This window comes from Tenacibaculum discolor (assembly GCF_003664185.1).
GTDB lineage: Bacteria > Bacteroidota > Bacteroidia > Flavobacteriales > Flavobacteriaceae > Polaribacter > Polaribacter discolor.
Genome location: NZ_RCCS01000004.1, coordinates 346,029 through 461,371 on the forward strand (window position 1 = coordinate 346,029; position 115,343 = coordinate 461,371).

Below are 115,343 nucleotides of genomic sequence, written 5' to 3' on the forward strand. Positions count from 1 at the left end.
GTAAAATATTTGAAAACTTAGTATATCACGGTGCTACCGATCAAATTTTAGTAGATGCGCATCCGCACATAGGAACTAACAAACTTCCGAAGATTATTCAAAACATCCGCGAAACGATTTTAAAACATGGTGGAGAAATTCATTTTGAAACTCGTGTTACTGATTTTATCGTTAAAAACAACAAGCTACAAGCTATACAACTCCAAAACGGAACGGAAATGGCTGTAAATGCTGTTATTTTGGCTACAGGGCATTCTGCAAGAGATATATACGAGCTATTGCATAAAAAAGACATTTTACTAAAAGCGAAATCGTTTGCTATGGGAGTTCGTGTAGAACATCCACAAGAAATTATTGATCAAATTCAATACAGTTGTTCAGGTCAACGTGATGAGTTACTGCCTGCTGCTGCATATAGTTTAGTTCATCAAGTTGGAAACCGTGGAGTGTATTCATTCTGTATGTGTCCTGGTGGATTCATCGTTCCTGCGGCAACTGCCAATGGTGAGGTAGTAGTAAACGGAATGTCGCCTTCGCGTCGTAATAACAAGTTTGCCAACTCGGGTATTGTAGTTGAAATTAATGTAGATAAAGATTTACCAAAATATGAGAAATACGGAGTTTTAAAAGGCTTACAATATCAAAAAGATTTAGAGAAGTTAGCCTTTAACGCAGGCGGAAAAAGTCAAGTTGCTCCAGCGCAACGTTTAACTGACTTTGTGGAAGGTAGATTATCTTCTTCTTTAAATGATTGTTCGTATCAACCCGGATTAAATTCTTCTCCGCTACACTCGTTACTTCCTAAATTAATTGGAAGCAGATTGCGTAAAGGTTTTGCGGCTTTCGGACAAAAAATGCACGGGTATTATACTGCGGAAGCAAACATTGTTGGGGTAGAGTCTAGAACCTCATCACCAGTAAATATTCCAAGAAAAGAAAACCTTGAACATCCACAAATTGAAGGACTCTTTCCTTGTGGTGAAGGTGGTGGTTATGCTGGTGGTATTATTTCGGCTGCTATGGACGGTGAACGCTGTGCTGAGGCTGCCATTGCAAACCTGTAATAATTAACAAATATTTGTTGGTGTAATTTCCAATTACCTCGTACTTTTGCTACTCCTAAAAATTAGAGGCTTTTTAGCGATGAGTAAAAAGAATAAAAAAAATAACAAAAAGAAAATAGATAAGCCGCATTATAAACGTTTACACAACTACTATAATCGCACTGGTTTTTACATGTTCATTTGGATTAGCTTGAAGAAAGCTTTTTGGCCAATTGTTGGAGCTGTTGTAGGTATATTATTATTTAACAAGTATGTTTATAATATTAACGATGGTTTACAACATATGACCGAAACTTTTTCTAGAACGGGAGTTTTAGTTACTTTTTTTATTTCTGAAACAATTTTAGGATTAATTCCGCCAGAAATTTTCATCGCTTGGTCTAAGAAAACAGCCGACCCTATTGTAAATATTTCTTTGTTAGCTACCTTATCTTATTTAGGAGGTTTGTGTGCTTATTTTATAGGTAGGGCTTCTTTAAAGATAGACTCTGTAAGAAATTACTTAGAAGTTAAAATGGCTAAAAACCTTAAAAACACTAGTAAATGGGGTGGTTTTTTAATTTTAGTAGGTGCACTATTACCACTACCTTTTGCTATTAGCTGTTTAACTGCTGGTATGATTAAATACCCTTTTAAAAATGTAGTTTTTGTAGGCTTATTTCGTTTTGCTCGTTTTGCTATTTATGCATGGGCTATTTTTTCGGTAGTAAATTAACTTAAAACAATTATGGGACTAACTAACAACGACATTTTTAAAAAGCTACGAGTAGCACATAAATTAAGAGATACTGATATTATTGACATCTGCGCTTTGGTAGATTTTAAAGTTTCTAAATCGGAAATCAACGCAATCTTTAGAAAAGAAGATCATCCTAAGTATGTGGAGTGCGGAGATCAGTTTTTACGTAACTTTTTAAACGGATTAATTATTCATTTAAGAGGTCCGATGCCAGAGAAAAAGCCAAACAAAAAGTAACCACACCACTAACACTTATATAATTAAAAAACCTTCTGATTGAATCAGAAGGTTTTTATTTTCCCCTTAAATTTCTCAATCAATAATTATTTATTGAATGATTATGACACAAATATATAACTGTCTTTTGATACATTATAAGGGATATCCGTAAGTATATATGTAGTTTTCCGCAAAACAAAAAAAGAGCGCAAAATTTGCGCTCTTTTTTGTATTCATAGTTTTCTAAATATTCTTAGAAAGGTAAATCATCTGGTTCGTTAGCAGATAAATCTGGAGCTGGCTCAAACTGGTCAGCTGGTGGAATGTTTTGTGAAGCTCCTTGTGCTAAGTTTTCAATTCTCCATCCTTGAATAGAGTTGAAATATTTAGCTTCTCCTTGTGGGTTAATCCATTCTCTTCCTCTTAAATTAATAGAAACCTTTACATCTTGCCCTACCTGGTAATTGTTTAATAAATCACATTTATCTTGAATAAATTCAATTAATAACATTTGAGGATATTGCTCATCAGTAGTTACTACTAGTTCACGCTTTCTAAATCCGTTAGACCCAAATGTTTGTGTCTCGTTAATTAATTTAATTTTTCCTATTACTTCCATTTCTTATCTATTTAATTAAAAGTACCTTCCAAGCACTTTCTACATCATTGTTTTGTAAATACTCTTGTGCAAAAGTATGTTTTTTTTCAGTTGAAATACCCACAAATTGTGAATGTTCTTTCGCAAAGTTATTAACAGCTTCTTCTGTAGGTAGCTGTTCTACATTGCCTAACATACCTAAATTGTTCCCTGTTAATACTGTACTATTTTTTATTTCAGTAGGTATTTGGTCTACTCCAATTCCTAAGGTAGTTAATGGTTTTGGAATTTCAAAAAAACCATCTCTTGCTCTACTGTAATAATTCCCTCCTGCTCTGGCTACTAAATCTATTTTATGTTGATCTATACTACCATCTTCTGCCAATACATTTTCGTTTACATGTAGTTTTACTACCTCACAAACAATTAAGTTTCCTGCTCCACCTTCTTCACCTGTGTAAATGATATCTTTTACTTTACACTCAAATTGTACAGGAGACTCCGCTACTCTAAACGGCTTTACCTCATCTGAAGGTAACATTGTAAAACCAGCTTTTATAAACTCATTTACTCCTTTTGGGTACATGGTACTACTCAACGACATTTGCTGAACAATATCGTAATTCACAATATTAATAACCACTTCTCTGGTTGCTTCAGCGTTGTCTAACGTATGTTTGGTTTTATTTCCTCTTACACTACGTGCTGGAGAAAAAATCATAATTGGTGGGTTTGCCCCAAATACATTAAAAAAACTAAATGGTGATAAATTTGGATTTCCATCTGCATCTACAGTACTTGCAAAAGCAATAGGTCTTGGAGCTACAGCTCCTAATAAATATCCATGCAGTTTAGAAGTTGGTATATCTTTAGGGTTTATTGATAACATTCTGTATAATTTTAGTGTAAATATACTACCTATTTATAAATTTAGTTATTCTAGATAATAGTTTATATTTGATTGATGGCTTTTTTTAGAAACACTTATTGGGTAAAGCGTATTGCAATTAGTATTTCCTTACTTATCGTTTTATTTATTTTATGGAATACTTACGTGTTTTTTCAAAAATTTAAAAAGGATGAGCGTGCTAAGATGGAGATTTATGCCACTGCTATTAAAGAAGTGGTATCTAACCCAAATTCAGATGGTAACTTTAATTTAGTAAATAAAGTTTATGAAACCATAGAGAATATTCCTTCTATTTTGGTTGGTAAAGATGGACAGATAAAGCAGTTTCATAACTTAGATTCTATTAAGTCTACAGACCCAAAGTATCTTCAACAGCAATTGAACATTATGAAAAAACAGAATGAACCAATTGCGATAGAGTACTTAGGTATTAAAGAACATATTTACTACAGAAATTCTGATCTTTTATACAAACTTAAATACTACCCGCTTGCCTTAGTACTAATTTTAGGGTTATTCCTTACTATTATTTACATGGTGTACAAGTCTAACAAAGTTGCTGAACAAAATAAGTTGTGGACAGGAATGGCTAAAGAAACTGCGCATCAAATAGGAACACCGCTTTCTTCTTTATTAGGTTGGATAGCTATTTTACGTGCTGAGGATGTTAGCAGTGATTATGTTGATGAAATTGAAAAAGATGTGCGACGCTTAAACACCATCGCAAATCGTTTTTCTAAAATAGGATCTCTTCCAGAGTTAAAACCTTTCAACGTTGTATCTATTACTAAAGCTGCTTATGACTACTTAGAAAATAGAAGTTCTAAACAAATTTCTTTTTCTTTTACTACCGAAGCAGAAGAAATTCGCGCCAACCTAAATACCGAGTTATATGGTTGGGTAATAGAAAATTTAATTAAAAATGCTATTGATGCTATGCAAGGTAAAGGAAGTTTATCTGTTAGCATTAGCAAAAACTCTAAGAATATAAAAATTCTAATTACTGATACCGGTAAAGGGATTCCTAAAACACAGTTTTCACAAATATTCAACCCAGGATTTACCACAAAAAAACGCGGTTGGGGACTTGGTTTATCGCTCTCTAAACGTATTATTGAGGATTACCACAGCGGAAAAATACACGTGCTAAGATCTGAAATAGGAAAAGGAACTACTTTTGAAATCTTATTGAATAAGGTTTAGTCCATTTTTATTCTTTTTCTACTCTCTTTTTCATGGTAAGTCCAAAAAGTACTCCTCCTATTCCCCATATAACAATACCAATTATTACACTCTTTAAAGTTATCTTTTCACCATCGTACCATGGATACAGAACGGTCATAACAAAAAACATAGTTGCTCCTCATCCTAAACCAGTTTTCAACCACTTTTTCATAGCTCTTTTTTATTTATTCAAAATTCTTAGCAATCCCTTCAGCAACTGCTACAAACTCTTCATTTGTTAATTTTTCTTTCTTTACAAATCGGATGTCCTCCATGGTTTGTAACGGAATTAAATGCACATGTACATGAGGTACTTCTAAGCCAATTACACTCATTCCTACGCGTTCACATGGAATAGTTTTCTCAATCGCTTTGGCTACTCTGTAAGAAAAAGACATTAATCCATCGTACTCTTCTTTCGATAAGTCAAATAATTTATTTTCTTCTCGCTTAGGAATAACCAATGTATGTCCTTTTGCATTTGGGTTGATATCTAAAAAAGCAAAATAGTTATCGTTTTCTGCTATTTTGTATGATGGAATTTCTCCGTTTATAATCTTTGTAAAAATACTTGCCATGTTTTTTTATTTAATTTTACAGTAAAAATAAAAAAGAAATCGGGTTCTAGCGAAGCTAAAACCCGAATAAATCTTTACTCTTTTATATTTGTTTTTTTCTCTTATCGAGAAATCTCCATAACTTCAAACTTCATAATTCCGTTAGGTACTTGTATTTCGGCTACATCACCTACTTTTTTACCTAATAAACCTTTACCTATTGGTGAGTTTACAGATAACTTTCCGTTTCTTACATCACTTTCACTATCTGCAACAAGTGTGTAGGTAAATTCCATTCCGTTAACCGTATTTTTAATCTTAACTATTGAGTGAATTAAGATTTTAGACATGTCTAACTGACTTTCATCAATAACACGAGCATTAGCTACTACATTTTTTAGCTTAGCTATTTTTGTTTCTAATAACGATTGTTCTTCTTTAGCAGCATGGTATTCTGCATTCTCACTCAAATCTCCTTTATCACGAGCATCCGCTATTTCTTGAGAAACACGTGGTCTTTCTACTTGCTCTAAATGTGCTAACTCTTCTTTAAGTTTCTTTAATCCTTCTTCCGTATAATATGATACATTACTCATCTCTTCTCTCTTTTTAAAATCAACAAACTTTTATATGCTTTCCTTAACGTTTTGTAAGAAGCATATAACTTTTCTTCCTAGAACCCTGAGGGTTAAATTTAAAAATCCCACGCCGCTAGGAATGAGATTGTCTTACAAATGTACAAAATATTTGTAACTTCGTTGCGTTACAATAACAACTTCTATACTAAAAAATGAAAAAAATATTTTATTTATTTCTTGTTATAATTTGTTCTAGCTGTAGTGATAACACTCCTATTAACAATTGCTTTTCTGGAATAAAAATGAATGCTATCATCGATTTATCGCTTCCAGAATTTAGCGGTTTATTAGTTCCTGGAGGAGAATCTCAAAATGTAATACAAGGGAGAAATGTTTTTATTTTTAGAACAGGAACCTCTGGTTACAGAGCTTTTGACCAGCAATGCCCAGAGCAAAACTGTAACTCTTTAATGACTTTTAACGGAGTAGAAATTACCTGTCCTTGCGATGATAAAAAATACAACTACCTTTCAGGTGGTGCTCCTTTAGATGGTGAAGGTTGTAATGCATTAATGTATTTTGTTACTCCCATTAGTAACAATCAGTTAAGAATATCTCGTTAATACTATTTGTACTAACAATTAGATTCTTATTTTTGCAGCAACAACAACACAATTAACACATTTATCGTGAAAAACTACTTTTCTTCAAACTTTAAATTGGGTGTTCTAGGAGGCGGCCAATTAGGAAGAATGTTACTTACCGAAACGCAAAAATTCGATATCTATACTGTTATTTTAGACGGAAATGCTGACGCTCCTTGTGCTCAGATATGTAACGAATTTCATCAAGGAGATTTATTGGATTATGATACTGTTTACAATTTTGGAAAACAAGTAGATTTGTTAACCATAGAAATTGAAAACGTAAATATTGATGCTTTAGATGCTTTAGAAGCTGAAGGGGTAACCATTTTTCCAAAGCCTAAAAACTTAAGAACTATTCAAAATAAAGCACACCAAAAGGTGTTTTATCACGACAATAATATCCCTACGGCTGACTTTTCTAGGTTTACTTCTTTAGAAGAGTTAAAACACGCTATTAGTAACGATGCTGTTACGTTTCCTTTTGTATGGAAATCTGCTCGATTTGGATATGACGGTAATGGGGTAAAAATTGTTCGTGCCATCAGCGATTTAGAAAACCTACCTACTGGTGAGTGTATTTCTGAAAAACTAGTTCCTTTTAAAAATGAATTAGCTGTTATTGTTGCAAGAAATGCAAGCGGGGAAACCAAAACCTATCCTGTAGTTGAAATGGAATTTCACCCAGAAGCTAATCAAGTAGAATATGTAATTTGTCCTGCAAGAATTGAGGATGCAGTTGCCAAAAAAGCGCGCGAAGTTGCTTTAAAAGTTGCTGATGCTTTTGATTTTGTTGGATTATTAGCTGTGGAAATGTTTCAAACTAAAGATGATAATATCTTAGTAAACGAAGCTGCCCCAAGAACTCACAATTCAGGGCATTATTCAATTGAAGCAAGTTATACTAGTCAATTTGAACAACATTTACGTAGTATTTTAAACCTTCCATTAGGAAATACCGAAAGTAAAGTAGCCGGAATCATGGTGAACTTAGTTGGTGCTGAAGGCTATACTGGTGATGTAGTATATGAAAACATCGAAGAAATTTTAAAGATTGACGGAGTTACCCCTCACATCTACGGAAAAAAGACAACCAAACCTTTCCGTAAAATGGGACACGTAACTATTGTTAATGAAGATATAAATGAAGCGAGAAAAGTCGCTCAACAAGTAAAAGAAACTATTAAGGTAATAGCAAAATAACCTCTCGACTACGCTCGAGATGACAAAAACATAAAATTATGGTAGGAATTATCATGGGAAGCGATTCAGACCTTCCAATTATGCAAGAAGCAATTGATATTTTAGAGAGTTTTGATATTCAAGTAGAAGTAGATATTGTATCTGCACACAGAACTCCTGAAAAGTTATTCGATTATGCTAATAACGCACACAAGCGTGGCGTACAAGTTATTGTTGCTGGTGCTGGTGGTGCTGCTCATTTACCTGGAATGGTAGCAAGTATGAGTCCGTTACCAGTAATTGGAGTTCCTGTTAAAAGTAGAAACTCTATTGATGGTTGGGATTCTGTTTTATCTATTCTTCAAATGCCTGGTGGTGTTCCTGTGGCTACAGTTGCTTTAGATGGAGCTAAAAATGCAGGAATCTTAGCAGCTCAAATTATTGGAGCTTCAGACAAATGTGTATTAGACAAAATAATCGCTTATAAAGAAGGCTTAAAACTGAAAGTTGAAAAAGCTTCTGAAAGAGTAAAAAAATAAGTACCTTAGTACAATATTAACTTGAAGACCTCACAGATTTTTTATTTGTGAGGTTTCTTCAATTTTTTAAACTAAATTTTCATGACTAAAAATCCACTTTTACAAGATTTTAATACTCCCCCTTTTTCTCAAATTAAAGAAGAAGATTATAAACCCGCTATAAAGGAAGCTATACAAATAGCAAAAGATGAAATTAACGCCATTGTAGAGAATCCTGAAGCTCCAACTTTTGAAAACACTACGGTTGCTTTAGATAATACAGGTAATACGTTGGATAGAGCTACTTCTATCTTTTTCAACTTAAACTCTGCTGAAACAAATGAAGAAATTCAAAAAATAGCGAAAGATATTTCGCCTTGGTTAAGTGAGTTTAGAAACGACATGATTTTAAATGAAGAATTGTTTAAACGTGTAAAAAACGTATACGATCAATTATCTGATTTAAACCTTACTCCTGAACAAGAAATGTTGCTGGATAAGCAATACAAAAGCTTTGCGCGTAATGGAGCGAATTTAAATGAAGATGATAAAGCTGAGCTTCGCAAAATTGATGCTGAGTTAGCAAAATTATCGTTACAGTTTGGAGAGCATGTATTGGCTGAAACCAATGCTTTTGAATTATTAATTACCAATGAAGATGATTTAGCTGGTTTACCAGAAAGCGCTAAAGAAGCTGCTAAAGAACTTGCTAATTCGAAAGGTAAAGAGGGTTGGATGATTACCTTAGATTATCCAAGCTATATTCCTTTTATGACCTATGCTGATAATAGAGAAATGAGAAAAAAGTTAGCAATAGCTTTTGGTAAAAAAGGATTCCAACAAAATGAATATAACAATGAACAAGTTGTAAAAGACATTGTAACCCTACGTCATAAACGTGCCAATCTATTAGGTTATAAAACCCACGCTCATTTTGTATTAGAAGAGCGTATGGCTGAAACTCCTGAAAAAGTTATGGAGTTTTTAAATGAGTTATTAGAAAAAGCTAAACCTGCTGCACAACGTGAGTTTAAAAATTTAGAAGCGTATGCTAAAAAATTGGATGGAATTGACCAACTGCAAAAATGGGACGGTGCTTACTATTCTGAAAAACTAAAAAAAGAATTATTTAACTTAGATCAAGAGTTACTGAAACCTTACTTTAAATTAGAAAATGTAATTGATGGTGTGTTTACTGTGGCCAACAAATTGTATAATTTACAGTTTGAAGAAATTGACAGTATTGATAAGTATCATGAAGATGTTAAAACCTATGCTGTAACAGATACTGATGGTAATTTTGTTTCGTATTTCTATGCAGATTTTCATCCAAGACCTGGAAAACGTAATGGTGCGTGGATGACTTCTTATAAATCACAATACATGAGTAACGATACTAACGAAAGACCTCAAGTATCTATCGTTTGTAACTTTACCAAACCTACGCAAACTAAACCTTCTTTATTAACTTTTAACGAGGTTACTACCTTATTCCACGAGTTTGGTCACGCCTTACACGGAATGCTTGCAAATACGACATATAAAAGCTTATCAGGAACTTCTGTTTCTTGGGATTTTGTAGAGTTACCTAGCCAAGTTTTAGAAAACTGGTGTTACGAAAAAGAAGCGTTGGAGTTATTTGCAAAACATTATGAGACAGGTGAGGTTATTCCTATGGAATATGTTGAGAAAATTAAAGAATCAGCAAGTTTCCATGAAGGAATGCAAACCCTGCGTCAATTAAGCTTCGGATTATTAGATATGTCTTGGCACTCTGGAGATTCTCCTGAAACAATTACTAATGTTAAAGAATTTGAAACGAATGCTTTCGCAGAAACTAAATTATATCCTGATGTAGCAGAAAACTGTATGAGTACTTCTTTTTCTCATATTTTTCAAGGCGGATACTCAGCTGGATATTACTCTTACAAATGGGCAGAAGTGTTAGATGCTGATGCTTTTGAATATTTTAAAGAGGAAGGTATTTTTAATAAAGAGGTTGCAGATAAATTTAAAAACAACGTATTATCTAAAGGAGGAACAGAAGAGCCTATGGAATTATACAAACGTTTTAGAGGAAGAGAGCCAAAACCAGATGCTTTATTAAGACGCGCTGGATTGATTGACAAGAATTAATACAATTACATTTCAATATTTAAAATAGTCCTTTTTTATAAGAAAGGGACTATTTTTTTTAGAAAAAATTAACACAATTTCACATATAAAAAGTTTGCTCAGCCCTTACTTTTGTTTCCCTACAGTTATAAAAAATGAGCTTGAATAAAAATAGCATATTTAGTAAAATCGCCTCTTTGTCTTTGGTGGTTCTTCTTATGCTTCCTATTCTTATAAAAGCTACCCATCATCATGAAAATGAAGCACACCATCATAACTGTAAAGAAAAATCTACTCACTTACACGAATCGGTAAACGACCATTGTGATATTTGTTATTTTTCTTTTGCTTCATTTGATGTACCTACACAAAATTTCTCACAAGCTTTAGCTATTCTTCCTAGTAAGGCAATAATAGATAATTACAAATCAATTATCTTACCTTCTTACCACTCTCTGAATAGAAAGCTTAGAGGACCTCCTACAAACTTGTAACATATTATTTTTAGAACATTTGTACTCTTTTTATAAGAGTGTGTATTTATGTAACCCTAAAACTAGGTTTTGCACTGTAATTACATATACTTACTCCTATTTATAGTCGTGTGTTCTAAATTTATTTAATCAATAGTCGATTTTTTCTATTTCGGCTAACACAATTCGTTTTTAAATTCTGTTTACAATGACAAAACAAAGCTTAGGTGCTTTATTTTGTGTATTGTTTCATGCAATTCTTTTTAGTCAGAATACCAGTTCTGTTACTATTAAGGTAATTGATGGAGCAACACAAAGTGAGTTACCCAATGCTCACGTGAGTATTGGTTCAAAGCACGCCTACACAAACACTAAAGGAAATAGTAGTTTTTACAAACTTTTGAACAAAGAGTATCTCTTAACTGTTACTCATGTTGGATATGTTAGTTATCAAGAAAACATATCTCCTACTAACTCAGTAATAATTATCCCTTTAACACAAGACAATTCAGTGTTAAATGAGGTGGTTATTGCACAAAACCCTAAAAAAACACTAACAAAGTTCTCCAGTAACACACAAAGGATTGATGTTAGTTTTTTAGAGAAAAACAGAGACAATAGTTTAATGCAAACTCTTAAAGATATTCCAGGGGTTAGCACAATTACTATTGGTTCTGGTCAATCCAAACCTACTATTAGAGGTTTAGGTTTTAATAGAGTTGTTGTTGTTGAAAATGGTATAAAACACGAAGCACAACAATGGGGAGCCGATCATGGTTTGGAAATAGACCAATATAATATTGATAATATTGAGGTTACTAAAGGAGCTGCTTCATTGCTCTATGGTTCTGATGCAATATCTGGGGTAATTAGCTTGAAAAATAACTTACTACCTGATGTTAATTCTTTTTCAGGTGAACTAAACCTCACCAACAGAAGTAACAACGATTTTTATGGAGTTTCTTTGGGAGTTAAACAACGTTATAATCATTGGTATTACAAAGCTAGAATAACTCATGAAGATTATGGCGACTATAAAGTTCCTACCAAAAAAATCACATACGATAATTACATTTTTGACTTGCATAAAAACTACTTACGTAACACAGCAGGGTACAATCATAATGTTGGAGTTTCTATAGGTTATGTATCAGATAATATTAGCTCTATAACTTCTTTTAGTAATGTAAATTCTAAAAATGGTTTTTTCGCTAATGCACATGGTCTTGAAGTGAGAACTTCTAAAATAGATTACGATGCTGACAATAGAGATATTGATTTACCACATCATAAAGTCAATCATTTTAAAATAACAAATAATACCAGTTTTTTGTTCCCCAATTACACGTTAGATGTTGAGCTTGGGCTTCAAAAAAATCATCGCGAAGAACACTCAGAACCTGTTCCGCATGGTTATATGCCCAAGCCGTCATCTACAATGGAACGCTTGTTTAAGAAGGACACCTACAGTCTTAATTTAAAAAATCAATTACACTATTTTGAAAAACATAAAGTTACCACGGGTATAAACTTAGAGTACCAAGATAATGCTATTGATGGCTGGGGATTTCTTATTCCTGAATATACTCGTTTTACAGTTGGGGCTTTTGTATACGATCAAATAAAACTCAACAACAATTTATATTTAGATGGTGGTATACGCTACGATTATGGTGTAATAAAAACACAACCCTATTACGAATGGTTTTTATCTCCAGTTACTGACGAAAACGGAAATACTACTCAGCAACAACTACAGCGTTCAGAAAGAAAGAATTTAACTTTTGGAAGTTTTAGTGCTTCAGCTGGATTAAGTTATGGACTTAAAAACACATCGTATAAAATAAATATAGGTAAGAGTTTTAGAATTCCACTAGCAAACGAATTGGCTTCGGACGGAGTAAATTATCACATGTACCGATATGAAGAAGGGAATCTTGATTTAGAGCCTGAAAGTTCTTATCAAATAGACGGAGAGTTTAAAGCAAACTTTAGTAAAGCTTCTATTCAGGTTACTCCTTTTGTTAATTATTTTGATAATTATATTTATTTAAGCCCAACTTCAGAGTATTACGAAACACTTCAGAAGTATCAATACAGTCAAAGTCGTGTTTTTAGATATGGCGGTGAAATTATGGTACAATATAAACCTATTGATAAATTATCGATTACGGGTTCTTTAGAGTATGTAAAAGCAAGGCAGTTAAGTGGAAAAAAGAAAAACTTCACTCTTCCCTTTTCTCCTCCGTTAACAGGAGTTGTTTCGCTTGAGTATACATTGAATCCTTGGTTAACTTTTGGCGACACTAAACTATTCTCAAGTGTACGATTGGTTTCGGATCAAAACAATATTGTACCCCCTGAAAAAACGACAGAAGGGTATTCTTTAATAAATATTGGTTTGCATACGAGTGTAGATCTTTTCTCAAAAAAACAACCTCTTAAAATTCAAGGGAGGTTAAATAACATTTTAAACAACAAAGTATTCGACCACACTAGTTTCTATAGACTTATAGAAGTTCCTGAGCCTGGAAGAAACTTTTCAATAACAATTATACAAACATTTTAATCATTTAATTTTTTTAATCATGAAAAACACATTTAAATCAGCAATCTTATTTTTTGTAAGCCTTTTAATTATTTCTTGTAGTGATGAAGATAACATACCAGAAACTTTTGATGAAAACATCAATACAGAACGCTTTAAAAGTATGGAATTAGGTAATTCTGATTTTGTTTTACCACAATCAAACGTAGATGTTCATATTGAATTTGACTATGAAGGAACTAGTAAGGTTTCTAAAATTTATTTTGATGTTGAAGCTTTTGATGTTCCAAAAGTAAAGACAGGTGAGTTAATTTGGGAATTAAAGAATCATTTAGTTCCTGTTGATAGCTATGAAGGTCAATTAAACCCTCACATACATTACCATGTGTATTTTGATGAAGAGAACAAATACACTCCTTCTTTTACCCCTGCTGAAGGAGTTTATAAGTTTAAAATTACAGTTGAACATGAAGACGGAACTAAAAGTGCCATTACTAAAAAGTTACACATTATTCAAAAGTTTAAAGACTTAGAAATTGGTGATAATAACTCAATCGCTTTTGGAAAAGATGAGCTACATACCGAATTTGAATATGTTTCTGGTAATAATACTGTTACTGAAATTAAATACGAATTTTGGTTCAAAGAATGGAGAGAAGGACAAAATGTTGAAGTTGGTAAGTGGGATAAAGTAATTTCTATTTTACCTAAAGAATTGTATGAAGGAGTTAAAAACCCGCACATACATTATCATTACGATTTAATTCCTGGAGCTCCTGTAGGAAGTTACTGGTTAAACATCTATGCAAAAGAGAGTGGTGAAAGCGAAACTGTAAAGTTGTCTATTCCAATCGAAATAAAGTAATTATAACTCAAAAGGCTACTTGGTTTTTCAAGTAGTCTTTTACAATAACAAACTATTATGAAATTATTAAAAACAACAAGTGCTTTTCTTCTATTAATCTTATTAAACATAAGCTGTAGTAGTGAGTCTGAAGAACCAGATACAGAAAAGCCAACTATTACTTTAAACTACAACGAAGGTTTTCCCAAGTCGTGTACTGTTTTAGAAAAAGGGAAAGAATATACCATACGAGTAAAAGTCTCTGACAACATTGCATTGGCTACTTACGCTATAGACATTCATCATAATTTTGATCATCATACACACGATGATCAAGACTCTAATTGTGAGTTATCTCCTATAAAAGATCCTGTTTCACCTTTAATTTTTATGGAAAACTATACTATTGATAACAATCGTAATGAATATGAAGTAGTACAAAACATTACAATTCCTGCTGATATTGATTCTGGCGATTACCATTGTCAAATTTCTGTAATCGATGTTACTGGATGGCAAAGTAGAACCTCAGTAGATATTAAAATTGAATAAGCTCTACTTCTTATTCTTTTCCTCAATCCACTTGCTCATAAATTTTGTAGCCTGTAAGGTTTGATGTTGTAACAAACTTCCAAGAAAATTTTGTGTACGATGTGTTTCAAGGTTTTCTTGGATTTCTTTTATTTTGTTTACAAAAGAAAAAGCTAATTTTTCTTTATCATATATCGAATTGATAATTGCAATTCCTTTTTGTTGAGACTTTTTCCAAAGAATATCATAAGTATACAGCTCTATAGCTTTGTTAGCAAACTTCTCAAAATCATCTTCTATAAATCCGTTCCAAGGTAAATTTCCATGCATACCTTCTGCACCTATTGAAGTAGTAACACTTGGAGTACCACATTCCATTGCTTCGGTTAATTTCCCTTTAATTCCGGCGCCAAAACGAATTGGAGCTAGCACTACTCTAGCATTTTTAACTACTTCGAGTGCATTTTCTGCAAAACCTTTTATAATAAATCCTTCTTTTGGTTTATGCAATTGCTGAATTTGCTGCGTTGCATAGGCTCCGTAAATATGTAACTCTGCCTCTGGTAATTGCTTTCTTATCGTTTTCCAAATTGTTTTTAATTGTAAAACAGCATCGACATTTGGAGCATGAAAAAAGTTACCTATAAACACAAAATGTTTTCGTTCTTCAAACGACTTCCATTTTTTCACTACTTTTTCATCAATTGAACTCAATAAAAAAGGTAAATGATATAGTAAAGATTCATCAACTTTAAAAACGTCTTTCAATAACTGCATTTCGTAAGTTGAAATAATCAAACTCATATCACAACGTAAAATAGCAGCGATTTCTCGTTTTGCTTCATCCGAATTCAACAATGCTTCTATAGAAAATTGTTTTCCTTTTTTTAATTGTTGATGGCGTGTTTTACGTAAAAAATGTAAATCTTCTGTATCTAAAACTCGTAAAGCTTCCGGGCAATGTTCAGCTACACGCCAACCAAATTGTTCTTCCATCATAAAACGATCGAACAACACAACATCAGGTTGCTGTTCTTTAATAAAATCATCAAAAGAACTTGAATTCAATTCAATCGATTTTTCCTCAACTCCTAACTCTGCTAAGTTTAAAGAGTTTTCTGTTTTTTGGGCGGGTGTTGCAAAAGTAATGGTATAGTTTTGGTTTTTAAAAACATTAAGTAACTGTAACATTCGGTTACCAGCTCCTGTAGTTTTTTCTATCCAAACATATCCAATTATTAAAAGTTGTTGCATTAATTTAGTTAGCTAGCTGCATTTTGTAATCACCTTGTACACTTTTAGCCCAGTTAATTACTTGCTCAACTTCTTCTTTAGTTAAACGAGCATCGGCATGTGTCCAAGTATAAGAATCTAATGGCATTTTTCCTTTTTCTACTTCCTCCCAAACTTCTTCCATTTTATGTTCTTTTCTTTTTAAGGAATAAGTAGCCCATTCAGAAAAATTCAATTCTTCTTTTCCATGGTTTACGTGGTCAGCCAACCAATAGTTAACTGGCGTAATACTACTATACCAAGGATAACGAGTTGAATTACTATGACAATCAAAACATGCTGTTTTTAATATTTTGTGTACCTGATCATTTGGTTTGGTTTCTTTTATAAAAGCTTCAACTGTAGTTATTTCTCCTTGATTTTTTTCTGGTTGAAAAAACTGCGCTATTACCAATAGTATTAATAAGAATCCTATAATTTTTTTGAAAATTTTCATACAACGAATTTAAGTTTTAAAGATATGAAAACTAATTTTATCGACAAATAATTGTATTTTTGTGCTTCATTATTTATGAAAAAATAAAACACAACTCATGAAATACGATTTAATCGTTATTGGTTCTGGTCCAGGAGGGTACATTGCTGCTATCAGAGCCGCTCAATTAGGTTCTAAAGTTGCTATTATCGAAAAGTACTCAACTTTAGGTGGAACTTGTTTAAATGTTGGATGTATTCCTTCAAAAGCTTTATTAGATTCTTCGCACCATTACTATGATGCAGTAAATCATTTCGAAGAGCATGGTATCTCTGTTGAGAAGCCTTCTTTTGACTTCGGAAAAATGGTAGCTCGTAAAGCAAATGTAGTAGAAACTACTACTGGAGGTATCAAATATTTAATGGATAAAAACAATATTGAGGTTTACGAAGGTTTAGGTTCTTTTGAAGATGCTACACATGTAAAAATCACAAAAAATGATGGTACTGAAGAAGTAATTGAAGGTACTAACATTATAATAGCTACTGGTTCTAAACCATCTTCTTTACCTTTTATTACTATTGATAAAGAGCGTGTAATAACTTCTACTGAAGCTTTAAAACTTCCTGAAGTTCCTAAGCACTTATTAGTTATTGGTGGTGGTGTTATTGGTTTAGAGTTAGGTTCAGTTTATAAGCGTTTAGGTGCTGATGTAACTGTTATCGAGTATGCTCCAACAATTACTCCTACTATGGATAAAGATGTTTCTAAAGAACTTACTAAGGTTTTAAAGAAACAAGGTATGAAAATTAATGCTAGCCACGGTGTAACTTCTGTTGAAAGAAATGGTGACGAAGTTGTGGTAAAAGCTACTAATAAAAAAGGTGAAGAGGTTACTTTTACTGGTGATTACTGTTTAGTTTCAGTAGGTCGTCGTCCGTATACTGAAGGATTAGCTTTAGAAAAAGCGGGTGTTAAAGTTACTGAAAGAGGAATGGTTGAAGTAAATGATCATTTACAAACTAACGTTTCTAACATTTATGCTATTGGTGATGTAGTTCGTGGAGCTATGTTAGCACACAAAGCAGAAGAAGAAGGTGTGGTTGTAGCTGAATATTTGGCTGGACAAAAACCTCACATCGACTATAACTTAATTCCTGGTATTGTTTACACTTGGCCAGAAGTAGCGGCTGTTGGTAAAACTGAACAAGAATTAAAAGATGCTGGTGTTGATTACAAGTCTGGAAAATTCTCAATGCGTGCATTAGGACGTTCTCGTGCAAGTGGAGATACTGATGGATTTGTAAAAGTATTGGCTGATAAAAATACAGATGAAGTATTAGGAGTTCATATGGTAGGTGCTCGTGTAGCTGACTTAATTATGGAAGCATCCGTAGCAATGGAATACAGAGCTTCTGCGGAAGATTTAGCTCGTATTTGCCATGGACACCCAACATACTCTGAAGCTGTAAAAGAAGCAGCTAAAGCAGCTTGGGATGGACAACCGTTAAATGCTTAATAAAAAGCTTTAAAATATACTTAAAAAAGCAATCTCGTTTGAGGTTGCTTTTTTTTGATTAAATTAATTTAGTTATCGATAAATACAACCTTAAATGCAAAAAAGAATAAACCTTTTATTTTCTGTATTTTTCTTATTTAATCTAGTTTCTTGTAAAACTCACAGAAAAGATTTCGAAAAAGAATTTTATTATCCCAATTCCTCCGACTTCTCATTAAGTAAAAATTATCAATATATAGAACTGAATGGATTTAATGACTTTAGCCAATTAGTCGATAGTCTTGAGAATTTAAACTATGACGAAAAAAGAGCTTATTTAAAAATTGATAGTAATAAAAAAAGATATAACGTTCTTGTATCAACAACTTTTGGTAAATGTTATCCTGTATTTATTAAGCTTAAAAATATTTTAAGTATTTCAAAAGATAGTTTGAGAAAAGAAAAAAACTACCCTATCAAAAATTTAAAAAGTATTCTTAAAAAAGACTTTTCAAATTTTGGGAAAGATTATGACTATTCAGACTCTCCAGAAAAACTTATTATTTCTTTGACCTGTGAAATAGATGAATTAGAAAACTTAATCATAAAAGTATCCGAAGCTTTTAATGAAATTCAACAAGAATCATCTGACTCTCTTAAGTTAAATATATTTGTAAACAGAAGAATAGAAGTACTTCCACCACCACCAATAATTAAGGACTTAGAAAGATTTATAGACAACAATTAAATAAAAAATCCCGAACTAAATAGTTCGGGACTTCTTATTTGTATGACCTTATTTCTTATTGAATTCCGTAGAAAGAACTCATGTTATCTTCAATTTCAGACGCTTTTTTAACCGCCTCATACATTTGGAACGTTTTGTTCTGTCTTTCGTTAGCAATACGCTTTCTGTACGTATCGTAGTTTGGTAATGCTGTTGGTAATTCTTTCTTTTCAACAACAAAAGCAAACACCCCTTTATCTCCTACTACATTTTTAACTACTTCGTTCTCTTTTGCGTTAATCATTGCTCCTACTACTTTTGGTTCAAAACCTACACCTGAAATTGTTGGTGATTGTAAGTTTACATCTGTAGCAGTTCTAACTGTTTGACTTACTGATTTAGCGATTTCATCTAATGTTGAGCCACTAATTTTATCTTCAATCATTTTTGCTTTACGCTCGTTTGTTAAGATAGGACGTACACTTGCAGTTGCTTTATCTACTGGCATTAATCCTTTTTCAGTTTTTGCAGTTAATACAGCTACTACATATCCACCTTCTACATCAAAACGTTTAAAGTCTCCTTCGTTTACTTCTTTTTCAAATGCCCAAGTAATGATTTGTCTTTCACCACCTACACCTGGTACGTTTTCATCTAAAGACTTTAATCCTACCGCTGGCAAAGAAGTTAAGTTTTTTTCTTTTATAGCTTCTTCAAAATCTTTTCCATTTGCTAACTCTAAAGCTAATGTTTCTGCATTTTGGAATACTGCATTTTCTGTTTCTTCTGAAGCTTCTATCTTACGTCCAAAAGTAGCTAACTTTACTACTGGTTGGAAGTTCTTTTGACCATCTATTTTAATTACGTGAAATCCGAATTGAGATTTTACAACTCCCATATCACCTTCTTTTCCTTCAAAAACAAAGTCTCTAAATGATGGTACCATTCTGTTATAAGCAAACCAATCATAGAATCCACCTTTTTCTGCAGAACCTTGATCTGATGACATTTCTTTAGCTAAATCTGCAAACTTAGATTTATCAGCTTTAACAACAGCTAATAAACTATCTGCAGTCTTCTTAGCTTCTTCTTCAGTTTGAACAACTGTAGCATCAGCACTTGCAGAACCAACAAAAGGAATTAAAATATGACTTGCTTGTGCAGAATCTGGTAATTGTTTTACTTCTGTAATTTTAGATAATTTAAAGAATCCTGCATCTTTATATGGTCCAAAAACATCTCCTTCTTTACCATTGAAAACTTCTTCGGCAATTACTTGAGGTACTTGAATCTTAAACTTGTAGTTATCATCTAATCTTAAATCAGATTCGTTTTCTTCTAAAAACTCACTATAGTTTGTAGTATTTTTTAATCCTTTTACAGGAGTATTGTTTATTACTGAATCATCAATTAATTTTGCTACGTTAGCTTTAATAGCTTCTTCATCTTCTGTAGTAGGCTCTATATTAAACTTTACAATGTTAATATCTCTTGAAGCTTCTACTTGGAAAGCATCTTGATGTTTGTTTATATAATTTTGAACATCACTTTTCTTTAATGTTACCAAACTATCAGCTATTGTAGTATATGGTACATACACATACTTACCAGATACTTTTGTGTTTTCTGTAAAGTATTTAGATTCTCCTTCTTTTAATGAAGCTCCTAAACCAGCTGCAACTAGGTTATCGTATGTTGTTTTTTCTATATTGCTTTTTATTGAAGCCATATATTTTTGCCAAGCACCCCATTCTTGTCCATTCTCTTCTTTAATGGTAGCCAAGTGCTCTTTTAACTTATTTTTATCGAAAATTCCTGAAGTTTGGAATCTAGCATCATTTTGAATTACTGGAGTTTCGTATAAGGCATTTAAGATATCAGCATCTCCAACGGTAATTCCTGCTTCTTCTAATTGCTTTTTGTATATCTTTTGACGGATTAAGTTATTCCATACTGCTTTTGCAGCTTGCATCTCAGACATGTTATTTCCTGTTTGTGCTTTGTAAGCATCTAAAGCTTCAGCAAACTCTTGACGAGAAATGGCTTCGCCATTAACTTCACCTATTTCGTTTACTTTATTTGCGCTAAAAAAGTCTGATATTGTAGAAGGGTCTAATACAAAAGCAAAAAGTGCTAAACCAATTACAAGAATTAAGAACATTGAGCGTTCTCTAATTTTCGATAAAATTGCCATACGTAATTTATTTTATTAACAGTGTGCGAAAATACAATTTCACATTAAATAATGCAATGTTTTTTTACGCTGTTTTTGAGGGAGTTCTAGGTAAATGAAGGAAAGTTAATCTTCTTTACGTATAACTCTAAAATAAATATCATCAATCTTAGTTGCGCTTACTTTTAAGATTTTAATTTGGAAGTTTTCTATATGTAAAATCTCGTCTTGTAATGGTATTGTTTCAGTATGGTTTAAAATAAAACCTCCTATTGTTTCGTAAGCCTCTTCTTTTGGAATACTCAAGTTATACTCTTCATTTAGGTAATCAACTTCTAAACGAGCTGAAAAATTAAACTCATTTTCACTAATTCTTTCTTCTAATAATTGTTGTGTATCATGCTCATCTTCAATCTCTCCAAATAATTCCTCAACAATATCTTCAACAGTAATAATACCTGATGTCCCACCATATTCATCGACTACAACTGCTATGCTTTTGCGTTTTTTTATTAAGTTGTTAAGCACATCGTTAATAATCATCGATTCTGGTACAAACTCTACTGGTAACAAAATTGACTTGATAGTACGTGGTTTCTTAAAAAGCTCAAAAGCGTTTACATAACCTAAAATCTCATCTAACGAATTTTTATAAACCAAGATTTTTGATAAACCTGTTGTAATGAACATTTTTTTAAGGTTGCTTACTGTTTCATGTAAATCTACAGCAACAATTTCAGTTCTTGGTACCATAATTTCACGAGATTTCACCTTATGAAACTCTAATGCGTTTTGAAAAATTTGAATTTCAGAATCTACCTGTTCTTCATCATTTCCTGCATCTAATTGTTCTGAAATATAGTTTCCAAGCTCCTCTTTACTAAATTCGGTTTGAATTTCATCTTCTTTTGTTCGAAAAAAGACATGCAAGAAAAAATCTGAAATTTTAGTAATTACCCATGTAACTCCATAAAAAATAACGTAAAAAACATACGCAGGTATAGCAAAAAACTTTAGCATTTCATTTGCATAAATTCTAAAGATAGCCTTTGGTAAAAACTCTGCTGTTACCAAGATAATTACTGTTGAAATAAGTGTTTGCGTTAGTAAACTTATATCAGACAATACATAATTAACAACTGTATAGTCTGAAGGTAAAAAAGATTGAAACCATCCCATTAACAGCTCTCCCATAAAGTAACTATAAATTACTAAAGCTACATTATTACCTACGAGCATAGTAGTAATAAACTTAGAGGATTTTTCAGTTAGTTTGGTTAGGATTTTAGAAAGTAATCCATCTCCCTTTTTCTCTAACTCTATGTGAAGTTTATTTGCTGAAATAAAAGCTATCTCCATCCCAGAGAAAAAGGCTGAAAATAAAATAGAAGTAAGAATAATTAAGAGTTCGGGTTGCATTAACGTTCTTTGTTTCTTTTTTCTACTTTTCTTCTAAAATGTCGTTTAAAGAAGAAAATTAATATGATAAAGATAGCAAATCCAAACATAATAAACGCTTCTTGTCTATCGGAATTCCACTTTAAGATTCCTTCAACAAAAAAGATTACCCCTATAACTAAGTATCCGTATTGTAAATATTTCCAAAGTGCGTTCATTATATATCTTTTTGTGTTGTTTCTATATCTCCTGTAATATCTTTAGCTATCCACTTACTCAAATCTTCACTCGACTCAAATCCAAAGCCATTAATTTCAGATTCTGGAGTTGTAAATCGAAAACCATCTTCTGTAAAAAAGTAATGTTCTTTTTGATCCCAGAATAATTGATTAGTTTCTAGTCTTGTTTGATTCGTATGATTGGTAATCACCACATTTCCTCTGATTTCAGATACTTTTGTTTTGTTGTAAGTTAACGCATAATTCCCTGAAATTGTTGTTGAGTCTTTCCCTGTCTTATCAATTGTTACAATTTCAATTCCTTTAGGAAACTCACTATATGGGTGTTCTTTTCTATTTGAGTAATCATAAAAAACAGGTGCTTTTGTTTTTGAACTTATTCTTCCAGAATCTTTATGAACATGATAAATATTTACTGCCGAACCTACTGGTAAATTTTTATCTGCAAGAAAATCTCGTACCTCTTTCTTTGAATTGGTACAAGAAAAAAACATTGCCACCAAACAAATGGTAGCAATGCTATTGTATATATGTTTTGCTTTTTTAAGCATTAATTTCTATTAAGGTACACGAACAGTTTCTCCAATCCAACATCCAACTCTATAACTAGCTCCTGAAGACATTCCTTTTTGGAAAATTAACTTTTTAGAAGGTGCGTTCTTTTTGTAACTAGAAATATATCTTCCAGCTCCACATCCTGGGTCAACTTTTTTAGCTTTTAAAGCCTTATTTAAAGCTGCTACATACACCATTCTTTTTTCGAACTCATCACTACCACAAGAGTTAGCACTTCTTTGGTATAAACTTGCAATGAATAAGTATGCTTTACCCATATTAGGGTTGTACTTTAATGCTTCGTAGGCTAAAGCTCTAGCTCTACTTCCTCCAGCACTTTGAGCTTCTCTTAACTTGTACTTAGCCTTTTTAAACGGATCTGTTTCTAAGTCGAATGCTTTTTTTCTCATTTCAGCAGCTCCACTCTTATCACCGTTCTTAGCTAAAACTCCTGCTAAGAAGTTATATGCGTCGGCAGACTGTGTTACTTTAGCATACTCGTTTGCTAACTTCTCAAATAAAGGATCTGTTTGACACTCTTTATTATACATTCTTGATACTGCTCTTTTTAACCAAACACCATCAGTTTTGTTTTCTTCGAAGTCTCTAGAGTAAATAGGTATTAATCTTTCACATGTTGCTATCTTAGAAATCATTGCATCTAAACCTCCTTCAACTTTACCTAATAATCCTGAGTTAATCGTATAAGCTCTTAAGTTTCTTTTCTCTCTAGAAGTAGTAGTCCCTACAGAATCCTTCTCTTGTAATTTTGCTATCTTCTTACTGTAATCTTCTAACTTCTCATCTACAGATTCCATCACATCATCATAGGTATCAAAAACTTTTTGAGGATTTGTATCTTGGTACTTATCTGCTATCATTTGGAAATATCTGAAGATATTTTTTACTCCCATATCTTTAGCTCCAGCCTTATATCCTTTTTCTAAGATTTCAAAAACTTCATCATCTGACGCTAATTTATTTTCAATTAAAAAATCTGCATAATCACTATGTGCTTTAGCTGGATCTTTATCTGGAAAATTAGCTAACCTTGTTTCATATACTTTCTTAGCTAAAACAGGATCTTTTAAGTTTTCTGCAACTTTAGCACCATATTTATAAATATTAATAGATAATGAAGCACAATTATCTAACAAGTACTCTAAATTAGGTTTTGCTTGGGCATATTTCTTAGTTGTAGCATCCCCTTTAAAAAGGTTATACTTGATATGACATTCTTGGCTTGCTTGCGCTTTCGCTCCATTTACGGCTACAAACAAAAATAATCCTGTTAGTAAATACGTAATTTTTTTCATCGTTCTCAGTTTTTGTTAATCTATTCGTTTTTTTTGGAACCAATTAATACTATTCAAAGATAAACTTAATCTTACATTAAAGTAGTTTTCTTTTATTAAGTTATTGTTAGTCGTTCCTCTTTGCCCGTATTCAAATCCAACATTTACGTTTGATAATTGTCTCGGTAATGGCAATCCTAATCCAACATTTATGCCAAAGTCTTTTACTGCAGTAAAATTATCAGTAGTTTTCACTAATAATCCTGTGTCTTCAAAACGTAAACCAGCTCTATAGGTTACTCTATCCCAATAACTTGATATTGAATTAATTTTTGGAATATAATACCCTCCTATTGCAAACTTACTTGAGTCATCGTATTTATGTGATGATCCATTAGCTATAAAAACACTATTACTTCCTAAAGCACTTTGGAATTCTTGGTTAACACCTACATACCATTTATTTTCTTTTCCTAGACCAAAACCATAAGCACTTTTTAAAGGCACATTTATATTTCCGTCTAAAGATCTATTAAATAACTCGTTTCTAGGCATTTCTTGTCCAGAGTTACTAAATGATAATGAGTACATCTTCTCAGATCCTCTAGCAGATAAATCTGTAGTCATTGTGAATGAGACTCCTGTAGATAGTTGTAATTTATTTTTTAATTCTGTTTTATATTGTAATCCTAACTTAAACTGCCCTCCTCTAATATTGAAAGACTCTTCATGTTTGGTTGCTAAAGCTACATTGGCTCTCTGATTTAAAACGCTATTTTCTATGTTTCCAAAAATAAAACTTGCTTCTGCTCCTACAGACAAGCCTTTGTATGCATACATACCAAAACTTGCATATATCTTGTTGGCTCCTCCTTCTCCAGTAAACAAAGTAACATCATCTGCATTAGCATCGTCTAACAAAGAATACCCGACAGATGAAAAAGGTTGTAAACCGACAGATAATCCTGCTTTTTTTCCAATAGGAAATCCTAATGAAATGTATCTTAAACTTGTTGAATTCCCTGTTTGAGAAGCATCTTGCTCTTTAACAGTTAAAAAAGTTAAACTACCTCCCATAGCGTAGGTTGCAGCTCTTAAATCAGCGTTTGACGCTGGATTTGTAAAATTTAGGTGATAATAATCTTTCATTGCAACACCAATACCTCCCATAGAAGCTTGTTCTACTGTTACTGCCTCAAAATTTTCACCTATACCAAAATAAGAATATGGTGAAGCACTGTTTCTTTGTGCTAATATAGCTGACGTAGTTAGTACAAAAACTCCTAATATAAATCTCTTAATCATTCGCTAAATTGTGTATCAAAATAGTATGTAACCCCTCCAAAACAAAATTTGGATGGGCAAATATGACACTTTTTAATTGTTTTGACAAAAAATATGTATCCCCTCCTGTTAAAACTACTGTTAAATCTGGGTATTTTTTTTGATATTGTGCTATAATTCCGTCTATTTCATTAGAAACTCCATTGATTACTCCTGAATGAATTGAACTATTTGTATCAACTCCAATAAAGTTTTCTATTTCACTTGTTTCTAGTAACGGTAATTTAGAAGTAAAAGTATGTAGAGCTTTATATCTCATAGCCATTCCTGGTGAAATAGCACCTCCTAAGTACGCTCCTTCTTTTGTAATAAAATCGTAGGTTATACATGTACCTGCATCTAACACTAATACATTTTTATTTGGAAATGTATTTATTGCTGCTGATGCTAATGCAATTCTATCAACTCCTAATGTTTTTGGCGTTTTATATAAATTTTTAAATGGAACTTTTGTGTTTGAATCCAAAAAAACTGGATTCAAAAGTTCTGCTATTTTTTGTTTTTCTTCTTCTGTTAAATTAGCTACTGAAGATATAATACTATTTGAAATTGAAAATTTTGAAATAATTTTATCTAACTCTGTAATTATATTTTTCTTTTCAAAAACAAATATTTCTTTAACAGTATCTATTTCAAAAACAGCTACTTTAACTCTTGTATTGCCTACATCAATAATTAGGTACATATTTCATTTCTTAGAGCTTGTAAATTTACGGCACATTTTTTTAAAGTTTTTACTTTGTATAATTAAAAAACGATTGTATATTTGCATCCGCTTAACGAAAGTAGCAACTGGTGCCTTAGCTCAGTTGGTAGAGCAAAGGACTGAAAATCCTTGTGTCCCTGGTTCGATTCCTGGAGGCACCACAATAAAACTCGTAGCGCATGTTGCGAGTTTTATTTTAAAGATGTTACTTTTGAAGCTATGACTGGTGCCTTAGCTCAGTTGGTAGAGCAAAGGACTGAAAATCCTTGTGTCCCTGGTTCGATTCCTGGAGGCACCACGATAAAAACCCGAACAAATTTGTTCGGGTTTTTTAGTTTTAAAGCTATGCGATTCTATAGACTAGTGAGTTTCTATAGTTATTTTAACTTAAATTTCATTTCTACTGGCAAATGATCTGATGCTTGTCCGAACTCTTTTAATACAGTTCCATCTATATATTCTATATAATTTTCCGTATAAAAAACATAATCAATACGTTCTACTGGATTTTTTGTGTCAAATGTATTTTCAGGGTTTTCAACAAAAAAGGCTGCATTTCCTACTCCATCCATTGCAAACATTTTTCTAACAATAGCCTCTTTATCTCTTGCTTTTGAATTAAAGTCTCCTAATAAAATGGTTGGATATTCTTTTTTATACTTATTAAAAAGATTCAATACATATTCAAATTGACGTACTCGTGTTGTTTTGTCAAAAGCTTCTAAGTGTAGATTTATAACAACTACTTCTTTTCCTCCTAAAATAACTTTTACCACTTGTACCAATCTATCCAAATACAACGCATCTCTATAAAAAGGGTTGTCAGCTACTCGCTCTAAAACTATACGTTTATAATCTTTTAGCTCGTGTTTACTCAAAATTGATTGACCTGAAACTATTTTACCAAAATGCATGCTTGGTGGCCAATATGGAAACGGCACATAATGTTCATCCCAATTTATACCTCTTGCCACATAATTATAACCTAATTCTGCTAATTTTTCTTCTTGGTTTACTTTATAAGATCTTGCTGCATTATAATCGACTTCTTGAAGAGCAATAATATCTGGATTCACTTTTTTAACCTCTGTAAGCACCTTTCTTAAGTTTGAATCAAATAATTCTTTAGGTTTTGCTATTGCTCTGTTATTTGTCATTCCGCTTAAATAACCAATATTATAAGTTACTATGCTGTAGATTGAATCATTATCAGTCGTATTATTGTAGTCGTGTGTAATAACTTTGGCATATTCTGCTTCATCCATTGTTGGGGACGATGCCCAGAAAAAAAAGATTACAAACAATCCTACAGCTAGTAGTAAAAACCTTAAAACAATTCTAAAAAATGACTTCATAAAAAATTAAAAAAGTGTTAAAAACGATTTCAAATTTAAACTTTTTTAATCTGGAATGGTCTTAGAAGCGTAAATAATTAAAGAACCTTAAAATTTAATAACATGCAGAAATTACTAACAATCTTGATTTTAGCAGTAGGTTTTACTGTTACCACTCAAGCACAAAAGAGCGATAAGGCTAAACATGAAGAATTAAGCACTGAGCAGAAAACTGAACTAGCTGTAAAAAAAATGACGCTACAACTTGATTTAACTGAAGCTCAACAAAAGCAAATTAAGCCTTTAATAGCAAAACAAGTTGCTGAAAAACAAAAAATGTGGGCTAAAAGAAAAGCCATGAAACAAAGCGGTAAAAAGGCTACAGCTGATGAACGTTATGCTATGAAAAGTAAAATGTTAGATAAGCAAATTGCTCATAAAACTGAAATGAAACGTATTTTAAACGAGCAACAATATGAACGTTATGAGAAAATGACTGCAAGAAAAATGAAAAGACATAAAAAGAAAGGTACTCATAAAAAGTTTAAAAAAGGAGAACACCATAAAAAACATCAAGAGGAAAAATAAGCTAAACCTCTTAATAAATTAGTTTTTGATTGAAAAAAAAGCTCGGTTTTGGAAACAGAACCGGGCTTTTTACTTTTCAATTACTCTTTAAACCAACCTGAATATTTAACATAATTATTAGCAATCCTGTCAATTTCTCCTGAAATAAGTTCTTTAGAAATATCTTTTACTTTTTTTGCTGGCACTCCAGCATAAATGCTCCCACTTTCAATATGCGTATTTTTAGTTACAACTGCTCCTGCTGCTATTATAGAATTAGATTCTACTATACAATCATCCATAATAATACTACCCATACCTACCAACACATTGTCGTGAATAGTACATCCATGTACTAAAGCATTGTGACCAATGGAAACATTATTTCCGATAGTAGTTGGTGATTTTTGATAGGTTGCATGTATTACTGCTCCATCTTGTACATTTACTTTATCTCCCATTTTTATATAATGTACATCTCCACGAATTACTGCATTAAACCACACGCTGCATTCTTTCCCCATTTGTACATCACCAACAATAGTTGCGTTTTCAGCAACATAACAATCTTTTGGTATTTGTGGATGTTTTCCTCTTACTGGTTTTATAATTGGCATAAATTTTTATTTAAAATATGATAATAAATTTGCTTTCTTGGATGCTGAAACCATAATCTCTTTTCCGTTTGATAGTATTACGCTTCCTCCTTTTCCTTTTTTATATTTTGAAATTTCGTTTATATTCACTAAAAATGATTTGTGCACCCTCACAAAAGAGTTATCTTTTAAGGCTTCTTCAAAATATTTTAGTGTTTTACTCACTAACTTTTTAGAGTTCTCAAAATATATTTCAGTATAGTTATCATCGGCTTTACAAAATAAAATTTCTTCAATAGCTACTACTTCAAATCCATCTTGTTGCGGAATAGTTATTTTTCCATTTACTTGATGGGTCATTTTTGGGGTTAACACAGCGGTTTCTAACTCATTTTCTTTTTCTTTAATTTCCGTTACAATACTTACTGCCTTAATTAACTCATCTATAGAAATTGGCTTTAACAAATAATAAGTTGCTTGATTGTTTAATGCTTCAATGGCGTAATGATCGTAAGCAGTTACAAAAACTACTTCAAAAGTTTTATTTTCTACTTTTTCTAATAAATCAAAAGCATTACCAAAAGGCATTTCTACATCTAAAAACACCAAGTCTAATTCGTGTTTTTCAATTAATTTTTGTGCTTCTCCAATATTGCTTGCTTCTCCTAACAATTCAACATTAGGACAGTATTTAGTAATATAGTTTCGTAGAATATCTCTACTTATTTGCTCGTCTTCAACTATAATTGCTTTTATTTTCATTGCTAATTTTCGTCTTTTTTTAGTGTCAATTCAACCTTAGTCCCACTTCCGTCCTCAAAAACATTAGAAACCATCACAGATATTTTATCTTGGTACATATCGTTCAGAATAGCAATTCTATTTTTAATTGTGCTCATTCCTTTAGATTTCTGCTTGAGTTGATTCTTCGTCTTCATTTCTATTGATTTCTCCCTTCCTATTCCATCATCTTCTATCAAAATTGTAATAGATTCATTATTTTTAGGAAGCATCGAAATTTGAAGTTTTCCTTTTTCTTTTTTATATCGAAGCCCATGCCAAATAGCATTTTCTATATACGGTTGTAGTAACATTGGTGGAATAGAGTATTGCTCTAGCGGTATACTTTCTTCAATATGGATGTTATAGTCGAACTTATCTTTAAAACGGTTATGTTCTAATTTAACGTACAATTCTAACAACTCAATTTCTTTAGTCAATGGTATAAAATCTTCATCTGAATTTTCTAATACCGAACGCATTAATACTGAAAATTCTGATAAATATCGATTTGCACTTCGTTCATCATTTACTGCTATAAAACTATTTACTGAGTTTAATGCATTGAAAATAAAGTGCGGATTCATTTGTGAACGCATCGACTTTAATGCCAATAAATTGTTTGCTAATTTTTGTTGCTTGTTGGTTCTAAACATAAAATACACCAACAGACTCATCAATAAAAAACCTCCGATTAATGAATAAATAATCCATTTTTGTCGCTTGTTACTTTCCTGAACTAATTGCTGATCTTTATATGCTAAACTGATTTTACTATCTGCTAATTTTTTATCTTTTTCTAAACTCGCTATCCTGTTTTGATTGTCTGAAATTCGCTTACTAAAACGTTTTACTTGCTGAATTTCCTGCTCTTTTCTCGAATACAACGTATCTACCAGCGTTACATAATTTTGATAAGTTTTTAAGGCTTCTGTATAATCTCCTACTGTTGCGTATACTTCTGATAAGCGCTTAGTAGCATCTTTTTGAATGATTAAATCTTTGTTTTTATCAGCATCTGCAATACTCTTTTTTAAATATGGAATTGCTTCTTCATATTCAGATTTTTGCATATATGCATTACCTATTTTATAGTTGATTTTTTGTGAGGTAATTGAATCAACTAACGATTCGTTACTCTCCGCCTCTACAACTATATCATCTGCTTCTTTTAAGCTCTCTTTTCTCAACTGAATTTCTTCGTCGTATCGTTGAGATTTGTTATAAAAATCGGCTACTTTTTGCTGTTCCTTTAACGAACGTTTCTTGTTCTCTTCAGATGCTAATTTTAAAGAATTCTTAAAATATCCATCAGCTTTTTGTGTATTTCCTTGAGCGGCAAAAACTTCTGCTAGTTTAGAATTTAAATCTGTTATTTTAGGAGTGATTAAGTTCTTTTTCGCAATTTCTAATGCTTTTTCATAGTTTGCTTTAGCCTTGTTATAGTTTTTTTGGACTAAATACACGTCTCCTAACCCTTGATATGCAGTTAAACGCAAGTAATTATTTAACACTCCGCTTTGTAAACTTTGCAAATAGTTTTGTTCACTACTACTATAATCTTCAGATAAAAATGCTGCTTTAGCCAATTTCAGACGAATTCTGGGCGAATTCACTTCTTGTAAAGAAATTTGATAATTTTCAACCGCTAAATCGTACTGTTTCCAATAAAAGTACACATCTGCTAATTCTTTGAATACATGTGCTCTTTGGTTTTTATTAGGGTTTGTCAACAACGTTTTTTCAACAAAAGACAAACTTTTATCAATATCTTTCTTTTTATAAAACTCAACTGAGTCTAAATATTGTGAGTATAAACCTACTTGCTTTCTTTTACTATAAGAGCTTAGTTTTGATTTTCTTTTAGATGTAAATCCTTCAACTTCCACCTTTATATCTTCATCATCTTTAATTGTATAAAAAACACGATCAAAATTAGGATGTGACACTTCCAATTGGCTTCCTGCTGTTGCTTTTACAGTATAGTTTCCCGTTATTTCAGAAAACCGGAAAGTTCGTCCGTTTACTTCTACTCTCGCATCTTTAATGGGACGATTTGTTTCCTTACTCACCACTTGAACTTTTACTGAAAATTCTTTCGATAGTTCTTTGCCTACTTGAGAGTATACTTCTGAAAATCTCAGTAAAAGTATAGGGAGTAATAGTATGTAAAAAAGTTTCTTCATTCTTTATTTCTTACTGTAAACATACTCACAAAATACCATACAAAAAAACGGTTAACTCTCTAAAACACTATAAAAAGTAGTTAAAAAATGAGGCTTACTCATTTAACTTATCATTTCCCTAAACAAAATAGCTTGTTCACTCATTCTTGATTTTTTAAGAAAAAAGTTGGGGGTAATTTTGAATAGAAATTAACACCAATCAAACTTTTTACCCAATTAATAACTAAAAACAAAAATTATGAAAACGCACGCATTCAAAGTATTTTTCTTTTGCTTAGTACTACTAACAACAACTACGTTTGCTAATGAAAATCAACGTACAAGAAAAGTAAAAAAACAAACCGTTAAAGTTGCATTATTACTAGATACAAGTAATAGTATGGATGGACTTATCAATCAGGCAAAAGCACAATTATGGGAAATTGTAAACGAACTCTCGTATGCTAAATGTAACGGTACCACACCTAACTTAGAAATAGCTTTGTACGAATATGGAAACTCAATTTTATCTTCTAGAGAAGGTTATATCCGACAAGTTTTACAGTTTACTAGTGATTTAGATGAAATTTCTGAGCATCTTTTTTCTTTGAGTACTAATGGTGGTAGCGAATATTGTGGTCAAGTAATACAAACGTCACTAGACGAATTAGATTGGGGAGCTAATAAACGTGATTTAAAAATGATTTTTATTGCAGGAAATGAACCTTTTACTCAAGGAAAAATTAATTACAGAGATGCTATTACAAATGCTAAAGAAAAAGATGTTATCATAAATACTATTTTTTGTGGTGATTATAACCAAGGTATTACTGGAAGATGGCAAGACGGAGCTATTTATGGCGGTGGTGATTATATGACTATTAATCAAAACAAGCATATTGTACATATTGTAACTCCATATGATAACGATATTATTATTTTAAACAAACGTTTAAATGACACTTACATTCACTATGGTTCTTATGGATATTCTAAATATAGTAATCAAGCTAAACAAGATATGAATGCTGAAAGTTTAGATGAAGCTGTAGTAGTTAAACGTGCCGTAACTAAAAGTTCTAAACTATATAAGAATGCAGAATGGGATTTGGTGGATGCTTCAGAGGAAAAAGAAATTGATTATAGCTCTTTAAAAAAGAAACAACTTCCTAAACAGTTACAAAACAAATCTGCCAAAGAAATTAAAGTGTATGTTGAAAAGAAACGTAAAGAGCGTGCTGAAATTCAGCAAAAAATTCAAGAGTTAAATAAAAAAAGAAAGTCTTATGTAGCAAAAAAACAACGCGAAAGTTCTAAAAAAAATGAATTAGAAAGTGTTATGATTAAGGCTATCAAAAAACAAGCAAAAAAGAAAAATTACTCTTGGTAGTTTTGATTGGGGTTTGGTTAAGTTGAAGCGGAGTTTTACTCCGCTTTTTTATGTCGTCATTCCTACCAACGAGAGGAATCTCATTCAAAGAAACAGTAAATATTTTTTATAAACAGAATCAAAGCCCTTCAGATTTCTCACTTCCGTTACATTACAGTTCGAAATGACATTTCGTTTATTTTACTAGCAAATCTTGACCAATACTAATATTATTGTCACTTAGCCCATTTACTTCTTTTAATCGTTGTACCGAAATATTATATCGTCTCGATATAGAATACAACGTATCTCCTTTTTGAACTTTATGAGAACTTGTTTTATAAGTTGGTGTTTTTGCTGCTAGAGAACCATCTCGTCTTACTCTATCATATTTATCTAGATTGTACTTTCTAATAATAGATATTAATTTTTGAGGATATTTTTTGTCCGTTGCATATCCTGCTCTTTTTAACCCATAAGCCCAACCTTTGTAATCTGTATGTCTCAACCTGAATAAGCTTGCATACCTTTTACGAGTTAATAAAAACTGAGAGTGATCTTCATACGATGTTTCTGGATATTTATATTTTCTAAAACATTCTCCTTTTTCATCATCATCGTGAGTTACACTATGCCCTTGCCAACCTCTATGACATTTAATTCCAAAATGATTGTTTGATCTAAGAGCTAATGCACTTCTACCACTTCCTGATTCTAATACTCCTTGTGCTAAGGTGATACTAGCAGGAATACCATGTTCGTGCATTTTCTTAACCGCAATTGGCGCAAATTTTTGAATATATGCTTCGGTATGATTTGTAGTAGTTGATATTGGTTTTTGTATTTGCTCTAACTGTGGTAACTCAGGCATTTTTTCTTCTCTAGGTTCTAAAACCACCTCATTTGGTGTACTTTTCACTACATTTTTACCTGATCCACAACTTGTCAATATTACAGCACACACTGCTAAAAAAACTACCTTTATTCTCATTAAACCTTTATTAACTCTTGATTTTTATTCTTTAATTTTTGATTTACTCCTGCTATTCCTTGTAAACCTCCTGTATGAATTGCCAGTATTTTACTGTTTTTCGGAAATGTGTCTTTTGCCACTAAATCTAATATTCCAAATAACATTTTTCCTGTATAAATAGGATCTAGTAAAATACCAGTTTGCTCTTTAAATTCATTTATAAAACGGATTAACTCCTCTGTATATTTTCCGTAGCCTCCAAAATGATACTCATTTTGCAAACTCCAATACTCATTCTTGTTAATAAAAGATTTGATTTCATCTACTAAAAAATCACCTTTTAATGCAGGAAACCCTATTATTTTTTGATGTTTTTTAGCTGAATTTATCAATCCTGAAATTGTTCCGCCAGTACCTACTGCACAACAAATATAATCGAATTTTTCATCTTCATTTGTTAAAATCTCTTCACAGCCTTGTACCGCTAATGCATTCGTTCCTCCTTCTGGAACCAAATAAAAATTACCAAACTCATTTTTTAACTCATTGATGAATTCTTCGGAAGTTTTGTTTCGGTAGGTTTCTCTTGTAACAAACTTAAACTGCATACCATTCTCATATGCATTTCTCAAAGTTTCATTTTGAGAAAGGGTCTTAACTAAGTCTTTACCTAGTTCATCTCCTCTAATAATTCCAATAGTTTTAAACCCTGCTATTTTCCCTGCGGATGCAGTAGCTGCAATATGGTTTGAAAAAGCACCTCCAAAAGTTAACAAGGTGTCTTTCTCTTGTCGTTTTGCCTCTTCAATATTGTATTTGAGTTTCCTAAATTTATTTCCCGAAACAAACGGATGAATGGTATCTTCCCGTTTTACAAAAAGTTCAACTCCTTTTGTTTTTAAAATAGGTAAATGAATTTGTTCATTCTCTGGTATGGAAATTTCTAGTTGAAACAGCATTTTAAAAAGTTATCAACGCAAAAATAAGCCTTTAATCTATTTCTAGCTTATATCCTACTCCATGAATGTTGGTTATTTTTATAGAAGTATCGTCTTTTAACTTTTTACGAAGTTTAGAGATATACGTATCTAAACTTCTTCCAACTACTACACCGTTATCTTCCCAAACTCTTTTGGTTAACTCTTCACGTTTTATAATTTCGTTAGGTTTACTGATAAGAATTTCTAACAACTCACATTCTTTTTTAGATAAACTAATTTCTACAGCTTGTTTTACTAACTTGTTTTGCTCTGGGTAAAACTCAAAAATTCCTAAGTTTACTACATTCGTTAGGTTATTAGTTGTCGCTGTTTTATTTTTCCTCTTTTTTTGAAACACAAAACCTACAAGTACAGCTATTAAAAACAGTAATCCATAAAAAATAAACTGATTATTATTTGACGTGCTTATTTTAAGAAATTGAACTTCTATAAAATAACAGTTAGTAGGCAACGCCCTTCCTTTACAAGGGATTATTGCTTTTTCTTCTTTTTTCTGCATTTCGTAGCTATACACTACTTCCTCATCATCACAATTTTTAACCTCTAGAATGTAATTTGATGGAAAACTTGACTTTTTAAAACTCCTATTCACTAAAGTTACCAAACCATCTGGTTCAATCTTCAAATTGTTTTGAAAACTTAGCTTAAAGGTTGATTCACTCAACTGTTGTACAGGTAAAACTAATGAGGTAGTATCTGCATTACTTAGCAATAACTGGTGTCCTACATTTCGAAGTGAAACTTTTACGCGTTCTGAAAGATTTTCATTGGTTGTACACGAAGTAAACAAGATTATTACAGTAAATAGGGATAATCCTATTTTGGATATTATTAAATTAAAGTTCTTACTCATACTATCTACAAATATCCTACTTTTCAATTGCTTTAAACAAGAGTTGACATTTCTTTTACACTTTTTTGACATTTTTTATCTCTCGTCATTGCGACCAGAGGGAAAACACTTACTGTCATTTCGACTGCAAGGAGAAATCTCATTAATAAAAGTAACTCACAACCTTAAGATTTCTCAGTAGCTCATAAAATCGCTTATTCGAAATGACAAATAAAAACGTCATTCCGACCAGAGGGAGGAATCTCATTAAAAAGAGTTACATAGATTGTTTAGATTTCTCCCTTCGCTCGAAATGACATTATTTTACTATATTGAAACTCGAAAATTGAAATGAATAAAATTGCTGAAATCTTATTTTTATCATCTGTGAAAATCGGGATAACAATACTTTTAGTTCTTTTATGACATGTTGTGTATAATTCAGTAATTCTCAAAATAAAAAAAATAATTTAAAATGCCATTTGACTTAGACGAAAAATATATTAGAGAGACTGAATCAGAATTAAACGTAAAATTCCCGTCTGAATTTAAAAACCGAATGATTAAATTAAATGGAGGCGAATTAGTTACAGACGAATTTGAATTTGAACTATATCCTTTTTTTGACAAATCTGACCGAAAAAGAATAAGTCGGACTTGTAATCACATTGCACTCGAAACAAAAAACGCTCGTGAATGGAATGGATTTCCTAAAAATGGAATTGTTATCGGGTTCGACGGATTTGGAAATCTAATAATCTTGACTCATAGTGGAAACGGAATTTTGACTGACGAAATTCACTTTTGGAACCATGAAATCGGACAAGTAGAAAAAATAGCGGAATCTATAACTGAATTGGATGGATAAAAACTATGCACAACAAAGTGTATTAAAAGATCAGTTAACTCCATTATTAATAGAAAGCAACGAAATTACAATTGAATGATAGCATTTGCTAAATTAGGTGCTTAAAACACTAAAAAACTTTATTGATAATATCTAAAACTATGGAAGATTTTTGTTGGAGATGTGGAACTCCCCTAATATTTTTATTAAACTCAAATAATATTCTTTCGAGCGAGTGTAAAAAATGTGGTCAAGGATATTGAAAATTGAAAGGTAAATCTTTAATTGAAAGTAGACTAGACTCTTCTTTCTCCCACCCTCTATATCATATAATTTTTGAAAAAGAAAAAGTATCTCAAGAAAAAGTTAATCGAATTGCTTTGGCTTTTGCTCAACACGACAAAAGGTATCTTGAAATATTTATTAAAGATATAGAAGATGAATTAACTACACCTAAACGGAAACTAACTGATTTCCATAATTTATATGGGACTGAGGAAATAGCTAGAGATTATCTTTGTCGATTATCTAAAGAAATCAAATACTTACTGGAACAGAAAATAAAATAACTACTTATAACAATCCAAAAAAACATTGCTTTGGTTTTCTTACTTAGAATATATTCAAATTAAGTATATAAGTAAATCACCTTCTAAAACCCAGCAACCTGCTCCTCTACTTGCTCCCATTCTTCCATCAGTTCGTCTACTTTTGCTTTTTTAGCTTTGTAGTTTTCAAAGAAATTAGGACGTGAAGACACTTCATCATAGTTTTGAGCTAACTCTAAATCTATTCTTTCTATTTCAGCTTCTAAACCTGCGATTTGTGTTTCAATTTTATTCAGCCTGTTTTTTAACTTTTTAAGTTCCTTTTCTTGTTCTTTAGATAGTTGATAGGCTTCTTTTTTAGACGTATCTTTTTCTGCCTTTACTACAGTTTTTTTCTCAGCATCACGCAAACTTTCCATTTTGTGTTGTTCTAAGAAATAATCAATATCACCTAAATATTCTTTTATTTCTCGGTCTTTAAATCCGTAAACCGTAGTGGTTAATCCTTGTAAGAAATCACGGTCGTGAGATACTACGATTAAGGTTCCGTCAAAGTTTTGTAGGGCTTTTTTTAGTACATTTTTAGAAGCAATATCTAAGTGGTTGGTAGGCTCATCCATTATCAACACATTGAATGGTGATAGCAATAACTTACACAATGCCAAACGATTTCGTTCACCTCCTGAAAGTACTTTCGCTTTTTTATCTACTGCTTCTCCACCAAACAAAAACGAACCTAACATATCTCGCACACGCATTCTATTGCTATCGGTAGCAGCATCCTCCATGATTTCCAATACAGTCTTTTCAGGTGGTAATTCTTCAGATTGATTCTGAGCAAAATATCCTATTTCTACATTATGTCCTAGCTTTAAGTTTCCTTCAAACGGAATTTCTCCTACCATCATTTTAGCTAAGGTAGATTTCCCTTGTCCGTTTTGACCTACAAAAGCAATTCTACTATTACGCTCAATCAATAAATTAACATCCTTCAACACTTCTTTTTCGCCGTAACTCTTAGATAGGTTTTCAGCTTCTACAATAATTTTACCTGGCTCTTTCGAAATAGCAAAACGAACATTCATTACCGCGTTATCGTCCTGATCTACTTCAATACGTTCAACTTTCTCTAGCTTTTTAATGAGGGATTGTGCCATGGAAGCTTTACTTGCCTTTGCACGGAATTTCTCAATTAACTTTTCAGTATGTTCTATTTCTTTTTGTTGATTTTTCTGTGTCTGCAACTGCTTTTCTTTAATTTCAGCTCGCAGTTTTAAAAACTCAGAATACGGCTTTTTATAATCGTAAATCTGTCCTAAAGAAATTTCTATAGTTCGGTTGGTTACGTTATCCAAAAACATTTTATCGTGCGATACTAGTACAATGGCTCCTGCATAATTTTTTAAGAAGTTCTCTAACCAAATAATAGATTCAATATCTAAGTGGTTAGTAGGCTCATCGAGTAATAAAATATCGTTGTTTTGTAAAAGTAGTTTTGCTAACTCAATACGCATACGCCAACCTCCAGAGAAAGTATCAGTCAACTTATTAAAATCTTCTCGTTGAAATCCTAATCCTTGTAAAATCTTTTCGGTTTCTCCTTGATAGTTGTATCCTCCTAATAATTCGTAACGTTCAGTTTTTTCGTTTAAATCTATAATTAGCTGATTATATGCTTCACTTTCATAATCAGTTCTTTCAGCTAATTGCCTATTTATCTCATCTAACTCTAACTCAATTTCTTTAATTTCAGTAAATGCTTGATAGGCTTCTTCTAAAATAGTTCTTCCGTGTACAAAATCAATATCCTGACGTAAAAAACCAATACGTACATCTTTATCAAACGCTAAGGTTCCTCCACTACTCTCTATATCTTTAGAAAGCACTTTTAATAAAGTAGATTTTCCAGCTCCATTTTTACCTATTAATCCTATTCTGTCTCCTTTAATTAATTTAAAGGTGATTCCTGAGAACAAGTCTGTTCCCATAAATGAAACTGATACGTCGTGTACGTTTAACATATTTTTAGAAAATTACTTTGATTTTGTAACTAGAGTTACAAACAAGAGTTTTATTTTTGTTGAAATTTGTGCAAACTTACAAAAAGCAAATAGTTAATTGAACTTAATACCCAGAAGAAATGTTTGGAAAAGGGAGTAAATTATATAGTATTTTCAACAGTAAATGCCCTCGTTGTCATGAAGGTGAGTTTTTTAAATACAAACTTAACTTCAATCCTAAAAAAGTCACTACTTTGCACGAAAACTGCCCAAAATGCAACTTAAAATACATGATGGAACCTTCTTTTTTCTTTGGTGCCATGTATGTAAATTATGCTCTTGCTGTGGCTCTTTTTGTTGCTATTTTTATTATTGCTAAAGTTTTTATTGGCTTATCTATTTTACATAGTTTTATAGCTATTATAGTTATTTCTTTAATTTTAACTCCTATTACTCTAAGACTTTCTAGAATTATTTGGATTAATATTTTTGTGAGTTATAAAAAAGACGCTAAAGAATTACAGTCAGAAAAATAAACTATTTTAGGAATAAGCTTTTAGCTTCTGGTTCCTTAAAAGTATAACAATATAAAAAGGTTCGCTATTCAGCGAACCTTTTTATATTTATTTCTTTGTCTAGTTCTTCGTTGTTTTCAAGATGGTTATACAAGTTTTCAGCAACAGTTGGTGCAATCATTACACCTCTTGTTCCTAAACCGTTTAAAACGGCTAATTTTGGGTATTCTGGATGTTTTCCTACTAAGGGTCTTCTATCTTTTACTGTAGGTCGAATTCCCGCTGATTGTTCTATAACGGTATATGGAACTGATATTATTTTTTGTAGTTTTTCTTCAAGTTCCTTTCTACCTTCTTTTGTTGGAACAGATGTTTTGTCCGTCCAATTAAAAGTGGCTCCTACTTTGTAAGTATCATTACCTAATGGCATTACAAAAACACTTCCTTTTAATAAGAAATCTATTTGCAGTTCAGGAGCATGAATTGTTATGGTTTCTCCTTTGGTTCCATTTAGAGGCAAATAATTAAAAAATGGATTTTTCTTCAAACCAAAACCCTCGCTAAACACAACTCTTTTTGCTGTGATATTATCATAACTAACTTTATCTTCCTGAATGTTTAGTTTTGAATAGTCAAAAGCTTGTTCTACGAGACTTTTTAACGACTTGATATATTCTTTATAGGATCTCACTAACAAAGGCGTGTTGATTCTTCCTGTACCCTTTAGTTCTCCAAAACCATAATCTCCTATAATTCCTTTGATTTTTTCTTTTGAAATCTTTGGATTCATGTAGTAAGACAACATCGGTTTATCCGAGGCTATGAACCAATTGTTTTCATCTCCTACACTAGTGAATACTTTTTTAGTGGTAAATTTATAATCTAAGGTAAGTTGTAACTTCTTTTCTAATTTTTGATAAAAAGGGATTGCTTTTTCTAATTGCTCATGCCCATTCCAAACAGGTGTAAATCGTTTTAAAATTACAGGATTATATACTCCTCCAGCAACTACAGAAGAAACTTGTGAGTTGTTTTCAAAAACTATAAAGCTTTTATTATTTTTAATTAATTGTTCTACAAAAGCTATTCCTGATAAGCCTAAACCTACAATGATATAATCTACCTCTTTATTCATAGTTCAAAAGTACTATTATTACAACAAAAAAGAGCTTGCAATGCAAGCTCTTTTTTGTTTATATAGAAAGGAATATTAATAATTCCACATATCCATTTCTCTATTACGGATACCTTCTTTAATTCTATTAGCTTCTAACAACTGGAATAAAGAATTTCCACGAACATAATCAGAAATAGCTCTATCTCCATAAATGTTCTCTTCCTTCAAAATAGTTGAGTTAAAGCGTCTTGCATTTAACAAGTTATCATAAGAAAGTGGTTGCGCTGAATTTTCAGGATTGAATACTTTTGATTCGTGCAACGTTTGTCTAGCAGCTGGGAAAAACACCCAAAATAACTCATAAACATTTTCGCTGTCATCAATTTCTTCTACTCCCATAACCTGTACATCTGGTCCCATAGGTGCTAATGCTAATAAACGATACTTTAATTCACCTTGACGCTTGTCAAAATACCAAATACCTTTTAACATGTATCCTTTGATATCTTCAGACTTAACATAGTAAGGATCTACATAGTCTCCATTCTGACGTTCATTAAACGTCATCATTTTAACCTCATCCATTCCTATTTTTGTAGTGAAGTAAGAATCATTATAAACCTCAGTAATTTCACCATTTTTAATACCTTTTAAAAGGGTATCAAATAAAGAACGTCTTGTTAACCCAGCATTCATAGTATCAATTGGGTAGTAATAAGGTAGATTAATTTTTTGGTTTAAATCTACATACTCCCACACCACTTTAGACCACAACACATCTCTATCACTAATATAGCCATAAGGAAGTGGTTTGTCATCTTCTGAAGCGATTTGAGCTTCAGATTTAAATCCAATTTCATCTACCTTTTTAGCATTTAAAAGGTTAGCTTGTGCACTTGCAAGACCTGTTGTCGCAAATGCGAATAAAACCATATAAAAACGCTTCCAATTCATACTTTCTTGTTTTTACTTATTAATTTGTAATTTCAATACTAACAGGCAATACCTTTTTAATTCTATAGTTAGAACCTGATACTGATGCTTTAATATCAAAAATAGTAATTACATCATTTCTTCTTGCCTTATTAATCGCTGCTTTAGCTCTGCTTGTCATAGATCTTCCTGTAATTGGAATAGCTACTTGTCCAGGCACCTTTATTTTAAAACTAGAAACATTAAGTTTTAAATCGAATAAGAAATCAGGTAAACCTGCAGCTACACTTACTCTACCAACACTTGCTTTAGGCATTTTTACAGTACCATATTGACCTCTTACCATACCTACAGCTGGTGGTATATCTTTAATTCTAAATTTCTTAACAGAACGTACACCTTTTGATGCTCCTGTTGGGGTTCCAGTAACTACAATGTTTACTTCACTACCTTTCCCTGGGTTCATTACATATTTATCTCCTTTAACTCTTCTTAAACCAGGTGCTTTTGCAGATATTTTGTTTCCAGGAACACCAGGAATAGAAATTGTCATTGGGTTAGATAAACCACGATATACTACATTCATTTTATCCGCAGCTACTAAAGCTTCATTTGGTCTAGGGATTACGGCATAAGCTCCTTTGATATCTATCTTTACAATAGAATCTCCTTCTTTGAATTGGAACTCACCTTTTAACTCCTTATCTCCAACATTTCCAGCTGGACCGTCTAAAATAACTTGTCCTGCTTGAATTTTTTCTTGCTCAACTTCTTTATCGTTAATAATAACTTTCTCTGCAGTTAAGTTAGGGTCTTTTTTACCTAATACAATTCTACCTGATAAGTTTTCTCCTGGATAATAAGCGCTCTTATCAAAAACAACCATTGCTTCATACTTGGTCATAGATACCGCACTTTGTAACTCTCCTTGTAATAAAGCTGTTAAAGCATCAGATTCAGTCGCTTTAATATCTGCTTGGATTTGAGTTAACTTAGTTAAAGATGCAATCAAAGGAAATCCTTCAAAATGATATTTTAACCAGTCGATTTTCTTACCGTCTTTATTTTCTACTTTGTCAGTATTAAAACGAGCAGCTATAACACCTGCTACTTCTGTACCTTCTAAAGCAGTTACTGCATCATTTCTGAAAGCATCTATCTTAGCAACAAATTCTTGTCCTTTTTTTGATATTTTACCTCCTTTAAAGAATAACTCATCTAAAAACTTAGACTTATCCATTGTTTCATATGCTTGTTTGTCTTCTAAATCACCAGTCATTTGGCTCTTTAAATCTCCTACATAAGCATATAATTCATCTGCAGCTACTTTTAACTTATCAGTTTTCTCTTTAGCTTCACCATACTGTTTAGCTTGTTCTGCTGCTTTTTGTGCTAACGTTTCGTAAGCTGTTTTATTTTTCTCAGTAGCCTTTTCGTTTGCTACTGTTAACTTTTCATTCATTAATCCAAAGGCTGATAATACCTCTTTACTCATGTTCATTGCTAACATTGCAATAAACACTAAGTACATAAGGTTAATCATCTTCTGCCTTGGTGATAGTTGTCCTCCTGCCATATTAATTAGTTTCTTTAGTTAATAAATTAGATAAACTAATTAATTATTTATTAGACATTGCTGTTAACATTCCACCGTAAACTCCATTTAATGAAGATAAGTTTGTTGCTAACGACTGCATTTGCTCTTGTAAACGTTGAGAGTTTTCAACCATAGCAGAATTTAAATCAGCTTGCTTACTAGCATTTTCTACTTGTGTTTGATATAAACTGTTTAAAGACTCCATTTGAGCTGCTGCTCTAGACATTTGCTCATTGTAGCTATTAGTTGCTGAAATTGACTGAGAAGCTGAAGCTAATGGCTCTACTGCTCCTTGGAAGTTTTTGATGCTATCTCCTAAACGAGATACTAATTGAGCATCTAATTTAGCTTCGCTTAAGATATTATCTAATTTTTGAGATAACATACTTTGCGCTTCTTCTGGAGATGCTTCTTTTCCTTTTTTACTTCCTAATGATTGACCATCTGCTAACTCTGGGTATACTTTTGTCCAATCTAAATCGTCTTCAACTGCTTCAAACGCTGACAACGCGAAAACTGCTGCTTCAACAATCATACCTACCATTAATACTTCATTTCCAAAAGGCCAGTGTAAAATTTTAAATAATGCTCCAATGATAACTACTGCGGCTCCTAAACCGTAAGCCATATTGAACATTTTCTTCGTTGATTTTGATTGTGCCATAATTCTTGATTTTTAAATTTTGGGGATTAATATTTATTCTTGTTTTCTTGTTAATTACTTTTATTAGTACCTAAATAATCTTGTACTGTTCTAAATCCGATATAACTTCTTGCTGTATCTGCATATTCCCAGTCACGAGAACTTACTTCTAAGAAGTATGCTACATCTTTCCAAGATCCTCCACGGATAATCTTTCTTCTATTTTCTTTAATCTCTACGTTAGGGTTCATTGTAGATCCCATATAGTAAGACATTTGGTTATAAGCTGTATTTGTCCATTCAGAAACATTACCTGCCATATTAAACAGTCCGTACTCATTAGGGTTATATGACATAGCTTCAACTGTATATAAAGCACCATCTGCGGCATAATCACCACGAACTGGTTTAAAGTTAGCTAAGAAACACCCTCTATCACTTGTTGTACTTGGTCCACCCCAAGGATATTTACCATAATCTAGACCTCCACGAGCAGCATATTCCCACTCAGCTTCTGTTGGTAATCTAAATGCTGGAACTAAACCTAATTTTTTTCTTGATCGTTGGAAATTATTCTTTGTTTGAGTTCTCCAGTGACAAAAAGCTTTAGCTTGATTCCAAGTAACTCCAACTACAGGGTAGTTTTCGTATGCTTTATGTCCAAAATACTCTTGGTGCATTGGATCATTATATGAATAATTAAAATCTTTAATCCATACGGTAGTATCTGGGTATACATTAATAACCTCGTCTCTTAAAAAGTCTTTTCTATTCTTACCTGTTCTTGCTGCAGCTTCATTATCGAACCAGTAATATCTATAGTTTAATAACTTTGTATTAAACGTTCTAATTCCATTTAAGGCTTCATCTTTTTTGATATATAAAGAGTCCATTACTTCTACATAATCTGCATCAGGATAGTCTTGAGAGTCCCAAATCAGTTCCTCTTCCCAATTCAATGGTTTTAATGAATCCAGCCCTTCTCCTAACTCGTAGTAATTTTCACGCATGTATTTTTCATACGGAGTCTCATTTACTGTGTCTTTTGATGCAAAAGCATATAATTGAATTCCTTGTGCGTTTTTACCTGTATTGGCTGCATCATCTCCACCTAAAGAAGCAAACTCTGCTTGATAAGCTAACTTGGTTCTTGTAATAGAATCTCTTACCCAATGAACAAATGCCTTGTACTCACTATTCGTTATCTCTGTTTCATCCATATAAAATGGCTGTACAGTAACAGTTTTTGTTGGAGCATTCATTGCTCCCATAGGGTCTTCATCTTGTTTACCCATTGTGAAAGATCCTCCTGGGATTTTAGCCATACCATATGGTTTCTCTGCAAACCATTTTCTTTTAGACTTTACTCCTACCAATTCTCCTCTATCTCCACTTGAACCACAAGAGTAGATGATAGATGCTAACAATGCAAGTACTGTTATTTTTTTCATATTATATCTTTCTTATAAAAGAGGCGTAAACCTATTATTTTTTTTATTAAAAAACAATTACGAGTTATTATTTTTTACAGAACATACAACTTTCTCCTAAACAAGCTTTTGCAATGCTTTATACCACCTCTCTGGTGTTTTTTGCTGCAACGCTTGTTCATAATCTCGATAGTTACATGGTATTAACGCATGTCTTTTGTGTTTATTATTCGATATTAAATTTATTTCCATCCACCAACGACCACTTTTATCACTTTTATAAAAGTTTATTGGGTCGTCGTCATTCAAAAGTACCGTGAATTTTTGGTAACTTTCTTTTGTTGCATATGGGTAATCTTTAGCTCTTGAATTCACTCCTTCTATGAAATACCAAATTACTTGAGCTATTAAATTTGCTGTTTGACTATTTGAATCTAACTTACTGTTGTACTCGTATATCCCAAAAGATGTTACTTTATCACTAATTCCTGCATAACGTGCAATAGCACATATCTCCTCTCCATAAAACCCATTAGGTGAGGCATTTTGATTAGCAGGAGCTTCACTTTGTCGAACACTACCTACATCTATACTTACAACATCTGCATCACGCATTATAGGCTCAACCAACGTCACATCTTTCACCTGTCCTAACCTGTAAGCATCAAAATACAATTTATCTAGTAAATTAATTTCTTCTTGTGAGTTAAAGTATGTTTGATAACCAATATTACTAAAATTAAATAAATTGTTTGGTTCTTCCATAACAATTCTACTCACATATGATCTTGAACTTAGCTCTTCTTCTATAGTACCTAAGTCAAATCGGCTATCTACAGTCACTAAATTAACTGTTTGCTCTAACTCATCATAAGCTCTATAATTCGCGTAAGTTAAATCTTGCCCTCCACCAATTATTACTGGAAGTATGTTTTTTTTCAGTAAAGATGCTACTGATGATTTAACCGCAAAATAGGTATCTTCTAAAGTATTACCTTTTTCTATATTTCCTAAGTCTGCTATATGTGTGTACCAATTCCCAGGAAACAGTTGATACAAGTGCTTACGAATTTCATGTAGTTCTTTACCACTACCAAAATTATCTACTGCACCTCTGTCATCTTTGACCCCTAAAATAGCTATAGAAACTTCTGTTAGGTCTGGAAAACCATCCTGAACAGTATGAAGTTGAATATTTCTTCCTAACGTGGAAGATGACTGTAAAGCCACATGAGTAGCCACAGTATCTTCAATAGGTGTAAAGAAGTCTATATTCATTATTAAGGGGGAATTTAAGTGTCGCAATATACTAAACTATTTTTTTTCTGAAAGCTTCTTTATTTTTTTTTGGTAGCTTTCTTTTTGGTTGCTTTTTTCTTAGGCGTTTTTGCCTCTATTATTTTAACAGCCTCTTCTTGTGTTAGTTTTTCTATTTCTGTGGTTTTAGGAAGTTCTACTTTTACCTTCCCTTTTATCACATTAAAACGTCCCCAACGTGCTTTTTCTACGCGAATACCAACTTCTTCAAAGTTATGAATTAGCTTTTCACGCTCTTTTCGTTTTTTATCTTCAATTAACTCTTCTAAATCTGCTTGGCTTAGATTATCAAAATCGTATTTTTTATTTACGTTGATAAAAATAGAATTCCATTTAATAAAAGGTCCAAAACGCCCAACTCCTTTTTGAATTGGCATACCTTCATATTCTCCAATAGGAGCATCTGCTTTCCTTTTTGCTTCTATTAACTCAATAGCTCTATCCATATCTACAGACATTGGATTTTCTCCTTTATCTAATGATACATATTTACCATCGAATTTAATATAAGGACCAAATCTTCCGTTAGCAACAACAACCTCTTTCTCTTCGTAGTCTCCCAATGTTTTTGGCAACTTAAATAAGTCCATTGCTTCTTCATAGGTAATTGAGTTCATCGTTTGATCTCCTTGCAAACTGGCAAAACGAGGCTTTTCTTCATCCGTAGCCTCTCCAATTTGTACCATTGCTCCATAACGTCCTAAACGCACATAAACATTCTTACCACTTTCTGGATCAACTCCAAGTAAACGTTCTCCTTTTGCTCTTTCAGCATTTTCAGCAACATCCTCTACAACAACATGAAAGTTTTTGTAGAAATCTTTAATCATCGCTATCCAATCTTCTTTTCCTTCTGCTATTTCATCAAACTCATTTTCTACTTTGGCTGTAAAACCATAGTCTAAAATAGTATCAAAATTAGCAACCAAGAAATCATTTACAATGTTACCTATATCAGTCGGAACCAATTTTCCTTTATCAGAGCCTACTCTTTCAGTTAAAAGTTGTTCTGATACTGTTTGGTTTACTAAACTTAATTGTGTGTAATTTCTTTCTTTTCCTTCTACTGTTCCCTTTTCTATGTATTGTCTTCTTTGAATTGTTGAAATAGTAGGTGCGTACGTAGATGGACGACCAATTCCTAATTCTTCCAAACGTTTTACTAAGGCAGCTTCTGAAAACCTTGCTGGCGGACGCGTGTAACGTTCAGTAGCTGTAATCAACTCATTAATTAATGGCTCTTTAACCTCCATTTTAGGCAACATACCTGCTTGCTCCTCATCTTCATTATCGTTCCCTTCTAAGTATACTTTTAAGAAACCTTCAAAAGTGATTACTTCTCCGTTTGCAGTAAACTGTTTCTTATTTTTATTGTTGTCAATTTTTACAACGGTACGTTCTAACTGAGCTTCGCTCATTTGTGAAGCTAATGTACGTTTCCAAATCAAGCTATATAATCTTGTTTGATCATACTCACCTGTAATTTCGTGATTCTCCATATTCGTTGGACGAATCGCCTCGTGTGCTTCTTGTGCTCCTTTAGATTTAGTTGCGTAATTACGTGGTTTACTATACTCTTCACCATACGAAGCTATAATTTCTGCTTGAGCTGCATTTTTTGCATCATCAGATAAATTTACACTATCTGTTCTCATGTAGGTTATCAAACCTGCTTCATACAAACGTTGTGCTACCATCATGGTTTTAGCAACAGGAAAACCTAACTTTCTTGATGCTTCTTGTTGTAAAGTCGATGTTGTAAATGGTGGTGCTGGAGATTTTTTTGCTGGCTTTTTTTGTAAATCAGCTACAGAGAACTCTGCTTCTAAACAAGAATTTAAGAAATCTTCTGCTCCTTTTTTTGTTGAAAAGTTCTTCGCAAGCTTTGCTTTAAACTTTTTTCCTTCTGCATTTACAAACTCCGCGTCAACACGATAAGAAGCTACTGGTGTAAATCCTTCAATTTCTCTTTCACGCTCCACTATTAAACGTACTGCTACCGATTGTACCCTACCTGCAGACAAACCTGGTTTAACTTTTCTCCATAAAACAGGAGATAATTCATACCCCACAATTCTATCTAATACACGTCGTGCTTGTTGCGCGTCAACTAAGTTATAATTAATTGTACGTGGATTTTCTATTGCTTTTAAAATTGCTTTTTTAGTAATAGAGTTGAAAACAATACGTTTAGTGTTTTCATCTTTTAACTTTAACTGTTCCGCTAAGTGCCATGCTATAGCCTCCCCCTCGCGGTCTTCATCGGATGCTAACCAAACAGTTTCTGCTTTCTTTGCTAGGTCTTTTAGTTTTTTTACCACCGCTTTTTTATCGGTAGAAACTATATACTTCGGTTTAAAATCTCCTTCTACATTTACACCTAACTCTTTAGATGGTAAGTCTGCAATGTGTCCAAAACTCGATTCAACCTGAAAGTCCTTTCCTAAAAACTTCTCTATCGTTTTTGCTTTAGCAGGTGACTCAACTATTACTAAATTTTTTGCCATACGTCTTATATCTCTTATCTCATTTTACACCTTATTAATATAGGCATAATTCGGTTTGCAAAAGTATATAGTTTTTTTTTAATGGGTCATTTTTAACAAAATTTTACTTTTTCTTAAAAAAACTATCCATGTCAATTTGTCACAAATTACACTTTTTGGTTGTATCTTTGCAGCCTATTTTAGTACGATTTAAGGATTTATGGAACACGTAGAGAAAGTAATTGATGAGAAAAAACAAGGAAAAGCCCTTGTTACAGAACACAAAGAAGGAAACAGCAAAAAACTTTTTATAGAAAGTTATGGTTGTCAAATGAATATGAATGATAGCGAAATTGTGGCGTCAATTTTAGCTGAACAGGGTTTTAACACTACACAAAACCTAGAAGATGCGGATCTTGTACTGGTTAACACCTGCTCTATTCGTGAAAAAGCTGAAACCACTGTTCGTAATAGACTTCAAAAATACAACGCTGTTAAAAAAACAAACCCAACGATGAAAGTTGGTGTGTTGGGTTGTATGGCTGAACGATTGAAAGAGAAATTTTTAGAGGAAGAAAAAATCGTTGATTTAGTTGTAGGTCCTGATGCATATAGAGACTTACCTAATTTAATTGAAGAAGTTGATGCTGGTCGTGATGCTGTAAATGTAATTTTATCAAAGGAAGAAACATATGCCGATGTTTCTCCTGTTCGTTTAAACTCTAATGGAGTTTCTGCATTTGTTTCAATTACTCGTGGTTGTGATAATATGTGTACATTCTGTGTGGTTCCTTTTACTCGTGGTCGTGAGCGTAGCCGTGACCCAAAGAGTATTATTGAAGAAATCCGCAGTATGCAAGAAAAGAACTTCAAAGAAATTACTCTATTAGGTCAGAATGTAGATTCTTACTTATGGTATGGTGGTGGATTGAAAAAAGATTTTAAAAAGGCTTCGGAATTAGCACAAGCTTCTGCTGTAGATTTTGCGCAGTTGTTAGATATGTGTGCTACGGAATTCCCAAAAATGCGTTTTCGCTTTTCTACTTCGAATCCACAAGATATGACTCTGGATGTAATTCATGTTATGGCTAAACACCAAAACATTTGTAAATACATTCATTTACCTGTTCAAAGTGGAAGTAACAATATGTTAAAAGCTATGAATCGTCAACATACCCGTGAAGAATATATGGAGTTAGTTGACAACATATACAAAATTGTTCCTGAAATGGCTTTAAGTCAAGATATGATTGCTGGTTTCTGTGGGGAAACAGAAGAAGATCATCTCGACACCTTAGACATGATGAACTATGTAAAATATAGTTTCGGATTTATGTTTGCATATTCAGAAAGACCAGGAACCTTAGCTGCTAAAAAAATGGAAGATGATGTTCCATTAGCTATCAAAAAACGTCGTTTACAAGAAATTATCGACCTACAACAAGAACATAGTTTATACAGAGCTAAGGAACATGTAGGAAAAATTCAGGAAGTTTTAATTGAAGGAACTTCAAAAAGAAACGAAAATGAATGGAAAGGTCGTAATACACAAAATACTGTTGTTGTTTTCCCTAAGGAACACTATAAAGTGGGAGATTTTGTAAATGTAAAGATTGAAGATTGTACTTCTACTACCTTAAAAGGTACGGCTATTGGATATTCAGAAAACAATTAATTTTAGTAAAAGTTTAACCGTTTAAGGGTTTGAATGTTTTTCTTTCAAATTTTTAAACCAAAAACTTTAAAACTATATAAATGGAAAATTTACAAGCTATAAAACAACGCTTTGGCATTATCGGTAACGATGTGCAACTTGATCGTGCAATTGAAAAAGCGATTCGTGTTGCCCCTACCGATATTTCAGTACTTGTTACTGGTGAAAGTGGTGTTGGAAAAGAAAACATACCAAAAATAATTCATCAATTATCACACAGAAAACACGCAAAATACATTGCTGTAAACTGTGGAGCTATTCCTGAGGGAACTATTGATAGTGAATTATTCGGGCATGAAAAGGGAGCTTTTACAGGAGCTACACAAACAAGAAAAGGGTATTTTGAAGTTGCTGATGGTGGTACCATCTTTTTAGATGAAGTTGGAGAATTACCTTTAACTACTCAAGTACGTTTATTACGTGTATTAGAAAATGGGGAGTTTATTAAAGTTGGTTCATCCCAAGTACAAAAAACAAATGTTCGTATTGTAGCTGCAACCAACGTAAATATGCACGAAGCTATTTCTAAAGAGAAGTTTCGTGAAGATTTATATTATCGTTTAAGTACCATAGAAATTCCGCTACCTCCCTTAAGAGAACGTGGAGAAGACATTCATTTATTGTTTAGAAAATTTGCTGCAGATTTCGCTCAAAAATACCGAATGCCTACTATAAGACTTGATGAAAATGCAGTAAAAGTTTTATTGAACTATCATTTTCCTGGTAACATTCGTCAATTAAAAAATATTGCAGAACAAGTATCAATTGTTGAAGAAGACAGGCTAATTACTCCTGAAAAACTAATTCAATATTTACCTGAAAACCGCAGTAATCTACCTGCTGTTGTAGGTGGCAGAACTACAAGTCAATCAGACTTTGCTAACGAACGAGACATCATGTATAAAATCTTGTTTGATATGCGTAATGACATTAATGATCTAAAAAAGCTAACGCTAGATTTAATGCAAAACGGAGACTCTGAACAAGTGCAAGAAGATAATCATCGTTTAATCGAACGTATATACCAAGATCAAGATTTATCAGAAGCTTCAAACATAGAGGTTGTGCAAATACCAAAATCGACGTCTCACCAAAGTGAGTATGATTATGCGGAGACTATTGAAGAAGATGAAAGCTTATCATTACAAGAAAAAGAAATTGAAATGATAAAAAAGTCTCTTGAAAAAAATAACGGAAAACGTAAGTTAGCCGCTAAAGAGCTAGGAATATCTGAAAGAACTCTATACAGAAAAATTAAGCAATACGACTTGTAATCTATTTGTTTACTTTTACAACTCATTCAATTTTAAATGAAAAAAACTCTATATATAATATCGTTATTTATTGGTTTAACAACAATTATTGGTTGTGGAGCATATTCTTTTACAGGAGGTAATACTGGTGATGCAAAAACAATTCAGGTTGATTTTTTCCCTAACCAAGCTCCTTTAGTTGAACCAATACTTAGTCAAAAATTCACACAAGATTTACAAGATTTATTCACTCGCCAAACCAATTTAACCTTGGTTAACTCTGGTGGTGATCTGCATTTTTCTGGTGAAATTGTTGATTATCGTATAACACCTATGAGCGCAACAGCACAACAAACAGCCGCTCAAAACCGATTAACAATTACTGTAAATGTAAACTTTATAAACGCTTTAGAAGAAAAAGACAATTTTGAAAAACGTTTTTCTTTTTACTATGATTATGGGGCTGACCAACAGCTAACTGGTGGAGTTTTAGAAACTGCCTTAAATGAGATACTAGAGCGTATTACACAAGATATTTTTAATGCCTCAGTTGCAAAATGGTAATTTTTTGAATAAGGATAATTACATACAGTTATTAAAAAAGCCTGAACTGATTTCGCAAGAACATCTTTCAGACATTACTGCTATTATTCAAGAGTACCCATACTTTCAATCAGCTAGAGCTCTTCGTTTAAAAGTTTTAAAGAATCTAGAAAGCTATAAATACAATAACGAGTTAAAAATAACAGCAGCTCACACTAGTGATAGAACTGTTTTGTTTGATTTTATTACTTCAAAAGCTTTTAAAGAAACGCCTAAAAAAGAAGAAAAAACAAGTTTAAAAGACAAAATTCTTCCTAAAAGAAAATCAACAAAAGCTTCATCAGTAGAAGAGGATTTGGCTATAGGTAAACCACTTTCATTCACACAGAATGAAACCTTTTCTTTCAATCAATGGTTACAACTTTCATCAAAGAAAGCTATTGTAAGAACTTTAGACAATCAACCTTCAGAAAAGCAAATAAAAGAAGTACCTGTTAAATCTGAACATGATGCTATTATTGATCGTTTTATTGAAACTGCTCCAAAAATTTCTCGTCCTAGCAAGACAAATACCTCAGATATTAAGATATCCGAAAATCAACAAAGTAACCAATTAGCTACCGAAACCTTAGCTAAGGTATATTTAGAACAAAAGAAATATGACAGTGCTATTCAAGCATATAAAATATTAAGTTTGAAATATCCAGAAAAAAGTGGTTTCTTTGCAGACCAAATTAAAAGAATACAAATTTTACAAAACAATAAATAGATGACAACGTATACTTTACTTTTAGTTTTAATATTGATTGTTGCAATAGCATTAATCTTAATTGTAATGGTTCAAAATCCTAAAGGTGGAGGATTATCTTCATCATTTGGAGGCGGTGGAGCTCAAAATATTGGAGGTGTACAAAATACAAATAGCTTTTTAGACAGAACTACTTGGACATTAGCTATTACTATGTTTGCATTAATTTTATTAGCAAACTTCGCTATTCCAAGAGGTAATGCAGCTGACGCTCCTCAATTAAATGAAACTTTAAACAATATTGAAACTACAACTACGCCTGCTACACCAGCAGCAACGGATACTGCTAAAGATAGCGCTCAGTAGTTTTTCACAAAATAGAATATGAAATGCCAACGTAAATGACACGTTGGCATTTTTTTTATTCATTAGTCTAATCTATTAGAAAAATTGTCAGCAAAAATCTAATGGCATAATTTCTGACAAAACTTAACCAGTAAAAATTAATTTAATCAATCAAAATATATAAAATGGGATTAAACATTAAACCTTTAGCAGACAGAGTTCTTGTTGAACCAGCTGCAGCAGAAACTACTACAGCATCAGGAATCATCATCCCTGACAACGCAAAGGAAAAACCACAAAAAGGTACTGTCGTAGCCGTAGGAAACGGAACAAAAGATGAGCCTTTAACTGTAAAAGTTGGTGATACTGTTTTATACGGAAAGTACGCTGGTACTGAGCTTAAATTAGAAGGAAAAGATTATTTAATTATGAGAGAAAGCGACATCTTCGCTATTATCTAAAATTTCTTTGCTATTAGCTTTTCGCTACTAGCTAATTAAACAAAAAAATTAAAAACTAAGCCAAAAGCTATATGCTAACGGCAAAAAAACTTAAACAAACATGGCAAAAGATATAAAATTTGATGTAGACGCTCGCGACGGATTAAAACGTGGTGTAGATGCATTAGCAAATGCAGTAAAAGTAACTTTAGGACCTAAAGGACGTAACGTTATTATCTCTAAGTCTTTCGGAGCTCCTCACGTAACAAAAGATGGAGTTTCTGTAGCAAAAGAAGTAGAGTTAGAAGACGAGTTAGAAAACATGGGAGCTCAAATGGTAAAAGAAGTAGCTTCTAAAACTAACGATTTAGCAGGTGACGGTACTACTACTGCAACTGTATTAGCACAAGCTATCGTAAAAGAAGGTTTAAAAAACGTAGCTGCGGGTGCTAACCCTATGGATTTAAAACGTGGTATTGATAAAGCTGTAGCTGCTATTACTGAAGATTTAGCAAAACAATCTAAAGAAGTTGGTGATTCATCAGAAAAAATTAAGCAAGTAGCTGCAATTTCTTCTAATAACGATGCGGTAATTGGTAATTTAATTGCTGAAGCATTTGAAAAAGTTGGAAAAGAAGGAGTGATTACTGTTGAAGAAGCAAAAGGAACTGACACTTATGTTGATGTTGTTGAAGGAATGCAGTTTGATCGTGGATATTTATCTCCGTATTTCGTAACAGATGCTGATAAAATGATTGCTGATTTAGACAATCCTTATATTTTATTATTTGATAAAAAGATTTCTAACTTACAAGAAATTCTTCCAATTTTAGAACCTGTTGCTCAATCAGGAAAGCCTTTATTAATCATTGCCGAAGATGTTGACGGACAAGCTTTAGCTACTTTGGTAGTCAATAAATTACGTGGTGGATTAAAAATCGCTGCTGTAAAAGCTCCAGGATTTGGTGACCGTAGAAAAGCAATGTTAGAAGATATCGCTATTTTAACTGGTGGTACTGTAATTTCTGAAGAAAGAGGTTTCTCTTTAGAAAATGCAACTTTAGACTTATTAGGTACTGCTGAAACAGTAACTATTGATAAAGATAATACTACAATTGTTAACGGTTCTGGTGACGAAGCACAAATCAAAGCTCGTGTAAACCAAATTAAAGCACAAATTGAAACGACTACTTCTGATTACGATCGTGAAAAATTACAAGAGCGTTTAGCGAAATTAGCTGGTGGTGTTGCTGTATTATATGTTGGTGCTGCTTCTGAAGTAGAAATGAAAGAAAAGAAAGACCGTGTTGATGATGCTTTACATGCTACAAGAGCTGCTGTAGAAGAAGGAATTGTTGCTGGTGGTGGTGTTGCCTTAGTACGTGCTAAAAAAGTATTAGAAACAATTACTACAGAGAATTTAGATGAAACTACTGGTATTCAAATTGTAAATAGAGCTATCGAATCTCCTTTACGTACTATTGTTGAAAACGCTGGTGGTGAAGGTTCTGTTGTAATTAATAAAGTTTTAGAAGAAAACCAAAACTTTGGATATGATGCTAAATCTGAACAATATGTAGACATGTTAGAAGCAGGTATCATCGATCCGAAAAAAGTAACTCGTGTGGCTTTAGAAAATGCTGCATCTGTAGCAGGAATGATCTTAACTACTGAGTGTGCTTTAGTAGATATTAAAGAAGATGCTCCTGCTGGTGGTGGAATGCCTCCAATGGGTGGTGGAATGCCAGGAATGATGTAATGGCGAATCGCCATAGATAGATATAAAAAACCTCGGGACGTGTCTCGAGGTTTTTTTATAACCGAAAGTCTCACCCCTATCAATACAAGTCTAAAAATCTGAAAATATTACAGAAAAGAACTCCGCTAAACACAATAGTCTGTATAACAAATCTTTAGTTTTAAATAATTACAATATTTATTTTTATCTAAATTGTGAGTATTGAAACCCTAAAAACTAAATTAATTATGTTAAAAAAATATGGTTTTATTGTGTTTGTTTTTTCTATTTTCCTAATAGCTTGTTCCACAGAAAGTGAAGATGATTTAATTAAAGGTAACGGTTCTTACGAAACACCAACATTACTAAATAAAAGTGCTGGTACATTTCAAATTACCTCTCACTTTGATAATTGGCTTCAACAAAACGGTTATGGCTCTTATAATTTTAAAGGCAGTATAGGTTACAGTTATGGTGGAAAAACTTCTAGCTCTGAAACACTAAATAATCAACCTATTATATTTATACATGGTAATAGTGATAAAGCTGAAGGTTGGGGAGAACCTATAAACTATTTTCTAAATAATGGATACAACACTAGTGAATTATATGCCTTTACCTGGGGAAATGCAAATCCTTATAATGCTTCTTCTAACTATCATAGTAAGGAGTTTTTACAAAGGATTAGGGTTTTTATACAAGCTGTTAAAAATTATACTGGTGCTCAAAAAGTAGATGTAATTGGTCATTCTATGGGTGTTACTTTAGGTAGAAAAGCTATAAAAGGGGGGAATGCCTACGATCAAGCTTATGGTTACTATAACTTAGGCACCCCATTAAACTACGTCGATACTTTTGTAGGAATTGCAGGTGCTAACAGAGGTTTAACATCATGTTATTATTCAGGCACTGGAGTACTAACTTGTAATGATGTTAATGGTTTTTACCCTGGATATCTTTTCTGGGGAGCTGGTCCTTATGGAGTTTCTAATTTTCTAACAGAATTAAATAATAACCCTACAAAAGAAGCGAATAAAGTTTATTCTATATGGAGTTCTGCCGATCAAGTTGTTGGTTATGGTTGTATTGTTTATGGGGAAAATACTTGTAGAATAAACACCCAAGATGGAGAAAAATATTACAGTTCTGCTCCATACGGTCATTTTGGGGTTAAAAACTTATCGGGATACTATCAATTACAAATGGTAAAATACCACAGTACTTATTAGGTAATTAGTTTGTTTGTTAACCAAAAATCCTCGAGATTCTCTCGAGGATTTTTATTTATTTTTATATTTTTCTCTCTACAACATAATCTATCATTTGTAGTAAAGAGTCTTTATAATCTGAATCAGGGTAATTATTAAGAATAGCTAACGCTTTGTTTTTATAATCGTGCATTTTGGCAGTAGTATATTCTAGCCCACCATTTTCTTTTACAAAAGCAATAACTTCTTTTACTCGTTTTTTATTTTTATTATGCTTTTTAACCGAGTTGATTAACCACGATTTTTCTTTTGGAGAACAAGTATTCAATGTATAAATCAATGGAAGTGTCATCTTTTGTTCTTTGATATCTATTCCCGTTGGCTTACCTATTTTATCTTCTGTATAATCAAACAAATCATCTTTAATTTGAAAAGCAATACCAATATACTCTCCAAACTTTCGCATTTGTTGAACAGTTTCGTTATTTGCTCCAACCGATGCTGCACCAATACCACAACAAGCTGCTATTAACGTAGCTGTCTTTTGACGGATGATTTCAAAATAAACCTCCTCTGTAATATCAAGTTTACGAGCTTTTTCAATTTGTAATAATTCTCCTTCGCTCATTTCTCGAACAGCTATAGAAATCAGCTTTAACAAATCAAAATCTTCATTATCTATAGACAACAATAGCCCTTTAGAAAGTAGATAGTCACCTACTAAAACGGCTATTTTATTTTTCCAAAGCGCATTAATTGAGAAAAAACCTCTACGGCGATTACTATCATCTACCACATCATCATGCACTAAGGTTGCTGTGTGAATTAACTCTACCACAGATGCTCCTCTATATGTACGTTCATCAAAACCACCATTAGAAACCATTTTGGCTACTAAAAAAACAAACATTGGTCGCATTTGTTTTCCTTTTCTACGAACGATATAATAAGTTATTCTATTTAATAGTGGAACTTTAGACAACATCGAGTCTTTGAACTTAGTTTCAAAGAGTTCCATTTCTTTAGCAATCGGAAGTTTTATTTGCTCTACTGGCTTCATATTAGTGAACAAAAATAAGAATAAATAATGTTTACTTTTGATTTAAAAAAAAATATGAAACATTTAAAGACAAGAGGACTTATTTTTCTTATAATCTGTATCTCTTTTATATCATTTGGTATTTATATTTCTGACAGTAATCAGCGTTCTTGTTTAGGTAACCCAATTATTTTACCGTACACTTTTTTGGGTGTTCCTTCTATATTTTTATTAGGAATATTAGATGTAATTGTATTGGCTTTCTCAAAAAAACTAAAATTTTATAAAGCTATATTTAACTTAAGTTTAATGCTGCTCTCTTTTCTTATCATTTTTTTGTTCATGTAAGCCTAAGATTTATTCGCTAATTGCCCACAAGCTGCATCAATATCTTTTCCTCTAGAACGACGTACATTTACCACAATATCGTTCATTTCAAGATTTGAAATATAATTATTTAAAGCTCTATCTGAAGCTTGCTGAAATTCTCCATCATCTATTGGGTTATATTCAATTAAATTGACTTTACAAGGAACATAACTACAGAATCGAACCAACGCATCAATATCTTCTTTTCTGTCGTTAATTCCATTCCAAACAACATATTCATACGTTATTTTTCGTTTTGTTTTTTCATACCAATATTCTAATGACTCTTTTAAATCTTTTAACGGAAAAGTAGAATTAAATGGCATTATAGATGTTCGAACTTCATCTATAGCAGAATGTAAAGAAACAGCTAAATTAAAACGCACCTCATCATCTGCCATCTTTTTAATCATTTTAGGCACACCAGAAGTTGACACTGTAATCCTACGTGCTGCCATTCCTAAGCCTTCTTTTGAAGTTATTTTATCAATAGCTTTAATTACATTATTATAATTCATTAAAGGCTCTCCCATTCCCATAAAAACAATATTTGATAATTTATGGTTATGGTATAATCTACTCTGCTTGTCAATCGCTACAACTTGATCGTAAATTTCATCTGCATTCAAATTACGCATACGTTTTAAACGAGCTGTTGCACAAAACTTACAGTCCAAACTACAACCTACTTGACTAGATACACAAGCAGTAGTACGTTTTTCAGTAGGAATTAAAACTGACTCTACAATTAACCCGTCATGAAGTTTAATTGCATTTTTAATAGTACCATCATTACTACGCTGCATTGTATCAACTTCAATATGATTGATTACAAAGTTTTCATCAAGCATTTTTCTTGTTGCTTTAGATAAACTTGTCATATCATCAAACGAATGTGCTGCTTTATGCCATAACCATTCATATACTTGGTTACCACGAAAAGCTTTATCTCCGTTTTCAACAAAAAAATCACGAAGCTGTTCTTTGGTTAATGCGCGTATGTCTTTCTTCTTTAGTGTCATCTAGTGCAAAAATACACAAAACCTCACAAGTTACTTGTGAGGTTTTGTTAATGGTTTAAAAAACTATTTTATAAAATTAACATCGCATCTCCGTACGAGTAAAATTTATATTTTTCTTTTATTGCTTCTTGGTATGCTTCCATAACAAAATCGTGTCCTGCAAATGCAGATACCATCATTAACAATGTTGATTTTGGTGTGTGGAAGTTTGTCACCATACAATTAGCTATACTGAAATCATATGGAGGAAAAATAAACTTGTTAGTCCATCCTTCAAAAGCGTTTAATTGATTGCTTGAAGACACTGATGATTCAATAGTTCTCATCACTGTAGTACCTACTGCACATACTCTTTTCTTATTAGCAATAGCATTATTCACCATATCTGCACTAGCTTGTGGAATAACGATTTGCTCAGAATCCATTTTATGCTTTGATAGGTCTTCAACCTCAACTGGGTTAAAGGTACCTAAACCTACATGCAATGTTGTTTCAGCAAAATCTACTCCTTTAATTTCTAAACGTTTCATTAAGTGTTTAGAGAAGTGTAAACCTGCAGTTGGTGCTGCTACTGCTCCTTCGTGCTTTGCAAAAATAGTTTGGTAACGGTCTTCATCTTCTGGTTCTACCTCACGTTTAATATATTTTGGTAATGGTGTTTCACCTAACTCTATTAATTTCTTTCTGAATTCTTCGTAAGGTCCATCAAATAAGAAACGTAATGTTCTACCACGTGAAGTAGTATTATCAATAACCTCAGCTACTAAACTTTCGTCTTCTCCAAAAAATAATTTATTACCTATTCTTATTTTTCTTGCTGGATCTACTAATACATCCCACAAACGATTTTCAGCATTTAACTCACGTAATAAAAATACTTCAATACGAGCTCCTGTTTTTTCCTTATTTCCGTACATACGGGCAGGAAATACTTTCGTATTGTTTAACATCATTACATCTCCTTCATCAAAATAATCGATTAAATCTTTAAATAGTTTATGCTCGATTTTTTGTGTGTCACGGTGCAATACCATTAATCGTGCTTCATCTCTGTGTTCTGAAGGATATTCTGCCAATAACTCTTTTGGCAACTCAAAATTAAAATTTGATAATTTCATTTGTAAAATTTTCTTAACGGTGGCAAATATACAATTTCAACATAGGGGTTGTCAAGCGATTGCCATATTATTTTATGGTAACATTCTGAATTCCTACATAAAACATATCTTTCCAAAAATTTCTATACGACTTAGTAACAACCTCAGCATCTAAAATTTCAATAGAAACTTTCAATGCTAATGGTGCAAACGCCATCGCCATTCGATGGTCATTATAGGTAGCTATTTGAATGTTTTCTTTAATTTCTGAAGATGATTTTAAATGTAAACTTTCATTAGTTACAGAAATATCAGCTCCTAGTTTTGTTAGCTCCTCACGTAATGCTTCTAAACGATCGGTTTCTTTAATTTTTAACGTATGTAATCCTGATAAATCACAAGCAATTCCTAACCCGAAGCATGTAACTGCAATAGTTTGTGCAATATCTGGTGCATTTTTTAAATCTTGTTCGAATACTTCTGAATTATGCTTTTTTTCTTTTGTTAAAAGAATTGTATTTTCTTCAAAAGTGGTAGTCACCCCAAAATTCTTGTAGATTTCCTCTAAACAACTATCTCCTTGCAAACTATCTTTTTTATAAGCTGATAATTTCACAGAAGAACCTACTTCGCTCAATGCTATAATCGAATAAAAATAAGATGCTGAACTCCAGTCAGACTCTACAACTACTGTTTGCTTTTTTATAGTTGATTTTGGTTTGATTTTTATAAACTGCCCTTCAAACTTAGCCTCAACCTCTAATTGATGTAACAACTGTAAAGTCATGTTGATATAAGGAACCGAAGTAATTTCTCCTATCAATTCGATTTCCAATCCTTTTTCTAAACTTGGAGCAATCAACATTAATGCTGAAATGTATTGACTGCTTACATTTCCATTAATTGAAACTTTATTCTTCGTTAGTTTTTTCCCTGATATTTTAAGTGGTGGATATCCTTCTTTCTCAATATAATTAATATCTGCTCCTAAATCACGTAAAGCATCTACTAAAATTTGTATTGGTCGGTTATGCATACGTTCTGAACCTTGCAGTACTTTTGTAACACCTTCTTGTGTTGCAAAAAAAGCAGTTAAAAAACGCATCGCTGTTCCTGCATGCCCAACATCAGCTATAGTAGCACCTGAAGATAACGCTTCTTGCAAATGGTGCGTATCATCAGAGTCTGATAGATTTTCTATCTGTAAATCTGGATATAATTGCTGTAAAATCAACAATCGATTTGATTCACTTTTTGACCCTGAAATCGTTATATGAGTATCCGAATTAAACTCTTCGGTTTTTAATCTTAAATCCATAAAAAACTACTTCGTTTTTTTATTTACAATATACATGCTATAAATAAGTGCAATTACAATTTTACTTAACCAAAAACGAATCCACTGTTTATTTGCGAAGTGCACATTGTATACAGTTTCAAAGTCTCCTGAAAAAATAGCCCCTCCTGTTTTAAATAATAAAGAAAAGACAGCTACTATTATCAAAAATGGAGTTCCTACTTTTAAAACATTAATCCAAAAACTTCCTTTTTGTATATTTTTTATGAGACTCATTTATTGTAGTTTTTTGTTATTATGATGACGATCGTGATCTCTCTTAGTTTTTATATCTAGCTTCTTATCAAATGCCTCCTGTAAGTTTACTCCTGTTTGATTTGCTAAACACAATACCACAAACATCACATCTGCTAACTCTTCTCCTAAATCTTTGTTTTTATCACTTTCTTTTTCGCTTTGCTCTCCATAACGACGCGCAATAATTCGAGCTACCTCTCCAACTTCTTCTGTTAGTTGCGCCATATTTGTTAACTCATTAAAGTAACGTACTCCGTGATTTTTAATCCAATTATCTACTTGTTTTTGTGCGTCTTGTATATTCATGCTTTCTACTTTCTTATTAAATATTCAAAGATAAAAACTTCTATTTCTTAATTGATTCGCCAAGGCGGATTTTTTCTGTGTTCGCCTGCTTTAAACAGAATTAATTTATTACCATCAGGATCTAACAAATGGGCTTCTCTCCATAACCATCGTTGGTCTATTGGTAACTGAGTGAACTGAATTCCTTTTTGCTGTAATTCTTCTACTAACTCATCTAAATTATCATCTTCAAAATAAAGAGTAACTCCTTCTCCTTTGGGTAACCTCTCTACTTGATGAATTGAGAAAGTTGTATTACCATCTGGCACTTCAAACCGAACATATCTAGGACTTGCATCTACAATGAGAAGCAAGCCTAGTTTTTTATAAAATATTACAGATTCATTTACATCTATAGATGGAATTGTTACTTGATTTAAGTCCATGCGATTACTTTTTCTCTTTTTACAATTCGTATTAACATTAATAAAAATAACACTCCAATTCCTGATAATACAATCATAAAATTCCATGTATTATCAAATCCAATATTATCAATTAATTGCATTCCAGAATTATGTCCAAAAATATGAGACATTGAAAATGCAATACTGTAATATGCCATATATTCTCCTTGATTTCCTTTTTTGGCTCGTTCCATTACAAAGGCGTTTGAAAAAGGGAATGCAATCATTTCTCCAATAGTCATTAACAACATTCCTACAATTAAAATTCCAACCCAACCTGTTAAATTGATTACTACAAAACTTAATCCTGTAAGTAATAAGCCAAAAAACATTAAGAACTCTTTAGTATACTTACTTTTTTCTAACCAAGTAATGAGCGGCATTTCTAATAGGAAAATGAAAAATCCGTTCATCCCCATTAACAATCCTATTTCTAACTCTGTCAAATGATGTACATCTTTATAATACAATGGCATAGTAGAGAAATATTGTAAGAAAATAAATCCGAACACAAACATTCCTACAAAAAACACCCAAAAAGCCTTATCTGAAAAAACCGATTCTGGATTTTCTACCTTTATTTCATCCAACACTCTTGCTTTTTTAGGATGTAACACATTTACCAATAATATAGTTGCTAAAACACAAGTAACTCCATCTACCCAGAACAATCCGCTATACCCCATTGAGGTAATTATTAACCCTCCAACAGCTGGACCTGCAGAAAAGCCCAAGTTAATTGCCAGACGAATTAAGGTTACTGAACGTGTTTTATTTTCTGGTTTACTATAAGTATTTAAAGCTACAAACATAGCAGGTCTAAAAGTATCTGCTACTAGCATCACCAAAAAAATGCCGATACAAAATCCCCAAAAAGTATTAATAAACTGTAAGGCTATAAAGAGAATCCCTGTTAAAAACAAACTTGTTTTCATCACTTTGTAGAACCCTATTTTATCAGTTAACTTTCCTCCCAACCAAGATCCTCCAACAGATCCTAATCCAAAACAAGTCATAATCCAACCTACATCATTTAAAGAAAAATGCAAACTTTCTCTCAAATACAATGACATAAACGGAATTACCATGGTTCCTGCTCTGTTTATTAAAGTTATTAAAGCGAGCCACCATACTTCGCTTGAGAGACCTTTAAAAGTGTCTAAATAATTAAAATAGAGTTTTTTCATTTGGTTTGGTTTTAGTGTTGATTGCTGATATAAAAATAAAAAGTCCGACTATGAAGTCGGACTCTTTATTATCGTTATATTTTATATAAACATAATTATAATACATACATAGCCCGATCTGTCCTGTGTCTCACCACAGTCGATTTACATTGCTTATATGTATTAAAAATTGTCATTGTTATTTCTTGATTGAGGTGTAAAACTAGTAAAAAAATAAATACACCAATAAAAAAAGTTTTAAATAATTTCGTAAAGCGTAGGTTTACTAGGTGTTGCATCGTTTTCAAATGGTGCTACCATCAAATTTAAAAAGTAAGCTCCATCCTTTATTTTATTAGACACATAAATAAATTCAGTAATTGTTGCTTTCATTCTGATTTCTGCTTGTGTATTCCAAAAAGCATTATGTGCTAACAACTTTCCTTCGTCTTTTTCTTTGTCTACCGATGGTAAATCTATCAACAAGTGCTCAATTCCTTTTTCTCTAAGATAAATCGCTGCTTCTTCTAACAAATAAGTTGGATTTGTATTTGAATAACGCATCGATTTTTTGTCTGATAGGTTAGGTAAAGTTCTAATTACAATTGCATCACGTTTTTTATTTCCTATAACATTTTGTAATTGTTTTTTTGAAATCACAAAGTCCTTATTTTTTAACTGCTCTGGAGCAATAGTCACTACTTCTGCTAAAAAGAAAAATTTTGATAGTTCTTTATTTACTGAATAAACTTCTTCTGTTATATGGCCAACACATTCGGTATGTGTAATATGTGAATGCGGATTAAACTGTATATTATTAAAATTTACATCAGCTCCTTTTTGTACACTTCCTACCCAATCTCCATCGGAAACGGGGGAAATTTTCGGATCATCTAAATACCAAGCATTTACATTTTCTTTAGAAGTATCAATAGCTATGGAAATATCTAACGGTTTTGATAAATCTATTTTGTGTTTTCTTGAGTTGTATTCAATTGTTGCTATCATACTCAAATATACCTAAATTATGAATAACTCACTAGCCAATCCGTCTGCTAAGAATTTTCCTTTTGAAGTTGTTTTCAAAACCTTCTTAACATTGTTGTCAGAATCAGGCTTCTTCAATTCATTATCTATAACCAATAAGCCTTGATTGATAAATTTCTCGGCATTTTTAAGGAGATTCTTTCCGAATTCTTCTCCAAATTCTTGCGTAATTTTTTCTAAAGATACTCCCCAAATGGTTCTTAATCCTGTCATTAAATATTCATTAAACCGATCTTTTATAGTAAGTTCCTCTTGTTCTAAAGGGAGATTTCCTTCTTGAATAGTTTTGATATATTTTGCATTGTTAGCTACATTCCAACTACGATGTGTTTTATTAAACGAATGTGCTGATGGACCAATTCCTATATATTTTTTTCCTAACCAGTAACTTGTATTATGTTTTGAGAAATAATCTGGTTTTCCAAAGTTGGAAATTTCGTAGTGGACAAATCCATTTTTAGCAGTTTCCGCTACCAAAATATCGAAATGCTCTTTTGCTACAGCTTCATCAACATCTGGATATTTTCCTTGTTTAATAAAGGAATCTAACGCTGTTTTAGGTTCCACTGTTAATGCATATGATGAAATATGATTAATTCCAAAATCAAAAGCAATTTGTAGGTTTTCTCTCCAACGCTCATTACTCATATTCGGAACACCATAAATCAAATCAATCGTAATGTTATTAAAATAGCGAGTTGCTACAGACAAACATTTTTTCGCTTCTTGTGCATTATGAGCACGGTTCATTAATTGTAAGTCTTCTTCAAAAAAAGATTGAATTCCAATACTTAGTCGGTTAATTGGAGTTTTAGATAATTCAATTATTTTTTCTTCTGATAAATCATCTGGATTTGCTTCTAAAGTAATTTCCGGATTTTCAACTACTGTATAATTTTTATAAATAGTATTCAGTAACAACCTTATTTCTTGAATTGAAAGCAAACTCGGTGTTCCACCTCCAAAATAGATAGTTTCTATCGTTTCATTTAGAAGTTCTTCTTTTCTTAACTCCAATTCTTTTACCAAGCAAGATACCAGCTCTTCTTTCTTTTTTAAAGAGGTAGAAAAGTGAAAATCGCAATAATAACACGCTTGCTTACAAAACGGGATATGTAGATAAATTCCTGCCAAATTATTTCACTTTTCCTGGGTTCTGTTTTACAAACGCTGCCCAACCTGTATAGTTCTTACCTCCTACTTTAGTTCCTGAATTATAGAAATGACACACCGCTGCAGCTAATCCATCTGTTGAATCTAAGTTTTTAGGGAGTTCTTTTAAGTTCAATAACGACTTTAACATTAGGGCTACTTGTTCTTTACTCGCTGTCCCTTTTCCTGTAATTGCCATTTTAATTTTCTTAGGTGCGTATTCGGTTACAGGAATTTGTCTTGACAATCCTGCTGCCATGGCAACACCTTGCGCACGTCCTAATTTTAACATCGATTGTACATTTTTACCAAAAAAAGGAGCTTCTAAAGCTATTTCATCTGGGTGATAAGTATCAATCAATTCAATGGTACGTTCAAAAATAATTTTGAGTTTTAAATAATGATCGTCATACTTTTTTAAGAGTAGTTCATTCATCTGGACAAACTCCATTTTTTTTCCTACTACCTTTATAATTCCGAACCCCATAATGGAAGTTCCTGGGTCAATCCCTAATATAATTTTTTCTGTCTTCAAACTTCAGGTTATTTAACCTCTAAAGAGGTAAATTTAAATGTGTTTCCATCAAACAGTCCTTTGTCTGATAGCTTTAAAGATGGAATTACCAACAATGCCATAAAAGATAAGGTCATATATGGAGCTCGTAGTTTACTTCCTTGCTTTTTTGCCATGACGTCTAATTCTGCATAGGCTTTCCCTATTTCAATAGCTGACTTATCTGACATAATTCCTGCTACTGGAAGAGGAACTACTTTTTCTTCAGAAGAAGTTACCGCACAAACACCTCCTTTGTTTTCTATTAATAAATTAACTGCTTTGCAAATCAATTCATCAGATACTCCTACTGCAATAATATTATGTGAATCATGACCAACAGAACTTGCTATGGCTCCTTCTTTTAGTCCGAAGTTTTTAATAAAGGCTATGGATGGTTCTGCATTTTCATAACGGTTTACTACCGTCATTTTCAATACATCATTCTCTACATTTGAAACTAAATTTCCATCTTTTATTAAAGAATCTGCTTCTATTTCATTCGTCACTAATTCTCCATCTAAGGCCTCAATAACTCGAATCTTTTCAGACGCTGAATGAAACTCAAAATCAGCAATATTTTTTTTATCAGTATCAAAATTATTTAGTACTTCAAAGTCTACATGTTGTACGAATGACTCTCCTTTTTCGGCTACTAATTCCCCATTGATATAGGTTTGTAACACCTCAAACTTTTGTAAGTCTTTTACTACTATAAAATCAGCATCATCTTCTTCGTTTAAAGTTCCTACATCCAAATTATAATGTTTTACCGGATTGATACAAGCAGCTTGTAATACTTTAAAAACATCTATTCCTTTCGCTACTGCACGCTCACATAATTGGTTGATATGTCCTAATAACAAATCATCTGGATGCTTATCATCAGAACAAAACATCATGTTCTCATAATATTCAGGAAGTAAATCAATCAGTGCTTCAAAGTTTTTTGCAGCACTCCCTTCTCGAATGATGACTTTCATTCCTTTTTGTAATTTTTCTAATCCTTCTTCATAAGTGAAACATTCGTGATCGGTATAAATTCCTGCTGCTATGTATTTATCTAAATCCTCTCCTCTTAATCCTGGTGCATGTCCATCTACTAGTTTATTATAATGTTTTGCCCAAGCTATTTTTTTCAACACTTCTTCATCTTGATAAATGACTCCTGGGTAGTTCATCATCTCTGCTAAATATTTGATATCAGGGTTCTGCATCATTTTTTTGATGTCTTCTGAATCAATTACCGCTCCTGCACTTTCAAAAGAAGTTGCTGGCACGCATGATGGCGCTCCAAAATTGAATTTTAACGGAACTTTCTTTCCGTTTTCAATCATAAAGTCAACTCCTTTCACACCTAGCACATTGGCTATTTCATGTGGGTCAGATACCGTAGCTACGGTACCATGAGTTACCGCTATTTTTGCAAACTCTGATGGCACTAACATCGAGCTTTCAATATGAATATGTGCATCTATAAATCCAGGTAAAATATAATTTTCTGAAGTGTTTTCTACCTCTCTAATTTGTATAATCTTTCCTTCTTTAACCTCAACTTCTCCTTTAAAGATTCGTTTATTATGTATATCGACTATATTTCCCTGTACAATCATGCTAAAATTTATTTATTGCTAAAATACTGAGTATTTTCCATAAAAAAAGCATCCATAGTGGATGCTTTCTTTGTATTTATGTTTTAAAGGTTACGCTATTGGTCCACCTTTAATAATTTCCTCGCTTGCCATTTCTTCAAACTGAGCAAAGTTCTTTCTGAATGAATTAGCTAACTCCATAGCTTTTGCATCATAAGCATCTTTATCTGCCCATGTTTGCTTTGGATTTAACACTTCATCAGGAACATTTTCACAAGTAGTTGGCATTGATAATCCAAAAATTGGATGTTGTACAAATTCAACGTTTTCTAAATTACCTTGTAAAGCTTCAGTAATCATAGCACGAGTGTACTTTAATTTCATTCTGCTACCAGTACCGTAAGCACCACCTGTCCATCCAGTATTAATTAACCAAACGTTTACTCCTGCTTCTTGCATTTTTTTGCTTAACATTTCAGCGTAACGTGTTGGGTGTAATGGCATAAATGGAGCTCCAAAACAAGCTGAAAAACTTGGTAATGGCTCATTAATTCCAGCCTCAGTACCTGCTACTTTTGCTGTGTACCCAGAAATAAAGTGATATGCTGCTTGACCTGGTGTTAATTTAGATATCGGAGGCAATACTCCAAAAGCATCTGCTGTTAAGAAGAAGATGTTCTTTGGGTTTGAACCTTTAGATGGTGTTTGAATATTTTCAATGTGATAAATTGGATAACTTACACGTGTGTTTTGTGTAATTGATGTATCAGCAAAATCCACATTTCCTTTATCGTCCATTACAACATTTTCAAGGATTGCTCCTCTTTTAATTGCTCCGTAAATTTCTGGCTCTTTCTCTTGAGATAAGTCGATTACTTTTGCATAACATCCTCCTTCAAAGTTGAAGATTGTGTTTTCAGCAGTCCAACCATGCTCATCATCACCAATTAAACTACGATTTGGATCCGTAGATAAAGTAGTTTTACCTGTACCTGATAACCCGAAGAAGATAGCAGTATCACCATCTTTACCAACGTTTGCAGAACAGTGCATTGGTAACGTGTTTTTAAATACTGGTAAAATAAAGTTTAACGCAGAGAAAATTCCTTTCTTAATTTCTCCTGTATACCCTGTACCACCAATTAATGCTATTTTTCTAGTAAAGTTTAAGATAGCAAAGTTGTGTTGACGTGTTCCATCTACTTCTGGATCAGCCATAAAACCTGGAGCGTTTACTACTGTCCATTCTGGAGAAAAGTTTTTCAACTCTTCTGCTGTAGGGCGTAAAAACATGTTGTATGCAAACATGTTACTCCATGGGTATTCGTTTACAACACGAATATTTAGCTTGTAATCTTCATCTGCACATGCATAACTATCACGCACAAATATCTCTTTGTTTGATAAATAGTTTGTTACTTTATCGTATAGCTTGTCAAATTTTTCTGAATCGAAAGGGATGTTAATATCTCCCCACCAAACTTGGTCTTTAGTTATATCGTCTTTAACGATAAAACGATCCATTGGAGAACGACCTGTGAACTCACCTGTTTTAACAGCTAATGCTCCAAAACTGGTTTCTACTCCTTGTTCTTTTTCAATAGTGATGTCGTGTAACTCGTCTGAAGTTAATTGATAACGAACCGTAGCGTCTTTTATGCCTAAGTTATCTAACGATATCGTTTTCGTATCAAGATTTGTCATCTTAAAAGATTTTAGTTGTGTTTAATTTTGGACAAAAATAGTTCTTTTTGATTAAAAAGATGAATCATACAAAGATTTTATCAACTTTAACCTTTAATAACTTTTTTAAAAAAGCTATATGTTAATAGACTCCAACCCACGATTAATAGTAATCCTCCTAAAGGTGTTATAAACCAAATTGCTTTTGCAGGAACATTCGCTAGATAAATTAGATAAATTGATCCTGAAAACAATAAAATCCCAGCTATTAAAAAATAACTAATCCTGTTCTTTTCTTTGTTTGTGAACTGAGTAAACATGTTTACAAAAAGTAATAATAGTACATGAAAAAACTGATAGCGTACAGCGGTTTCAAAACTCTCTAAAGCTTCTGGTGTTAATTTCGTTTTTAAGGCGTGGGCTCCAAAAGCTCCTAAAATAACAGCAACCACTCCTAAAACCGCTGCTGTTGTTAAATTTTTATACATTATTTTAGTTTTTGTTTAAATTTAAACTTTTTTAGCGATATTGTCGCCTCAAAATTTATTGATAACAAAAATACATTATAATGAGAAATATATTGATAATTGGTGCTGGTAGATCAAGCTCTTCACTTATAAAATATTTATTAGATAAATCTTCACAAGAAAACCTACATATAACTATTGGTGATGTTTCATTAGAAAGTGCTCAATCTAAAGTTAACAATCATTCAAACGCTACAGCAATTCAATTAGATGTTTTTAACGCAGAAGAACGCTCAAATGCAATTCAAAAAGCAGACATTGTTATTTCAATGTTACCTGCTCGTTTTCATATTGAAGTAGCAAAAGATTGTATTACTTATGGTAAACATATGGTTACTGCTTCATATATTTCTGATGAAATGAAAGCTCTAGATGAAGAAGCTAAAGCTAAAGGATTAGTGTTTATGAATGAAATTGGTCTTGACCCAGGAATTGACCATATGAGTGCTATGCAAGTTATTGATCGTATAAAAGAACAGGGAGGAAAAATGTTATTATTTGAATCTTTTTGTGGTGGATTGGTAGCTCCTGAAAGTGACACTAATTTATGGAATTATAAATTTACTTGGAATCCTAGAAATGTGGTATTAGCTGGTCAAGGTGGAGCTTCAATGTTTATTCAAGAAGGAACCTATAAGTATATTCCATACCAAAAGTTATTTAGAAGAACTGAATTTTTAACAATTAACGGTAGTGGAAAATTTGAAGCGTATGCAAACCGTGATTCTTTGAAGTATAGAAGTATTTATGGTTTAGAAGATATTAAAACCATGTATCGTGGAACTATTCGTAAAGTTGGTTTTTCTCGTGCTTGGAATGTATTTGTACAATTAGGAATGACCGATGATACATATACTATTGAAGACTCTGAAAATATGAGCTATCGTGATTTCACAAACCTTTTCTTAGCTTATTCTCCTTCTGATTCTGTAGAGTTGAAATTCCGTTCGTACTTAAAGATAGACCAAGATGATTTAATGTGGGATAAATTTTTAGAGTTAGACATTTTCAATCCAAATAAAAAAGTAGGGTTGAAAAACGCAACTCCAGCTGAAATTTTACAAAAAATATTGATGGATTCTTGGACTCTTGAAGCCAAAGATAAAGATATGATTGTAATGCACCATATTTTTGGATACCAATACAAAGAAGATAAGTTCCAAATTGAAAGTAGTATGGTTATTAAAGGTGATGATCAAACTTACACTGCAATGGCAAAAACTGTTGGTTTACCTGTAGCCATGGCTACCGTACGTATTTTAAATGGTGATATTACAACTCCTGGTGTACAATTACCAATCAACAAAGAAGTATACGAGCCAATTTTAAAAGAATTGGAAGATTACGGAATTAATTTTGTTGAAAAAGAAGTACCTTATTTAGGATATAACCCTGAGAGCATAAAAGGATAAAATCTTCCAGAACTAATAAAAAAGGCACCAATATATTGGTGCCTTTTCCTTTTAAAACTAAAGAGAGTCTTTATAAAGTTAGTATTTTTACACCTCAATACTACCACTAACATATGGCTGAAAGCATTTTAAAAAATCACATTAAAAGTTACACGGATCTTTCAGAAGAAGAATTAACTGAAGTACTTTCTTTTTTTGACTGTCAGTCCTTCAAGAAAAAAGAAACTTTACTACCTACAAGTAACCGTTGCGATAAACTATTTTTTGTTGCTAAAGGCTGTTTACAATTATATTTTATTGATGATTTAGGCTATCAAAAAACTACACAATTTGCTTTAGAAAATTGGTGGTTAACTGATTTTTTAGCTTTTCAAAATCAAAAACGTTCTAACTTTACTATAGAAACAGTTGAAAATTCTGTAGTTTTTTCAATCTCCTCTTCAAAGTATAATACGTTATTAAATCAATTCCCTTTATTAGAAAAGTACTTCCGAAACATATACGAAACAGCTTATGGAGCTGCTTTAATGCGCTTAAAATACATAAACAGCTACTCTAAAGAAGAAATGTATTTTAGGTTTAAAGAAGATTTTCCTGAATTTGTACAGCGAGTTCCTCAATATTTAGCTGCTAGTTTTTTAGGATTAACTCCTGAATACTTAAGTGAAATTAAAAGAAAGTAACTTTTCTTAAGCCAGTTTATTTTTTACTAAAACCTACTTAACTACCTTTGTACTTATATTAATTTAAGGGCATAATAGCATTATGAAAAATATGAAAAAACTTGTCGTTGTTGGCGGCGGGTTTGCTGGATTAGAACTTATAAAAGGATTAGGAAATTCAGAAGATTATCAGATTATTTTAGTAGACAGTAACAACTACAATTTCTTTCCTCCTTTAATCTACCAAGTATCCACCGGTTTTATGGAGCCATCTGCAATTAGCTATCCATTCAGAAAAATTTTAAGAAAATTTAAAAACGCCCGTTTTCGACTCGGTACTCTTGAAAAAGTTGTTCCAGAAGAAAACAAAATAGTGGTAAGTAATGGAGAAATAGAGTATGACATCTTAGTAATGGCTACTGGTACAGAAACTAACTTTTTTGGAAACAAAAGCATTGAAAAGTACAGTTTACCAATGAAAACTATTAGCGATGCCTTGTCTCTTAGAAATGTTATTTTAACTCGATTTGACCGTGCTACTAGAATCCACAACCCTGAAGAAAGGAAAAAGTGCTTAACTTTTGTTATTGCAGGAGCTGGACCTACTGGAGTTGAACTCTCAGGAATTTTAGCTGAAATTAAAACTTCAATTATAATAAAAGATTACCCTGAGCTAGATGAAAATGATTTTGGTGAAATACACCTAATTGATGGTCAAGATTCTGTTTTAGCACCAATGTCTAAAAAAGCACAAGAATACACTTCCAAAAAATTAAGTGAACTAGGGGTTAAGCTAACAATGAACACAATGGTTAATGACTTTGATGGCGAAACCGTGTATTTGTCAAACGGAGAAGAAATACATACTAAAAACCTTATATGGGCAGCTGGTGTATCTGCTAAAACATTTGATGGTTTTTCAAAGGATAGTTTCGGCGCAGGTAGAAGATTAAAAACAAACCAATTTAACCTAGTACATTCATATGATAATATTTACGCCTTAGGAGACTGTGCCTTGATTCTAGGAGACAAAAACTACCCTAACGGACACCCACAATTGGCGCAACCTGCCTTACAACAAGCAAAAAACTTAGCTAAAAATCTTAATAAGAAAAATAATAAATGGAAAGCTTTTCAATACACTGATAAAGGTTCTCTGGCTATTATTGGAAGAAACAAAGCTGTACTTGACTTCCCCGGACAGAAACAATCTTTAAAAGGTTTTATTGCTTGGCTAATTTGGATTTTTGTACATATCATGGGGCTTGTAAACTTTAAAAACAAAGTAAGAACTCTATACAACTGGTTAGGCTACTACATATATAAAGACCAATATTTTAGAATGATTATTAAACCTACAGAAAGAGATAAAAAATAAAAAAACATGAAAAAAATTAGCTTTATAACAATGCTGGTATTTGTAATTATTGCTATCAGCTGTAATTCTAAGAAATCGAAAACCAACAAAAAAACTGAGGAAGTTGAACAAGTTATATCTCCATCTGATACACTAACTAAACATCTAAAACCATTTAACCCTGATTTACCAACTATAGGACTTTTAATGTTTAACGGAGTTTTACAAGGAGAAGTTATAGCAACGTCAGATGTATTTGGAAAAGTAGACAAAGATGGTAAACAACTTTTTAATGTAGTAGCTATAGCTGAAACAACAAAACCAATTACCACCGAAGAAGGAATGCACTTTGTTCCTGATTATACTTTTGATAATTGCCCTAAACTAACAGCTTTATTTGTACCAAGTGCTTACGATATGTATGCACAAGTACACAATGATAAAGTTATAGATTTTATAAAAACAAAAAATCAAGAAACCAAATACACTGTTAGTAATTGTGCTGGAGCTAATTTAATTGGTAAATCTGGTATAGCTGATGGCCATAAAATTGTAACATGGATTGGTGGTGGTGAACAGCTTCAAAAAGATTACCCTAATTTAAAAGTTCAAAATGACAGCTTGGTAACTTTTATTAAAGATGGTAAATTTTTATCTTCAAACGGAAATTTAGCAAGTTATATTTCGGCTTTAGAACTACTCGAAATTATGACAAATACTGAACATAGAAAATTTGTTGAAAGCTACCTATATTTGGATCAACTTAAAAACTGGGAAAAATAACAAAATTTAAAATCTTGTTAAAACTCAAAAAGCATCAGTATACTGATGCTTTTTTTATTACCAGTTCTAAAAAAATAATACATACATTTACCCCGATAAGTTCTTTACATACTTCATCAACCGGAAAGGTTTTACTTAGCTGTAGATTAATAGGGAATCGTGTGCAAATCACGAACTGTCGCGCAACTGTAAGTAACACACCAAAGGTTTTTATCCTAGAGTATCCACTGCCAAAAGCGGGAAGGATGATAAAAACTGTTATAAGTCAGGAGACCTGCCTATTCGGATATTGACAATGCTTTCGCGATTTGAAGCTTTTGGGTCATACCGATGATATATTTTTAACGCACACTTTCACTTATGAAATGCTGTGCTTTTTTGGTATGTCATTATTTCTCCTCAAACATCACATCGTTTTTTAGTATTGCGAAGCATCTAAAAGAGCTTTTAAAATTAATGTTTAATTATAAAAGTTTAAAAGAAAATGCAAACGCACATTCTTGGCTATCCGCGTATAGGTAGCAACAGAGAACTCAAAAAAGCCTGCGAGCAATATTGGTCGGGCAAAACTAGTTTACAAGAACTTCTTGAAACAGGAAGAAACATTTGTCAACAAAACTGGAAAACACAACAAGAAGCAGGTATAGACCTTATTCCTTGTAATGATTTTTCTTATTACGATCAAGTGTTAGATATGACACTTACTGTTGGCGCTATTCCTAAACGTTACAATGAAGTAGCTTTAAAAATTTCAAACTCTGAACTTGATCTTTATTTTGCCATGGCAAGAGGGTATCAGAAGGATGAACTTGATATCACTGCTATGGAAATGACTAAATGGTTTGACACAAACTACCATTATATCGTTCCAGAGTTTTATAAAAATCAAGAATTCGAGCTATTTTCTAGCAAAATTATTAATGAATTTGTTGGAGCTAAACAAGCAGGTATTAATGCCAAACCTGTAATTATCGGTTTAGTTAGTTACCTCCTTTTAGGTAAAGAAAAAGAGGAAGGTTTTGATAAATTAGATTTAGCCTTAAAACTACTTCCTGTTTATATTAAAATTTTACAAGAGCTTCAAGTACAAGGCGCTGAATGGATTCAATTTGACGAACCTTTTTTAGCGTTAGACTTAAGTGAAAAAGCCAAAGAAACATATCAATTTATATATAATGAGATTAGAAAAAAATTCCCTAAACTAAAGTTTATAGTTACTACTTACTTTGAAGGTTTAAAAGACAATCTCTCATTAGCTAATACACTTCCTATAGATACTCTACACATCGATTTAGTTCGTTGTGAAGAACAATTAGATGATGTATTAAACACGCTTCCTGAAGATAAAACTTTATCATTAGGTATTGTAGATGGTAGAAATATTTGGAAAAATGATTTTGAAAAATCGTTGCAACTTATCCAAAAAGCTACTGATAAATTAGGTTCTGACAGAGTTTTTATAGCTCCTTCTTGTTCCTTATTACATTCTCCATGTGATTTAGATTTAGAAACATCTTTAGATAGTCAAATTAAAGAGTGGTTTGCTTTCGCAAAACAAAAACTTACAGAGGTAAATTTGTTAAAAAAGTTATCTGAAAGTACGACTGATGAAAGTATTTTAAACGCTTTTGAAGAAAACAAAAAAGCTATAGCTAGCAGAAAATCCTCAACATTAATTTACCACAATGATGTAAAACGGCGTGTTGATGCCATTACTGAATTAGATTCTCAAAGAAAAAATGACTTTTCTGTTCGTAAAAAGGCACAAGAAAAAGTGTTGAACTTACCATTATTCCCTACCACAACTATTGGTTCATTCCCTCAAACCAAAGAGGTAAGAAGCTGGAGAGCTCAGTATAAAAAAGGAAACTTAAGTAGTGAGGAATATAAATACTTACTTAAAAAGGAAACTCAAAAAACCATTCAATGGCAAGAAAAAATAGGTCTTGACGTATTAGTTCATGGTGAATATGAACGAAACGACATGGTAGAGTATTTTGGTGAACAACTTGCTGGGGTAAGCTTTACCCAAAAAGGTTGGGTTCAGAGTTATGGTAGTCGTTGTGTAAAACCTCCTATTATTTATGGGGATGTTTACCGACCTCATCCAATGACTGTTTATTGGTCACAGTACGCTCAATCTTTAACTGACAAATGGGTTAAAGGAATGCTAACTGGACCTGTTACTATTTTACAATGGTCGTTTGTGCGAGATGATCAACCTCGATCAGTTACGTGTAAACAAATTGCATTGGCTATTCGCGATGAAGTTGCTGACCTTGAAAAAGCAGGTATCCGAATTATTCAAATTGATGAACCTGCTATAAGAGAAGGACTCCCTCTACGAAAATCGGGCTGGGAAAATTATCTAAAATGGGCTGTTGAAGCTTTTAAAATTTCATCATGTGGTGTAGATGATTCCACACAAATACATACGCATATGTGTTATTCAGAGTTTAACGACATTATTCAAAACATTGCTGATATGGATGCTGATGTGATAACAATTGAATGTTCACGATCTCAAATGGAGTTACTAAACGCCTTTGCTGATTTTAAATATCCAAATGAAATTGGTCCAGGAGTTTATGACATTCATTCACCTAGAGTTCCTTCAAAAGAAGAAATGATTGAGTTACTACACAAAGCTCAAAAAGTTATTCCAGCTTCTCTACTTTGGGTAAACCCTGATTGCGGTCTTAAAACTAGGCATTGGGACGAAACTGAAAAAGCATTACTTGCTATGGTTTCTGCTGCAAAAGAAGCTTCATTAAGCTACAATACTAACACCTTAGAAACTGTAAATTAACAATGGTAAAAGTGCTTGAATAACTATTTCTTTCAGGCACTAATTACACCAACATATATATAAAATAATGACTACTGAAGAAAAAATAACTCAATCGGAAACACGAATTTTTAAAGCTGTATTTCCAAATACAACCAATCATTATGATACGCTATTCGGAGGAACAGCCATGCAATTAATGGATGAAGTTGCTTTTATTACTGCAACACGATTTTGCAGACAAAAAGTTGTAACCGTAAGTAGTGATAAAATTGATTTTAAAAAGCCTATTCCTGCTGGGACTATTATTGAATTAGTAGGAAAAGTAAGTTATATAGGCAACAAAAGTTTAAAAGTTACCGTTAAAATTTTCACTGAACAGATGTACTCTCAACATAGAGAAAAAGCCATCGAAGGTGAGTTCACTTTTGTTGCGATTGATGAAAATAAAAACCCAATAGCAGTTATAAAAACAGATACAGAGGAACTACATTGTTCACAACAAGAACAAAATTAAAGCTTCGAAAATGTAACCATACAAAAGGTTACATTTTCAAATAAAAATCTTTTGTAAGATTAATATAGGCATCAGTATACTGGTGCCTTTTAGTTTCTATAATTAATTCTTCTTCTTGTATAGAACTTTCAGTAAATGATAGCTCTAATAAGCTACGCTTTATTTCTGACGTTGGATTTCCTTTTACTCTACAAACCCTGTTTAGATATAAGTTATGTTTTTTAGCTAGCTTGATAAAATCCGCTTCTTCTTTAAAAGGTATAATGGTTGAGAATCTTCCGTTTTCGGACAGTATTTCACTCACTCCTTTAAGTAACTCTTCAAAAGACAGCGAACTCGTAAATCGTGCTTTATTTCTCGCTACATCTTCCGTTTCGTAGTTATCGGTATAAAATGGCGGGTTGGATACAATTATATCATACTCTTCTTCTTCTTCAGACATTTCTTCTGCAAATTCCACAAAAGAAGCATTGTAACAAAAGAGCCTATCCCCCCAATCTGATTGCTCAAAATTCTCTACAGTTTGCTCATAAGCATCTCCATCAACCTCTACGGCATCAATAGTCATTGCATCACTTCGTTGTGCTAACATTAATGAAATGACTCCTGTACCTGACCCAACATCAAGCATTGTATCCGGAAAATCTCCCAAATTACACCATGCACCTAACAACACTGCGTCGGTACCAACTTTCATTGCAGTTTTATCTTGATGTACCGCAAACTCTTTAAATTGAAATGGCTTCATTTATAAAAATCTCCCAAGAATTTTTTCTGCATTGAAAAATAAATACAATACAATGATTAATAAGATTACTAGAAACAATCCTCTTTTAGGATTTCCTTTTTTTCGGTTACCGAAGCGTCTTTTAAACTCCATTTGTTTATTTTTCTAATTACTACATTAATTATGCTGAATGCTTTACTCCTCGAAGCATTTAGCTACGCTGAATATTACTCGCCTACTTTCGTAGCTCGTAACATTTCTCTTTTTCCTGGAGGCCCGGGTAAGCGCTCTACATCAAATCCTACTGCTTGCATTGCTCTTCGTACACTTCCTTTAGCTGAGTAGGTTACTAAAACCCCTTCTGGTTTTAACGCAGCAAACATAATTTTAAAAATGTCTTCTGTCCACAAATCAGGTTGTACTCTTGCTCCAAAAGCATCAAAATAAATCAAATCAAAACTATTTTCATCAGTTATTTCAGCAAAAAACTGTTTACGCTTAGCCAATGAAAAATCAGGAGTAATATTGTGCTTTTCTTCCCAAGAAACTTTGTGAATTTTATCAAAAAGTTCTCTTTTATCATTAGCTTCCAACTCCGTAACATAGTTCAGTTTCTCTACTTCTTCTTTGGCTACTGGATAAGCTTCAACACCAACATAATCAATATTTCTATCTGCTTCTAAAAGCGTAATAAAACAATTGAGTCCTGTACCAAAACCTATTTCTAAAATAGAAACACTTTTAGTATCTACATACTTTAGTCCATTTCTAATAAATACATGATATGCTTCTTGTATTGCGCCATGCTTAGAATGATATTGTTCATTCCAATCTGGTAAATGAATGGTTGTAGAACCATCGGACGTTATGATAATTTCTCGTTTTATAACTAAACTATTTAATCAGTAACTTTTTAATTCTTGGTATTGGTCCTGTACAAGTTGTTTTATGACAGGCAATACAACTGTTTACTGCTTGATTAAAATTTTGTTTTAAAGAATCTTTTGACCCCGAATACACTTGCTGCATATTTTGAATATACTGTTTTGAAAAAGCTTCAAAACTTATATTCCTATCTGCTGGATCTGTTAAAACTGCAGAGTGAATATTCAAATAAGTTTCAGGAAAATCACCTATTGATTCTCCTTCTAGAATCTTATTCTTAATTATCATGTTTCCTTCATACATAGCATTCATTAAAGCTGCCATTTCTGAAGATTGATACATAATAAGTTCTTCTTTTTGTTCTTCCTTTTTATCTTTACAAGAAAAAAGTACCAAAGACACCAATAAAACAATAATTAATTGTTTCATTATTTCTTCATTAATACTCCATCTGCTTCAAAAGCATAGGTATATTTTGGTTCTGTAATTTTTGCTATTTCTTCTTCCGATTTTCCAGCATCTTTAGCATAATGTTGTAATTCATCTACAGAAATCTCAGTAACAAAAGCTTTACCATTTACTATCACCTCTTTATTATCTGCATTTAAAGGCATAAAAAAACCATAATCTTTAAAACGCACCATTGATTCTTGTTCTTCACCCAAATCTAACTTCATCCAACATCCCTTTTTCTTACATACCTCATTAATTGTTGAAGTGAATTTTATGTTTAGGGTATCTCCTTTTTTTAAATTTTTGAATTTAGTTCGCATTTCTTCAGCAGAAATAGCATCTGCATCTGAAATTTCTTCTCCAAATGATGCGTATTCTACTTTTTGTTCTTTAGCGCTATTTACATCAGAAGTTTCATTCTTTTTTTCAACCTTACAAGAAATAAATGCTATGCTCAAAACCATAGCAAAAACTAGTAGTCTTTTCATTTTCAAAATTTTAAAATTAACATTCAACAAATATACTTATATTTCTTCTAGCAAGGAGCTAAACTTAAAATATACCACTAGATTTCGTATCTTCGTAGCACTTCTAAAACTACAACACAATGAATATTGATATTGAGCTTATAAAAGAGTCAAAAATAGATACGGTAGATTTTAACAACTTAGTATTTGGTCGCACTTTTACGGATCACATGTTAGTCTGTGATTTTGCCGACGGAGAGTGGAAAACACCAAAGATTATGCCTTACGGGCCTTTATCTTTTGAGCCATCGGCTAGAGTTTTTCATTACGGACAAGCTGTTTTTGAAGGAATGAAAGCTTACAAGGATGATAATGATGATGTGTTTTTATTTCGTCCAGATGAAAACTTTCATAGAATTAATAAATCTGGTGCTCGTTTAGCGATGCCTCCAGTTCCTGAAAACGTATTTTTTGAAGGATTAAAAAAACTTCTTGAGTTAGACAATGCTTGGATTAAAAAAGGTGTTGGAAACTCGTTATATATCCGTCCATTTATTATTGCTTCTGAAGGTGCTATTGCTGCTTCTCCTGCTGAGGAATACAAATTCATCATTATTTGTTCGCCTGCTCAAGCATATTATGCAGGTGAGGTTCGTGTTATTTTTGCTGAAAAGTATAGTCGTTCTGCAGATGGTGGTGTTGGATTTGCAAAAGCTGCTGGTAACTATGCAGCACAGTTTTATCCTACCAGTTTAGCACATAAAGAAGGATATCAACAAATTGTTTGGACAGATGCTAATACACATGAATATCTTGAAGAAGCTGGCACTATGAATATCTTTTTTAGAATAGGAGATAAACTAGTAACTGCACCAACTAATGACCGTATTTTAGATGGTGTTACTCGCAAGTCAATTATTCAACTTGCAAAAGATTATAATATAGATATTGAAGTAAGAAGAGTATCGGTTGCTGAAATTAAAGAAGCTGCAAAAAAAGGTGAACTAAAAGAAATCTTTGGTTCGGGTACTGCTGCTGTAATAAACCCTATAAAAGGTTTTAAACATCAAAATGACTCTTTTGAGTTACCTGAGGTAAGTGATTCTTATGCTTCTTTCTTTAAAGAAAAACTACTTAACATTCAGTATAACAAATTAGAAGACAAGCATAACTGGAGGGTTAAAATTTAATCATTTCATTTAAAAAAGCTATATTAGTAAACGGAATTAAGTTATTTTAATAAAAAATTCTAAAGAAATGAGAAATATTATACCTGCTTTATTATCAATAGGAGCTGGTTTTGCTATTTCGTTTTTTGGATTAGATTTTTATTCTAATTCATTAGAAAACGGAAATAATATCACAGCCCAAAGTAGTGAAGTTACTGCTCCTATAGAAACTGTAGAAACTTCTTCTGAGGAAGAAGAGGAAGCCCCTGAAGAAAACTTAACTGTTAATGAGTCTTCAGCTAGTTCAACCTCTATTGACACTGAAGATATTCAGAAAAGTTTTGATAACTGGGAAGCTTACACAAAGGAAAATATTGACTTAATGTCAACCTTTACCCCTTTAGATGATGAGGGAGCTATTATGGAAAAGGGAATCTTTTTAACCTTGCTTCGTACTGGTGCCTATATTCCTGTTAAATCTGAAAAAGACGGTAAAGTACTGTATCAGCTTACAGGTATTGATAATTCTGCAGATGAAAAAATTAAGAAATCAATTGTTAGCAAAGCTTCAATAGCTCATCAATATTTTAAAATGGAAGGTAAAAAACTTCCTGATTATAATTTTGTTGACTTAAAAGGTAAAGCACATAACAAAGCGGATACAAAAGGTAAATTACTAGTAATTAAATGCTGGTTTATTACTTGTAAGGTATGCGTTGAAGAGTTTCCTGAATTAAATGAACTTGTAGACAAGTACAAAGATGATAAAATAGAGTTTGTTAGTTTGGCTTTTGATAAAAAAGATGAACTTGTTGAGTTTTTAGAAACTAAAGAGTTCAAATATCCAACTATTCCTGAACAAAAGGATTATATGGCCAAAAAACTAAAAGTAAAACAATATCCTACTCATTTAATTGTAGATGCTAATGGTGTTATTATTAAAATGGTTAGTAATGTAAAAACATTAACATCAGAATTAGAAAGAATTATGGGTAAATAAATAGAAAAACAAAATGTAAAAAAGCTCCTCAATGAGGAGCTTTTTTTATTTATCTAAAATTTCTTTAATATTTGGCTTAAAGTAATTAGGTCCTTTCAACACTTTACCATCTTCACGATAAATTGGCTTGCCATCTTCTCCTAACTTGCTCATATTACTTCGTTGAATTTCATTGAATACTTCTTCTATTTTATGTTGCATTCCATGTTCAATTATAGTTCCACATAAAATATACAGCATATCTCCTAAAGCATCTGCTACCTCAACCAAATCATTATTTTGAGCAGCCTCTAAATACTCTTCATTTTCTTCTTTCATCAAATTAAAACGAAGTAAGTTTCGTTCTTCTCCAATGTTCGCTGTTGGCTCATTTTTTATTCCTAACCCAAATGCTGAATGAAATTCATGTACTGCTTCAATTCTTTTTTTCATTTTATATAACTTATATGATTTCTAACTCTGTTTTTACTTTTTGAAAGTTAAATCTTGTCCAGTCTTCAATATGACTCTTAATCCCTTCTTGTTTAAAATCTGATAGATTTTTATTTCTAATTCCTAAGAAATTTACTCCTAAGTTTTTTGCTGTTCTTAAATCCCAAATACCATCCCCAACCGAAATAATATTTTTAAATTCCTGAACTTGAAAATAGTTTTTTGCTTTGTTAATTGCTGAGTTTACTATTTCTTCTCTTGTAAACAAATTATTTGAGGCTTCTACTAAATTTGGCACAAAATTTATATTTGCTTGTTCTAATTTAATTAATGCTGGTTTTAGTAAAGAACCCGTTGCAAAACAAATTGCATAATCGGTTTCTTTCATAAAGAAATCAACTATTTCTCCTGCTCCATGTATTTCTTCTGTTTTTGCGAAGGACAATAATAGTTCTGTCATTTTTTCCTCAAACTCAGGAATGAAAGAAAAATTAAACGTTGAATTAAAATTGGCTTCGTAATTCCATTTTAAAATATAACTATCAGTCACATTCTCATAGCTTTTCCAGTCTTGATTAACTTTAGTTATCCCAAAACTTTTCATTGCTTCTACATATGCTTCTTGATGTTGGTTTTCACTTTTAGTTAATGTATCATCAATATCAAACACTATTAAGTTTTCTTTCTTCATTATGTAGCCATTTTTAAAACTCTTGCTGGCACAACTTTTAGCACCCAAGCTATCAAGCTCCATCTTTTTGAGATATAAGCTACTCGTTTTTTTCGTTTTATTGCTGAATATATTTGACTAACCGCTTTTTCTAGAGGTACCATCCAAAAAATACCATCGCCTAACGCCATTGCTGTATCCACAAATCCTGGACGAACATCTGTAATAAACACTTTCTTTGTTTTGATGGATTTTGTTTTAATATACAGGCTTTCTAAATATGCTTTTTGATACGCTTTTGATGAGAAATAATCTGGCGCTGCTCTATTTCCTCTAATGGATGCTATAGATGAAATTCCTACCAAATGTCCAAAACCTTGTTTTTTAAACAATTTATAAGCTAAAGCATATAGTTTTGTTACCCCTAAAACATTCGTGTTTATGGTTTGTTCTTGTTTATCCCAGTTCAACTTTGGGTTTACAAATCCAACTCCTGAAGACTGTATCACTAAATGAACTTCTCCTAATTCTTCTACTATCTCATTAAACACTTTTTCAACCTCATCTACTTGCTGTATATCATTTTGCTTAATGAGTACTTGACTTGGATGTTTTTTCTTCAGCTCTTCTAGTTTTTCGAACCTTCTACCTGTTACCGCTACAATATAATTTTCTTGTATTAGTTTTTCTACAAGCCCTTTTCCAATACCTGAAGTACCTCCAAAAATAATTGCTGTTTTAGTTTTCTCCATTCTAAAATCATTCTTTAACTTTGCTAAAAATACAATTTTATGTTTATACTTATTGCTGCTAAAATGTTTACTACGGGCAGAATCATTTTTGCTAGTTTATTTGTAATAGCTTTTATTATTTTGATGTTTTTTAGCTACAAAAAGGATGCTAAAAACAATAAGAAATATTATCAAAATGCAGCTATTTATGTGGCAATAGGAATTGCAGTAGTAATTGCATTATTATTCTTATCAAAACTACTAACAAGGTAATTCTAATTCATTTTTGATATTTCACTTAATTTTGAGTGATCTAATACAGTATTACCTTCTTCATCAAAATAAAATGATGATGTATACTTCACATCTACTTCAAGAGAAGAGAAATTGTACGAAGTAATTTGATATACTTTTTGCCCAAAAGATTCTTCATGATATTGCATTAAAACATAAAGAACTCCGTTTAATTCACTTATTTCTTTGTTTGAATATTTATGTAACGGACTTTTTTCATCTATTTCATGTACAACTGTCCAAACGGTCGGCAAGTACATAATTTTATTTCTTTCTAATTTAAGTTCATAGAATTGACGCTTGTATTCTCCATTCGGATTTTTTTCTGACATTGATAAAGTTACAGTTATTTCTGGCTCTATCATTACTGTTTTACGACGATTCATTAACCTAAACATTAATGCTCTTCCTTCTTTAAAATCTCTTAAAATTAAATTTTCACTAAAACGGATAGATGCTTTTGCTTTTGAAAAACGCCCATATAACAATCCTGTAATAAAAGAAAAACTTAACAAACCAATCATTGCCTCAAAAGCTGCAATAACATTTGCTGCAATACCTTTAGGGGCGATTCCTCCATACCCTACTGTTGTTAGGGTTTGTGCACTAAAGAAAAATCCATTTAAAAGATCGTCTAAAAAATTGCCTTTTGAAGGTGTTATTTGTTCTATCCCAATAAACACATATACAAATGCAAAAAGAATATTCAATAGTGAATAGCCAATGAGGATAAATGCAAAAAATTGCCACCACGGTAATTCTATAAAAAAAGCATACAAGTCATCAGCTCCAAACCTTCTGTTTGCATGAACAACATTAGAGCTACCATCTGCATTTATTATTCTTTGAGCATTACTACTGGAGCTATAACCTAAACCAGGATCTTTTACTTTTTTTGCCATTTATCTTTTATTAATCCCTCTAAAAATACAAAACCGATTCTAATCAGAATCGGTTTTGATATTTTCAACTATTTTAAAACTTAATTTCTTAGTTTTTTACTGGTAAGAAATTATAGTTTTTAGCATAGAAGTTCATTTGCTCTTCAAAAGTTTCTGGTTGCTTGATCTTAATATCAGTGATGTTTCCATCAGCATCTGTTACTGGCTCTAATACAGGATTTACAAATCCGCTGTAAGGAGCAGATGTAAACTGTGCATTACGATCTAAAACTTCTTTATGAATATCTTGATCTACTTTTACTCCGTAACCTTCTACTAATGCTTTTGCAGCTTCAAAATCTCCTTCTGATTTAATTCTTTGCGCTTCTTTTAATAAACGACCAAAAATCTCACGAAGCTTCTCATAATCGTTGATATTATAATATGTCTTACCATCTCTGGTAACTTTTTCAATTACATTATCTTTTGCTCCTTGTTCAAAAGCCCAAGCTGAAACCCATTGACGGTTTACCATGTGGTCTTCTTCAATATCATCTCCTAAGTTAATTCTGATTAACTGAGTCATTAATCCATTTCTGATATACCCGTCATAAGCAGCTTTACCAACTTTTTGCCAGTCATCAACTAATCCTAACTCTTGTAATTTAGGATCCATTAAATAATACAACCCAACTAAATCTGCTCTACCCTCTTCCATTGTAGAAGCATAATTTTTTAACGTTTCTTTTGGCTGCCCAATTCCTTCATTAATTACACCTGAAGCATGTCCGATTACCTCATGTAATGCTGTGTGTAATTTATCCGCTAACTTACCATATTTGATCTCTAAATCAATTTCTTCTTGATCATTAGCAAATTCTTTTAAACGTCCAGTTCCTCCAGCATTATTATATGAACCTATAATATTTCCTAACGATACTGATTTAGAACCATGTTGTTGACGAATCCAGTTATTGTTTGGTAAATTCACTCCAATTGGAGTACTTGGCGACGCATCTCCTGCTTCACCTGCAACATTTACTGTTTTATATGATACTCCTACAACATCTTTCTTTTTGTGACTTGGATCTAACGGAGAATTATCTTCAAACCACTGTGCATTGTCTGATAATACTTTCATTTTTTTAGACATATCAAAGTCTTTGATTTGTACGATTGTTTCGTACGAACCTCTGTACCCTTTAGGATCATTATAAACTTCAATAAAACCATTAATCCAATCAATGTTTCCTTCTGTAGATTCTACCCAAGCAATTGCATATTCATCCCAAGTATGTAAATCTCCTGTTTTATAGTATTCGATTAACAACTCTAACGTTTTGGCTTGCTTTTCGTTTTCTGCTACTTCTTTAGCTTTTTCTAACCAATAAATAATTTTATCGATTGCTTGTCCGTACATTCCACCAGACTTCCACACTTTTTCAACTAGCTTTCCTTCTTCACGAACTAATTTAGAATTTAATCCAGCCTCAATTGGTTGTCCTTCTGGTCCTTTATCTGCTTTCGCATAAAACTCTTCTACATCTTTACTAGTAATATCAGCTCCGTAAAAATTTACTGCAGATGCTAATACATTATCTACTCCTGCTTTTTTGTTTACTTTTTTAACATCTTTATCATTGAAAATAACGTCTAATGCTTCAGTAGATAACTCAGTATTAGTTTCTTTTAATAACGTTTCTAAGTATTCTTTAGAAAACGTAGGCTTTAACTTATCGTTAGAGTAATGATGATGGATTCCGTTTGAAAACCATACTCTTTTTAAATAAGTTGTAAACGCTTTAAAATCTTCGCTTTCTTTATCTCCTTTAAAGTTATTATTGATGTTTTCTAAAGCTGCTCTAATTTCAAGATTATGACGGTAGTTTTGATCCCACATAATATCACGTCCAGATAAACCAGCCTGAGTTAAATAGTACACTAACTTCTTTTCTTTTAGTGTTAACTCATCAAACCCTGGAATTTGATAGCGTAATACTTTTATATCAGCAAATTGCTCAACAACATACTCAAACTCTTTTGCCTTTTTTTCTACTACTTTAGGCTCTTTTTTTGCATCTACACCACAAGAAGTTAATACTCCTGCTGCTGCAAACACACAAAGCATTTGTTTTAGTTTCATTTATATAGTTTTTAATTTATTTTTTTGAATGCTAAAATTACGAAATTTAAACTTCATGGTATCTAAAACAGTCCGTTGTATGGTCATTTACCATTCCTGTTGCTTGCATATGCGCATAAATTACAGTTGAGCCAACAAACTTAAATCCTCGTTTTTTTAAATCTTTTGAAATAGTGTCAGAAAGCTCTGTGGTAGCCGGGACCTCTTCCCTTTTTTCAAACTTATTAATTATTGGTTTACCGTTTGTAAAATCCCAAATATATTTTGAGAACGACCCAAACTCCTCTTGCACTTTCATAAACAATTGTGCATTAGTTATTGTAGCTTTTATCTTTAGTTTATTCCTTATAATCCCTGCATCTTGAAGTAACTCTTCATATTTATCTTCAGAGTATTTTGCTATTTTTTTGTAATCGAAATTATCAAACGCCTTTCTAAAGTTTTCTCTTTTCTTTAAAATCGTAATCCAACTTAAACCTGCTTGAAAGGTTTCTAATATTAAAAACTCAAACAATTTATCATCATCATATACGGGTACTCCCCATTCATTATCATGATACTCAATATATAATGGGTCATCACTAACCCAAAAACACCTTTTCTTCATTTTCTATTATTTAATGCTGAAAATTACTGTTAAACAAGTTAAAAATCAATTAAAAATGGAATAATTTTTGCACTTTTATAATTACAAATCATACTGATTATGAAAACCTTACAACACATTATATTTCTTAGCATTATCGGAGTTTTGTTATGGTCTTGTAGTTCTACTCCTATAAAAAATGCTTCAAACACTCAACAAAAAGAGGAACCTGTTGTAATTGCTAATGATAGTTTAAAATATGAAATTATAATTATAGATCCTGGTTTTACTACCTATTTAAACAGCATTGCTAAACCAGAAGGCTTTTATTCACAACAATATCTCGAAAATAAAAACCGCCTTTATGTAAATACATGGAATTATCGAGCTAGAAATCCTCTACAATTTAATTCAAACATTTATGAAAATATAATTGATTATAGTCCGCACGTTGATTATGGTTATGAAGTAAACTATAAACTTTTTAATTATTTTGAGTTCGCACAACGAAAATATCGCATGAATTTAGGTTTAGGAATAAATCGCTGGAACTAGCAAAATCTTAGTAAAAAGGCGTCTTTCTAAAAACTGTATATTTGCTCAAAAAAATTAACCATACAACATGAAGTTTTTAAGAAATTTACTTGCCTCTATTCTTGGCTTTTTTATTGCCATTTTTTTACTTTTTGTATTCTTTTTTGCAATAGCTTCAATCGTCGGAGCTGAAGAAAAAGTTGTTGTAAAATCAAACTCGGTTTTAGAATTAGATTTATCAACTCCTATTAAAGATTATGCCCCAAAAGAAAACAACCCTATTGCAAAAGCTTTAGAATTAACAGATGAAAAGTTAGCTTTAAACAAGATTATAAATGCTATTGAAAATGCAAAAACAGATGATAAAATAAAAGGGATAAGTATTAAAACACCTTTTATAAATGCTGGTATTGCACAAATACAAGCTATACGAAACAAAATTGAAGAGTTTAAAGAGAGTGGTAAATTTGTATATGCCTACAATGATATTTATACTCAAAAAAATTACTACCTAAGTTCTGTTGCTGATAGTTTATTTTTAAACCCTATTGGTGTTATTGATTTTAGAGGTTTATCTACCGAAATTTTATATTTCAAAGATTTTGAAGATAAATACGGGATTAAAATGGAAGTTGTTCGCCACGGAAAATATAAAAGTGCTGTAGAGCCATTTTTAGAAAATGAAATGAGTGAAGCTAATCGTGAACAAACTACTTCATTTTTAAAATCTATTTGGTCAGAAATTACAGATGATATTAGTAAAAGTAGAAACATTTCTATTGAAAAACTAAATCTTATTGCCGATAATTATAATGGAAGAAACGTTACCGTAGCTAAAGAAAACAACTTAATTGATGCTTCTATTTACGAAGATGAGTACAAAGAAAAGTTGGCTATGGGGTCTGATAAAAAAGTAAATACTATTTCTATTGAAGACTATATTAGCTCTGGTAAAGGAAGGATTTCTTCAACCGCTAAAGATAAAATTGCCGTAATCTATGCACAAGGAGACATTATTTACGGGGAAGGTAGTAAAGATTTTATCGGTCAAGGAATTATTAATAAAGCCATTAGAAAAGCCAGAAAAGATACTAATGTAAAAGCTATTGTACTACGTGTAAACTCTCCTGGAGGTAATGCATTAGCTTCTGAACTAATATGGCGCGAATTAGAACTTACTAAAAAAGAAAAACCTATAGTTGTTTCTATGGGGAATTATGCTGCTTCTGGAGGTTATTACATTGCTTGTAACGCAAGTAAAATTTTTGCAGAACCAACTACAATTACTGGATCTATTGGAGTTTTTGGAGCAATTCCTAACTTTAGTCAATTTACAGATAAAATAGGTATTAACGCAGAACAAGTTTCAACCAATAACAGTCCTTCTTACAGTGTTTTTGAACCAATGAATAAGAAGTTTTACGATGTTACAAAAGAAGGAATTGAGGAGATGTACACTACATTCGTAAACCGTGTTTCAGCTGGACGTAATATGAACTTTGAACAAGTTAATGAAATAGCACAAGGAAGAGTTTGGACTGGTAAAGAAGCTATTAAAAATGGCTTAGTAGATCAATTAGGGGGATTAAATGACGCAATTAAAGCTGCTGCTGAATTAGCAGAACTTGAAAACTACAAAGTTCGTAATTATCCTAATTACAAAACTGATTTAAAAGAAGCTCTAAAGTTCTCTCCATTTATGAAAGCTTCAAAAGAAGAAATTCTTAAAGAAACTTTGGGTGATGAGAACTACCAATTATACTATAATATTCACAAAATGAAAAACCTAAAAGGAATTCAAGCTAGAATACCCTTTATATTTCAAGTGAAGTAAAAAACTAAAAAGCCTCGACATTGTCGAGGCTTTTTAGTTTTAATAGTTTATTGTTTCATTTCTTACAATCCGAAACTTTCTTTTACCTTGTCTACATAATCTAACTTTTCCCAAGTAAACAATTCAACATCTAAGGTTACACTTTCACCATTCGGCTGCGTAAACGTTTTAGAAACTACTTCATTAGTTCTTCCCATATGTCCATAAGCTGCTGTTTCGCTATACATTGGATTACGTAACTTTAAACGATCTTCAATAGCGTGTGGACGCATATCAAAAATTTCAGAAACTTTTTGAGCAATCTCTCCGTCAGTTAAGTCAACTTTTGATGTTCCGTAAGTATCCACAAAGATCCCCATTGGCTCCACTACCCCAATTGCATATGATACTTGAACTAGTACCTCATCAGCAACTCCAGCAGCCACTAAATTCTTAGCTATATGACGTGTTGCGTATGCAGCAGAACGATCTACCTTACTTGGATCTTTTCCTGAAAAAGCTCCACCACCATGTGCTCCTTTTCCTCCATAGGTATCTACAATAATTTTACGACCTGTTAACCCAGTATCTCCGTGTGGTCCTCCAATTACAAACTTTCCTGTTGGATTGATATGATACTTGATATCATCATTAAACAATGCTTGAATTTCTGGAGTTAATTGTGCTTTAACTCTAGGAATTAAAATCTCTACAATATCTTTTCTAATTTTTGCTAACATAGTTTCGTCATCAGCAAAATCATCATGCTGCGTAGAAACAACGATTGCTTCAATACGTTGCGGCACATTATCATCAGAGTATTCAATTGTTACCTGACTTTTAGCATCTGGACGTAAATAAGTAATTTCTTTATTTTCTCTACGTATCGTTGCTAATTCCTTTAAGATTATATGTGATAAGTCTAACGCTAATGGCATATAATGCTCAGTTTCGTTTGTCGCATAACCAAACATCATCCCTTGGTCTCCAGCACCCTGCTCTTCTCTTGATGATCTATCTACTCCACGGTTAATATCATCTGACTGTTCATGAATTGCAGATAATACTCCACAAGAGTTTCCATCAAACATATATTCACCTTTAGTATATCCAATTTTGTTAATTACTTCACGAGCAATTTTTTGAACATCTAAGTAAGTAGAAGACTTCACCTCTCCTGCTAATACTACCTGCCCCGTTGTTACCAATGTTTCACATGCTACTTTAGAATCTGAATCAAAAGCTAAAAAATTGTCTATTAAAGCATCAGATATTTGATCTGCTACCTTATCTGGATGTCCTTCAGAAACACTTTCTGAAGTAAAAAAATATGACATAAATACTTCTTTTTAAAATTTAACTATAAAGAAAAAACTTGGATTGCTGAGTCGCTAAAAGGAGTAGAAAATTACTGCTTTAGCATTTTTTATTCTGAACTCTTGTTCTATGAGGTTGCAATCAGTCAAATTTTTCCTCAAAAATATTCGGCAAAGTTATAGATTATTTTACACACTTAAAAACAAACTTACAAGTAAATAGAAAGTATTGATATTATGATAATAAAAAGTAATTTTCGTAAAATTGTATTGGTAAAATATTTGTTTACATTTGTACTGTACAAATAAGAAAATAACTTAGATAAAAACATAAATAAAATGGCATTAGAAATTACAGATGCTTCTTTTGAAGAAGTAGTATTAAAATCTGACAAACCAGTATTAGTAGATTTTTGGGCAGCTTGGTGTGGACCTTGTAGAATGGTATCTCCTATCGTTGATGAAATTAGTAATGAATATGACGGTAAAGCTGTAGTTGGTAAGGTAGATGTAGATGCAAATCAAGAGTTTGCTGCTAAATATGGTGTAAGAAACATCCCTACTGTATTAATTTTTAAAAATGGTGAAGTTGTTGACAAACAAGTAGGTGCCGCTCCTAAAAAAGCATATACTGATAAAATTGATGCTGCTTTATAATATATAAATAGTATTTTAATTTGATATTATAGAAAAGGTTTAGCAATTGCTAAACCTTTTTTTTTATCTTCGAAACTATATGATTGATCTTAAAAACACGACTTCTGAACTAAAAAACCTCGAATTACTGGCTAAACAAGTAGTAGAAGGTTTTATAACAGGTATGCACAAAAGTCCGTTTCATGGATTTTCGGTTGAATTTTCTGAACACAAACTTTATAATAAAGGAGAAAGCACTCGACACATTGATTGGAAGTTGTTTGCTAAAACTGAAAAGCTATACACCAAAAAATATGAAGAAGAAACAAATCTTAGGTGTCATTTAATTATCGACAACTCAGCTTCTATGCATTACCCTATCAGCAAAAATCAATCAGTTGATAATTTGAATAAAATTGGCTTCTCTACAGTTGCTGCAGCTTCTTTAATGGATATTTTAAAAAGACAACGCGATGCTGTTGGGTTAAGTATTTACTCAGACACTTATGAATATTACGCTCCTGAAAAAGGAAGTGAACGTCACCGTAAAATGCTTTTGAATCAATTAGAGCAGTTATTATCCTCTAAATCTGACGCCACAACGGAAACCTATCAATACTTACATGAAATAGCTGAAAAGATTCATAGGAGGTCTTTGATTTTCTTATTTACAGATATGTTTCAGACTAGTAAAAATGAAGAAGAGCTTTTTGACGCGTTACGACATCTAAAATTTAATAAACACGAGGTTGTCTTGTTTCATACCTATGATAAAAAAACAGAGTTTTTGTTTGATTTTGACAATGCACCAAAAAAATTTGTAGATATTGAAACTGGTGAAGAAATAAATTTATACGCCGAAAATGTGCAACAAAAATATCAAGAATTGAGCAGCGTTTTTTTCAACAACCTAAAAAACAAATGCTTACAATACAAGATAGATTATGTCCCGGTAGACATAAATGAGGGCTATGATAAAATACTTACCTCTTATCTTATCAGTAGACAGAATTTTTTATAAAATAACTCTTTTTTATTTAAAAAAAGGTTATATATTTGCATCCGCTTAGAGCAACGGTCTGGTAGTTCAGCTGGTTAGAATACATGCCTGTCACGCATGGGGTCGCGGGTTCGAGTCCCGTCCAGACCGCTAAAGTTTCTCTAAAACAAATAACATATTGCTTCAAGCAACGGTCTGGTAGTTCAGCTGGTTAGAATACATGCCTGTCACGCATGGGGTCGCGGGTTCGAGTCCCGTCCAGACCGCAAAAAGCTTCTCTTTTTTAGAGGAGCTTTTTTCTTTTTTACATTTTTTCAAAAAAAAGTTTGGTTTAGTTAAATTTATTTCTAAGATTTGTCCTGTACAAAGAACACAAATACAATGATGTTACAAAACGTATGGCAAGGTTTCTATTTTTACTTTTACTTTTTTAGTAAGAGACGAGACTTTGTATCATATTGTTAACCTAACAAAAAAACATATACCCAATCAAAGTCTCGAGTTTATCGAGGCTTTTTTTTTGATTAAAAATGAAAGAAATAGCCATTCAAGGAATACAAGGAAGCAACCACCATATTGTTGCAAACAACTACTACGGAGAAAACATCAACTTAAATGAGTGTTTATCTTTTGATATATTAGTTGATAGTCTTTTAAGCTCAAAAAGTGAGTTAGCTGTTATGGCCTTAGAGAACACTATTGCTGGTTCAATCATACCAAATTATGCTTTAATTGATAAACATGATTTACATATTTCTGGGGAGTATTATCTACCTATACATCATCATTTGATGGCACTACCTAGCCAAAAAATTGAAGATATTACTGAAGTTTGCTCACATCCAATGGCTTTATTACAATGTAAAGAGTTTTTCAAACAGCATAAACATATAAAACTTGTTGAAGACGTTGACACCTCTGCAGTCGCAAAAAGAATTGCAGAAAATCAATTAAAAGGTATTGCTGCAATTGCACCAAAAATGGCAGCTAATATTTTTGGTTTATCAATTATTGAAGATGAAATTCAAACTATTAAAAATAACGCAACTCGCTTTGTATTTCTTCAAACAAGCCTTCCTAAAAACGGTAAAAATGAAATTAATAAAGCTTCATTAAAATTTGAATTAGATCATAAAAGAGGAAGTTTAGCAGCAATGTTAAACGTAATGAGTGATTGTAAATTAAACCTTACCAAAATACAATCGTTACCCAAAATTGAAACACCTTGGAAGTATGCTTTTTTTGTTGATGTAACCTTTGACAAATATGAAGATTATGAAAAAGCAAAGGCTATAATTCAAATTATGGCAGAAGAATTTAAAATATTAGGAGAATATAAAAACGGAAGATTATGATACAGTTTGCTAATCGATTACAAACCGTACAAGAGTACTACTTCTCTAAAAAATTACAAGAAGTACGTCAATTAATTTCAGAAGGTAAACCAATTATAAACATTGGTATTGGCAGCCCTGATTTACAACCTCCAACATCGGTATTAAAAGCTATTCAAGATAGTTTACAAGATACTGGAGCACATAGCTATCAGAGTTATCAAGGTTTACCAGAGTTTAGACAAGCGGTTGCTAACTTTTATCATAATAACTATAAAGTTTCCATAAATCCTACCAACGAAGTACTTCCTTTAATGGGAAGCAAAGAAGGAATTATGCATATTTCATTAGCCTTTTTAAACGAAGGAGATCAGGTATTGATTCCTAACCCAGGATATCCTACCTACAGTTCTGTAACCAATTTATTGGGAGGAGAACCTATTTTTTACGATTTGGAAGAAGCTACTAACTGGCAACCTAACTTTGATGCCTTAGAAAAACTAGATACTTCAAAAATAAAGTTAATGTGGGTAAATTATCCGCATATGCCAACAGGTGCTGAGGCAACCAAAGAAACTTTTCAAAAGTTGATTAACTTTGGAAAGAAGCACAACATTGTTATTGTAAATGACAATCCATATAGCTTTATACTGAATGAACACCCTCAAAGTATTTTACACATTGAAGGAGCTAAAGACATTGCTATTGAATTAAACTCGGTTAGTAAATCATTCAATATGGCGGGATGGCGTGTTGGAATGTTACTTGGAAAACCTGAATTCTTAACTGAAATTTTAAAAGTAAAAACTCAAATGGATTCAGGGATGTTTTACGGAATCCAAAAAGGAGCAACAAAAGCTTTAGAGTTAGACAAGGATTGGTTTATACAATTAAACAACACCTATAAAAAGAGACAAAAATTAGTATTTGAATTAGCAGAAAAACTAGGATGCACCTACGATAAAAATACCTCAGGAATGTTTGTTTGGTGTAAACTCCCTGAAGGAAAAACGTCTGAAGGAATGATTGATGAGTTATTATACAACAAGCACATTTTTGCCGCTCCAGGAACCATTTTTGGTAGTCAAGGAGAAGGTTATATCCGCTTTTCATTGTGTGTACCAGAAGAAAAAATAAAAGAAGCAATCAATAGAATATAATGAACATATTTATTATAGGTTTAGGATTAATCGGCGGAAGTTTTGCCCTAGATATTCAGCAAGCATTTAAAAATGCAACTATCTACGGAATTGACTCCAATGAAGAACATGGAGATCTTGCTTTAGAAAAAGGGATTATCCATCAAAAAGCGGTATTTTCAGAATTATCAAATGCAGACATAGTTATTATTGCTATTCCTGTAGATGTTTCACAAGAAGTAATTTTGAAAACATTGGATATTATTTCTGATGATTGTTTGGTTTTTGATGTAGGCTCGACTAAAGAACAAATTTGCAATGTTATTAAAAACCACCCGAAGAGAAGAAATTTTTTAGCTACGCATCCGATTGCTGGAACAGAGTTTTCAGGACCAAATGCAGCATTGATAAATTTATTTAGAAGTAAAACTAACATTATCTGCGAAGTAGAAAAAACAGCTTTTAAGTTACAAGAAAAAGCCTTAGAAATTTTTTCAAAATTAGGAATGCGTATTCGTTATATGGACCCAAAATCACACGATAAACATATTGCTTATGTTTCGCATTTATCACACATTAGTTCTTTTATGTTAGGTAAAACGGTTATTGAAAAAGAGAAAAACGAACGTGATATTTTTGATATGGCTGGTAGTGGTTTTGCTTCTACAGTACGATTAGCTAAAAGCTCACCCGCAATGTGGACCCCTATTTTTGAGCAAAACAAAGAAAATGTTATTGAGTCTTTAAATGAGTATATTCATAACTTACAACAATTCAAAACCTTATTAGAAGAAAACGATTTTCCAGAAATCTATACAGAAATGGAAAATACAAATTATATAAAACAGATTTTAAACGGAATTTTAGAGGGAGTACCTCAACAATAGAAACTCAAATGGAGAATACAAAAGAATTAAGAACGTGGTTAGATGCCTTCGGATTAGGACACCCACTAGTAATTGCAGGACCTTGTAGTGCTGAAACTGAAGAACAAGTATTACAAATTGCACACGAATTAAAAAATACTGATGCCACTGTATTAAGAGCTGGTATTTGGAAACCTCGTACCAGACCTGGAAATTTTGAAGGTGTAGGTGCTTTAGGCTTAAAATGGTTACAAAAAGCCAAACAAGAAACAGGAATGTTAATTGCTACTGAAGTTGCGAACAAAGATCACGTAAAGTTAGCTTTAGAACACGATGTAGATATTTTATGGATTGGTGCCCGTACCACCGTAAGCCCATTTATCGTTCAAGAAATTGCAGATGCTTTAGAAGGAACTGATAAAATTGTATTAGTAAAAAACCCTGTAAACCCAGATTTACCATTATGGTTAGGTGCTATTGAGCGTTTATATGCTAAAAACATTAAAAAATTGGGGGTTATTCATAGAGGATTCTCTACATATGAAAAAACTAGATACCGTAACAACCCTGAATGGCAAATTCCTATTGAATTACAAAATCGCTTTCCAGATTTACCACTAATTTGTGACCCTTCACATATTGCTGGTCGTCGTGATATTATTTTTGATGTTTGCCAAACTGCTCTTGATTTAAACTTTGATGGCTTAATGGTCGAGACTCATTACGATCCTGATAATGCTTGGAGCGATGCCGCACAACAAATTACACCTAAATCATTAATTCAAATGATGATTGATTTAAAAGTTAGAAAAGCTACCGATACAGAAACTGAGTACAGAAACGCTTTAAATACACTACGTACTCAAATTGACGTAGTAGATCATCAATTAATTGAAATGCTAGGTAAACGTATGAAAATAGCAGATTCAATTGGTAAATTAAAAAAAGAGAAAAACGTTGCTATTTTACAAACTAAGCGATGGAATGAGATACTAGGTAAAATGATTTTAGAAGGCGATGAACGTGGCTTAAGTGAAGAATTTGTACTTAAAATGTTTAAAGCAATACACCAAGAAAGTATAAATCATCAAGAGAAAATTATCAACAATTAAACACCTAAAAGACCGCTACAAACTAGCGGTCTTTCTTATTCTATTTTATTGTATTTTCATCCAACCAAACTTAAAAGAATGAAACCTATCCATACAATTGATGATGTAATAAACATATTACAAGACATCATTAACGAATCTATAGAAAACGAAAGTCCATTAGGCTATTTTGCTGCTTTATACCAAAAAGTAACAATAAAAGTAAAAGAAGGCATACAAAGCGACTATTTTGATGATAACCAACGAATGGAAAAGCTCGATATAATTTTTGCTAAAAGATACATAGATGCCTATTATAATTACAAAAATAATACACCTATTACTTCTTCTTGGGAAAGAGCTTTTAGTATAGCTAATAAGTATTGGTATATAGTTTTACAACACTTATTAGTTGGTATGAACACACATATTAATTTAGATTTGGGAATAGCGGCAGCAGAAGTTTCCAAAGGGCAAAATATCCAAAACTTACATGATGACTTTAATAAGATTAATGAAATTTTATCCTCTTTAGTTAATGATGTTCAAGATGATTTAGCCAAAGTATATCCTTTTTTAAAGAAAATCCTTATCTGGACTAAAGATGTTGACGACTTTTTAGTTGATTTTAGCATGGAATTAGCTAGAAATGGTGCTTGGGATTTTGCTGTAGAATTAGCCAACACACCAACTAGTGATTTTGAAAACACTATACAAAAAAGAGATATTAAAATAACTGAAAAAGCTGATTTAGTTATTTCTCCAGGTTTCATACCTAAATTAATTTTCATGATTATTAGAATCTCAGAAAGAGGAACAGTTACTCAGAAAATTAACGATTTAACAGATTAAACAATACTAAAACATTCAATTTTTATTCTCATCTTTGTTCTATGACAGGAACGGTTTATAAATCTACAGGAAGTTGGTATTGGGTAAAATCTGAAGGCGAACTATATAAGTGTCGCATTAAGGGAAAATTTCGAATCAAAGGAATTAAAAGTACCAATCCTATCTCGGTAGGTGATATTGTTGATTTTTCATTAGAAACCAAAAATGATGAGGAAACAGGCTTAATTACCAATATTCACGAACGAAAAAATTATATAGTTCGTAAGTCGGTAAACTTATCTAAGCAAACTCATGTCATTGCTTCTAATATTGATCAAGTATTTTTATTAATTACTATTGACAACCCTCCTACTTTTACCACATTCATCGATCGTTTTTTAGTTACTGCTGAAGCCTATTCTATTAAAACTATATTAGTTTTTAATAAAATTGACTCTTATGAAATTGAGCAACGTGCCGAAATTATGTACTTAAAAGATATTTATGAAGCTATTGGCTATGAATGTATAGAAGTTTCCGCTACTCAAAACATCAATATTGATAAAATCAAAGCATTAATGACTGGTAAAGTAAGTATGTTTGCTGGTCATTCTGGTGTTGGAAAAACTACCTTAGTAAATGCTATTGAACCTTCCTTAGACCTAAAAACAAAAGAAATATCTGAACAACACAAGCAAGGACAACACACTACAACATTTGCAGAAATGTTCGATTTAAGTTTTGATGCTCGTATTATTGATACTCCCGGAATTAAAGGTTTTGGTGTAGTTGACATGGATAAAGATGAATTAGGCGATTATTTCCCTGAGTTTTTTGCTTTAAAACAAAACTGTAAATTCAATAATTGTATTCATGTAAACGAACCACAGTGTGCTGTTAAAGAAGCCTTAGAAAATGAAGAGATTGCTTGGTCTCGTTATAAAAGTTACCTACAGATTTTAGAAGGAGAAGATGAACACTACAGAACTGATATTTGGGAATAATATAAATTAGTCTACCATTTACAAAAATTTACCCCCCCCCAACAATCTATATAAAATGAAAATTGTAATTCAACGCGTTTCAAAAGCTAGCGTTACCATTGAAAATAAAAAAGTAGCCGAAATACAAAGTGGTCTTTTAATTTTACTTGGAATTGTTAATGAAGATACTCAAGAAGATATTAAGTGGTTATCAAACAAAATAACTAACCTCCGTATTTTCAATGATGATGAAGGTGTTATGAATAAATCGATTAAAGATATTAATGGAGATATAATTGCTGTAAGTCAATTCACCCTACATGCTTCTACTAAAAAAGGAAATCGTCCTAGTTATATTAAAGCTGCTAAACCTGATATTGCTATTCCTTTATATGAAAAATTTGTTCAACAGGTTGAAATTGATTTAGGAAAAAAAGTACAAACTGGTCAATTTGGAGCTGACATGAAAGTGGAATTACTAAATGATGGTCCTGTAACTATCATTATCGATTCCAAAGATAAAAAATAATTTCCATGGGAATTATTTTTAATTATATTTGTACCTGATTAATAATCATTATTAAAAACACAAAAATGAAAAAAACAATTTTAGCTATTGCTTTTATTGCAATTGGAGCAGTTTCTTGTAAGACAGAAAAAAACAAAGCTGCTGTTAGCGACGAAGTTAAAGAAGTTGCAAAAACAGAAAACATCATCAATACTTATAAAGCTAATGTTGCAGAATCAACTGTAACTTGGAAAGGAAGCAAACCAACTGGTTCTCACAACGGTGTAGTAAGTTTAGAAAAAGGAACTTTAGAGGTTGAAAACGGAAATGTAAAGTCTGGAGAGTTCATTATCGACATGACTACAATTTCTTGTGAAGATTTAAAGGCTGGTGATGGCAAAGAGGATTTAGAAAAGCACTTAAAAAATACAGATTTCTTTGATGTTGAAAAGTTCCCAACTGCTAAATTTGAAGTAGCAAGTTCTGAGTTAAAAGATGGAAAAGTACACGTTACAGGAAACTTAACTCTTAAAGATGTTACTAAGAGTATTACTATTCCTGCTACTGTTACAGAAGCTGACGATATGGTAACTTTTAAAAGTGATGTTTTTTCTATTGACAGAACTGACTTTGGTGTTACATACAAGTCTAAGAAAATTGATGCTGCATTAAAAGATAAGTTCATCAACGACTTAATGGAAATTTCTTTTGAAGTTAAAGCTAAGAAATAATTTTAGTTTTTAAGATCTAAAAAAAGGGTTGACAATTGTCAACCCTTTTTTTATGATTTTATAAATTCTTCTACTTCAAATAACTCTTTAAAATGTTTTAAAATTTTTTCTTTTACTTCTTCCTCTGAAACCTTTCTACCTAACTCTGCTTCCATTGAAGTTACTGCCTTACCACGTATTCCACAAGGAATAATGTTATCAAAATAACCTAAATTGGCATTTACATTCAAAGCAAAACCATGCATAGTAACCCACCTACTTGCTCTAATTCCCATAGCGCAAATTTTTCTTGCAAATGGTGTACCTACACCTAGCCAAACACCAGTTTCTCCTTCACTTCTTTCTCCTTCTAATCCGTATTCTGCAATTGTTAAAATAATTGATTCTTCTAGCAAACGCAAATACTTATGAATATCCGTAAAAAAGTTTTCTAAATCTAAAATTGGATAACCAACAATTTGTCCTGGACCATGATAAGTAATATCTCCTCCTCTATTAATTTTATAAAAAGTCGCTTCTTTCTCTTTAAGCTTCTCTTCATTCAATAATAAATTATTAATATCTCCTGATTTACCTAGGGTATAAACATGTGGATGTTCAACAAACAGAAAGTAATTAGGAGTTACAATTTCACTATCTCCATTTCTTCTTTCTCTTTTTAATGATACTATTTCATCTAAAAGGTTAGTTTGATAATCCCATGTTTCTTTGTAATCTTTTCTTCCTAGATCACTAATTCTTATTTTTTTATTCATAAATTGTACCGCTAAACTACCTTACAAAGGTAGGGAAATTTAGAGTTTTACTGTTATAAACTAAACGTATATCAATTACAAAAATCATGTTTAAAAAAAGTACCCTTCCTTTTTTATTTGCTTTCTATTTATCAATAGCTAATTTGTTTTCTCAACAACTATGGACAAGAATTCAAAAAGATGCTATTACTCAGCAGAAAAAAGAAGTTTTTAATACTAATTCTTTACCTAAGCAATACATTTTGATGAGTTTAGATTTAGATGGCTTTAAAAACATATTGCCAAACTCATTATCTAAAAACACATCTAATTCAAAAATCATTCAACTTCCTAATGCTAATGGAAAGTTAGAAAGGTTTTCAATAAAAGAAACCTCTTATTTAGCTTCTGGTTTGGCTGAAAAGTTCCCAATGATTAAGTCTTTTTCCGCACAAGGTATTGACAACCCTTCTTCTTCAGCTAAAGTAAGCATTGGAAAAGATGGAGTTCACGCAATTATTTTTTCAGCAAATGAAGGTACTTCATACATAAACCCTTATACTAAAGATTACAGAGAGTATATAATTTACAAAAAGAGTAGCTTATCTCCTTCTAAAGATGAATTTTTGTGTGAAGTTAAAGACGCTATACAAGATGAAAATATATCGCCACGCCAAAGAAGGAACGCTAATGATGGTAACTTAAGAACTTATAGAATGGCGATAGCTTGTACTGGTGAATATGCTCAATTCCATATAAACAATCAAGGAGTATCATCAACAGCTAGTAACGCAGAAAAAAAAGCAGCCGTATTATCTGCTATGAACACTACTATGACTCGTGTAAATAGTGTTTATGAAAGAGATTTAGCTGTAAGAATGATTATTGTGGACAACAATGATTCCTTAATTTTCTTAGATGCTGACACAGATGGATTAACCAATGATAATGCTAGTACTTTAATTGACGAAAGTCAAGCAAAATGCGATAATATTATTGGAGATGCTAATTACGATATTGGGCATACATTTAGTACTGGTGCTGGAGGGCTAGCCCAGCTAAATTCTGTTTGTGTTACAAACTTCAAGGCTCAAGGAGTTACAGGTAGAAGCCAACCTATTGGTGACACCTACGATATAGATTATGTTGCACACGAAGTTGGACATCAATTTGGGGCAACTCATACATTTAATAATTCTTGTGATGGAAATAGAAGTACTAGTACGGCTGTTGAACCTGGAAGTGGTTCTACAATTATGGCTTATGCTGGTATTTGCTCTCCTAACGTACAAGATGTAAGTGATGATTATTTTCACGCTGTTAGTATAGCTCAAATGTGGAATCACGTGCAAGGATCAGGAAGTTGTGCTACCTCAACAAGTACAGGAAATAATCCTCCTACTGCTAATGCAGGAAACAATGTAAGTATTCCTAAATCTACTCCATTTATTTTGAAAGGACAAGCTACAGATGCTGATGGAACATCTTCTTTAACATACACTTGGGAGCAAATCGACAATGAAACAGCAACAATGTCTCCATTATCTACTAATACTGGTGGACCTATGTTCAGATCATTACTTCCTTCTTCATCTCCTAACAGATACATGCCTGCACTTTCTACCGTATTGAGTGGTAATACTTCTACAACATGGGAAGTTTTACCTTCTGTGGCAAGAGAACTAGACTTTGCATTAACCGTAAGAGATAATAATCCTGGTGGTGGTAGTTCTGATAGAGACGATATAAAAGTAACTGTTACTGATGCAGAAGCGTTTACTATAACAAGCCCTAATTCTAGTGTAGATTGGGGAGCAGGTTCTACACAAACCATTACTTGGAGCAAAGGAACATCTGACCAAGCTCCTATTAACTGTGCTAATGTTAATATAAAACTTTCAACAGATGGTGGTCTTACATTCCCTATTACCTTAAAAAGTAACACACCTAATGACGGTTCAGAGGATATTATTATACCTGACAATCCTACTACAAACGCTAGAATATTAGTGGAAGCCGCGGATAATATTTTTTATAACATAAATAATACCAGTTTAACGATTTTCCCTACAACCCCTACTTATTCAATAGTTAATAATACAGGAGACATGTCCGTATGTAACTTAGGCACAAATGAACTGGTTTTTGATTTTGACTATAATGCCTTATACGGTTTTAACGATACAGTAAATCTATCTTACTCAGGATCTCCTGCGAATTCTGTAGTAACATTAAGCAACTCTACAATTAGTAGTAGTGGAAAATTCACCTTAACCGTAACAGATCTTACAAAGGTTACTAAAGGAGATTACACAATTACTGTTTCAGCGACATCAGGTTCAGTAACTAAATCTGTTGACATACTATTAAACGTAAATGATGGTCTTTGTAATTCTTCTGGTAATATTTTATCTCAATTAAGTATTACTAATGTTACCTTTAATAGCATTAATAATAACTCAAATAAAACAAATGGTTATTCAGACTTTACAAGCCAAAGCACAGACGTTGTTAGAGGTGAAAATTATAATTTAACTACTTCTATCAATACTGATGGAAATAGCAACATAAAAACATTTGCATGGATTGATTGGAACCAAAATTGTGTATTTGACATTGATGAAACTTATAACTTAACCTCTTCTAGTAGTCTTTTAATTACAGTTCCTGAAGGGATTCCTACAGGTTCTACAATTATGAGAGTTTCTACAAAGTTAGACAGTGACCCAAATTCCTGTGAACTGAGTTTTAATGGTGAAGTAGAAGATTATACTATTACAGTTTTAGAACCTACTTTCTCTATTTCAAATAGTACTGGAGATTTATCTGTATGTAAACAAGCTACAAATGAAGTTAGTTTTGATTTTGATTATACCGCTCTATATGGTTTTACTGAAACTGTTAACCTTTCTTATTCAGGAGCACCAACAAACTCAACTATTACATTGAATCCTTCTAGTATTAATAACAGTGGAAAATTTACCTTAACAGTAACTAACTTAACGGATGTTGCTACAGGAGATTATACAATTACTGTTACCGCTAATAGTACCTCAATGACCAAATCGGTAAATACACTTTTAAATGTAAACAATAGTCTTTGTAATTCTTCTGGTAATACTGAATCTCAATTAAGTATTACTAATGTTACTTTTAACGGCATCAATAATAATTCTGATAAGACAAATGGATATTCAGATTTTAAATCAACAACGACTCAAATAGTTAGAGGTGAAACCTACGATTTAACAACCACTATCAATACAGCAGGAAGCGATAACATAAATACATTTGCTTGGATAGATTGGAATCATAACTGTACATTTGATGCTGATGAAACTTATGAAATAGTATCTAACAGCGTTTCTATAAGGGTACCAGAAAATGCACCACTTGGGGCTACAACAATGAGAGTTTCTACAAAACAAGATAGCAACCCGAATTCTTGTGGATTAAACTTTAGTGGTGAGGTAGAAGATTATACTGTAACAGTTGAAGAGAGTTTTGCTACCGATAATACTTTATTTGATGATTTACTTACATATCCTATCCCTTCAAACGGGGAGTTTACAGTAAGTTTCAAGGTAAAAGACAAAGAGACTACAATTATTAGACTTTTTGACTTTAGAGGAAGATTAATAGAAACTCAAAAGTTCTCAACAATCTCTAGTCAATTTAATGAAAATGTACAACTGACTAAAGCTGCTAGCGGACTTTACCTTTTACAAATTGAAAATGCAGGAAAGCAAGTAACTAGAAAAATAGCTATTAGATAATTTTTAAGAACTAATAAAATAAAGAGGAGTCAAATTTGACTCCTCTTTTATTTATTATAAATTATATTTTATTATAAACACAGCTACTCTAGGTTGAATTACATACGAAGAGTTACTTACATAAATATCATTACTACTATTCTGGTTCAATCCTGTTGAATTTAATAGATTTGTAACTCCTACTTTATATCTCATTTACTATCTTTTTTCTGATACGTGAGATCAGCCCTTAAAAAACCATAACTATCAATTATTTCTCCATTATTAAGCACTCTATTATATGTATATTTTGATGTAAAAATAAATTCTTTTAAGAAAAAAGTATGGATGTCTTTATTTCTAAGTTACGAAAGAAACTAAAACACAATGAAAATATTCAAATTGTTAATGTAAGAGGTTATGGTTATAAATTGATCTGTTAAATTGTTTATGAATTCCTTTTTTTATGTAATTTTACCCTCCCCTAATCTGGCAGTGCCAGCGATATTAAAAAACATTTTACACACACAATTATGCACGTAGCAATTGCCGGAAACATTGGCGCGGGTAAAACCACTTTAACAAAATTATTAGCAAAACACTACAATTGGGAAGCTCATTTTGAATCAGTTGACGAAAATCCATATTTAGACGATTTCTATGGCGAAATGGAGCGTTGGTCTTTTAATTTACAAGTTTACTTTTTAAATAGTCGTTTTCGTCAGGTACTAGAGCTGCGTAAATCTGGTAAAAAAATAATTCAAGATAGAACTATTTATGAGGATGCACATATTTTTGCTCCTAACTTACATGCCATGGGGTTAATGACTAATAGAGATTATAGCAATTACTCTTCTCTATTTGAGTTAATGGAAAACTTGGTAACTCCACCAGATTTATTAATTTATTTACGTGCTGATATTTCTACATTAGTAGGTCAAATTCATAAACGTGGTAGAGAATATGAAAATTCTATAAGTATTGATTATTTAAGTCGATTAAACGAACGTTATGAAGCTTGGATTAGTCAATATACCAAGGGAAAATTATTAATTATTGATGTTGACAATTTAGACTTTGTTGACAATCAAGAAGATTTAGGCTATATCATCGACCGAATAGACTCTCAAATAAACGGATTATTTTAAGTCTTAAAAACTTAAAACTACAATAAACAAACCCTTTGCTTTCATACTAGAAAAACAAAGGGTTTCTATTATCTCTATACTTTTCGTAAAGCTTTAAAAGAACTCTCTTTTAGAACAAACCAATTACTACTATTAAAAGACTGCTATAATTTTAAAATTGTACCTCCCTTTTTTATAAATAGTCACATAGTCACCTTACTTTTTATTATCAAATAGCTAATATTTGCGACAACTCATTTAAGAAACTTGTTAAAAAAACAAGTCTATTAACCTCTATTAGTTTAATGATTTGCAGGTAGCTGAAAATGTAATCTTTAAACTTAAAAAAGAAATAGAGTAAGCAATTAACTTAAAATTAATAATTATGAAGAAAACATTTTTTTTACCAAAAGGATTAGAGAAGTTCACAAACTTACAAACGGACAATTTAGACCTTATTAAAGGAGGTGCTATTTATGTTGAAGAAGAAATTTATTATCCTACTAGTGGTGGGGGAAGAGTATGTCCTGACGGATTAGTTTGGAGTGATAAGCAACAAAAGTGTGTCAGATTTATAGAAATGGATGCTGAAAAAGAAGTATCTAAACTATAGAACAACTTTATAATAATCTTTTCAAGGAAATTGTATCTCTGTATAATTTCCTTGTTTTAATAAACATCTTTCAAATTATGAACTTTAATTCTTTGGCCATAAAAATTGCTAGCAGGTGTAACCTTAATTGCTCATACTGCTTCATGTACAACCTTGGAGACACCACCTACAAAAACCAGCCTAAATTTATGTCTACAGAAGTAGTTGATAATATTATTGAAAAAACCAAAAACTACATAAAAAAATATCAGAAAAAAGAGTTTTCTTTTATTTTTCATGGAGGAGAGCCTTTACTTGCTTCCAAAGATTTTTATATAAACTTTGTTAACAAGGTAAAAAAAATTCAAAACGAGCTTACTGATGTTTCTTTTTCATACGATTTACAAACAAATGGTGTTCTTTTAGATAAAAGTTGGATAGAACTATTTAAAAAACTAGACATTTACCCTAGTGTAAGTGTTGATGGAACAAAAAAAGCACACGATATGTATCGGGTAGACCATAAAGGAAATGGCAGCTACGATACAGTTTTTGAAAGTGTTAAGTTATTAAAAAATGAAATGAATTTTGCTGATATCGCTTGTGTAATTAACATTAAAGAAAACCCAAAAGATATTTATGACAGCTTTAAGGAAATGAATGTTAGTTATGTAAATTTTTTAATTCCTGATTACACACATGACAATTTTCCTTTCGATAAAGACAAAACCTTAATGGCAGATTGGTTAATTAATTTATTTGACATTTGGATTAAAGATACGAAGCGATTTAAAATCCCATTATTTTTAGGCTTGTTAAATTCTCTAATGAGAATTAATGAAAAAGCAAAAAACGAATCAACCGTTTTAGTTATCGAAACGAATGGAGAAATAGAAGCTATTGACTCTCTTAAAGCTTGTGGTCATGGTTTTACTAAAACAGGACTCAATATTAAAAAGAACAATTTTCAAGATATACAACATACCTCTTTAGGTAAATTATACTTTAACGATTTCAATACAAAACTTTGTACACAATGCTTAGAATGTCCATTAAATGAAATTTGTAAAGGAGGGAGATTAGTTCATCGTTATAGCAAAAAAAATGGTTTCAATAATCCTTCAGTTTACTGTAATGACTTAATTAAGCTAATAGCTCATATACAAAAGTTCTTTATATCATGTTATCCAGAACTACATAAAAAAGAGAATATCGAACCAATAAAACCTGTTGAAATTACAAATTATCTTTCAACTTTTGCTCAAAACACTAATAGTCCTTACAAAGAAGAATTGGAAGCTTTCTCTAAAAAAATAAAGCATTAGCTATCTAATCGTATTAAACCAAATTTCTTTTAAACTCACTTAGTAATATAGCAGTAGCTGTGGCTACATTTAAACTCTCAGTTTTCTGTAAATTACCAAACCTTGGAATAGTTACACTATTCTTTACGATCTCTGCAACTTTAGGTGAAATACCATTTGCTTCATTTCCCATTACTAAAATTGCTTTTTGAGGTAATGATGTAGTATATACATTATCACCATGCATGTCTGCCGTATAAATAGGCAATGAAGTGTTTGTTAAAAACTCAGGCAAGTCAACATATGAAATCTGAACTCTTGTTAACGACCCCATGCTAGATTGCACTACTTTTTGGTTGTAACAATCAACTGTATTCTTAGAGCACACTAATTCAGAAACCCCAAACCAATCACATAAACGAATAATTGTTCCTAAGTTTCCTGGATCGTTAATTTCATCTAGAGCAACTATAAAACTACTTCTATCAATTTCTTTTTCTTTAGGAATCTTAAATACCCCTAAAACTTTATTTGGTGTCTTTAGGGTACTTATCTTTTTTAATTCTTTTTCAGAGATCAAAGTAATCTCAACATTTTTCGAAGAAGTGAATAACTCATCTGTAGTATATAGTTCTTCTAGCTCTAAAGAAGAGGCTAGCAATTCTTTAACTACCTTTACCCCTTCTGCAACAAATAATTGATGCTTTTGCCTATACTTTTTTTGCTGTAAACTAGTTATTAACTTTATATTGTTTTTAGATAAACTCATTAAATTGTTTTTAACACTCTAAAACCACTAAAAAATAGTATTTTTGATTCTTAATACGAGGCGTAAAGTTAATGAAAAAACTTTCTTTCTTCTTTTTATTAGTAGTCTTATTCAGCTCTTGTAGCACGATTAAATATGTTAAAGAAAACGAGTTATTGCTAGCCAAAAACACGGTATACATTGATAGTGTAAAAAACTCAAGCGAAAATATTACTGAGCTATTAATACAACGTCCTAATGCTAAGGCTCTAGGTATGCCTTTATCATTACATTTTTATAATTTAGGCAACCCAGAAGCTCCAAAAACACCAAGCGAATGGGCTAAAAAGCACCCAAAAACCTATAACTTTTATAAAAATGTTTTTTCCGAAAAACAGAGTATTGCTGTAGCTAAGACATTTATAGGATTTAATAATTGGTTTATAACTAGTGGACAAGCTCCAATTATAATTGATGACAAAAAAACCAATAGGACTGTAGATAATTTGAAGGCTTACTTCCAAACTGAAGGGTATTTTAGAGCAAAAGTTTCTTCAAAAAAAGACACTATCGGTAAAAAGAAAGGAGAAATTAGTTACCATATTACAAAAGGAAATCCTTCTTACCTTGACACTATAAAAACCTTTATTACATCGCCAGTTTTAGACTCTCTATATCAGATTTCAAAAGACAAAAGTTATTTAAAATCTGGAGACCATTATAAAAATGGCAACTTTATAAAAGAGGCTAATCGACTTGTAAAACTTTTCAGAAACAAAGGAATTTATCAATTCAATGAAAATTATATTTCTTTTGATATTGATACTTTAAAAAACTATGAAAGATCGGATGTAGATATTAATATTTCTGATAAAACTGTCCCTTTTCAAATTCAGAGAGTAAAAAAAGTAAATGTTTTTACCGATTATACCTACAACACAAGAAACTCTGAACACAAGGATACTACTACATATAAAGGGATTAATTTTTATGCGCTTAAGAAATTAAAATATAATCCTAAGTACTTATCACAATCTTTATTTATAAAACCAAATACTGTTTATAACGATTCTCTTAGAAGCTTAACACGAACACATTTAAGAGGACTAAAAAACTTTAAAGCAACCTCTATTCGATATAATGAGATCAGTGAAAACAAACTGGAAGCAAATGTGTATTTAACTCCTATTGAAAAATATACTTTAGGTTTAGAAACCGAATTATCGCGTTCAAACATTCGTAACTTTGATGTTTCGTTAAAATTCTCACTAACAAACAGAAACACTTTCAAAGGGGCTGAACTTTTTAAAATATCAGCTTTTGGTTCTTATTTTAACTCCAATAATGGTCCTGGTTGGGAAATTGGTTCTGATATTTCATTAGAAGTACCTCGCTTTATGGCTCCTTTTGGGCTAAATAAGCTAGTACCGAAAAGAATGTTTCCTAGAACTAAATTTTATTCAGGAATTGGGATTCAAAAAAATATTGGTTTAGACAAACAAAACATATCTGTTGGAATAGATTATAAATGGGACTATGATAAGAAAAAGTCAATTCAATTAGAACTATTAAACACTCAGTATATTAGAAACTTAAACATTGATAATTATTTTTCTATTTACAATTCAGAATATCGAAAACTAGCTGAAGTTGCTGAAATTTATAATCCTTCATATACATTTCCAGAAAACACACCTAGTAACTCTAATGAGATAATTAGTTTTATTTCAGATGTTATTACTGATGCAGGTTTCGCAGCTTCAAACCCTACCGAATTTCAAAATGTTTTAAATCTAGCTAACAGATATAATATTGTAACATCTGACTTTTTAATTCCTGAAATAGCCTACGGTTATACTTACAATAATCAAGAAAGTATTAAAGATGCTAGTTTTTCTTTTTTTAAATTCCGAATCGCTAATTCTGGAAATATCATGGGGCTTCTATCTAAAAAAACAAATAGTTCTGGTCAAAAAACTGTATTTAAAATTCCTATAGCACAGTATTTTAAAACTGACTTAGAATATAAAAAATATTGGAACTTAGGTGATAACAATGTCCTAGCTCATAGAACTTTTCTTGGAGCTATTTTTACTTATGATAATTCTGGTGTTCCTTTTTCTCGTAGTTATTTTGCAGGAGGTTCTAACGATATACGCGCCTGGAGAACCTATGATTTAGGACCTGGTAGACGAGCTCCTGTTATTGAATATAACATAGGAAGTTTGAAGTTTTTAACTAGTTTTGAGTACCGTTTTGATGTTTTTGGTTCCTTAAAATCTGCATTATTTGTAGATGCAGGAAATATCTGGGATATAACTAATACAGAATTTGTTGATGACCCAGCTAAATTTAATGGTTTTAAATCTTTAAAAGATATAGCTGTTGGTGCTGGTTTTGGGCTTCGTTATGACTTTAAATTTTTAATTGCTAGATTAGATTTAGGATTCAAAGCACACGAACCGTACTTAACTAATAATAAGTGGTTTCAAAACTTCAATTTCTCTAACTCAGTACTAAATATAGGTATTAATTACCCCTTTTAACAAAGTAGTTTCTGTTAAAAATTTATCGCAACTTGTATAAAAAAGTGTAGATTTGTTCCGTAATTTATGTAACACACTACTAAACAAATAAAAAATGATTAAACCTGGAGTTGCCACCGGAAAAGAAGTTCAAGAGATTTTTGAATTAGCAAAACAAAAAGGCTTTGCATTACCAGCTGTTAATGTTGTAGGATCAAACACTATTAATACTGTTTTAGAAACAGCTAAAGAACTTAACTCGCCTGTAATAATCCAGTTCTCAAATGGAGGTGCTCAATTCAATGCAGGTAAAGGCTTATCAAACGACAACGAAAAAGCTGCTATTGCAGGTGCAGTAGCCGGTGCAAAACATATACATTTATTAGCAGAAGCATATGGAGTTCCTGTTATTTTACATACCGATCATGCTGCTAAAAAATTATTACCTTGGATTGATGGTTTATTAGATGCTAGTGAGCAGTTTTATAAAGAAACAGGAAAACCTTTATATAGTTCTCACATGATTGATTTAAGTGAAGAACCTATAGAAGAAAACATCGAAACTTGTAAAGAATACCTTGCTCGTATGAGTAAAATGGGAATGACTTTAGAGATTGAACTAGGAATTACAGGTGGTGAAGAAGATGGTGTTGATAACTCTGATGTAGATGTTTCTAAACTATATACTCAACCTGAAGAAGTAGCATACGCTTATGAAGAATTAATGAAAGTAAGCTCACAATTTACAATCGCTGCTGCTTTTGGTAATGTACATGGTGTATACAAACCTGGGAATGTAAAATTAACTCCTAAGATATTAAAGAACTCTCAAGAATATATTTCAGAAAAATATAACGTTCCTCATAATACGATTGATTTTGTATTCCATGGAGGATCGGGTTCTACTTTAGAAGAAATTCGTGAAGCAATTAGCTACGGAGTTATTAAAATGAATATCGATACCGATTTACAATATGCATTTACAGAAGGTGTTCGTGATTATATGTCTGAAAAATCTGCATATTTGCAATCGCAAATTGGTAACCCAGAAGGTGATGATGTTCCTAATAAAAAATATTACGATCCTCGCAAATGGTTACGTGAAGGAGAACAAACTTTTAAAGCTAGATTAAAGAAAGCTTTTGAAGATTTAAATAATGTAAATACATTATAATATTCTTTGAAAAAGGAAAACCAAACAACTAAAGAATAAAAAACTAAATTATGGCTTGGTTTAAACGTAAAGACAAAGGGATTCAAACCCCAACAGAAGAAAAAAAAGACACGCCTAAAGGCTTGTGGTATAAAACCCCTAGCGGAAAAATAATTGATACCGACGAATTAAAAAAGAACTTATACGTAAGTCCAGAAGATGGATACCACGTACGTATAGGTAGTAAAGAGTACTTTGAAATCTTTTTTGATGACAATAAATTCAAAGAATTAGATCCAAAACTATCTGCTAAAGATCCTTTAAAATTTGAAGATACTAAAAAGTACCCTGAGAAATTAAAAGCTGCTCAGAAAAAAACAGGTTTAAAAGATGCTGTACGTACTGCTGTAGGTAAATCAATGGGAAAAGACTTAGTAGTTGCTTCTATGGATTTTGCTTTTATTGGAGGTTCAATGGGAAGTGTCGTTGGAGAAAAAATAGCAAGAGCTATTGACTATTCAATAAAAAACAATATTCCTTTTTTAATGATATCTAAATCAGGTGGAGCTCGTATGCAAGAAGCATCTCTTTCTTTAATGCAATTAGCAAAAACTTCTGCTAAACTTGCACAATTAGCAGATGCTAAAATTCCATACGTATCTTTATGTACTGACCCAACTACTGGGGGAACAACAGCTTCTTTTGCTATGTTAGGAGATATTAATATTGCTGAGCCAAACGCATTAATAGGTTTTGCTGGTCCTCGTATTGTAAAAGATACTACTGGTAAAGATTTACCTGAGGGGTTCCAACGTTCAGAATTCTTATTAGAACATGGTTTCTTAGATGCAATTTTTGAGCGAAAAGACTTAAAAAAACAAATTAACTTATATATTGATTTAATACAGAATCAACCTGTAAGAGCATAACAAAAAAGCTAGCGTTTGCTAGCTTTTTTGCTTTGTAACTTTTTCGTATCCATTCCAAAAAATAATCGTACATTTGCAACTTCAATGTGAATGCATTGAGTACATAATAATCATTTAAACAATATTGGCATGTATTTAACAAAAGAAGTTAAAGAACAAATCTTCGCAAAACACGGTAAAGGAGCAAATGATACTGGTACTGCTGAAGGTCAAATCGCGTTATTTACGCACAGAATTAACCACTTAACTGAGCACTTAAAAAGAAATCGTAAAGATTTTAATACTGAGCGTTCGTTAGTACGTATGGTAGGTAAGCGTAGAAGCTTATTAGATTATCTAAAGAAAAAAGATATTAACAGATATCGTGCGATTATTAAAGAATTAGGAATTAGAAAATAATTCTACAGAAAAAGAGGCTCTATAAATGTGCCTCTTTTTTATTTTAAACTAAATAGTATTTCTGACTAACAACCAGAAATTTATATATAAAAAGCTCAAAATTACTAACAACAATTTTGATTTTCCATTGGAGCAACAACAACACAACAACAAACAAAAACGAATTAAAATTTAGAAGAATTAATTTATGATTCCAAAAGTATTTAACCAAGTAATAGAGCTTGGAGATGGAAGGACCATCACATTAGAAACAGGAAAATTAGCAAAACAAGCAGATGGTTCTGTTGTTGTAAGAATGGGAGATACAATGTTATTAGCA

114 protein-coding genes, 4 tRNA genes, 1 pseudogene and 1 riboswitch (2 of these 120 cut by a window edge) are annotated in these 115,343 nt (G+C 32.1%); of the genes and pseudogenes, 62 read left to right on the forward strand and 57 right to left on the reverse strand.

The window, feature by feature from the left end; translation table 11 throughout:
• From C8N27_RS02085 to C8N27_RS02095, 3 genes are all read left to right on the forward strand, one after another.
• Positions 1 to 1,064 carry the 3' portion of an NAD(P)/FAD-dependent oxidoreductase gene (locus C8N27_RS02085; RefSeq protein WP_121146096.1) on the forward strand. 493 nt of this gene lie to the left of the window's left edge, so 1,064 of the gene's 1,557 nt are visible here — the last part of the coding sequence; its start codon lies off the left edge, out of view; its stop codon occupies positions 1,062 to 1,064.
• A gap of 79 nt (positions 1,065 to 1,143) precedes the next feature.
• Positions 1,144 to 1,779, forward strand: a complete 636-nt coding sequence (locus C8N27_RS02090; RefSeq protein WP_121146097.1) for a YqaA family protein — start codon at positions 1,144 to 1,146, stop codon at positions 1,777 to 1,779.
• A gap of 12 nt (positions 1,780 to 1,791) precedes the next feature.
• Complete coding sequence (locus C8N27_RS02095; RefSeq protein WP_099215942.1) at positions 1,792 to 2,040, forward strand: DUF1456 family protein; 249 nt, start codon at positions 1,792 to 1,794, stop codon at positions 2,038 to 2,040.
• Positions 2,041 to 2,275: 235 nt separating this feature from the next.
• Here C8N27_RS02095 and C8N27_RS02100 read toward each other — a convergent pair whose 3' ends face one another.
• Together C8N27_RS02100 and C8N27_RS02105 are read right to left on the reverse strand one after the other, a co-directional pair.
• The gene (locus C8N27_RS02100; RefSeq protein WP_099215941.1) at positions 2,276 to 2,641 is read right to left on the reverse strand and encodes a DUF3127 domain-containing protein; all 366 of its coding nucleotides are present in this window, start codon (positions 2,639 to 2,641) and stop codon (positions 2,276 to 2,278) included.
• Between the two features lie 7 nt (positions 2,642 to 2,648).
• Positions 2,649 to 3,509 (reverse strand): flavin reductase family protein, encoded by an 861-nt coding sequence (locus C8N27_RS02105; RefSeq protein ID WP_121146098.1) that lies wholly within the window; start codon positions 3,507 to 3,509, stop codon positions 2,649 to 2,651.
• Between the two features lie 75 nt (positions 3,510 to 3,584).
• On the opposite strand from C8N27_RS02105, the gene C8N27_RS02110 reads away from it, so the two are divergent.
• A complete protein-coding gene (locus tag C8N27_RS02110) occupies positions 3,585 to 4,733 on the forward strand; it encodes a sensor histidine kinase (RefSeq protein WP_121146099.1) in 1,149 nt (382 codons plus the stop codon).
• A 7-nt stretch (positions 4,734 to 4,740) separates the two neighbouring features.
• Here the strand turns inward: C8N27_RS02110 and C8N27_RS16130 are convergent, their stop codons facing one another.
• The 3 genes from C8N27_RS16130 to greA all read right to left on the reverse strand — a co-directional run bounded on the left by C8N27_RS16130 (position 4,741) and on the right by greA (position 5,907).
• Positions 4,741 to 4,872 (reverse strand): hypothetical protein, encoded by a 132-nt coding sequence (locus C8N27_RS16130; protein WP_255406699.1) that lies wholly within the window; start codon positions 4,870 to 4,872, stop codon positions 4,741 to 4,743.
• A gap of 67 nt (positions 4,873 to 4,939) precedes the next feature.
• Positions 4,940 to 5,332, reverse strand: coding sequence for an HIT family protein (locus tag C8N27_RS02115; RefSeq protein ID WP_121146100.1), 393 nt, complete (start codon positions 5,330 to 5,332; stop codon positions 4,940 to 4,942).
• A 101-nt stretch (positions 5,333 to 5,433) separates the two neighbouring features.
• Positions 5,434 to 5,907: a transcription elongation factor GreA gene (gene greA, locus C8N27_RS02120; RefSeq protein ID WP_099215937.1), complete on the reverse strand. Its 474-nt coding sequence runs from the start codon at positions 5,905 to 5,907 to the stop codon at positions 5,434 to 5,436.
• 194 nt (positions 5,908 to 6,101) lie between these two features.
• Here greA and C8N27_RS02125 point away from each other — a divergent pair, with 194 nt between their 5' ends.
• The 8 genes from C8N27_RS02125 (at position 6,102) to C8N27_RS02160 (ending at position 14,765) form a co-directional block, all read left to right on the forward strand.
• On the forward strand, positions 6,102 to 6,512 hold the full coding sequence (locus C8N27_RS02125; protein ID WP_121146101.1) for a Rieske (2Fe-2S) protein: 411 nt from the start codon (positions 6,102 to 6,104) through the stop codon (positions 6,510 to 6,512).
• Between the two features lie 66 nt (positions 6,513 to 6,578).
• Positions 6,579 to 7,736, forward strand: coding sequence for a 5-(carboxyamino)imidazole ribonucleotide synthase (locus C8N27_RS02130; RefSeq protein ID WP_121146102.1), 1,158 nt, complete (start codon positions 6,579 to 6,581; stop codon positions 7,734 to 7,736).
• 38 nt (positions 7,737 to 7,774) lie between these two features.
• Positions 7,775 to 8,254: a 5-(carboxyamino)imidazole ribonucleotide mutase gene (gene purE / locus C8N27_RS02135; RefSeq protein WP_099215934.1), complete on the forward strand. Its 480-nt coding sequence runs from the start codon at positions 7,775 to 7,777 to the stop codon at positions 8,252 to 8,254.
• Between the two features lie 81 nt (positions 8,255 to 8,335).
• On the forward strand, positions 8,336 to 10,369 hold the full coding sequence (locus tag C8N27_RS02140; RefSeq protein ID WP_121146103.1) for a M3 family metallopeptidase: 2,034 nt from the start codon (positions 8,336 to 8,338) through the stop codon (positions 10,367 to 10,369).
• 134 nt (positions 10,370 to 10,503) lie between these two features.
• The gene (locus C8N27_RS02145) at positions 10,504 to 10,842 is read left to right on the forward strand and encodes a hypothetical protein (RefSeq protein WP_141554058.1); all 339 of its coding nucleotides are present in this window, start codon (positions 10,504 to 10,506) and stop codon (positions 10,840 to 10,842) included.
• Between the two features lie 187 nt (positions 10,843 to 11,029).
• On the forward strand, positions 11,030 to 13,390 hold the full coding sequence (locus C8N27_RS02150; protein ID WP_121146104.1) for a TonB-dependent receptor: 2,361 nt from the start codon (positions 11,030 to 11,032) through the stop codon (positions 13,388 to 13,390).
• Between the two features lie 19 nt (positions 13,391 to 13,409).
• Complete coding sequence (locus C8N27_RS02155) at positions 13,410 to 14,234, forward strand: hypothetical protein (RefSeq protein ID WP_121146105.1); 825 nt, start codon at positions 13,410 to 13,412, stop codon at positions 14,232 to 14,234.
• 57 nt (positions 14,235 to 14,291) lie between these two features.
• Positions 14,292 to 14,765, forward strand: a complete 474-nt coding sequence (locus C8N27_RS02160) for a DUF4625 domain-containing protein (RefSeq protein ID WP_121146106.1) — start codon at positions 14,292 to 14,294, stop codon at positions 14,763 to 14,765.
• 3 nt (positions 14,766 to 14,768) lie between these two features.
• On the opposite strand, the gene C8N27_RS02165 is transcribed toward C8N27_RS02160, so the two are convergent.
• Complete coding sequence (locus tag C8N27_RS02165) at positions 14,769 to 15,998, reverse strand: glycosyltransferase (protein WP_121146107.1); 1,230 nt, start codon at positions 15,996 to 15,998, stop codon at positions 14,769 to 14,771.
• Between the two features lie 4 nt (positions 15,999 to 16,002).
• A complete protein-coding gene (locus C8N27_RS02170) occupies positions 16,003 to 16,473 on the reverse strand; it encodes a heme-binding domain-containing protein (RefSeq protein WP_099215927.1) in 471 nt (156 codons plus the stop codon).
• Positions 16,474 to 16,570: 97 nt separating this feature from the next.
• Here C8N27_RS02170 and lpdA point away from each other — a divergent pair, with 97 nt between their 5' ends.
• Entirely contained in the window at positions 16,571 to 17,971 is a 1,401-nt protein-coding gene (gene lpdA, locus C8N27_RS02175; RefSeq protein ID WP_121146108.1) for a dihydrolipoyl dehydrogenase, read from the forward strand.
• Positions 17,972 to 18,065: 94 nt separating this feature from the next.
• Positions 18,066 to 18,698, forward strand: a complete 633-nt coding sequence (locus C8N27_RS02180) for a hypothetical protein (protein ID WP_121146109.1) — start codon at positions 18,066 to 18,068, stop codon at positions 18,696 to 18,698.
• 55 nt (positions 18,699 to 18,753) lie between these two features.
• Here the strand turns inward: C8N27_RS02180 and C8N27_RS02185 are convergent, their stop codons facing one another.
• From C8N27_RS02185 to C8N27_RS02215, 7 genes are all read right to left on the reverse strand, one after another.
• Positions 18,754 to 20,871, reverse strand: a complete 2,118-nt coding sequence (locus C8N27_RS02185; RefSeq protein WP_121146110.1) for a peptidylprolyl isomerase — start codon at positions 20,869 to 20,871, stop codon at positions 18,754 to 18,756.
• 105 nt (positions 20,872 to 20,976) lie between these two features.
• Complete coding sequence (locus C8N27_RS02190) at positions 20,977 to 22,269, reverse strand: hemolysin family protein (protein WP_099215923.1); 1,293 nt, start codon at positions 22,267 to 22,269, stop codon at positions 20,977 to 20,979.
• The gene (locus C8N27_RS02195; protein WP_099215922.1) at positions 22,269 to 22,466 is read right to left on the reverse strand and encodes a hypothetical protein; all 198 of its coding nucleotides are present in this window, start codon (positions 22,464 to 22,466) and stop codon (positions 22,269 to 22,271) included. The genes C8N27_RS02190 and C8N27_RS02195 overlap by 1 nt, the downstream gene beginning before the upstream one ends.
• Entirely contained in the window at positions 22,466 to 23,038 is a 573-nt protein-coding gene (gene lptC / locus C8N27_RS02200) for an LPS export ABC transporter periplasmic protein LptC (protein ID WP_237270920.1), read from the reverse strand. Before lptC ends, C8N27_RS02195 begins: the two co-directional genes overlap by 1 nt.
• 9 nt (positions 23,039 to 23,047) lie before the next feature.
• The gene (locus C8N27_RS02205) at positions 23,048 to 24,358 is read right to left on the reverse strand and encodes a hypothetical protein (RefSeq protein ID WP_121146111.1); all 1,311 of its coding nucleotides are present in this window, start codon (positions 24,356 to 24,358) and stop codon (positions 23,048 to 23,050) included.
• Between the two features lie 15 nt (positions 24,359 to 24,373).
• Positions 24,374 to 25,642, reverse strand: a complete 1,269-nt coding sequence (locus tag C8N27_RS02210; protein ID WP_121146112.1) for a BamG family beta-barrel-assembly machinery protein — start codon at positions 25,640 to 25,642, stop codon at positions 24,374 to 24,376.
• Positions 25,635 to 26,366 carry a type III pantothenate kinase gene (locus C8N27_RS02215; protein ID WP_121146113.1) on the reverse strand — a complete coding sequence of 244 codons (732 nt, stop codon included), beginning with the start codon at positions 26,364 to 26,366 and terminating at the stop codon, positions 25,635 to 25,637. The genes C8N27_RS02210 and C8N27_RS02215 overlap by 8 nt, the downstream gene beginning before the upstream one ends.
• Before the next feature lie 109 nt (positions 26,367 to 26,475).
• Here C8N27_RS02215 and C8N27_RS02220 point away from each other — a divergent pair.
• A tRNA-Phe gene (locus tag C8N27_RS02220) sits at positions 26,476 to 26,548 on the forward strand.
• A gap of 64 nt (positions 26,549 to 26,612) precedes the next feature.
• Positions 26,613 to 26,685 (forward strand) — tRNA-Phe (locus C8N27_RS02225).
• A gap of 79 nt (positions 26,686 to 26,764) precedes the next feature.
• On the opposite strand, the gene C8N27_RS02230 is transcribed toward C8N27_RS02225, so the two are convergent.
• Positions 26,765 to 27,742 (reverse strand): endonuclease/exonuclease/phosphatase family protein, encoded by a 978-nt coding sequence (locus C8N27_RS02230; protein WP_099215914.1) that lies wholly within the window; start codon positions 27,740 to 27,742, stop codon positions 26,765 to 26,767.
• Between the two features lie 102 nt (positions 27,743 to 27,844).
• Here C8N27_RS02230 and C8N27_RS02235 point away from each other — a divergent pair, with 102 nt between their 5' ends.
• Positions 27,845 to 28,309, forward strand: a complete 465-nt coding sequence (locus tag C8N27_RS02235) for a Spy/CpxP family protein refolding chaperone (RefSeq protein WP_176550591.1) — start codon at positions 27,845 to 27,847, stop codon at positions 28,307 to 28,309.
• A gap of 80 nt (positions 28,310 to 28,389) precedes the next feature.
• Here C8N27_RS02235 and C8N27_RS02240 read toward each other — a convergent pair whose 3' ends face one another.
• From C8N27_RS02240 to C8N27_RS02250, 3 genes are read right to left on the reverse strand one after another with little or no spacing between them, the layout of a single operon-like run.
• Positions 28,390 to 28,905 carry a gamma carbonic anhydrase family protein gene (locus tag C8N27_RS02240; protein ID WP_099215913.1) on the reverse strand — a complete coding sequence of 172 codons (516 nt, stop codon included), beginning with the start codon at positions 28,903 to 28,905 and terminating at the stop codon, positions 28,390 to 28,392.
• A gap of 6 nt (positions 28,906 to 28,911) precedes the next feature.
• Positions 28,912 to 29,646, reverse strand: a complete 735-nt coding sequence (locus C8N27_RS02245; protein WP_121146114.1) for a LytR/AlgR family response regulator transcription factor — start codon at positions 29,644 to 29,646, stop codon at positions 28,912 to 28,914.
• Positions 29,647 to 29,648: 2 nt separating this feature from the next.
• Complete coding sequence (locus tag C8N27_RS02250; protein WP_121146115.1) at positions 29,649 to 31,850, reverse strand: tetratricopeptide repeat-containing sensor histidine kinase; 2,202 nt, start codon at positions 31,848 to 31,850, stop codon at positions 29,649 to 29,651.
• A gap of 238 nt (positions 31,851 to 32,088) precedes the next feature.
• Between C8N27_RS02250 and C8N27_RS02255 the strand changes: the two genes are divergently transcribed.
• Positions 32,089 to 33,219, forward strand: coding sequence for a vWA domain-containing protein (locus C8N27_RS02255; protein ID WP_121146116.1), 1,131 nt, complete (start codon positions 32,089 to 32,091; stop codon positions 33,217 to 33,219).
• 175 nt (positions 33,220 to 33,394) lie between these two features.
• On the opposite strand, the gene C8N27_RS02260 is transcribed toward C8N27_RS02255, so the two are convergent.
• The 3 genes from C8N27_RS02260 to C8N27_RS02270 are packed head-to-tail and all read right to left on the reverse strand — an operon-like array spanning position 33,395 to position 36,025.
• Positions 33,395 to 34,189 (reverse strand): glucosaminidase domain-containing protein, encoded by a 795-nt coding sequence (locus C8N27_RS02260; RefSeq protein ID WP_121146117.1) that lies wholly within the window; start codon positions 34,187 to 34,189, stop codon positions 33,395 to 33,397.
• Positions 34,189 to 35,130, reverse strand: a complete 942-nt coding sequence (locus C8N27_RS02265) for a 1-aminocyclopropane-1-carboxylate deaminase/D-cysteine desulfhydrase (RefSeq protein ID WP_121146118.1) — start codon at positions 35,128 to 35,130, stop codon at positions 34,189 to 34,191. Before C8N27_RS02265 ends, C8N27_RS02260 begins: the two co-directional genes overlap by 1 nt.
• A 31-nt stretch (positions 35,131 to 35,161) precedes the next feature.
• On the reverse strand, positions 35,162 to 36,025 hold the full coding sequence (locus C8N27_RS02270) for a winged helix-turn-helix domain-containing protein (RefSeq protein ID WP_121146119.1): 864 nt from the start codon (positions 36,023 to 36,025) through the stop codon (positions 35,162 to 35,164).
• Positions 36,026 to 36,479: 454 nt separating this feature from the next.
• Between C8N27_RS02270 and C8N27_RS02275 the strand changes: the two genes are divergently transcribed.
• Together C8N27_RS02275 and C8N27_RS02280 are read left to right on the forward strand one after the other, a co-directional pair.
• Positions 36,480 to 36,872: an SMI1/KNR4 family protein gene (locus C8N27_RS02275; RefSeq protein WP_121146120.1), complete on the forward strand. Its 393-nt coding sequence runs from the start codon at positions 36,480 to 36,482 to the stop codon at positions 36,870 to 36,872.
• A gap of 245 nt (positions 36,873 to 37,117) precedes the next feature.
• Positions 37,118 to 37,420 (forward strand): hypothetical protein, encoded by a 303-nt coding sequence (locus C8N27_RS02280; RefSeq protein WP_121146121.1) that lies wholly within the window; start codon positions 37,118 to 37,120, stop codon positions 37,418 to 37,420.
• An 83-nt stretch (positions 37,421 to 37,503) separates the two neighbouring features.
• On the opposite strand, the gene C8N27_RS02285 is transcribed toward C8N27_RS02280, so the two are convergent.
• Positions 37,504 to 39,420, reverse strand: coding sequence for an ABC-F family ATP-binding cassette domain-containing protein (locus C8N27_RS02285; RefSeq protein ID WP_121146122.1), 1,917 nt, complete (start codon positions 39,418 to 39,420; stop codon positions 37,504 to 37,506).
• Between the two features lie 119 nt (positions 39,421 to 39,539).
• On the opposite strand from C8N27_RS02285, the gene C8N27_RS02290 reads away from it, so the two are divergent.
• Positions 39,540 to 39,935, forward strand: coding sequence for a DUF983 domain-containing protein (locus C8N27_RS02290; protein WP_121146123.1), 396 nt, complete (start codon positions 39,540 to 39,542; stop codon positions 39,933 to 39,935).
• 64 nt (positions 39,936 to 39,999) lie between these two features.
• On the opposite strand, the gene C8N27_RS02295 is transcribed toward C8N27_RS02290, so the two are convergent.
• From C8N27_RS02295 to topA, 7 genes are all read right to left on the reverse strand, one after another.
• Complete coding sequence (locus C8N27_RS02295) at positions 40,000 to 41,049, reverse strand: NAD(P)/FAD-dependent oxidoreductase (protein WP_121146124.1); 1,050 nt, start codon at positions 41,047 to 41,049, stop codon at positions 40,000 to 40,002.
• Positions 41,050 to 41,124: 75 nt separating this feature from the next.
• Entirely contained in the window at positions 41,125 to 41,985 is an 861-nt protein-coding gene (porN, locus tag C8N27_RS02300) for a type IX secretion system ring subunit PorN/GldN (RefSeq protein ID WP_099215902.1), read from the reverse strand.
• A 19-nt stretch (positions 41,986 to 42,004) separates the two neighbouring features.
• Positions 42,005 to 43,540, reverse strand: coding sequence for a type IX secretion system motor protein PorM/GldM (porM, locus tag C8N27_RS02305; RefSeq protein WP_121146125.1), 1,536 nt, complete (start codon positions 43,538 to 43,540; stop codon positions 42,005 to 42,007).
• A 43-nt stretch (positions 43,541 to 43,583) separates the two neighbouring features.
• A complete protein-coding gene (gene porL / locus C8N27_RS02310; RefSeq protein WP_099215900.1) occupies positions 43,584 to 44,225 on the reverse strand; it encodes a type IX secretion system motor protein PorL/GldL in 642 nt (213 codons plus the stop codon).
• A 50-nt stretch (positions 44,226 to 44,275) separates the two neighbouring features.
• Positions 44,276 to 45,655, reverse strand: coding sequence for a T9SS ring complex lipoprotein PorK/GldK (porK, locus tag C8N27_RS02315; RefSeq protein WP_099215899.1), 1,380 nt, complete (start codon positions 45,653 to 45,655; stop codon positions 44,276 to 44,278).
• Positions 45,656 to 45,751: 96 nt separating this feature from the next.
• Entirely contained in the window at positions 45,752 to 46,912 is a 1,161-nt protein-coding gene (locus C8N27_RS02320) for a formimidoylglutamase (protein WP_121146126.1), read from the reverse strand.
• A gap of 59 nt (positions 46,913 to 46,971) precedes the next feature.
• Positions 46,972 to 49,458 (reverse strand): type I DNA topoisomerase, encoded by a 2,487-nt coding sequence (gene topA, locus C8N27_RS02325; RefSeq protein WP_121146127.1) that lies wholly within the window; start codon positions 49,456 to 49,458, stop codon positions 46,972 to 46,974.
• Between the two features lie 199 nt (positions 49,459 to 49,657).
• Here topA and miaB point away from each other — a divergent pair, with 199 nt between their 5' ends.
• The 8 genes from miaB (at position 49,658) to C8N27_RS02365 (ending at position 57,447) form a co-directional block, all read left to right on the forward strand.
• A complete protein-coding gene (miaB, locus tag C8N27_RS02330; RefSeq protein WP_121146128.1) occupies positions 49,658 to 51,112 on the forward strand; it encodes a tRNA (N6-isopentenyl adenosine(37)-C2)-methylthiotransferase MiaB in 1,455 nt (484 codons plus the stop codon).
• Between the two features lie 80 nt (positions 51,113 to 51,192).
• Entirely contained in the window at positions 51,193 to 52,425 is a 1,233-nt protein-coding gene (locus C8N27_RS02335) for a sigma-54 interaction domain-containing protein (protein ID WP_099215895.1), read from the forward strand.
• Positions 52,426 to 52,461: 36 nt separating this feature from the next.
• On the forward strand, positions 52,462 to 52,968 hold the full coding sequence (locus C8N27_RS02340; protein ID WP_121146129.1) for an LptE family protein: 507 nt from the start codon (positions 52,462 to 52,464) through the stop codon (positions 52,966 to 52,968).
• Between the two features lie 4 nt (positions 52,969 to 52,972).
• Positions 52,973 to 53,716 (forward strand): DUF8458 domain-containing protein, encoded by a 744-nt coding sequence (locus tag C8N27_RS02345; RefSeq protein ID WP_121146299.1) that lies wholly within the window; start codon positions 52,973 to 52,975, stop codon positions 53,714 to 53,716.
• Entirely contained in the window at positions 53,717 to 54,061 is a 345-nt protein-coding gene (gene secG, locus C8N27_RS02350; protein WP_047788559.1) for a preprotein translocase subunit SecG, read from the forward strand.
• A gap of 164 nt (positions 54,062 to 54,225) precedes the next feature.
• A complete protein-coding gene (locus C8N27_RS02355) occupies positions 54,226 to 54,501 on the forward strand; it encodes a co-chaperone GroES (protein WP_047788560.1) in 276 nt (91 codons plus the stop codon).
• A gap of 100 nt (positions 54,502 to 54,601) precedes the next feature.
• Positions 54,602 to 56,239, forward strand: coding sequence for a chaperonin GroEL (gene groL, locus C8N27_RS02360; protein WP_121146130.1), 1,638 nt, complete (start codon positions 54,602 to 54,604; stop codon positions 56,237 to 56,239).
• A gap of 227 nt (positions 56,240 to 56,466) precedes the next feature.
• Positions 56,467 to 57,447 carry an alpha/beta hydrolase family protein gene (locus C8N27_RS02365; RefSeq protein WP_121146300.1) on the forward strand — a complete coding sequence of 327 codons (981 nt, stop codon included), beginning with the start codon at positions 56,467 to 56,469 and terminating at the stop codon, positions 57,445 to 57,447.
• A gap of 61 nt (positions 57,448 to 57,508) precedes the next feature.
• Here the strand turns inward: C8N27_RS02365 and C8N27_RS02370 are convergent, their stop codons facing one another.
• The 14 genes from C8N27_RS02370 to C8N27_RS02440 form a co-directional block, all read right to left on the reverse strand.
• On the reverse strand, positions 57,509 to 58,486 hold the full coding sequence (locus C8N27_RS02370) for a polyprenyl synthetase family protein (RefSeq protein WP_099215890.1): 978 nt from the start codon (positions 58,484 to 58,486) through the stop codon (positions 57,509 to 57,511).
• A gap of 329 nt (positions 58,487 to 58,815) precedes the next feature.
• Positions 58,816 to 59,856: a dual-specificity RNA methyltransferase RlmN gene (gene rlmN, locus C8N27_RS02380; RefSeq protein WP_099215888.1), complete on the reverse strand. Its 1,041-nt coding sequence runs from the start codon at positions 59,854 to 59,856 to the stop codon at positions 58,816 to 58,818.
• A gap of 68 nt (positions 59,857 to 59,924) precedes the next feature.
• Entirely contained in the window at positions 59,925 to 60,974 is a 1,050-nt protein-coding gene (gene queA / locus C8N27_RS02385) for a tRNA preQ1(34) S-adenosylmethionine ribosyltransferase-isomerase QueA (protein WP_099215887.1), read from the reverse strand.
• Positions 60,975 to 61,041: 67 nt separating this feature from the next.
• Complete coding sequence (locus C8N27_RS02390; protein WP_121146131.1) at positions 61,042 to 62,271, reverse strand: 3-phosphoshikimate 1-carboxyvinyltransferase; 1,230 nt, start codon at positions 62,269 to 62,271, stop codon at positions 61,042 to 61,044.
• Positions 62,272 to 62,277: 6 nt separating this feature from the next.
• Positions 62,278 to 62,526 carry a hypothetical protein gene (locus C8N27_RS02395; protein ID WP_121146132.1) on the reverse strand — a complete coding sequence of 83 codons (249 nt, stop codon included), beginning with the start codon at positions 62,524 to 62,526 and terminating at the stop codon, positions 62,278 to 62,280.
• Entirely contained in the window at positions 62,527 to 62,853 is a 327-nt protein-coding gene (locus C8N27_RS02400; RefSeq protein WP_121146133.1) for a nucleotide pyrophosphohydrolase, read from the reverse strand.
• Between the two features lie 47 nt (positions 62,854 to 62,900).
• The gene (locus tag C8N27_RS02405; RefSeq protein WP_028892442.1) at positions 62,901 to 63,278 is read right to left on the reverse strand and encodes a VOC family protein; all 378 of its coding nucleotides are present in this window, start codon (positions 63,276 to 63,278) and stop codon (positions 62,901 to 62,903) included.
• Positions 63,269 to 64,486 carry an MDR family MFS transporter gene (locus tag C8N27_RS02410; protein ID WP_099215883.1) on the reverse strand — a complete coding sequence of 406 codons (1,218 nt, stop codon included), beginning with the start codon at positions 64,484 to 64,486 and terminating at the stop codon, positions 63,269 to 63,271. The genes C8N27_RS02405 and C8N27_RS02410 overlap by 10 nt, the downstream gene beginning before the upstream one ends.
• A gap of 237 nt (positions 64,487 to 64,723) precedes the next feature.
• Entirely contained in the window at positions 64,724 to 65,473 is a 750-nt protein-coding gene (locus C8N27_RS02415) for a cyclase family protein (protein ID WP_121146134.1), read from the reverse strand.
• Between the two features lie 12 nt (positions 65,474 to 65,485).
• On the reverse strand, positions 65,486 to 66,646 hold the full coding sequence (hemW, locus tag C8N27_RS02420) for a radical SAM family heme chaperone HemW (protein WP_121146135.1): 1,161 nt from the start codon (positions 66,644 to 66,646) through the stop codon (positions 65,486 to 65,488).
• A gap of 1 nt (position 66,647) precedes the next feature.
• Positions 66,648 to 67,199: a crossover junction endodeoxyribonuclease RuvC gene (gene ruvC / locus C8N27_RS02425; RefSeq protein WP_121146136.1), complete on the reverse strand. Its 552-nt coding sequence runs from the start codon at positions 67,197 to 67,199 to the stop codon at positions 66,648 to 66,650.
• Between the two features lie 8 nt (positions 67,200 to 67,207).
• Positions 67,208 to 68,830, reverse strand: coding sequence for an adenine deaminase (ade, locus tag C8N27_RS02430; protein ID WP_121146137.1), 1,623 nt, complete (start codon positions 68,828 to 68,830; stop codon positions 67,208 to 67,210).
• 90 nt (positions 68,831 to 68,920) lie between these two features.
• Complete coding sequence (pckA, locus tag C8N27_RS02435) at positions 68,921 to 70,513, reverse strand: phosphoenolpyruvate carboxykinase (ATP) (protein WP_099215878.1); 1,593 nt, start codon at positions 70,511 to 70,513, stop codon at positions 68,921 to 68,923.
• Between the two features lie 86 nt (positions 70,514 to 70,599).
• The gene (locus C8N27_RS02440; RefSeq protein WP_099215877.1) at positions 70,600 to 70,980 is read right to left on the reverse strand and encodes a DUF423 domain-containing protein; all 381 of its coding nucleotides are present in this window, start codon (positions 70,978 to 70,980) and stop codon (positions 70,600 to 70,602) included.
• Positions 70,981 to 71,060: 80 nt separating this feature from the next.
• On the opposite strand from C8N27_RS02440, the gene C8N27_RS02445 reads away from it, so the two are divergent.
• From C8N27_RS02445 to C8N27_RS02470, 6 genes are all read left to right on the forward strand, one after another.
• Positions 71,061 to 72,431: a saccharopine dehydrogenase family protein gene (locus C8N27_RS02445; RefSeq protein WP_099215876.1), complete on the forward strand. Its 1,371-nt coding sequence runs from the start codon at positions 71,061 to 71,063 to the stop codon at positions 72,429 to 72,431.
• 113 nt (positions 72,432 to 72,544) lie between these two features.
• Entirely contained in the window at positions 72,545 to 73,114 is a 570-nt protein-coding gene (locus C8N27_RS02450; protein ID WP_121146138.1) for a Crp/Fnr family transcriptional regulator, read from the forward strand.
• Between the two features lie 82 nt (positions 73,115 to 73,196).
• Entirely contained in the window at positions 73,197 to 74,471 is a 1,275-nt protein-coding gene (locus C8N27_RS02455) for an NAD(P)/FAD-dependent oxidoreductase (protein ID WP_099215874.1), read from the forward strand.
• Positions 74,472 to 74,477: 6 nt separating this feature from the next.
• Positions 74,478 to 75,233 (forward strand): DJ-1/PfpI family protein, encoded by a 756-nt coding sequence (locus tag C8N27_RS02460; RefSeq protein WP_121146139.1) that lies wholly within the window; start codon positions 74,478 to 74,480, stop codon positions 75,231 to 75,233.
• 109 nt (positions 75,234 to 75,342) lie between these two features.
• Positions 75,343 to 75,529: riboswitch (cobalamin riboswitch) on the forward strand.
• Between the two features lie 188 nt (positions 75,530 to 75,717).
• A complete protein-coding gene (metE, locus tag C8N27_RS02465) occupies positions 75,718 to 78,042 on the forward strand; it encodes a 5-methyltetrahydropteroyltriglutamate--homocysteine S-methyltransferase (protein ID WP_121146140.1) in 2,325 nt (774 codons plus the stop codon).
• 67 nt (positions 78,043 to 78,109) lie between these two features.
• Entirely contained in the window at positions 78,110 to 78,538 is a 429-nt protein-coding gene (locus C8N27_RS02470) for an acyl-CoA thioesterase (protein WP_099215871.1), read from the forward strand.
• A 28-nt stretch (positions 78,539 to 78,566) separates the two neighbouring features.
• Here the strand turns inward: C8N27_RS02470 and C8N27_RS02475 are convergent, their stop codons facing one another.
• The 4 genes from C8N27_RS02475 to C8N27_RS02490 all read right to left on the reverse strand — a co-directional run bounded on the left by C8N27_RS02475 (position 78,567) and on the right by C8N27_RS02490 (position 81,091).
• Positions 78,567 to 79,286 carry a tRNA1(Val) (adenine(37)-N6)-methyltransferase gene (locus tag C8N27_RS02475; protein WP_121146141.1) on the reverse strand — a complete coding sequence of 240 codons (720 nt, stop codon included), beginning with the start codon at positions 79,284 to 79,286 and terminating at the stop codon, positions 78,567 to 78,569.
• 206 nt (positions 79,287 to 79,492) lie between these two features.
• The gene (mnmD, locus tag C8N27_RS02480; protein ID WP_121146142.1) at positions 79,493 to 80,152 is read right to left on the reverse strand and encodes a tRNA (5-methylaminomethyl-2-thiouridine)(34)-methyltransferase MnmC2; all 660 of its coding nucleotides are present in this window, start codon (positions 80,150 to 80,152) and stop codon (positions 79,493 to 79,495) included.
• Between the two features lie 7 nt (positions 80,153 to 80,159).
• Positions 80,160 to 80,579, reverse strand: coding sequence for a hypothetical protein (locus tag C8N27_RS02485; RefSeq protein ID WP_121146143.1), 420 nt, complete (start codon positions 80,577 to 80,579; stop codon positions 80,160 to 80,162).
• A complete protein-coding gene (locus C8N27_RS02490; RefSeq protein WP_121146144.1) occupies positions 80,579 to 81,091 on the reverse strand; it encodes a DUF4920 domain-containing protein in 513 nt (170 codons plus the stop codon). Before C8N27_RS02490 ends, C8N27_RS02485 begins: the two co-directional genes overlap by 1 nt.
• A gap of 119 nt (positions 81,092 to 81,210) precedes the next feature.
• Here C8N27_RS02490 and C8N27_RS02495 point away from each other — a divergent pair, with 119 nt between their 5' ends.
• Complete coding sequence (locus C8N27_RS02495) at positions 81,211 to 82,260, forward strand: branched-chain amino acid aminotransferase (protein ID WP_121146145.1); 1,050 nt, start codon at positions 81,211 to 81,213, stop codon at positions 82,258 to 82,260.
• A gap of 67 nt (positions 82,261 to 82,327) precedes the next feature.
• A complete protein-coding gene (locus tag C8N27_RS02500) occupies positions 82,328 to 83,239 on the forward strand; it encodes a TlpA family protein disulfide reductase (RefSeq protein ID WP_121146146.1) in 912 nt (303 codons plus the stop codon).
• Positions 83,240 to 83,284: 45 nt separating this feature from the next.
• On the opposite strand, the gene C8N27_RS02505 is transcribed toward C8N27_RS02500, so the two are convergent.
• The 3 genes from C8N27_RS02505 to C8N27_RS02515 are packed head-to-tail and all read right to left on the reverse strand — an operon-like array spanning position 83,285 to position 85,093.
• Complete coding sequence (locus tag C8N27_RS02505) at positions 83,285 to 83,671, reverse strand: pyrophosphohydrolase domain-containing protein (protein WP_028892423.1); 387 nt, start codon at positions 83,669 to 83,671, stop codon at positions 83,285 to 83,287.
• A 10-nt stretch (positions 83,672 to 83,681) separates the two neighbouring features.
• Positions 83,682 to 84,362, reverse strand: a complete 681-nt coding sequence (locus C8N27_RS02510) for an HAD family hydrolase (RefSeq protein WP_167444712.1) — start codon at positions 84,360 to 84,362, stop codon at positions 83,682 to 83,684.
• Positions 84,362 to 85,093: an SDR family NAD(P)-dependent oxidoreductase gene (locus tag C8N27_RS02515; RefSeq protein ID WP_121146148.1), complete on the reverse strand. Its 732-nt coding sequence runs from the start codon at positions 85,091 to 85,093 to the stop codon at positions 84,362 to 84,364. The genes C8N27_RS02510 and C8N27_RS02515 overlap by 1 nt, the downstream gene beginning before the upstream one ends.
• 39 nt (positions 85,094 to 85,132) lie before the next feature.
• On the opposite strand from C8N27_RS02515, the gene C8N27_RS02520 reads away from it, so the two are divergent.
• Complete coding sequence (locus tag C8N27_RS02520; protein WP_237270910.1) at positions 85,133 to 85,345, forward strand: hypothetical protein; 213 nt, start codon at positions 85,133 to 85,135, stop codon at positions 85,343 to 85,345.
• A 2-nt stretch (positions 85,346 to 85,347) separates the two neighbouring features.
• Here C8N27_RS02520 and C8N27_RS02525 read toward each other — a convergent pair whose 3' ends face one another.
• The 3 genes from C8N27_RS02525 to C8N27_RS02535 all read right to left on the reverse strand — a co-directional run bounded on the left by C8N27_RS02525 (position 85,348) and on the right by C8N27_RS02535 (position 88,997).
• A complete protein-coding gene (locus C8N27_RS02525; RefSeq protein ID WP_121146149.1) occupies positions 85,348 to 86,268 on the reverse strand; it encodes an ion channel in 921 nt (306 codons plus the stop codon).
• An 88-nt stretch (positions 86,269 to 86,356) separates the two neighbouring features.
• Complete coding sequence (locus tag C8N27_RS02530; protein WP_121146150.1) at positions 86,357 to 88,390, reverse strand: dipeptidyl-peptidase 3 family protein; 2,034 nt, start codon at positions 88,388 to 88,390, stop codon at positions 86,357 to 86,359.
• 46 nt (positions 88,391 to 88,436) lie between these two features.
• Positions 88,437 to 88,997 carry a DNA-3-methyladenine glycosylase I gene (locus C8N27_RS02535; protein WP_121146151.1) on the reverse strand — a complete coding sequence of 187 codons (561 nt, stop codon included), beginning with the start codon at positions 88,995 to 88,997 and terminating at the stop codon, positions 88,437 to 88,439.
• Between the two features lie 99 nt (positions 88,998 to 89,096).
• On the opposite strand from C8N27_RS02535, the gene C8N27_RS02540 reads away from it, so the two are divergent.
• Together C8N27_RS02540 and sppA are read left to right on the forward strand one after the other, a co-directional pair.
• Positions 89,097 to 89,531: a DUF6146 family protein gene (locus C8N27_RS02540; protein WP_121146152.1), complete on the forward strand. Its 435-nt coding sequence runs from the start codon at positions 89,097 to 89,099 to the stop codon at positions 89,529 to 89,531.
• A 67-nt stretch (positions 89,532 to 89,598) separates the two neighbouring features.
• Positions 89,599 to 91,344, forward strand: coding sequence for a signal peptide peptidase SppA (sppA, locus tag C8N27_RS02545; RefSeq protein WP_121146153.1), 1,746 nt, complete (start codon positions 89,599 to 89,601; stop codon positions 91,342 to 91,344).
• A gap of 62 nt (positions 91,345 to 91,406) precedes the next feature.
• Here sppA and metK read toward each other — a convergent pair whose 3' ends face one another.
• Positions 91,407 to 92,660 carry a methionine adenosyltransferase gene (gene metK, locus C8N27_RS02550; protein ID WP_121146154.1) on the reverse strand — a complete coding sequence of 418 codons (1,254 nt, stop codon included), beginning with the start codon at positions 92,658 to 92,660 and terminating at the stop codon, positions 91,407 to 91,409.
• 318 nt (positions 92,661 to 92,978) lie between these two features.
• Here metK and trxA point away from each other — a divergent pair, with 318 nt between their 5' ends.
• The 12 genes from trxA (at position 92,979) to C8N27_RS02610 (ending at position 101,758) form a co-directional block, all read left to right on the forward strand.
• Positions 92,979 to 93,296 (forward strand): thioredoxin, encoded by a 318-nt coding sequence (trxA, locus tag C8N27_RS02555; protein ID WP_028892415.1) that lies wholly within the window; start codon positions 92,979 to 92,981, stop codon positions 93,294 to 93,296.
• A gap of 79 nt (positions 93,297 to 93,375) precedes the next feature.
• Entirely contained in the window at positions 93,376 to 94,296 is a 921-nt protein-coding gene (locus C8N27_RS02560) for a DUF58 domain-containing protein (protein WP_121146155.1), read from the forward strand.
• Between the two features lie 55 nt (positions 94,297 to 94,351).
• Positions 94,352 to 94,425 (forward strand) — tRNA-Asp (locus tag C8N27_RS02565).
• A 42-nt stretch (positions 94,426 to 94,467) separates the two neighbouring features.
• Positions 94,468 to 94,541, forward strand: a tRNA-Asp gene (locus tag C8N27_RS02570).
• Between the two features lie 264 nt (positions 94,542 to 94,805).
• Positions 94,806 to 95,630: a prephenate dehydratase gene (locus C8N27_RS02575; protein ID WP_121146156.1), complete on the forward strand. Its 825-nt coding sequence runs from the start codon at positions 94,806 to 94,808 to the stop codon at positions 95,628 to 95,630.
• On the forward strand, positions 95,627 to 96,769 hold the full coding sequence (locus tag C8N27_RS02580) for a pyridoxal phosphate-dependent aminotransferase (RefSeq protein ID WP_121146157.1): 1,143 nt from the start codon (positions 95,627 to 95,629) through the stop codon (positions 96,767 to 96,769). Before C8N27_RS02575 ends, C8N27_RS02580 begins: the two co-directional genes overlap by 4 nt.
• Positions 96,769 to 97,635, forward strand: a complete 867-nt coding sequence (locus tag C8N27_RS02585) for a prephenate dehydrogenase (protein WP_208639298.1) — start codon at positions 96,769 to 96,771, stop codon at positions 97,633 to 97,635. Before C8N27_RS02580 ends, C8N27_RS02585 begins: the two co-directional genes overlap by 1 nt.
• An 8-nt stretch (positions 97,636 to 97,643) precedes the next feature.
• Complete coding sequence (locus C8N27_RS02590) at positions 97,644 to 98,726, forward strand: bifunctional 3-deoxy-7-phosphoheptulonate synthase/chorismate mutase type II (protein WP_099215852.1); 1,083 nt, start codon at positions 97,644 to 97,646, stop codon at positions 98,724 to 98,726.
• A gap of 78 nt (positions 98,727 to 98,804) precedes the next feature.
• Positions 98,805 to 99,557 carry a DUF5995 family protein gene (locus C8N27_RS02595; protein WP_121146159.1) on the forward strand — a complete coding sequence of 251 codons (753 nt, stop codon included), beginning with the start codon at positions 98,805 to 98,807 and terminating at the stop codon, positions 99,555 to 99,557.
• Positions 99,558 to 99,598: 41 nt separating this feature from the next.
• Positions 99,599 to 100,540 (forward strand): ribosome small subunit-dependent GTPase A, encoded by a 942-nt coding sequence (rsgA, locus tag C8N27_RS02600; protein ID WP_121146160.1) that lies wholly within the window; start codon positions 99,599 to 99,601, stop codon positions 100,538 to 100,540.
• Positions 100,541 to 100,595: 55 nt separating this feature from the next.
• Positions 100,596 to 101,048, forward strand: coding sequence for a D-aminoacyl-tRNA deacylase (dtd, locus tag C8N27_RS02605; RefSeq protein ID WP_121146161.1), 453 nt, complete (start codon positions 100,596 to 100,598; stop codon positions 101,046 to 101,048).
• 65 nt (positions 101,049 to 101,113) lie between these two features.
• Positions 101,114 to 101,758: a YceI family protein gene (locus tag C8N27_RS02610; RefSeq protein ID WP_121146162.1), complete on the forward strand. Its 645-nt coding sequence runs from the start codon at positions 101,114 to 101,116 to the stop codon at positions 101,756 to 101,758.
• A gap of 50 nt (positions 101,759 to 101,808) precedes the next feature.
• Here the strand turns inward: C8N27_RS02610 and lipB are convergent, their stop codons facing one another.
• A complete protein-coding gene (lipB, locus tag C8N27_RS02615) occupies positions 101,809 to 102,513 on the reverse strand; it encodes a lipoyl(octanoyl) transferase LipB (RefSeq protein ID WP_099215847.1) in 705 nt (234 codons plus the stop codon).
• Positions 102,514 to 102,599: 86 nt separating this feature from the next.
• Between lipB and C8N27_RS02620 the strand changes: the two genes are divergently transcribed.
• Complete coding sequence (locus tag C8N27_RS02620) at positions 102,600 to 106,268, forward strand: GEVED domain-containing protein (protein ID WP_121146163.1); 3,669 nt, start codon at positions 102,600 to 102,602, stop codon at positions 106,266 to 106,268.
• Between the two features lie 54 nt (positions 106,269 to 106,322).
• Here C8N27_RS02620 and C8N27_RS15835 read toward each other — a convergent pair whose 3' ends face one another.
• Positions 106,323 to 106,463 (reverse strand): hypothetical protein, encoded by a 141-nt coding sequence (locus C8N27_RS15835; protein ID WP_167444713.1) that lies wholly within the window; start codon positions 106,461 to 106,463, stop codon positions 106,323 to 106,325.
• Between the two features lie 122 nt (positions 106,464 to 106,585).
• Between C8N27_RS15835 and C8N27_RS02625 the strand changes: the two are divergent.
• The 4 genes and pseudogenes from C8N27_RS02625 to C8N27_RS02640 form a co-directional block, all read left to right on the forward strand.
• Positions 106,586 to 106,690 (forward strand): annotated as a pseudogene (locus tag C8N27_RS02625) (winged helix-turn-helix domain-containing protein); the annotation flags it as partial.
• Between the two features lie 90 nt (positions 106,691 to 106,780).
• Positions 106,781 to 107,395 (forward strand): deoxynucleoside kinase, encoded by a 615-nt coding sequence (locus tag C8N27_RS02630; protein ID WP_099215844.1) that lies wholly within the window; start codon positions 106,781 to 106,783, stop codon positions 107,393 to 107,395.
• Positions 107,396 to 107,759: 364 nt separating this feature from the next.
• Entirely contained in the window at positions 107,760 to 107,987 is a 228-nt protein-coding gene (locus tag C8N27_RS02635) for a hypothetical protein (protein ID WP_099215843.1), read from the forward strand.
• Between the two features lie 77 nt (positions 107,988 to 108,064).
• A complete protein-coding gene (locus C8N27_RS02640; RefSeq protein WP_121146164.1) occupies positions 108,065 to 109,291 on the forward strand; it encodes a radical SAM protein in 1,227 nt (408 codons plus the stop codon).
• 13 nt (positions 109,292 to 109,304) lie between these two features.
• Here C8N27_RS02640 and C8N27_RS02645 read toward each other — a convergent pair whose 3' ends face one another.
• Positions 109,305 to 110,039: a TrmH family RNA methyltransferase gene (locus C8N27_RS02645; RefSeq protein ID WP_121146165.1), complete on the reverse strand. Its 735-nt coding sequence runs from the start codon at positions 110,037 to 110,039 to the stop codon at positions 109,305 to 109,307.
• A 71-nt stretch (positions 110,040 to 110,110) separates the two neighbouring features.
• On the opposite strand from C8N27_RS02645, the gene tamL reads away from it, so the two are divergent.
• The 5 genes from tamL to C8N27_RS02670 all read left to right on the forward strand — a co-directional run.
• Entirely contained in the window at positions 110,111 to 112,564 is a 2,454-nt protein-coding gene (gene tamL, locus C8N27_RS02650; protein WP_121146166.1) for a translocation and assembly module lipoprotein TamL, read from the forward strand.
• 94 nt (positions 112,565 to 112,658) lie between these two features.
• The gene (fbaA, locus tag C8N27_RS02655) at positions 112,659 to 113,717 is read left to right on the forward strand and encodes a class II fructose-bisphosphate aldolase (protein ID WP_121146167.1); all 1,059 of its coding nucleotides are present in this window, start codon (positions 112,659 to 112,661) and stop codon (positions 113,715 to 113,717) included.
• 50 nt (positions 113,718 to 113,767) lie between these two features.
• Complete coding sequence (gene accD, locus C8N27_RS02660) at positions 113,768 to 114,625, forward strand: acetyl-CoA carboxylase, carboxyltransferase subunit beta (protein WP_099215838.1); 858 nt, start codon at positions 113,768 to 113,770, stop codon at positions 114,623 to 114,625.
• Between the two features lie 129 nt (positions 114,626 to 114,754).
• Positions 114,755 to 115,024: a 30S ribosomal protein S15 gene (gene rpsO / locus C8N27_RS02665; protein ID WP_099215837.1), complete on the forward strand. Its 270-nt coding sequence runs from the start codon at positions 114,755 to 114,757 to the stop codon at positions 115,022 to 115,024.
• A gap of 187 nt (positions 115,025 to 115,211) precedes the next feature.
• Positions 115,212 to 115,343, forward strand: the 5' portion of a protein-coding gene (locus tag C8N27_RS02670) for a polyribonucleotide nucleotidyltransferase (protein ID WP_121146168.1). It continues 2,106 nt past the right edge of the window; the window shows 132 of its 2,238 coding nt (coding positions 1-132); its start codon is at positions 115,212 to 115,214; the stop codon falls past the right edge of the window.

What these genes read in the sequence shown, in the direction of transcription:
- C8N27_RS02090 (WP_121146097.1), top strand. Translation starts at nt 1,144, where the DNA reads ATGAGTAAAAAGAATAAAAAAAATAACAAAAAGAAAATAGATAAGCCG.
- C8N27_RS02095 (WP_099215942.1), top strand. Translation starts at nt 1,792, where the DNA reads ATGGGACTAACTAACAACGACATTTTTAAAAAGCTACGAGTAGCACAT.
- C8N27_RS02100 (WP_099215941.1), bottom strand. Translation starts at nt 2,641, where the DNA reads ATGGAAGTAATAGGAAAAATTAAATTAATTAACGAGACACAAACATTT.
- C8N27_RS02105 (WP_121146098.1), bottom strand. Translation starts at nt 3,509, where the DNA reads ATGTTATCAATAAACCCTAAAGATATACCAACTTCTAAACTGCATGGA.
- C8N27_RS02110 (WP_121146099.1), top strand. Translation starts at nt 3,585, where the DNA reads ATGGCTTTTTTTAGAAACACTTATTGGGTAAAGCGTATTGCAATTAGT.
- C8N27_RS16130 (WP_255406699.1), bottom strand. Translation starts at nt 4,872, where the DNA reads ATGACCGTTCTGTATCCATGGTACGATGGTGAAAAGATAACTTTAAAG.
- C8N27_RS02115 (WP_121146100.1), bottom strand. Translation starts at nt 5,332, where the DNA reads ATGGCAAGTATTTTTACAAAGATTATAAACGGAGAAATTCCATCATAC.
- greA (WP_099215937.1), bottom strand. Translation starts at nt 5,907, where the DNA reads ATGAGTAATGTATCATATTATACGGAAGAAGGATTAAAGAAACTTAAA.
- C8N27_RS02125 (WP_121146101.1), top strand. Translation starts at nt 6,102, where the DNA reads ATGAAAAAAATATTTTATTTATTTCTTGTTATAATTTGTTCTAGCTGT.
- purE (WP_099215934.1), top strand. Translation starts at nt 7,775, where the DNA reads ATGGTAGGAATTATCATGGGAAGCGATTCAGACCTTCCAATTATGCAA.
- C8N27_RS02140 (WP_121146103.1), top strand. Translation starts at nt 8,336, where the DNA reads ATGACTAAAAATCCACTTTTACAAGATTTTAATACTCCCCCTTTTTCT.
- C8N27_RS02145 (WP_141554058.1), top strand. Translation starts at nt 10,504, where the DNA reads ATGAGCTTGAATAAAAATAGCATATTTAGTAAAATCGCCTCTTTGTCT.
- C8N27_RS02150 (WP_121146104.1), top strand. Translation starts at nt 11,030, where the DNA reads ATGACAAAACAAAGCTTAGGTGCTTTATTTTGTGTATTGTTTCATGCA.
- C8N27_RS02155 (WP_121146105.1), top strand. Translation starts at nt 13,410, where the DNA reads ATGAAAAACACATTTAAATCAGCAATCTTATTTTTTGTAAGCCTTTTA.
- C8N27_RS02160 (WP_121146106.1), top strand. Translation starts at nt 14,292, where the DNA reads ATGAAATTATTAAAAACAACAAGTGCTTTTCTTCTATTAATCTTATTA.
- C8N27_RS02165 (WP_121146107.1), bottom strand. Translation starts at nt 15,998, where the DNA reads ATGCAACAACTTTTAATAATTGGATATGTTTGGATAGAAAAAACTACA.
- C8N27_RS02170 (WP_099215927.1), bottom strand. Translation starts at nt 16,473, where the DNA reads ATGAAAATTTTCAAAAAAATTATAGGATTCTTATTAATACTATTGGTA.
- lpdA (WP_121146108.1), top strand. Translation starts at nt 16,571, where the DNA reads ATGAAATACGATTTAATCGTTATTGGTTCTGGTCCAGGAGGGTACATT.
- C8N27_RS02180 (WP_121146109.1), top strand. Translation starts at nt 18,066, where the DNA reads ATGCAAAAAAGAATAAACCTTTTATTTTCTGTATTTTTCTTATTTAAT.
- C8N27_RS02185 (WP_121146110.1), bottom strand. Translation starts at nt 20,871, where the DNA reads ATGGCAATTTTATCGAAAATTAGAGAACGCTCAATGTTCTTAATTCTT.
- C8N27_RS02190 (WP_099215923.1), bottom strand. Translation starts at nt 22,269, where the DNA reads ATGCAACCCGAACTCTTAATTATTCTTACTTCTATTTTATTTTCAGCC.
- C8N27_RS02195 (WP_099215922.1), bottom strand. Translation starts at nt 22,466, where the DNA reads ATGAACGCACTTTGGAAATATTTACAATACGGATACTTAGTTATAGGG.
- lptC (WP_237270920.1), bottom strand. Translation starts at nt 23,038, where the DNA reads ATGCTTAAAAAAGCAAAACATATATACAATAGCATTGCTACCATTTGT.
- C8N27_RS02205 (WP_121146111.1), bottom strand. Translation starts at nt 24,358, where the DNA reads ATGAAAAAAATTACGTATTTACTAACAGGATTATTTTTGTTTGTAGCC.
- C8N27_RS02210 (WP_121146112.1), bottom strand. Translation starts at nt 25,642, where the DNA reads ATGATTAAGAGATTTATATTAGGAGTTTTTGTACTAACTACGTCAGCT.
- C8N27_RS02215 (WP_121146113.1), bottom strand. Translation starts at nt 26,366, where the DNA reads ATGTACCTAATTATTGATGTAGGCAATACAAGAGTTAAAGTAGCTGTT.
- C8N27_RS02230 (WP_099215914.1), bottom strand. Translation starts at nt 27,742, where the DNA reads ATGAAGTCATTTTTTAGAATTGTTTTAAGGTTTTTACTACTAGCTGTA.
- C8N27_RS02235 (WP_176550591.1), top strand. Translation starts at nt 27,845, where the DNA reads ATGCAGAAATTACTAACAATCTTGATTTTAGCAGTAGGTTTTACTGTT.
- C8N27_RS02240 (WP_099215913.1), bottom strand. Translation starts at nt 28,905, where the DNA reads ATGCCAATTATAAAACCAGTAAGAGGAAAACATCCACAAATACCAAAA.
- C8N27_RS02245 (WP_121146114.1), bottom strand. Translation starts at nt 29,646, where the DNA reads ATGAAAATAAAAGCAATTATAGTTGAAGACGAGCAAATAAGTAGAGAT.
- C8N27_RS02250 (WP_121146115.1), bottom strand. Translation starts at nt 31,850, where the DNA reads ATGAAGAAACTTTTTTACATACTATTACTCCCTATACTTTTACTGAGA.
- C8N27_RS02255 (WP_121146116.1), top strand. Translation starts at nt 32,089, where the DNA reads ATGAAAACGCACGCATTCAAAGTATTTTTCTTTTGCTTAGTACTACTA.
- C8N27_RS02260 (WP_121146117.1), bottom strand. Translation starts at nt 34,189, where the DNA reads ATGAGAATAAAGGTAGTTTTTTTAGCAGTGTGTGCTGTAATATTGACA.
- C8N27_RS02265 (WP_121146118.1), bottom strand. Translation starts at nt 35,130, where the DNA reads ATGCTGTTTCAACTAGAAATTTCCATACCAGAGAATGAACAAATTCAT.
- C8N27_RS02270 (WP_121146119.1), bottom strand. Translation starts at nt 36,025, where the DNA reads ATGAGTAAGAACTTTAATTTAATAATATCCAAAATAGGATTATCCCTA.
- C8N27_RS02275 (WP_121146120.1), top strand. Translation starts at nt 36,480, where the DNA reads ATGCCATTTGACTTAGACGAAAAATATATTAGAGAGACTGAATCAGAA.
- C8N27_RS02285 (WP_121146122.1), bottom strand. Translation starts at nt 39,420, where the DNA reads ATGTTAAACGTACACGACGTATCAGTTTCATTTATGGGAACAGACTTG.
- C8N27_RS02290 (WP_121146123.1), top strand. Translation starts at nt 39,540, where the DNA reads ATGTTTGGAAAAGGGAGTAAATTATATAGTATTTTCAACAGTAAATGC.
- C8N27_RS02295 (WP_121146124.1), bottom strand. Translation starts at nt 41,049, where the DNA reads ATGAATAAAGAGGTAGATTATATCATTGTAGGTTTAGGCTTATCAGGA.
- porN (WP_099215902.1), bottom strand. Translation starts at nt 41,985, where the DNA reads ATGAATTGGAAGCGTTTTTATATGGTTTTATTCGCATTTGCGACAACA.
- porM (WP_121146125.1), bottom strand. Translation starts at nt 43,540, where the DNA reads ATGGCAGGAGGACAACTATCACCAAGGCAGAAGATGATTAACCTTATG.
- porL (WP_099215900.1), bottom strand. Translation starts at nt 44,225, where the DNA reads ATGGCACAATCAAAATCAACGAAGAAAATGTTCAATATGGCTTACGGT.
- porK (WP_099215899.1), bottom strand. Translation starts at nt 45,655, where the DNA reads ATGAAAAAAATAACAGTACTTGCATTGTTAGCATCTATCATCTACTCT.
- C8N27_RS02320 (WP_121146126.1), bottom strand. Translation starts at nt 46,912, where the DNA reads ATGAATATAGACTTCTTTACACCTATTGAAGATACTGTGGCTACTCAT.
- topA (WP_121146127.1), bottom strand. Translation starts at nt 49,458, where the DNA reads ATGGCAAAAAATTTAGTAATAGTTGAGTCACCTGCTAAAGCAAAAACG.
- miaB (WP_121146128.1), top strand. Translation starts at nt 49,658, where the DNA reads ATGGAACACGTAGAGAAAGTAATTGATGAGAAAAAACAAGGAAAAGCC.
- C8N27_RS02335 (WP_099215895.1), top strand. Translation starts at nt 51,193, where the DNA reads ATGGAAAATTTACAAGCTATAAAACAACGCTTTGGCATTATCGGTAAC.
- C8N27_RS02340 (WP_121146129.1), top strand. Translation starts at nt 52,462, where the DNA reads ATGAAAAAAACTCTATATATAATATCGTTATTTATTGGTTTAACAACA.
- secG (WP_047788559.1), top strand. Translation starts at nt 53,717, where the DNA reads ATGACAACGTATACTTTACTTTTAGTTTTAATATTGATTGTTGCAATA.
- C8N27_RS02355 (WP_047788560.1), top strand. Translation starts at nt 54,226, where the DNA reads ATGGGATTAAACATTAAACCTTTAGCAGACAGAGTTCTTGTTGAACCA.
- groL (WP_121146130.1), top strand. Translation starts at nt 54,602, where the DNA reads ATGGCAAAAGATATAAAATTTGATGTAGACGCTCGCGACGGATTAAAA.
- C8N27_RS02365 (WP_121146300.1), top strand. Translation starts at nt 56,467, where the DNA reads ATGTTAAAAAAATATGGTTTTATTGTGTTTGTTTTTTCTATTTTCCTA.
- C8N27_RS02370 (WP_099215890.1), bottom strand. Translation starts at nt 58,486, where the DNA reads ATGAAGCCAGTAGAGCAAATAAAACTTCCGATTGCTAAAGAAATGGAA.
- rlmN (WP_099215888.1), bottom strand. Translation starts at nt 59,856, where the DNA reads ATGACACTAAAGAAGAAAGACATACGCGCATTAACCAAAGAACAGCTT.
- queA (WP_099215887.1), bottom strand. Translation starts at nt 60,974, where the DNA reads ATGAAATTATCAAATTTTAATTTTGAGTTGCCAAAAGAGTTATTGGCA.
- C8N27_RS02390 (WP_121146131.1), bottom strand. Translation starts at nt 62,271, where the DNA reads ATGGATTTAAGATTAAAAACCGAAGAGTTTAATTCGGATACTCATATA.
- C8N27_RS02395 (WP_121146132.1), bottom strand. Translation starts at nt 62,526, where the DNA reads ATGAGTCTCATAAAAAATATACAAAAAGGAAGTTTTTGGATTAATGTT.
- C8N27_RS02400 (WP_121146133.1), bottom strand. Translation starts at nt 62,853, where the DNA reads ATGAATATACAAGACGCACAAAAACAAGTAGATAATTGGATTAAAAAT.
- C8N27_RS02405 (WP_028892442.1), bottom strand. Translation starts at nt 63,278, where the DNA reads ATGGACTTAAATCAAGTAACAATTCCATCTATAGATGTAAATGAATCT.
- C8N27_RS02410 (WP_099215883.1), bottom strand. Translation starts at nt 64,486, where the DNA reads ATGAAAAAACTCTATTTTAATTATTTAGACACTTTTAAAGGTCTCTCA.
- C8N27_RS02415 (WP_121146134.1), bottom strand. Translation starts at nt 65,473, where the DNA reads ATGATAGCAACAATTGAATACAACTCAAGAAAACACAAAATAGATTTA.
- ade (WP_121146137.1), bottom strand. Translation starts at nt 68,830, where the DNA reads ATGATTGTACAGGGAAATATAGTCGATATACATAATAAACGAATCTTT.
- pckA (WP_099215878.1), bottom strand. Translation starts at nt 70,513, where the DNA reads ATGACAAATCTTGATACGAAAACGATATCGTTAGATAACTTAGGCATA.
- C8N27_RS02440 (WP_099215877.1), bottom strand. Translation starts at nt 70,980, where the DNA reads ATGTATAAAAATTTAACAACAGCAGCGGTTTTAGGAGTGGTTGCTGTT.
- C8N27_RS02445 (WP_099215876.1), top strand. Translation starts at nt 71,061, where the DNA reads ATGAGAAATATATTGATAATTGGTGCTGGTAGATCAAGCTCTTCACTT.
- C8N27_RS02450 (WP_121146138.1), top strand. Translation starts at nt 72,545, where the DNA reads ATGGCTGAAAGCATTTTAAAAAATCACATTAAAAGTTACACGGATCTT.
- C8N27_RS02455 (WP_099215874.1), top strand. Translation starts at nt 73,197, where the DNA reads ATGAAAAATATGAAAAAACTTGTCGTTGTTGGCGGCGGGTTTGCTGGA.
- C8N27_RS02460 (WP_121146139.1), top strand. Translation starts at nt 74,478, where the DNA reads ATGAAAAAAATTAGCTTTATAACAATGCTGGTATTTGTAATTATTGCT.
- metE (WP_121146140.1), top strand. Translation starts at nt 75,718, where the DNA reads ATGCAAACGCACATTCTTGGCTATCCGCGTATAGGTAGCAACAGAGAA.
- C8N27_RS02470 (WP_099215871.1), top strand. Translation starts at nt 78,110, where the DNA reads ATGACTACTGAAGAAAAAATAACTCAATCGGAAACACGAATTTTTAAA.
- C8N27_RS02475 (WP_121146141.1), bottom strand. Translation starts at nt 79,286, where the DNA reads ATGAAGCCATTTCAATTTAAAGAGTTTGCGGTACATCAAGATAAAACT.
- C8N27_RS02485 (WP_121146143.1), bottom strand. Translation starts at nt 80,579, where the DNA reads ATGAAACAATTAATTATTGTTTTATTGGTGTCTTTGGTACTTTTTTCT.
- C8N27_RS02490 (WP_121146144.1), bottom strand. Translation starts at nt 81,091, where the DNA reads ATGAAAAGACTACTAGTTTTTGCTATGGTTTTGAGCATAGCATTTATT.
- C8N27_RS02495 (WP_121146145.1), top strand. Translation starts at nt 81,211, where the DNA reads ATGAATATTGATATTGAGCTTATAAAAGAGTCAAAAATAGATACGGTA.
- C8N27_RS02500 (WP_121146146.1), top strand. Translation starts at nt 82,328, where the DNA reads ATGAGAAATATTATACCTGCTTTATTATCAATAGGAGCTGGTTTTGCT.
- C8N27_RS02505 (WP_028892423.1), bottom strand. Translation starts at nt 83,671, where the DNA reads ATGAAAAAAAGAATTGAAGCAGTACATGAATTTCATTCAGCATTTGGG.
- C8N27_RS02510 (WP_167444712.1), bottom strand. Translation starts at nt 84,362, where the DNA reads ATGAAGAAAGAAAACTTAATAGTGTTTGATATTGATGATACATTAACT.
- C8N27_RS02515 (WP_121146148.1), bottom strand. Translation starts at nt 85,093, where the DNA reads ATGGAGAAAACTAAAACAGCAATTATTTTTGGAGGTACTTCAGGTATT.
- C8N27_RS02520 (WP_237270910.1), top strand. Translation starts at nt 85,133, where the DNA reads ATGTTTATACTTATTGCTGCTAAAATGTTTACTACGGGCAGAATCATT.
- C8N27_RS02525 (WP_121146149.1), bottom strand. Translation starts at nt 86,268, where the DNA reads ATGGCAAAAAAAGTAAAAGATCCTGGTTTAGGTTATAGCTCCAGTAGT.
- C8N27_RS02530 (WP_121146150.1), bottom strand. Translation starts at nt 88,390, where the DNA reads ATGAAACTAAAACAAATGCTTTGTGTGTTTGCAGCAGCAGGAGTATTA.
- C8N27_RS02535 (WP_121146151.1), bottom strand. Translation starts at nt 88,997, where the DNA reads ATGAAGAAAAGGTGTTTTTGGGTTAGTGATGACCCATTATATATTGAG.
- C8N27_RS02540 (WP_121146152.1), top strand. Translation starts at nt 89,097, where the DNA reads ATGAAAACCTTACAACACATTATATTTCTTAGCATTATCGGAGTTTTG.
- sppA (WP_121146153.1), top strand. Translation starts at nt 89,599, where the DNA reads ATGAAGTTTTTAAGAAATTTACTTGCCTCTATTCTTGGCTTTTTTATT.
- metK (WP_121146154.1), bottom strand. Translation starts at nt 92,660, where the DNA reads ATGTCATATTTTTTTACTTCAGAAAGTGTTTCTGAAGGACATCCAGAT.
- trxA (WP_028892415.1), top strand. Translation starts at nt 92,979, where the DNA reads ATGGCATTAGAAATTACAGATGCTTCTTTTGAAGAAGTAGTATTAAAA.
- C8N27_RS02560 (WP_121146155.1), top strand. Translation starts at nt 93,376, where the DNA reads ATGATTGATCTTAAAAACACGACTTCTGAACTAAAAAACCTCGAATTA.
- C8N27_RS02575 (WP_121146156.1), top strand. Translation starts at nt 94,806, where the DNA reads ATGAAAGAAATAGCCATTCAAGGAATACAAGGAAGCAACCACCATATT.
- C8N27_RS02580 (WP_121146157.1), top strand. Translation starts at nt 95,627, where the DNA reads ATGATACAGTTTGCTAATCGATTACAAACCGTACAAGAGTACTACTTC.
- C8N27_RS02585 (WP_208639298.1), top strand. Translation starts at nt 96,769, where the DNA reads ATGAACATATTTATTATAGGTTTAGGATTAATCGGCGGAAGTTTTGCC.
- C8N27_RS02590 (WP_099215852.1), top strand. Translation starts at nt 97,644, where the DNA reads ATGGAGAATACAAAAGAATTAAGAACGTGGTTAGATGCCTTCGGATTA.
- C8N27_RS02595 (WP_121146159.1), top strand. Translation starts at nt 98,805, where the DNA reads ATGAAACCTATCCATACAATTGATGATGTAATAAACATATTACAAGAC.
- rsgA (WP_121146160.1), top strand. Translation starts at nt 99,599, where the DNA reads ATGACAGGAACGGTTTATAAATCTACAGGAAGTTGGTATTGGGTAAAA.
- dtd (WP_121146161.1), top strand. Translation starts at nt 100,596, where the DNA reads ATGAAAATTGTAATTCAACGCGTTTCAAAAGCTAGCGTTACCATTGAA.
- C8N27_RS02610 (WP_121146162.1), top strand. Translation starts at nt 101,114, where the DNA reads ATGAAAAAAACAATTTTAGCTATTGCTTTTATTGCAATTGGAGCAGTT.
- lipB (WP_099215847.1), bottom strand. Translation starts at nt 102,513, where the DNA reads ATGAATAAAAAAATAAGAATTAGTGATCTAGGAAGAAAAGATTACAAA.
- C8N27_RS02620 (WP_121146163.1), top strand. Translation starts at nt 102,600, where the DNA reads ATGTTTAAAAAAAGTACCCTTCCTTTTTTATTTGCTTTCTATTTATCA.
- C8N27_RS15835 (WP_167444713.1), bottom strand. Translation starts at nt 106,463, where the DNA reads ATGAGATATAAAGTAGGAGTTACAAATCTATTAAATTCAACAGGATTG.
- C8N27_RS02630 (WP_099215844.1), top strand. Translation starts at nt 106,781, where the DNA reads ATGCACGTAGCAATTGCCGGAAACATTGGCGCGGGTAAAACCACTTTA.
- C8N27_RS02635 (WP_099215843.1), top strand. Translation starts at nt 107,760, where the DNA reads ATGAAGAAAACATTTTTTTTACCAAAAGGATTAGAGAAGTTCACAAAC.
- C8N27_RS02640 (WP_121146164.1), top strand. Translation starts at nt 108,065, where the DNA reads ATGAACTTTAATTCTTTGGCCATAAAAATTGCTAGCAGGTGTAACCTT.
- C8N27_RS02645 (WP_121146165.1), bottom strand. Translation starts at nt 110,039, where the DNA reads ATGAGTTTATCTAAAAACAATATAAAGTTAATAACTAGTTTACAGCAA.
- tamL (WP_121146166.1), top strand. Translation starts at nt 110,111, where the DNA reads ATGAAAAAACTTTCTTTCTTCTTTTTATTAGTAGTCTTATTCAGCTCT.
- fbaA (WP_121146167.1), top strand. Translation starts at nt 112,659, where the DNA reads ATGATTAAACCTGGAGTTGCCACCGGAAAAGAAGTTCAAGAGATTTTT.
- accD (WP_099215838.1), top strand. Translation starts at nt 113,768, where the DNA reads ATGGCTTGGTTTAAACGTAAAGACAAAGGGATTCAAACCCCAACAGAA.
- rpsO (WP_099215837.1), top strand. Translation starts at nt 114,755, where the DNA reads ATGTATTTAACAAAAGAAGTTAAAGAACAAATCTTCGCAAAACACGGT.